The organism is Phaeobacter sp. CC-HEC084 (genome assembly GCF_059429255.1).
In genome coordinates, this window is the sequence record NZ_JCAIJQ010000002.1 from 2,375,746 (window position 1) to 2,491,088 (window position 115,343).

Here is a 115,343-nt window from a genome sequence, read left to right on the forward strand (position 1 = left end):
GAAATTTCCTCTCTTTGGCCCCCGTAGCGAAGGCAGACGGTGAAATCCAAGATCGGTACGGGCTCCTTGTTATTGTTATTGTTGATCCTCCGGGCGGGGAGGGCGGGTTACGTACCGTTATCGATATCAGTTTGCAAGGGTTATTTTAGCTAAACGCGAACTCCGAAAAAAAAGCAAAGTGGAAGCCCCGGCAAGCACGAAGCCAGCCGGGGTTGTTTATGGGACTTTCCGGGTCAGCACGTATTCCGCCAGCCAAGCCCAGTAGGCCGCAGCGTCGGCGAAGCCTTGAGACCGGGCTGCGACGTCCTCAGCCGCCCTACGAGAAAGGCCGCCATCGTATTCAGCGATAGCGGCCCTCTCCTCGAAGTCGTCAATGTCAGGTATCGTCATCCCGGCAGCCTCATCTGATCGACGATCGACCGCTTCTGCTCGTCACTTATGCCAGCGGCGTAGATCCCATAGGTCAGCCCGTTCTCAGACCGAGCCGACTGATGACCTACAAGGCTAGCCGTCCAGTGCTCAGGAACACCGGTGCGCTCGCACTGGGTCACGAACCACTTTCGGGTGGAGTGGAACACCAGTCCGGGACGCTCAAGACCCAGCCGCCGTCGAAGGGCCGCAAACCCCTTGGTGACATGGCCGACCGTCAGATCAGGAAACAGAAGCCCCGCTGACGGTAACTCTCGAAACACCTCGTCCAGGATAGGGTGAACAGGAACCAGCCGCTCCGCCGCATCGGTCTTCAGTAAGCGTAGTTCATTGGGGCGAACATGGACGAAACACCCGAGGTTGCCCTTGGCTACCAGATCTTCCCTCAACAGCCCGACCGCTTCCCCGGCCCGCATTCCTGATAACAGGCAGGTCAACAGCACCGGGTTTAACGGGTCCCGCGCCGCCAACAGCTGAGAGACTTCCTCATCGGTCGGAACGGCATAGGGGCGAGGACGGACCTTCTGATCGAACCTGACGGACCTGAAGGGGTTGGTCTCCAGTTGTCCCTCGTAGACGCACCAGTCGAGCCAGTGGTTCACTTGTGACCAGATCCGCTTCTGGGTTCGCACCGTGATCTTGACCGTCCCGCCCTCAGAGAACGCCAGCGCCCGGTCGAGGCTCAGCCCCTGTGTCTTCTCCGATCGTCCGATCAGCGGAGACAGCTTGGCGATGGCACCAAGGAACTCCCGCCCATCATCGCGGGTCAGACTGCAGACCGACCGGTCGCCGTATCGGCTAGCGAACAGTTCGACCGAGTAGCGCACCGACTTGAACCCACCGGGCCGAAGCTCCTTGCAGCGGGCGTGAAGGTAGGCTCTGCTCTGGTCTACGACTGAAACCTTGGTCGGGGTTACGACACGGTGGAACTCCGGCGCCTCGGTGACTCCTGAGTGCTCCAGAGTGGCCCGTAGGTGATCAAGAGCGGTCGTCGGGTTGTCGGCCCATCCAGGAGACCTCTGGCCGCCTGAGAGGGCTGTTTCTGCCCCTGAGCGAACCTCTGAAACCTGGGTCTCAAAGCGGGCGTTCAACTCAGCGGCCCGGACGCGGGCTACGGAAGTGTCACGGGTCTTCAACGATTGCTTCAGGACCGGCTGACCGAGAACCAGTGCAACGTCCTTGGGGTAGTGGCGTCTGAACAGCCAAGTATGGCCCTTCAGGTACGCATAACGTATCTGAGCAGACATGCGTCTCCTCCTTATTTCTTAGGTGTTTGGGGGTGGACCCGAAGGATCAGGTCAAACTCGGGTTCGCCGTACTCACCGGCCAGCGGTCCCGTCAGGCTGTAGCCGCCCACGCAGTCATCGAAGACGTAGTCGACCCGGAACAGATGCTCGGGCCAGTCCTCGTCAGCGCGGATGACCACGATGTCGTCGGGCTGCAGCTCAGTCATCGCTCCTGCTCCAGACATAGACGACCACGATCAGGGTCAGCGCCGCGACAGCAGGGTGAGAGCGGGAGGCGATCCAGAAGACCGTGGTCAGGACAGCCTTAGGGGGCGGGTTAGACAGAAAACCCCCGGCAGCATTGCCGAGGGTGCGAAGGTGTTTCATTGGTCAAGCTCCTGTGATTGCTTCTATTTTAGATGCATCAAAGGGCTCGGTTTTTGATTGGAGGTGGCGAACGGCTATAGTGAGGCGAAAAGCCTTGGCCTCCCAACATAATTTACTATTCTGGTGAGAAAATGTTGACGTTCCGGGGTGAAGTTCCACGCCCGTATATTTGGAGTATCCATTTGGCCTACGCGAAAAAGACATGCTGGAGGTGTGGCTGGACAGATATTCAGCCTAACATGATCCAGCGCACTCGGTATGTAGATGTTGCAAAAGGCCGCAACAGCGTCAGCGCTGCTACCATTGCCGGAGCAATGTTAGGCGACAAGACAAGTGGAAAGAAGGTTCGGAACACAATTTTCAATACCGGACAGCGGACCTACCAAAGGAAAGTAATGTCATGGTTCTGCCATGAGTGCGCAACCAAAGAGCCAAAGGTAGCTTCCGGCAGCGGTCTTAGCACCTTCAAGATCATCGGTATCGTTCTATTTATCATCCTCTTTTTCCCTACGCTCCGGGACTTCACTATCGGCTTTTTTTACGGTGTAACAGAAGAGTTCAGCACAGGCAGTATGCAAGGCTCATCTTCAGAGGAAACCTTCAAAACAACTCCAGAACTGCCTGAAAATGTAGCGGCCAAACAATCTGCAGGTGAGGTTTCTAGTGTGTCGCCGCCTTCGGGCGTATCAGGCGACCTGAGCTCTACCTCTGCAACTAGAATGGCTGCCCCCCTATACGATACTGACTTTTTCGGTGGGGATATCTTTCCTTATGGAATAAAGAATATGCTCCTAGAACAGTGCTTGGATTGGTGTCTGGAAAGCGCTGAGTGCAAAGGCATCAGCTTCGTACCAAGTAGGCAGGAGTGCTACCCGAAAAGAGAAATCACCACCGGTCGAGCCAGCCCCGGAGTGATTAGCTCACTGCGGTTTTAATGATTGTGAAGTCCGCTAGCGCTAGAAGAGGTACACCCATATCGTATCCAATTGACGTAACCGAGCTTTCGGACCTGGTCATGAAGTCAAACGACTTTGCTGATCTGAGTGAACAGCTAGACGTATACTGCCCGTTTGAGGCTCTCTCTGTGGCCAGATTGGAGATCCGGCATTCGAATTTTCTCGCCGATTTGATCGATCCTCGCCGACCCCATGGCTTTGAGGACACATGCACAAGAGCTTTTTTGGAAGCGCTTCTCGCTTCTGCAGATGAGTTGACCCTCTTGTTGAAATTACATCTTACCGATCTGGGTGAGATCGAAGTTTTACGTGAGTGGCGAAATATCGACCTATTGCTACGACTTCCGGGTAAGTCAGCTAGCGAAGACCTGGTCTTTGTTGTTGAGCTCAAGGTTGAAGCAAGCGAAAGCAAAGGGCAGCTAGAAAAATATGAGGGTTCTGTCCGCGAGGCTTGGCCAGAAGCGCAGCATTTTTTCTTCTTCCTGACTGCAAAGGAGGATGTCGCCAGCATGCCTAACTGGGTGAATGTTGAGTTCTCCTCGTTGGTACGAAATCTGGAAGCCGCCAATAACGGTCGCATAGGCGAGCAAAAGGCGCGCATGATGCTCGAATCCTACACACAGATGCTGCGGAGAAGATACTTGGAAGATCAGTCACTTGAAGATCTAGCTGAAAAAATTTGGGCCAAACATAAGAATGCACTCGAATTTTTAGCAGACCGGAGACCAAACCCAGCGCATGACCTAGCACGTCAAATGGCGGAGCCTGAAACTGTTCAGGTGCTCAACGATGCCCTTAAGGAGAACCTCGTAGGGTTAACCATGACTAGGGATTCTAAATCCGCCCGGTTCATTCGGCTTGCTGTCGTTCAATGGGATCAAATTCAGGGTATGCTCTCAGCAAACTCCTGGACGCCCTCGAACAGAGTCCTGCTATGTGAAGTCGAAGTTTCAGAGGCAAACGTTTCGGCAAGAATGGTCATCGGGCATGGGGACCAGGAACACAGGCAAAACATCTACGACGCACTCAAAACCGGCGCAGCACTACCTGAAAGGGCCCGCCCCCTTGCTCCAGAATTTAGCCGTGTTGTGTCTAAGTCTCTAAGAAGTCGGGCCCAGATGTCACGGCTTCTCGAAAAAGGTTATGATGAAGGGGATGTCAAAAAGCTCCGCGCTGAGATTTCAGAGTTCTATTGCGAACTATTGCCAAAGTTCAACAATGCTCTAAGATCCCTCCCTGCTGTAGAAAATACCTAGTATTTCCCGTCCCCAGCCCGGTTTCCGCCCCTGGCCTCACCAAACCGCCCCAAGTTCGGCGACGGGTCGGCTAAGCCGAAAAAGACGTTGGGAAGGCTAGACATGAACGAGGAACACACGTTCCTGCATCCCTTAAAAGCTGAATGCAATTAGAGAAGACAGGGCTGGCTAGCCCCAGGCTCACTCCTCCGAAGCGGGCTCGTCTTCTTCAGTGAAATAGCGGTATCCTGTATAGGCCAACAAACCGCCGAGCACGGGAGCGGCAGCGGTTAGGGCCAAGCCAGCGGCCATCCCCCCGCCAACAGCAGCCCCAACGGTGGCCAGGCCAGACGTTATGCCAGTTGCACCCAGTCCGGTAACCACTCCGAGTTGGGAAACTCCTGCTACCGCTGCGCCACCACCAATGATCGCGCCAGACGCTGTAACCAATTCCTTGCTATCTTTCGACACTAATTTTCTCCCTAAAACCTCTGTCTAGGTTAGACTGTTGGAACTTCCAAGCAAAGGAGTTTCGCCCCAGTTACCGCCCCAGGTTCGGCGACGGGTCGGCTAAGTGGAAGAAAAGACTCGGAAGGCTAGGCTTCCTACCACCCCAGCCAACTTCCTTTCACTGATCAAACCAAGGCACCCGAGGGACCCGTAAACCCCGAACTGCCCCCGTTTTCGGCCCCTGTGTTTCGGCGTGATGTTAGCGGCTTCAGAACGGGTGTTCAGGGTGGATCGGAAGGCCCCCAGTAGATCGCTGGAGGCCACCGCCACAGGTTAGAGCAGGTCGTAGTCCACACCGTTCGCCCAATGATCCCAGTCGTCGCGCTTGTTATCCGCCGCTGACCCCTCGATCAGATGCTCTGGCCGACAGCACAGTTCGTTGCCGCACCTATGCCGAACCATCGTCGTCGCCCCGATGACCGCCCCGTTGACGACACAGTAGACGAACCTCGCCGCCGCCACCTGCCGCCCTCGGAACCGTATTTTGGGCCGTCCCTGAGTGGCTTTTACCCAGCAATTTGCGCAGTAGCTCTCCAACCTCCGTTTCGACCATAAAAATAAGGGGTTTGGCGCACATTTTCGTTCCTATGTTCTTCCAGGGCACACTAATGGAGAGAACACACGAATATTTCGCCGATTTCATTGCCCTCAGCCAACCCAAGTTCGCTCTCTCCAAGGGCCATGAAGCATCAGTCGGCGGCATGATTGATTGGAGAATAATAATAATGACAATCAACAAGCGCACTGCCCCCACCACCGAAGACATCAAGCACGTTAAATTCCTAGCCGCAGCCTACGGTAGCCAGATCGTTCGCCGCGATAACAAGTTCTACGACATCGAGCATCTGGGCACACCGCTGTCTCGCGTGGACGTTGAGACGAAGATCCTGAACCTGATTGCGGAGGAGCATCCCGACATTTCTCCAAACAATGCGATCCTCAAGTCGCTGTTCAAGTTGCTCATCGACACACGGCACACTGACCGGGCGCGCAGCTTTCAGGTTTGGAGTGGCTCCACCATCTGCGAACCGGGCAATCCTAACCGCATCGTTATGAAGCGGGGAACGGTTTCCGCCAACACCTGGAGCGAACCAGAGTACCGGAGCCTCAAGGTGAACTCCGCTGACCTCGATGTCGTTGGCGAATTCTTTGATCAGTTCTTTCAGAAAGAGCAGGATCGCGAAGCATTCCTGAACTGGACGGCTTGGGGTCTGCAGAACGAAGGAGACAAGCCAGCGTGGGCGCCGTTCCTCTACTCACGTGGCAAGGGCACTGGCAAAAGCACGACCTCTCGCATCCTCACCGAGCTTTTCGGGGTCCGTAACTCGGTCACGTAGAACAACATCAGCAAGCTTACCCAGCAGTTCAACTCGACTGTTCTCACGAGCAAGCTGGTGATCTGCGAGGAAACTCAGATCAAACCAGGGTCAACTCAGGCGAACGCCATCAAGACCTTCATCACCGATCCGCACGTGCTTATCGAACGGAAAGGTCTCGAGGCTGAGCGGGCCAAGCAGTGCTGCTGTTTCCTGTTTACTTCGAATTACGCACCAACGTGGATGGAGGAAGGCGAACGGCGGTACTTGGTCATTGACGTAAACCACGATGGCCGGTCGGGTGGCCCTCGAGCCAATGAGTTCTCATCGCTTGTTGGTCGAGTGCATGAGTTCTTGGACGAACCGGCAAACGTGGCGAGGCTCTATAACGCGCTGATGCAGCGGGAGCTTCCTGAGAACTTCAATGCCAAGAGCCTGAACATCGCTGACCATCAGACGCCGATCATGAAGCGGCTTCAGCAAGCTAGCCGCCAGACCATCGTCGACCAGCTTGAGGAACTGCTCAACGACTCCGGCCTTGTTGTTCTGCCTGAAGCGGACGTGGTTGAGTTCGTTCGTAAGAATCTCAATGCAAACATGAACCAAACCAAGCATCTCATGGATGACCTCGAATGGGAGAAAACCAAGGTCAAATGGGGTGGCAAAGACTTTGCACGAGCGATCTGGGTCAAGCCTGGCTACTGGATCGAGCGTGGGAAGATCTATGGGCCTGACTTCGAGCCGGTGCGCGTCAGCGACTATCTCGACGGCAACGGTCCATTCGGAGAAGTGGAGATCATCGAATGAAGGATGTGTACTTCGAGCTTCAAGACGATAGCGAGCTTTGGCTGCTGGACGTCATCAACAATCACTACGAGGAGGCCCTTGCGAGGGCCAACTCCCTCCTAGCGCAGACGGTGGAGGATGAGAACGGGTGCTGGGTAAAAGCCACTCAGGGACGGCCCAAGATACGGTTCCGAGGGCGGCAGGTGGCGGCGGCGAGGTTCGTCTACTGTGTCGTCAACGGGGCGGTCATCGGGGCGACGACGATGGTTCGGCATAGGTGCGGCAACGAACTGTGCTGTCGGCCAGAGCATCTGATCGAGGGGTCAGCGGCGGATAACAAGCGCGACGACTGGGATCACTGGGCAAACGGTGTGGACTACGACCTGCTCTAACCTGTGGCGGTGGCCTCCAGCGATCGACTGGGGGCCTTCCGATCCACCCTGAACACCCGTTCTGAAGCCGCTAACATCACGCCGAAACACAGGGGCCGAAAACGGGGGCAGTTCGGGGGTTGCGGGTCCCTCGGGTGCCTTGGTTTGATCAGTGAAAGGAAGTTGGCTGGGGTGGTAGGATTCGAACCTACGATACACGGTACCAAAAACCGCTGCCTTACCACTTGGCTACACCCCATCGGTGAGGCGCTGTCTAAAGTTAGTTGCGGGGGGGTGCAAGAGGGTTTTTGAAAAAATCTGACATCCTTTTTCCAACACCGCAGACGCCCCCCCTTCTCGCCCCTTATTTCATTGTATTTTCAGAAGTTTGCAGCAAAATCACGCCTTTGCGATCACCACCCTCAACGGCTTCATGCGCTGCGGCGGCCTCGGCCAGAGGAAAGATTTTCGCCACGGGAACCGACAGGGCCCCAGCCTCCAGGGCGCGATTCAAACGGGCGATCGCCGCCTCGCGTTGGGTCGGCGTCAGCAGGTAGACCAGAGCCATCTCCAACGTGACCGCCTTGAACATCAGCGGATAGAAGGGCAAGGCGGGTTGCATCACCTTTGCCGAGCCATAGGCCGTGATCCGGCCGTTCGGGGCGATCACTGCCGCGTCCACTTCGGCGTTGGCGCCAAACTCCACCTCGACGATCAGATTGACGAGCTGGCCGTGATTTGCAGCGATGATCTGGTCGCTGAGGTCCGTAGCGCTGTAATCCAGCACCGCGTCGGCCCCGGCCGCCAGAACACGGTCTCGCGCAGCTGCGGAACAGGTCGCGATCACCCGCGCACCGCCCCATTTGGCCAATTGTACAGCCAGAAGACCTACGGTCCCTGCCCCGCCCTGCACCAGAACGGTTTTGCCGGAAACCTCGCCACCGGAGAACACGGTATGACAGGCGGTCAGCCCCGGAATGCCAAGCGCGGCACCGGTTTCAAAATCGACCGTGTCAGACATGGGCACCGCCTGCTCCTGCGGCAGGCAGATCTCGCTTGCGGCGGTGCCATAGGCGCGCTGCCACTGACCGTTCCAGATCCAGACCCGCTGCCCGACGCGCGCCGGATTCACGCCTTCGCCGACTTCGGTGATGACGCCCGCGCCATCGCTATGAGGAATGATTGCGGGAAAGGGCAGTTCGGTGACACCTGCCCGTGCTCCGGCCCGCGCTTTGACATCGGAAGGATTGACGCCGGAATAGGCCAGCGCGACGCGTACCTCGCCAGAGGCAAGTTCGGGTGCTGGCAGGGTTTCAAGGGACAGGACCTCTTGGGCAGGTCCGAAGGCGCGGTAAACGACGGCTTTCATGATGGGGCTCCATTTTCTGTGTCAGCCCGGAACGACGTCGGCCCGGACCTTTGACAGACAAGGAGCCTCAAGACGGCCACAGACACAAGGCGGTTCCCACAAAAGCGCCGCCCCGATGAACAGAGACCCACAGATTTGCCGGGTGGCAGGCAGCAAGCGCCTCCCCTCGCTTCAGCGTGGTGCTCTGGATCAGAGAGGTATCAGTCCGGGACACCCGCCATTTTCAGCGCATGCCCCCATTCCTCTCCGGCGGGTCCTGCCGCAAGCGGCGTGTAGTTGTGATACCGGCTCATATTGAACATTGGCGCGGCCTTCAGAAGATCCTGAACCGTATCGCGGGCTTCAGAGGTGCGCCCCGACATCTGCAAAGCAATGGCCTTGGTCCCCAGACTGGTCGGATAGGAGGCATTTGCCTCAAGCGACCGGTCCGCAAGCTCGATCGCACGCCCATAATTCCGTGCGGTCAGGTTCGCGACTGCGGATTCCGCGTCGAAATAATAGCGTTGCGGCCCCAGTGGGGACAGCCGTCGCGCGGCATCGGTCAGTTGCACCGCCTCGTCCGGGCGGTCCTGATAGGCCCGGGTGGTACCTTTGAGCAGCAGGGCCAAGGCTTCGTTTGGATTGTCCTTCAAAGCCAGATCATAGGAAGTCTGCGCCAGATCGAAATGGAACAGCAGATGGCTGGAAATCACGCCCTTCAGCGTATGCGCCAGCGAGAAAGACGAATCCGCGCTGAGCGCCGAGGTCGCAAGCTGTTCCGCAAGATGGATATCAAGTTGTCGATCGTTGGAAAAACCCTTCTGGATCCGCAGCACGTGCCAGAACCCCATCCATGTCAGAGCAAGCGGGTGCTGCGGGGCCCGGCTCAGCAGCACGTTCAAAATTTCACGTGCCTTTTCAAAGGAAGCGGGGTTCATGTCCTGCATCAGGGAAATCGCGCCCATTAACAGCGTGTGCCCCTCCAGCCCTGCCAGCGGCTTGAAGCCGATAAGGCGGATCGATTCGCCCACCACCGTTTGACCGATTTGGCGCGTGGCATCTCTCAGGGCCGCGCTTTGTCCCGCCATCAGGTCCGAGAACGGCCCCTGAAAGCTGCGCGACCAGATCACCTTTTCGCGCACCGCATCGTGCAACTCGATATCCGCATTCATCATCTGCCCGCGCACATGCACCACACCAGACACCAAATAGTTCACCCCAGCCACCTGCGAGACCTCGATCGGGCGGATCCGGTTCGGGTCGAATTGCCGCGAGGCCAGATAAGATGTCACGGTGAAAGCCTGACTGCGTGCAAGGCAGCGAGACAGTTCTTCGGACAGCAATGAGCCCAGGGGCGAGGTGTCCTCGCCCGGGGTGTGCTGCACGAAGGGCAAGACCGCGATCGGAGGCAGAAGATCATTATACTGCACCCGACCGGTTTGCCCGATTTGCCCAGCGCCGCCGGTGGGCTGCCCTGTCTGCTTTGCCTCGAAGTCCGCGCGCATCTGGGCCAGCCAGCTTTCGAACCGGGTCTCATGCGGCAGTTCGAAACCCTCCATGAACTCGGCCTGATCCTCGGGCTCAATGAACTCCACCCGTGACAGGTCCAGAGTAACGCGTTCCCGGTTAGCTGTGATCGCCTGGGCCGCTTCCGGTCCCAGATGGCGTTTTAGCGTCGATAATGCCGTCCTCAGGCTGGCCTTTGCTTGTTCAGGTTGAGCAAGGCTCCACAAAGTGTGTTCTAAAAATGCTCTTGTTCGGATACCCGATGCTGAGGTCGCCAAAAGGGCCATCAAGGCCTGATGCTTGGCCCCTAGGGGTACGCTGCTGCCATCCGACAGAAATACACCGAACGCGCCGAACTGATTCAACTTGATCAAATTACACATTAATCCACCTAATCGACCGTGATCGCAGGATCAAATTACAACAATGCGACGCAAAGATGTAGTGAAAAATCACCTTTTCAAATAAATAAAGATAATTGAATTGAAATTTACATGTATCAGGTTTCTTTAAACACGCATAGGAATAGTAACGGAATGAATTGCCGCCAAGCCAATAAGCTGGATTTTCCGAAAAAATTCGGATTCTCCGCCTTTAACCGCGCCCCAGACGACGCGGGGCGCGGCTTCTCTTAAAAACATAGTTTAACTTAGGCCAAATTTACAAGGAGGCAAGTTACAACGGGATAAACCGGTAACCGTCCCCTTTGCGCGCGACCTGACCCAAACCACCCTCTGGTAGATGGTAGCCAATCACACGCGTCTGCTCGTGAGCCAGTTGATCCAGCAAGCTCATGCGGGCAGCAGCGGCCATGGCTGCATCCTGGTCGGATCCCACGTGCCAATCGGGTCTTTCAAAGCTCACGTGGGAATTGCCGATGGCATCGCCAAGCACCATCACGCTCTCGCTGCCTGACCTGAGTTCAAAGGACATATGGCCCGGCGTATGACCATAGGTCGCCCGCGCCGCGACACCGGGCAGGATTTCTTCGCCATCGCGGAACCGGGTGATCTGGTCCTCTAGAATCTCCATCCGCCGAAGCGCCCCGGCGGCCATGGTAGCGCGGGCCTCGCCGATCGTGTCAATGGTGCTGGGGTCGAACCAGAAATCCCATTCCTGCTGCCCGATGAAATGTTCAGCATTGGCAAACAAAGGATCATCGAAATCGTCCAGAACGCCCCACAGGTGATCCGGGTGGCAATGGGTGAACACCACATGGGTGACGTCCTCGGGGGATACACCTGCCGCCTCCAGCGCGGCGGGCAGTTGCCCCGCGCTGGCCTGGAAGGCCGGGCCGGACCCGGCATCGAACAGTACAACGCGGTCGCCCTGACGCATCAGCGTCACGTTCAGCGGAGGCTCCATCGGATCCTGGGCAACGCCGTGCCGGGTCAGGATGGGCATCAGCTGCTCTGGCGACTGCTCGGGAAACAGGAACCCCTGAGGCAGCACCAGGTTCCCATCCGACAGTGTCTGAAGGGACATATCGCCAATCTTCAATTGATCGCCGCCCGAGGCTGCAGCAGCCGATGCCATACCAGCAGCAGATCCTGCCAACGCCATACTGGCCCCTGCCCCTTGCAGAAATTCTCTTCTGTTCACACCCATTGCACCTGCCTCCCAATAATGCATCTGCGCAAATATCCGGCCGCCATGGCGCAGTTATATTCACGTACGCGAATTTATATAATTTGGGGTTTAGCAATGTAAAGCCGGGCGCAGAACACCGGGAAAAAAAGACGCGGCTGACAAACAGAAAACCGGCGCGGATCACCCCGCACCGGTTCATAGCAGATTAGCTAAAGAGCGCGCGTTACTGGCGGCTCAGCTCTTTCCATTTGCCATCTTCGACAACCGAGATCACGATATCGTCCGCACCACGGTGATCATCAGCCGCATAGGTGATCTTGCTGTCGGTCAGCTCATCATAGAAATTGAGGCTCTCCATCCCCTTGATGAAGCTTTCCTGCGTCAGATCCTGCCCCGCGGCCTCAAGCGCGCGAATGACCGTATCCGCTGCGGAATACCCCAGCATGGCAAAGCCACCGGCCGGCTGACCGAACTTTTCCTCATAGGCCTTCATGAATTCGGCCGGCACCGGATCTTCGGCGCGAGCGATCAGGCTGACCCAGCCAGCTGCCGCGTAAAGACCATCGGTCACACCACCGGGAACGGCAGCAACCACATCAAGGAACCCGGCCGACGTGTTGAGGAATTTCACATCGGTCCAGCCCAGTTTCTTGGCGGTGCCGACTACGGTGATGCCCTGCCGCACGCCCAGCGCCAGTGTCACCACGTCACAGCCAGCGGACTTCAGCTTTGTGAGCGAGCCGACAAAATCCAGCTCATCCGGCTTGTGCGAGGTTTCCGCCGCATAGGTCAGGCCCAGCTCTTTGCTTACATCCTCGGTGCTTTCCTGAATTTCCTTGCCGAAATCCGACGGGATATACATCGAGCAGACTTCCTTGGCCTCGAATTCACCGGCCAGATATTTCACGCCCACCTGCACCTGATCGTAGTAGCTGGAGAAGCCGATGAATTTGTTGTGCATCGGTTCCTGAAGCATCTGACGCGCGGCGGACAGCGGGCTGATGTTCGGAATGCCCTTGGGGTCCAGCAACTTGAAGCCAGCCACGTTCATCGGTGTGCCCAGCGACAGAAGCATGGCAAAGGCCTTGTCCCGGTTCAGCAGCTTGTTGTAGCCCTGCATCGCGCGCGGGATCTGATAGCCGTTGTCCTCGACGACGAACTTGATCTGGCGACCATGCACACCGCCTGCGGCGTTGATTTCGTCAAAGCGCAGGTTGGCGCCATTGACCGCCGGCACGCCCACCGCAGCAAAGATACCGCTGAGGTCATTCACCGAGCCGATTACGACTTCGCTGTCCGTAACCCCCTGAGTGTCAGCCTGAACAGCCGTGGCCCCGGCAAGGGCTACAGCCGCCATCGTCAGCGCAGATGTCAGTTTTTTCATTTTCGCTTCCTCCCTAAATAACTGTCCGGCGTTCCTTGTCGCCGCCGCTAGTACATGTCGTCGATTAGTGCCTTGTGCTTCTTCTCCACAAAACTGCGTTTCAGTTTCATCGTTGCGGTCAACTCGTCGTCCTCAGCCGTCAGAAGAACGTTGATCAGGCGGAAATCCTTGATCTGTTCGACCCGTGCAAAGTCCCGGTTCACAGCTTCGACCTCTGCTCCGATCAGCTGTACCACCTCCTCCGCGGCACAGAGCGATGCAAAGTCGCTAAAGGGTATCTTGCGGTCCTGCGCGAATTTCTCAACATTTTCCTGATCGATCATGATCAGACAGGTGAGATATTTGCGCCCGTCCCCGATCACCACCGCATCCGAGATATAGTGGCTGAACTTCAACCGGCTTTCGATTTCGGCCGGGGTGATGTTCTTGCCGCCTGCGGTGATGATGATGTCCTTGATCCGGCCGGTGATGGTCAGATTGCCCTTGTCATCCAGCCTGCCGACATCACCCGTGCGCAGCCAGCCATCGGTGGTAAAGGTCTCGGCGGTCTTTTCATTGTTGCGCCAGTAACCCTGGAAGTTGTTGAGCCCCTTGGTCTGGATCTCCCCGTCTTCCGCGATACGCACCTCGACCCCCGGCACCGCGTGCCCCACCGTTCCCGGCGCGTTGGTGTCGAAAGTGTTGATGGTGGACAGGCCGGCGTTCTCGGTCATGCCGTAGCCTTCGATCAGCGGCACACCGATGGACCAGTACCATTCCAATAGCTCGGGTGAGATCGGCGCGGCGCCGGTTCCGCCGCGGCGCATCTTGTCCATGCCCAGCATCCGGCGCAGATTGCGCAGAACCGCAAAATCCCAGAAGGCATAAGACGCCGCCACGCCCGAAGGGACGGGTTTTCCGTACATCACGTATTGCGCCCGCTTGCGCCCGGCCTTGACCGCCTGATGGAAGGCCATACGGCCAATCGGCGTGGCTTCCTGCGCCAGAACCAGGACCCGGGAGTAGATCTTTTCCCAAACCCGCGGCACCGCGAAAAAGGTCGCCGGAGAGACCTCCTGCATATTGTCGAACACGGTTTCCGGGCTTTCGGCGAAGTTCACCGTGCTGGAAGCCGCGAGCGGGAAATAGACCGACACGTTGCGTTCAAGGATGTGGCACAGCGGCAGAAAACACAGCTGATCGTCTGTCTTGTAGACTTCCAGCGCCCGCGCCCCCGCCTCGGTCGAGGCAAGGATATTCTCATTGCTGAGCATAGCGCCCTTGGGCATGCCCGTGGTGCCCGATGTATAGATCAGAAGCGCCGTGTCCTCGGGCTGGGATTTGGAAATTTCAGCCTCGAAGGTGCCGGGATGGCGCGCTTCATAGGCTTTACCCAGCTCGTACAGATCCTCGATGAAAAGGCATTTTTCATGATCCAGATCATGCAGCCCTTCGCGTTCATAGATGATGACCTTGGCCAGCCCCGGAACCTGATCGGCGATCTCAAGGTACTTGTCGAGCTGTTCGTCGTTTTCGACAAACAGGAACCGGCTGTCGCTGTCATTGACCAGATAGGCCAGCTGCGAGGCAGAGTCCGTGGTGTAGACGCCAGAGGCAATCCCGCCAACACCCTGAATACCCAGATCGGAGTAAAGCCACTCGCGCCGGTCCTCACTTAAGATCGACACCACCTCGCCGCGTTTCAGACCCAGCGACATCAGGCCAAGGCCAATCCATTTCGCGTGATCCCAGTAATCGTTCCAGGAATAGGCTTTCCAGATGCCCATATCCTTTTCGCGGTGAGCAGTTCGGTCGCCCAGCGCCTGACAACGCAGCTGAAACAGTTTCACGATGGTGTCACAGCCGTCCACCAACACCGGGCGCTGGCCCGGCTCTGCGTTGAACGAAACGCCGTTGAGAACCACCTGCGGGTGTGCGGTCTGTCCAAGGTTTTGCATGTTCATCCCTTCCCCCCTCATCGCCACGTCTTCTTGCGTTTCCAGCGTTTCTCTCCGCGCTGGCCTTCTTCCTGGTGGCCCAAATAAAAGGCCTGGATGTCCTCGGACTGCATCAGGCGGTCGGCGGTGCCGTCCATCACGATGCGGCCGATCTCCATCACATAGCCCACGTCCGCCAGTTCCAGCGCGATGCGGGCGTTCTGTTCCACCAGCATCATGGTCACGTGTTCCTCGGCGTTGAGCCGCCGCAGAATGGCAAAGATCTCCTGCACCAGAAGCGGCGAAAGGCCTAGGCTGGGTTCATCCAGCAGCATGATCTTGGGCCGCAGCATCAGCCCACGCCCGATCGCCAGCATCTGCTGCTGGCCGCCGGACAGCGTCCCGGCCTCCTGGTCGCGCCGTTCGGCGAGGATCGGGAAATAGTCGAACACCATCTCCCGGTCCTTTTCGATCTCGGCCCTGTCCGACCGGGTGTAAGCGCCAAGGCTCAGATTTTCATTCACCGTCAGCAGCGGGAAGACCTCGCGGCCTTCGGGCACGTGTACGATGCCCTGACTGACGATCTTGTGCGGCTCCTGCCCCTGAATCGGTTTGCCATCGAACAGCACTTCGCCCTTTTCAGGATCCATGATGCCCGAGATCGTTTTCAGGAGGGTGGATTTCCCGGCGCCATTGGCACCCAGAACGGTGACGATCTGCCCCTTGTCCACCTTCAGCGACACGCCCCGGATTGCCATGATCGGCCCGTAAAAGCTCTCGAGGTTCTTGATTTCCAGCAAAGGCTCTCCCATCAGACAGCCCCCGCGCCAAGATAGGCCTCGATCACGGCCGGGTTCGACTGCACCTCAGCCGGGGTGCCTTCGGCCAGCTTGGCCCCATCCGCCAGCGCCAGAACGCGGTCGGACACGCCAGAGACCAGCCCCATGTCATGTTCCACCATCAATACGGTGATCCCCATCTGTTTGCGGATATCATCAATCCACCAACGCATGTCCTGCGTTTCCTCAACCGAAAGTCCCGAGGCAGGTTCATCCAGCAACAAGAGCCGCGGCCCCGAGGCCAACGCCCGGCCCAGTTCGACCACCTTGCGCACGCCATATGGCAGGCCAGCGATCATCTTGTTCCGGTAGGGCTGCAGGTCGAGGAAATCGATCACCTCCTCCACGGCCTCGCGGTGGCGGTGCTCTTCGCGGCGCACACGCGGCGCAAAGAACAGCTCTTCGATCAGCGTGGACTTGCGGTGGCGGTGCCGCCCCACAAGAAGGTTCTGCAACACCGTCGCGTGATCAAAGAGTTCAATGTTCTGAAAGGTCCGCGCAATGCCAAGATCCGCCACCTCGTCCGGTTTGCGATCCAGCAGGTTCTGCCCGTCGAAGGTGAAAGAGCCCGCATAAGGTTCGTAGAACCGCGAAATCAGGTTGAACACGGTCGACTTCCCTGCCCCGTTCGGGCCGACGATGGCGTAGACCTCGCCTTCCTCGACCGAGAAGGACAGATCGTTCACAGCCACAACGCCACCGAATTTCAGCGTTGCATTCTTGATCTCCAAAAGGCTCATCTCAAACGCTCCGTCTTCAGGTAGGTTTTCTGGCGACGGAACATGTCCTTGCGCGCAAAGGGGAACAATTCGAACCATGTCCGGATCTTCAGCCAGCGGCCGTAGATGCCCATGGGTTCGAACAGGATGAACAGGATCAGGATCATGCCGAAGACGCCGGTTTCCAGCCCCGGGATGGCGACGCCGCCACCGATCACGCTGTCTTTGAGGATCGACAGACCCTGCGGAAGGAAGGCCACCACAACTGCGCCGAAGAAGGCCCCGTGAATGGAGCCGAGGCCGCCAATCACGATCATCATCAGCAGGGTGATCGAAATCACGATCGAGAAGGTCTCGTTGTTAAAGGTGCCCGCATAGTATCCCATCAGCGCCCCGGCCCAGCCGGTGATCATGCAAGACAGGCCAAAGGCGGTCGCCTTGGTGCGTGCAATGTGAACGCCCATAGCAGTCGCCGAGACCTCACTGTCACGCACCGCAGCAAAGGCACGGCCCAAAGGCGAGCGCAGCAGGTTGCGGTAGAACAGTGTGCAGATGATGGTGACGACAAGCACCAGATAGTAGAACCGGGTCGGCATCGACCAGCGTTCAATCTCGAACCCGAAAATGGTGATCATGTCCGGGAACTTGCCCGACACGCCGCCAGTCCAGGGCTCAAGAAGGACGATAATGTCATCGGCAAGGATCGACAGGGCAATGGTCGCAATCGCCAGATAGATCCCGTGCAGCCGCAGGGCCGGAATAGCGATCACGGCGCCGACGATCCCGGTGATGATACCGGCCAGCGGGAAAGCCAGAATGAACGGCAGCCCCTGTTCGATCAGGATCGTGTTGGCGTAGCAGCCGATGGCCAGAAACGCCGCATGGCCAAGGCTGGCCTGACCAGTCTGACCGGTCAGCAGCATCAGACCCAGACCGGCAATCGCCCAGATCAGCACGTTGGTGACTTCGCCGATATAGAACTCGTTGATCAGGAACGGCAGGCCAAAGGCAATCAGGATCAGAAGGCCATAAACGCAGGCCGTCCACATGTCGGGGAACAGGCGGATATCCTGTTCATAGGTGGTTTTGAAATGAATGCGCATGGGATCAGACCTTCTTCACTCGGACTTGGCTGAACAGGCCGTGCGGACGGAACACCAGCACCGCCAGCAGCAGCGCATAAGGCGCGATCTGCGAATAGCCCGCCGCAAGATACCGTGCTGCGAAGGGTTCGATCACACCCACGATCAGACCACCGGCCAGCGCGCCGGGGAGCGAGCCGAAGCCCCCGATGACAGCCGCCGCGAAGGCCTTGATGCCCAAGAGGCCGGCGTTGGGATCAATGGCGCCCTTTGAGGCAAAAAGGATCCCTGCCACTGCGGCGGTTGCCCCCGCCAGCCCCCAGATAAGCCCCTGCACCCGGCGCACCGGAATGCCCATGAAATAGGCCGCCATCTGGTTCTGACTGGCCGCCTGCATGGCAAGCCCCAGCTTGGTGCGCTGGAAAAACTGATAGAGTGACCATGTCAGCAGGAAGGTGACCACGATCACCGCGACATCCGCCATGCCCAGCACGACGCCGCCCAGTTGCAGATCGCCCAGCGCAAGCGGGCTTTCCAGCGTCTGCGGCTCGTGCCCCCAGATCAGCCCGGCCACGAAGCGCAGCACAAAGCCCAGCGCAATGGTCAGGATGACAACTGCGGTCTGGCTCTGCCCGAACAGGTGCCGCAGAATGAAAAAGTCGAGCAGATAGCCAAGCACCGCCATGATCGAAATCGCCAGCGGCGCGGCGAGCCAGAATGGCAGGTCCATGTATTCTGCATTGGTAAGGCCAAGGGTCACAAATGCCCCCAGCATCATGAAATCGCCCTGAGCGAAATTGACCGCTTCAGTCGCTTTGTAGATCAGCACAAATCCGAGCGCGATCAGGCCGTAGACACAGCCATTCGCGAGCCCGCTGACCAGGAGCTGCAATACTTCCAAATTTTCCTCCCCCCGCCCGTCATGAGCGGTTCCTGACCCGGTCATTGCCGGGCGAATGCGCCTTATTTTACTGGGTTTTCGCTGCGCCTCCTCAAGCGGCGGAAACCCTTGGCGTCTAAAAACAGACTACTGAGTATGTTTTTCCCCTGTCAATTGCTAAGACCCAGCGTCAAAATGGCAAAATGCGGCTATATTTTGAGCATATGCCCCCCTATTGTTCGCTCCGCGCCCGATGGTGTGCAGCAGCGATCAAGGATGGTGAAATGGCCCTTCCAGCCGCGCCGCCCCGCAAGCAGACAACGTCAGGCGATGCATCATGTTAGAACAGATCAGCGCATCCAAAAGCGAAATTCTTGATGCAGCGGCCCATTGTTTCATGACGATGGGCGCCGATTCCGCATCCATCGACGATATCGCGGCCAGCCTTGGATCGACCAAGGGACGGATTTATCATCACTTTCCCTCCAAAGGTGCGCTTCTGGCTGCGGTACAACTGCGCGCCGCGCGGTTCACCTATCAGGCGGTCAGCGCAGTGGCCGATGATGCCCTGCCTCCGCAGCTTTGTCTGGAACGGATGGCCCGCGCCCATGTGATGGAGGTGCTGCGCTCCCTGCCCTACCACAAGGTGATTCTCCAAACCTATACCGGCGCGCGCGCCAAAACCTCCAACGCGTTTGAGCTGGGCATGCAGGCGCAGGTGCGAGCAGAGCACCGGCAGTATGCCGAACTCTTCCGCGACCAGATCGCCCGGGGTATCGAGGCAGACATATTCCCCGAGCGCAACCTGACGGTCACGGTTGCCGGGCTGATGCTGATGCTCAACTCACCGGTCTTCTGGTATCAGCCGGATCGCGGCGCCGGGCAGGAGTTCCGCAACACCATCGCAGACGATCTGGCAGAAATGGCGCTGGCCAGCCTGCGCGCCTAAGCCTCGCAAATCTCCCGCAAGGCTGCGCAGAACCGCGCCGCAGCAGCAGAGAGCTGGTGTTCACTGCGGATACACAGCCCCACCGGACCCAGCGTGCTGTCCGTGTTCAGCGGCAGTAATGCCAGCACGCCCTCCTCCAGATCGGCACGCACCACACCATGACTGATGATCCAGATCGCCCGATGCTTCAGCGTGAACCGGCGCCCAAACGTGGCAGAAACGGTTTCGATCGGGAAACGGGGCACCGTCATCCCCTGCTCCAGAAACATGCGGTCCACCAACGGCCGGATGATCGACCCTTCCGAGGGCATCAGTACCGGGAACCCCTCAAAGGCATCAGCCGGGACATGCGGCAACGCCGCCAGCGGATGATCATGGGCGACGACCGCGACCACCCGTTCGCGGAACAGCGGATCGAAATCCAGCCCCACCATGTGATCGGGCGCGGGCAGACGTCCCACCACCACATCCAGATTGCCCCGCCGCAGTTGGTCCAGCAGGTATTGATTGTCCCCGGTGCGCACGGAAAACCGGCTGTGGCTACCCTCGGTACGCAGCGCTGCCAGGGCATCCGGCACCACTGTTGCTGACACGGTCGGCAAAGCGCCAATAGCCACCCGTGGCCCTTCTGCCTCGTCCAGCCCCTGCAGCATTGCCACCCCGTCCCGTGCCAGCGCCAGACTGCGCCCGGCGTGGTCGCGGAACATCTCGCCATAGGCGGACAGGCGGATACCGCGCCCGTGCCGCTCAACCAAGGGCTTGCCGACCACGGCCTCCAGCTCCCGCAGGGTGCGGGTCACCGCAGGTTGGGTCATGCCCAATGCCTCGGCCGCCTGGGTGACGCTATCCTGCCGGGCGACCTCGACGAAGACCTCAAGATGGCGCAGCTTCAGCTGTGCAGACAGACGCATACCATTTCCAATATGAAATCATGCAATTCACAGCATTATACAGTCCAATTTAGATATGCGATAGTACATACCATATGAACGAGGGAGGACCGGATGACCGACAGTCGTTACGATCAGGGCATGACCGTGCGCCGCAGCGTGCTGGGAGATGCGCATGTGGATCGCGCCGAAGCTGCCAAGACCGACATGGACGTGGCCTTTCAGACGCTGATCACCGAAGGCGCCTGGGGCACCGTTTGGGCCTCGGACGGGATCGGCCAGCGCGAACGGTCGATGCTGACCCTGGCCCTGCTGGCGGCGATGGGAAATTTCGAGGAAATCCCGATGCATATCCGCGCCACCGCGCGCACGGGCGCCAGCCGCACCGATGTGATCGAGGCGTTTCAGCACGTGGCGATCTACGCCGGGGTGCCGCGCGCCAACCATGCGCTGAAACTGGCCAAACAAACCTATGCGGAAATGGATGCCGAAGCCGCCGCATCCCCGGCATCCAAGACCTGAGGAGGATAGGACAATGACGAAATCGACACAGAACATGGCTGAATTCTACCAGCGCGACCGCCGCTGGCACCCGCCAGCCTATGACAAGGACTACAAAACCTCGGTGGCGCGCTCGCCCAAGTTTTCGCTGATCAGCCTGGAAAACACGCCGAGCGAAATCACCGGCCCGCGTTTCGGTCATGGCGACCTGGCCCCCACCGACAATGATCTGATCTCGAACTACGCCAAGCAGGGCGAAAGCCCCATTGGCGAACGGATCATCGTGCATGGCCGGGTGCTGGATGAAAACGCCCGCCCGGTTCCGAATACTCTGGTCGAGGTCTGGCAGGCCAACGCCGGTGGACGCTACCGCCACAAGAAAGACACCTATCTGGCGCCGATCGACCCGAACTTTGGCGGCTGTGGCCGCACCATGACGGATGAGGATGGCTATTACTATTTCCGCACCGTGAAACCCGGTGCCTACCCCTGGCGCAACTGGGTCAACGACTGGCGCCCGGCGCATATTCACGTTTCGGTCTTTGGCAGCGGCTTTGCCCAGCGCCTGATCACCCAGCTTTATTTCGAGGGCGATCCGCTGATCAAAACCTGCCCCATCGTGGCGACGATCCCGGATCCGGACGCCATCGACCAGCTGATCGCGCGACTGGACCGCAACGCGACCATTCCGCTCGATACCATCGCATACAAATTCGACATCGTGCTGCGTGGTCGCCGCTCGACCCTGTTCGAAAACCGTCTGGAGGGGAACTGATGCAACAGAAGCTTGATTATCTGAAAGAAACCCCGTCGCAAACCGCAGGCCCCTACGTCCATATCGGCCTTGCGCCGGGTGCTGCCGGTTTCCAGATCTACGATCAGGAACTGGGTCAGGACATCGCAGGCCCCAATGCCGCAGGCGAGCGGATCCGGATTGAAGGACTGGTAATCGACGGCATCGGATCGCCGGTGAAGGACGTGCTGCTGGAGGCTTGGCAGGCCAATGCCGCCGGTGTCTATGCCCATCCCGAACATCCCGGCGAGGTCGAAGAGGGCTTTCGCGGCTGGGGCCGCGTGATCACCAACTTTGAAACCGGGGAATGGGCGTTTGAGACCGTCAAGCCCGGCCCGGTTATGGGCCGCAACGGTCAGATGATGGCGCCGCATATCAACCTCTGGATCGTGGCGCGCGGCATCAATATCGGCCTCAACACTCGCCTTTACTTTGACGACGAGGCCGAAGCCAACGCGACGGACCCGGTGATCAACCTGATCGAATGGGAGAAACGTCGCGAAACCTTGGTCGCCAAGCGCAGCGAACGTGATGGGCAAACGGTTTATCGTTTTGACATTTGCCTGCAAGGTGACGATGAAACCGTATTCTTCGACATCTGAGGAGGGACAGAGTTGAGCAAACCCTGCATTATCTGCGTGGCCATCACCGGCTCGGTACCGCGCAAGGAACATAACCCGGCGGTGCCGATTACCATCGCCGAGCAGATCGAAAGCACTCAGGAAGCTTTTGAGGCAGGCGCCTCGATCGCCCATTGCCACGTGCGCAACGACGATCAGACGCCGACCTCGGACCCAGAAAAATTCGGTCGTCTGCTGGAAGGGCTGAACAAACACTGCCCCGGCATGATCGTGCAGCTGTCCACCGGTGGCCGCTCCGGCGCAGGCAAGGAACGCGGCGGCATGCTGTCGCTGCGCCCCGACATGGCGTCGCTGTCAGTGGGGTCCAACAACTTCCCCACCCGCGTCTACGAGAACCCGCCGGATCTGGTCGACTGGCTGGCCTCCGAAATGCGCACCTATGAGGTAAAGCCCGAGATCGAAGCCTTCGACCTCAGCCATATCCATCAGGCGGTGAAGATGAGCCGTGAAGGCGCCATTCCGGGCAAGCTCTATGTGCAATTCGTCATGGGCGTGAAGAACGCGATGCCGGTGGACAAGGAAACCTTCGATTTCTACGTGCAGACGGTCAAACGTCTTGCCCCCGATGCCGAATGGTGCGGTGCCGGCATTGGTCCGGGTCAGATCATGCTGAACGAATGGGCGATTGCCGCAGGCGGTCACACCCGCACGGGTCTCGAAGACAACCTACGCATTGATCGCAACACCATGGCGCCGTCGAACGCGGCCCTGGTCAAACGCGCGGCTGACCTGTGTGAGAAGTACGAACGCCCCGTTGCCACCTGGCAGCAGGCGCGGGAAATTCTGGAACTGCGCCCGGCCTGAGCCGGGCGCAGCCTGTTCACGCGGAGTTGTTCTTGGGGTCTGTTTCTCGCAGGCCCGCTTCAAACCGCCTATACAATACGCAACGGTCCGATCTGATCAGGCCGGACCGTTGCGTCACCTCTGCCGCCCCCCTTGCGGGCCCGGCGTCCTCGGCCTACATCCCCCCTGCGCGCGGCACCCCGTTTCTCTCGAGCCGCTCCTCCCTCGGCGCTGCCTATTCTTAGGCAGGGGGTTGCCGCGCGCGTTCCTTCTCCTTCTCGTGTCACAAAACCATTGCCAAAGACCGCTACCAGCCGGGGAACACGGACAGGAGACACCCCATGCTGCACCCCGCCTTTGCCGCCCCCGGAGAGTTTTTCCGCGGCAATCTGCATTGCCATTCGAACCGGTCGGACGGGGTTCTGGATCCGGCAGAGGTCTGCCGCCGCTACAAGGCGGAAGGCTATGATTTCATTGCGCTGACCGATCATTTCGTCGGGCGGTTTGACTATCCCATCACCGACACGCGCGACTTTAGGGACGCGGTCTTCACCACCCTGCCCGGCGCCGAACTGCATTCCGGCGCCATGGAAAACGGTGAGCTGTGGCACATTCTCGCCGTCGGCCTGCCCGCGGATTTTGCGCCGTCCCACTCGCCTGACTTTCACCCCGTTGAAGGCCAGGAAACCGGGCCGCAAATCGCCCGGCGCGCCCGCGAGGCCGGGGCTTTCGTGACCATCGCCCATCCGCACTGGTCGGGCATGACACTGTCGGATGCGCGCAGCATAGAAGCGGCCCACGCGGTGGAGATCTACAACCACACCTGCGCCGTCGGCACTGATCGCGGCGAAGGCGGCCATGTCGCCGACCTTCTGCTCTCTGATGGGCGCGACCTGAACCTCATCGCCACCGATGACGCTCATTTCGCTGGCCCCGATCATTTCGGCGGCTGGGTCATGGTCAAGGCAGAAGCCAACGAACCCGATGTGCTGCTAGAGGCCTTGAAGGACGGGCATTTCTATTCTTCACAAGGGCCCGAGCTGAAGGCTGTGGCGCTGAACGGCGGGCATATCGATGTGGCATGCAGCCCGGCATCCTCTGTCATCGTGCAGGGACATGGCTCTGCCGCAACGCTGCAGCATGGCACTGCCCTGACACAGGCACGCATTTCGCTGGACCGTCTGAAAGACAGCCCTTGGCTGCGGGTTACCGTGATTGACCGGTCCGGCAAGCGGGCCTGGTCCAATCCGATCTGGCGCTGACGCGGATCGTACCGACAACGCGCAAGAACCGACGCTACTCCGCGCCGGTTTCCTTTGCACAGAATTCGCCGGACAGATCTTTCAGAATTGGACAATCTGGCCGGTTGTCCCCAGCGCAGCAATGCACCAGTTCAGTCAGTGTATCGCGCATCGCCTGCAAATCGGCGATCTTGGCTTCGATCTTGCCCAGGTGCTCCTGCGCCAGATGTTTCACATCGGCGCTGGCGCGGCTTTCATCCTCATAGAGCGCCATCAGCATTCGGCAGTCTTCGATGGTAAAGCCCAGAGCCCGCGCCCGCCCCAGAAAGGCCAGCTTATGCAGGTCGGTTTCGGCAAAACTGCGATAGCCGTTGGCGCTGCGCATGGGTTTGATGAGGCCGATGTCCTCGTAATACCGAATGGTTTTGGCAGGCAGCCCTGAACGGGCTGCAACGTCTCCGATATTCATGATGGTGCCTCCTTCATCCCGGTGTCGCATAGGGCGCTATCGCAGTCATCCCTTTCATCTATAGTCGGTCATCGCCCGTACAAGCACCACCAGACAGGCAGGCGTAAAAGGCATTGCAGATCTTCCCCTCCGAAACGGCCACACAAGCCCGGATGACGCAGAGCTGCACGCAAGCGCCGGTTTTATACAATACGCCCTCTTGCTGGTGAAAATCCGTGCAACAGGGGTGCTTGCGCCCATAGTGTGGCGAATGTAACGCTGGCAAAAGCAGGGCCAAAAGGTCCGCCAGCGCATGATGCCTCATGCCACAGAACACCCGGCCCGTCGGCCGCCAGACAGAAGCGAAGGAACCCAAACATGATCCGCACCCGTGCCGCCGTTGCCGTTGCTCCCGGCAAACCGCTTGAAATCATGGACGTGAACCTCGAAGGCCCCAAAGCGGGTGAGGTTCTGGTAGAGATCAAGGCCACCGGTCTGTGCCACACCGACGAATTCACCCGCTCGGGCGATGACCCCGAAGGCATCTTCCCCGCCATCCTGGGCCACGAAGGCGCAGGCGTGGTGATCGAAGTCGGCGAAGGCGTCACCAGCCTGGAAGTGGGCGATCACGTGATCCCGCTTTACACACCTGAGTGCCGCGAATGCGAATACTGCCTCAACCCGAAAACCAACCTCTGCCAGTCGATCCGCACCACACAGGGCGCCGGCCTGCTGCCCGATGGCACCACCCGGTTCTCGATGCTGGATGGCACCCCGATCCATCACTACATGGGCTGCTCGACCTTCGCCAACCACACGGTTGTGCCGGAAATCGCGCTGGCCAAGGTGCGCAAGGACGCACCCTTTGACAAGATTTGCTACATCGGCTGCGGCGTCACTACCGGCATCGGCGCGGTGATCAACACCGCCAAGGTCGAAATCGGCTCCACCGCCATCGTGTTCGGTCTGGGCGGCATCGGTCTCAACGTGATCCAGGGCCTGCGGCTCGCGGGTGCTGACCAGATCGTGGGCGTGGACCTGAACCCCGGCAAGGTCGAAATGGCGACGCATTTCGGCATGACCGATTTCGTCAACCCCGCCGAGGTGGAGGGCGATCTGGTGGCGCATCTGGTTGAACTGACCGGTGGCGGCGCCGATTACACCTTTGACGCCACTGGCAACGTGCAGGTCATGCGCACCGCGCTGGAAGCCGCGCACAAGGGCTGGGGCGAAAGCATCATCATCGGCGTGGCACCTGCCGGAGCCGAGATTTCCACCCGTCCCTTCCAGCTGGTCACCGGCCGCAGCTGGCGCGGCACCGCATTCGGTGGCGCCTCGGGCCGTACCGATGTGCCGAAGATCGTCGACTGGTACATGGACGGCAAGATCGAGATCGACCCGATGATCACCCACAAGCTGTCGCTGGACGAAATCAACCACGGCTTCGACCTGATGCACGAAGGCAAATCCATCCGCGCCGTCGTGGAATTCTGAGACAGGCCAGCCCGGTTACCAATCAGCGCCGCGGGTCCCTTGGGCTCGCGGCGTTTGCTTTGCCGCTTTCACAGCTGAGCAGAAGCCCTGTATAGAGGGGCCGGTTCACCGCAAGACAGATGAGGCAGAGGCGTGAAGTTTCAGGCCACGGATATTTCACAGACAGCCAGTGCTGCGACGGTCATCTTTGACGCGCTACGCAAGGCCATCATCCAGGGCGATCTTGCCGATGGCGAACCGCTGCGCCAGGAAGAGATCGCCAAGGCGTTTCACACCTCCCGCTTTCCGGTGCGCGAGGCCCTGACCCGGCTGGAACAGCAGGGGCTGGTCAGAACCCAGCGCTACAAGGGCGCGGTGGTCGCCACTTTGTCGATGCAGGAGGCGGGCGAGGTTTTCGATCTGCGGGCCAAGCTGGAAGCCGATGTGATCCGCCAGGCGGTTCCGAATATGACACCGGACACCCTGCAAAGCGCCGAGGCCTGTTTGGAGAAATTTGCCGCCTCGGACGATCCTATGATCTGGGGGCAACTGAACCGCAAATTCCACGGCGCCCTTTATAGCGTCAGCGGCATGCCCTACCACATTCAGGTCATCGAAAACGCCATGGACCGGGTGGACCGCTACCTGCGCGCGCAACTGGTGATGAGCGGCGGCGTCGACCGGAGCACCGAAGAACACCGCGCCATCCTGCAGGCCTGCGCGACAGGAGAGGCGGAGACCGCCGCGCGGCTAACCTTTGCTCATATTCAGGATGCCAAGGCCTCGCTTCAGGCGCAGTTGCAATCCGCCACCTGAAGCACGGGTTCGCCCCCCATTTCCGCGTGGCGTCAGATCAGCCGACGATCATCAGCTCCTTGGGGAAGGTGGTCAGCGTGCGGCAGCCGTCCCCGGTTATCAGCACGTCATCCTCGATCCGCACGCCAAACAGGCCCGGCCCGTACAGACCCGGCTCATTGGTGTAGACCGTGCCTGCGGGCAGCTCCTGCTGATTGCCACGCATGATATAGGGTGCTTCGTGGACATCGCGGCCAAGCCCATGCCCGGTCTTGGTGCGGATCCGGTCGGCATAGGGCGAGGCTTCCAGAACGCCGGTCACCACATCATCAATCTCATGCGCCGTGACCCCGGCCCGCGTCACCTCCAGCCCAGCCAGATTGGCGCGCAGCACCGTGTCATAAACCGCGCGACCTTCGTCACTGACCTCGCCAACAAAAACGGTGCGGGTAATATCGGCGCAGAAGCCGTCCTTGCGGCCGCCGAAATCGAACAGCAGTGCATCACCGGACTGTACCTTGTAATCGGCGCGCGCGTGCGCGTGGGGGCGCGCGGAATTGTCCCCGGCCGCAACAATAGGGGTAAAGGCCAGGTCGTCGGCGCCTTCGGCAAACAGAGCCTGGATCAGCGCACTTTCGATCTCTTTCTCGGTCTGGCCGACACGCACGCCTTCCAGAACCCGATGCAGCGCACGCTCTGACAGGCTGATAGCCGCCTCAAGCGCAGCGATATCAGCCGCCGTCTTGATCATCCGTAGTCCCGAGATCTGACGTTCGGCATCGATGATTTCGACATCGGGCATCGCCTGTTTCAGCGCGTGATGCACAAAGACCCGCATCACCTGTCCTTCGACGGCCAGCCGGGTCATCGGCAGATGCGCCGCCAGCGCCGCAAAGGCCCCGGCATAGCCATCCTGATCGCGCCAATCAAAAACCGCCCCATCAAAGCCGACCTGCTCCCAGGAGCCAAGTTCAAGGTTCGGAACGATCGCGGCCGGTTTGCCTTCGGCAGGTATCACCAGAACGAAAGGTCGTTCATGGCTCATGAAACTGTGACCGAGGGCCCGCGTGAAATTCGGCCCGGGCACCAGTGCGATGGCCTCCACCTTTAGGGCAGCGGCAAGTTGACGGTAGTCAGCCAAGAGTTGCGTCATCGATTTCAGACCTCGCGCGTTGATGATGTCAGACCAGTGGGGTCTGATCGTTGCAGCAATGCCTCCGTGATAACATCGAAAATTTGACATTGGAAACAAGGCGTTCCCCGCGCGCCCGTTTTCGGGATCAAACTGCGCCCCCGTCCCCGCCCCTGCATCCTCGCGCCCAGAGACATGAGACCGCCTTGGGACTGCCAACATCCTGCAAACGCCTCACAAAGCCGTTAACCATTTGGTAAGAACTGGCGCAAAAACGCTACAAAGTTTAATAGAATTGAGCCAAATGCGGCGGCAAAGCCACTATTCCCACCGCTTGAAAGAGTTTCATGTTACTTAAAATGTAGACATAAGACCCAAAATTGACGCATTATGCCCACAATAAGGCCGCAAAGACGGCCGTTGGGCAAGACGATACAGGCAATGAACCAGGTGACCCGCTTTGGCGGCGTTGTCCGGTCTATAAGCGAGCAAAAAAATGAGTAGTGTTGGATATATTTCCCGCGATATGACGGGAACGACCGTACAGGGTGTGTTTGCTGAAGGTACGCCGGCCCACCTGAACGTCTCTCAAACAAAAGACATTTCCCTGAACCTTGGCCGATCCGCGGTCGAAAGTTACGCACGGCATGGCGCCGATCTGCATATCGTGCTGGCCGATGGCCAGACCCTCGTGCTGGACAACTTCTTCAGTTACGGCGCGACCGGTGGCAAGAACCTGTTCCTCAGCGCCGATGGCCAGTTCATCGAGGTTGTGCTGGAGGACAAGGCCGATGGCATGCTGTTTGCCAGCTACGAAACACTGGACCTCTCCGGGAAATGGAGCGCCTATGACGAACTGGTGTTCCTGGATGTCGACCGCATCGAACCGGTGATCGCCCCGCTGGCAGCGCCGCTGCTGGGTGGTTTTGGCGCCGCCGGTGTCGCAGCGGCTGGGGTAGTCGGCACCGCCGTACTGGTCACAGACGACAGCGAGACTGGAACGCCTCCGGGCCGCGGCCGGGTGCCCACGGTGGACGACCCCGATGCGGTCTACCCTATCGCCGGCTCGACCAACGATCCGGTCGTGATCACCGGCACCGGCACCCCAGGCTCTGAGGTGCGGGTTCTGATCGGCGGCCATACGGAAACAGTGACCATCCGCGATGACGGCACCTGGACGGCGACAATCGCGATCAACGATCTGCCGCCGGATGGCAATTATGATACCACAGTCGAGGTCACCGACCCGGACGGGAATGATTTCAACCTAGACGGGCCGACGGTGATCATCGACACCACCCCGCCCGAGGCCGAGGTCACCAGCGGCACCCAGTCCACCGGTGATATCGTCAATGCGATCGAGCAAGCCGATGGCCCGGTCATCACCGGCAACGGCGAGCCCGGCGCCCGTCTGAACGTGCGGATCAACAACGTCACCCAACGCACCACGGTCAACGACGATGGCACCTGGTCTGTCACCTTTGATCCTGCCGATATTCCCACTGGCGAATACGAGACCGCCGTGCGGATCCGAACCACAGATGAGTTCGGCAACCGCAATACCTATCATGATGTGCTGGTCGTCGACACCATTGCGCCGCCCATCGGCATCGACACCGTCGAAGGTGACGATAAGATCAACTTCATCGAACTCTTTGACGGCGTGCGCCTGACCGGAACCGGCGAAGCTGGCGCCTCAATCTCTGTTGATTTCCAGAGTGTTACGCGAACCACAACCGTTGCGAACGACGGCACTTGGTCGGTAATCTACGGCGCCGAACATATCGCTGACGGCGTCTATGACAGCACCATATCTGTGACCTCGGCCGATGCAGCAGGCAACAGCGCCACCGAAACCCATACGGTGCATATCGACACCGAAAACCGCGTCACGATCAACACGCAGGTGGGCGATGATCATACCATCAATGCCTCCGAGCAAGCCGCTGGCGTGACCCTGACCGGCATGGCCGATCCGGGCGCAACAGTTGCTGTCACCTTCCAAGGTATCAGCCACACAGTCACCGCCGCAGCTGACGGCAGCTGGTCATCGGCCTTCTCCCCGGCCGAGATCGGAATCGGCACCTATGATGCCACCGTTTCGGCCGTTGCAACGGACACCACTGGAAACGTCTCAACCGTCACCAAAACCATTGGCGTCGACACCGAAACCGCGGTGACAATTGATCCCGGACTGGCAGGCGGTGACAATATCGTCAACGCTGCCGAAGCCGAAGTCGGCGTCACCCTGACCGGTGTCGCAGAGCCCGGAGCGGAGGTTTCGGTTACCCTAGCGGGCGTCACCCGCGACGCATTGGTGGATGCCTCCGGCAACTGGAGCGCAACCTTTGAACCGGGTGCCATCCCTCCCGGTGAATACGACAGCGCCGTCACCGTGGGGGCCACGGATATCGCCGGAAACACCGCCTCCGCCTCCTCTGCCTTGCGGGTAGATACTGTAGCTGGCACCGTCACTATATCGCCGGATCCGGTGGAACTCGACGATATCATCAACGCCACCGAACGCGCAGATGGCGTCGACATCAGCGGCACCGCCACCCCTGGCCTCCTGGTTACCGTCGGGCTTGGCACTGCCAGCAACCAGGTTGTTGCGGATGTGAACGGTAACTGGAGCACCACTTTCCTGGCGGGTCAGATCCCACAGGGCAACGCAGAACTGCCGATCACTGCCTCCATTGTCGACAGCGCCGGAAATACCGCCAGCGCAACGGATACAGTGGCGCTGGACACGCTGGTCGACCCATTGACGGTTGCCCCGGACCAGACCGCCGACGATATCATCAACCTCGCCGAACGCGCGGCGGGCGTCACTCTGCAAGGCACCGTGGAACAGGGATCCACCGTTCAGGTCACGATCGCTGGCGTCACCCATGCGGCGACGGTGGATGCTACCGGCAACTGGAGCGCCGATATTGCCGCTGCAGACCTGCCCGAGGGCGACTATACCGCAACCGCAACGATCACCGCGACGGATGGGGCCGGAAACGTCCAGTCCCTGACCGAAAGCTTCACGGTCGACACCAGCTACACTACGCCGGATGTGGATGCCGTGACCTTCTCCAGCAGCGATGTGCGCCGGATCAGTACCGAAGGCGCAACCGACAGCTACACGGTGAATGCCCTTAATAGCGATGGTTCGGTCACAGCCCCCACCGCAAGCGTCGATCAGGACCCGGTGTTCGGAACCGAGTTCACCTTCTCGACCCCAGTGTCGGACGGCACCCATCTGGTGATTACTAGCGAAGATAGCGCTCAGAACGCGTCCAGCACGCTGGTCGTTCTGGAGGACAATGCGACCAACAGCGGCGCGCTGGATCATGCGGGGCTACCGCAGTTCAATATCGATGCTCTGAACCTCGACTATGCTTCCGACGTCTCGCTCAGCCTGACCGAGGCCGACATCAAGGCGCTGTCGGGCAATTCCGACACTCTGACCGTGCATGGCGGGGCGGATGACACGCTGACCGTTGCCAATGCATCGGCCGCAGGCGTCGAGGCCGTCGATGGACAGATCTACAACGTCTACACCGTCGGTGACGATGGCACCAAACTGCTGGTGGACCAGGACGTCAACGTTCTCATCTGACGACATGTTCCGGCGACGGGTTTTCCCTGCCGCCGGAACCAACGACAAGCCGAAAACCGGCGACGCAGAAGAAGGGCAAAGGGCAGGATGCACTTGGGACGATCCGCTGGAGTGATTGCGCTGTTGTGCAGCCTGTCGGCCTGCGCAGAGCAATCGCCGTTCCTGCTGGGCGGCGGTGACGATGCCGTTGCCGGAACCTCCAGCAATTTTGCGCAGACCGAGGGCGAGAACAGCTCCGAGGTGATTTCGGCCCTGATGCAACGCAAGTCCCTGCTGGAACCCAACAGCGTCTATCGCCGGGTTGGGGATGCCGCGATCGAAGCGTCCTCCCGCGCCTCCGAAGCCGAGTTGATCAGCGCCAAACTGCGCGCCGAGGCAAAATCCAAGAACTGGCTGCCCACCATCGGTCCCTCTGTCAGCCTGACGGACCTTGGCGATCTGGTGGCCGGGATCCTGATCGAACAGATCCTATTCGACAATGGCCGCCGCAAGGCAGAACGCGCCTTTGCCGCCGCCGACGTCGAGGTCGCGGCCGTCAATCTGTCAATCGACATCAACACGCGGGTCCAGACTGCAGTTGGTCTATACTCTGCAGGTCTGCGCGGCGACGAAAAGGCCGCTTATCTGGACCGCGCCATCCGCCAGATGAGCGAGTTCCGCCGCATCGTGAAAGGCCGTGTCGATGGCGGGTTGAACGATCAGTCCGATCTCAACGTGGTGGACAGCAAGATCAGCGGGCTGCGCACGGCGCGGGCCACCGCGCAGGACGCCGCCGCCACCGCGCGGGCCGAGCTTCAGGCCATGACCGGTCAAAGGTTCCCGGAAAAGCCTGCCCGTATGGATCTTGGCACCCCGCCGCAACAGACCGCCTTTCTGGACGTGCTGAAAGCCCAAGCCGAAGCCGATCGCGCGATTGCCGAGGCTAAGGCTGGCCGCGCGGGCCTGTTGCCGCAGATCGCTGCTGCCGGGAACGCCACCACCGATGGGTCCGGCGCCGGTCTGACCCTTGATCTGGCGACACCTCTTGGCCTTGGCACGCCTGCCGCCCTGAAGGCGCTCGAAGCCAGCAAGGAAGCCGCCCGCCGCACCATTGGCGAGGCCCAGGAAGACGCCCGCCGCACCTATTCCCGGCAGATGCAGCGTCTTGCCTCATATATCCGGCAAGAAAGCGAAACCGCTGCCCTCGCCCGTGCCAGCCGCGAAACCTATAAGCTGTTCAAATCTCAATACGAAGCCGGTCAGCGCCCGGTAATGGAGGTCGTCTCCATCTACGAAGAGCTGATACGCCGCGAACAGGCACATATCGAAGCCAAATACGAAGTCATCCTGATCCAGTTGGAACTGTCGCGGGATATGGGTCTGTTGGCAGATGGGACTAAAATATGATCAGGTTCCCCGGAAAATTCAGAAGACCCAAGAAGGCCGCGAACGCTGAGTCTGCGGCACAGCCGGTGCCGATCTCCCCTGCTCCGGAGCTGTCTGCCTCTCTGTCCCCTCCCCCGTTCACCGCCTCTGCGCCGGAGCCGATGACTGTCAGCCCTGCGCTGGAACCGGCAGCCGACCCGCTGCCGCTGTACCCCGAAGACATGCAGATCGCCGCAACCGGCGCCCCTGACCCCGCGCCGTTGGGCGACACTGCTGGAGATGCGCCGCTACAGCCGGAGATCGCCCCGGAAAATGCCGATGGTGCCGCCGAACAGGCAACCAAAGCAACGGCCGCCGGTGCTGATCAACGGATCCGGCACCGGGCCGAGTTGATTTCAACGCTTGCCGCCCTCAAAGGCGCCGAAACTCAGACCAGCGATATTGCCAGCTTCCTCTGGCGCGACGGCAAGGGCGACACCTCGCCCAATGTTCTCGCCAAGGCGCTCGGCTCTGCAGGGCTCAAGGCCCGGCTGCAAAAGACGAAGAAAATCACCCCCGGCCTCTGGCCCGCTCTGGCGATGATGCAAGGCGGGCAATGCGTTCTGGTCCTGGAGCAGACCGGTCAGTTTCTGACCATCTATGACACCAGCTGCCCCGACAATCGCACCGAAGTGCCTCTTGGCGACTTCAGTCCCTATTTCACGGGACAGGTTCTGACTGCCCGTGCCTCCGTGTCGCAAATGGCCGCACGCCATACCCCGCAGCTGGAAAACAGCCATTGGTTCTGGGGCGAATTCCCCAAATATCGCCGCCAGGTGGGCGAAATCATGCTTGGCTCGCTGGTGGCCAACGTGCTTGCCGTCTCGGTCGCGTTGTTTTCGCTGCAGGTCTATGACCGCGTCGTGCCGCACCAATCGCATGCAACGCTGTCGGTTCTCGCCATCGGCGCCTTTCTGGCCATCATGCTGGAGGCGCTTCTGAAAGTGGCCCGTGCCCGACTGACGGATACCGCAGGCCGCCAGATCGAACTCTCGGTGCAGCACAGTCTGATGCGCCGGATCATCGGCATGCGCTCGGACAAGAAGCCCCTGCCGCCCTCAGGCCTGTTTGCCGCGATGCGCGATTTCGGCTCGGTCCGTGAATTCTTCACCTCCTCGACCATCTCGACGCTGGCCGACATTCCCTTCATCGCGGTGTTCCTGCTGCTGGTTTCCTCGATCGCAGGGCCGATTGTCTGGGTGATCGTGCTAGGCGGGCTGCTGATGCTGCTGCCGGCCTACTTCATGCAGAAACGCATGATCGCCCTCACCCGTCAGACCCAAGGCGCCAATGCCAAGGCCGGGCGCCTGCTGCACGAGGTGGTGACCGAACTCGACACTCTGAAAACCCAGCGCGGCGAGGACCGGGTTCTGCGGCTCTGGGATGAACTGAACGTGCTGTCCTCCCATTCCTCGACCGAGCAGCGCCGCCTGTCCAGCGCCCTCACCTACTGGTCTCAAGGTGTGCAACAGGCCACCTATATCGTCGCCGTGGTGCTGGGTACGCTGATGGTGTTTGCCGGGGAATTCACCGTCGGCACCATCATCGCCACCGGCATCCTGACCAGCCGCACGCTGGCACCGCTGACGCAGTTTGCCGGCACGCTGGCGCGCTGGAGCAACGTCAAGGCTGCCCTCGAAGGGCTGGAGGCTATCGCCACCGCGCCCCAGGAAAACGACAGCCAGCGCAGCTATCTGCGCCGCGATACCCTCACGGGCCGGTTCGACCTGCGCGAAGTGGTATTCCGCTACGATCCCGATGCCGCCCCGACGCTGGACGTGCCCGCCGTGGCGATCCTGCCCGGCCAACGTGTCGCCATCCTTGGCGTCAACGGCTCCGGCAAATCCACTCTGTTAAAGCTACTGTCCGGTCTTTACGCACCTGAAAAAGGCCGCGTGATGGTCGATGGCACCGACATCAGCCAGATCGACCCGCGCGATCTGCGCCGCAACATCGGCTATCTCAGCCAGGATGTGCGCCTGATGGCGGGCACCCTGCGCGACAACCTAAACCTTGGCCAGCTGGAACGCGACGACAGCCGCCTGATGGAGGCCCTGGATTTCGCCGGACTCGGCGCCTTTGTGCGCAGCCACCACAAGGGGCTGGATCTGGAAATCGGCGATGGTGGCGGCGGTCTGTCGATCGGCCAGCGCCAGTCCATCGGATGGGCACGCCTGTGGCTGCAAAACCCTGCGGTTGTCCTGCTGGATGAACCGACGGCGGCGCTGGACCAGACGCTGGAGCGCACCATGGTCAGCCGCCTGGAAAGCTGGCTGGAGGGCCGCACGGCAGTCATCGCGACCCACCGGATGCCGATCCTGTCGCTGACCAACCGGACCCTGATCCTGCAGGCCGGGCGCATGGTCGTGGACGGCCCCCGCGATCAGGTACTTGCCCATCTTGCGGCGGGAGATAAGAAATGACAGCCACCAGCCACTTTGACCTGATGGAAAGCTCGCGCAGTTCAAGCCGGATCATTCATCTGGTTGGGGCGGCGCTGGTGATCTTCCTCACCTGGGCGGCCTTTGCCTCAGTCGATGAAATCGTACGCAGTGAAGGCCAGGTCGTATCCTCGTCCCGGGCGCAGATCGTACAGAACCTCGAAGGCGGCATTCTGGGCGAATTGTTCGTCCGCCAGGGCGACGTGGTGCAGGCCGGTCAGGTGCTGGGCAAGCTGCAGGACACAAAATTCCGTGCTGCCGCTGACGAACTGCAGGAGCAGATCGACGCGCTGGAGATCAAGCAATACCGGCTTGAGGCCGAGATGAGCGGCGCTTTTGAGTTCAATGTCCCGGCCCATCTGACCCAGCGCTCTCCTGAAATTCTGGCCTCTGAACGCGCGCTGCTGAAGGCACGCCAGACGGATTTCAACAGCCGCCGGGAAAGCGCGCATGCCATCATGACCCAGCTGAACGAGGAGCTGGAGAACCTCAAACGTCTCTACAAGACCAATATCGTGGCCCTGACTGAGGTCAACAAGGCGCAGAAATCGGCCACCGATGCCGCGGCCAAATACAATGAAATCGGCACCCAGAACGAGCTGGACCTGGCCGAGGAATACTCCGAAGCCCTGCGTAAGCTGGCCTCGCTGCGCCAGGAGCTGCGTCTTGCGCAAGACCAGCTGAACCGGACCATCATCACCGCGCCGATGTCTGGCATCGTCAACAGCCTGGCTGTAACCACCATCGGCGGCGTGGTGCGCCCCGGTGAAGAGATTTTCGAGATCATCCCGCTGGGTGAAGAGCTGTTCGTCGAAGCCCGTGTGAACCCCAAGGACATCGCCAGCGTGCAACCCGGCCAGGACGCCACGATCAAACTGTCGGCCTATGACTATACGATCTATGGCGCGCTGAAGGGGAAAGTGGATTTTGTTTCGGCGGATACCTTCGAGGATGATCGCAACCCCCGGGCAGAACCGTTTTACCGGGTGACTGTACGGGTCGACAGATCCGGCTTCACCCAGCGCCAGCAATCCATCGAGATCCGCCCCGGCATGCGCGCAACGGCAGAACTTCAGACAGGTTCCAAGACCGTGCTGAATTACCTTCTCAAACCGCTCTACAAATCACGTGAAGCGTTCCGTGAACCCTAAGACTGCGGCGCCTTTGCCGCGTATATCTGTATGGTCAAATATTTCGGGACTATCTGTCCCATAGGTGAACTGCCCCTAGCCGGTCTTCCCTCTGCGCAAGTCCCGACCTCATTCTGCAGGCGGGCATACGCGAAATTTCTTTTCGCGCGCAGGCACGGTTTCCGGATCAACCGGCCCGTTGCATCAATGTCCGCAGTGTGCCGTCCAGAACCGACCCGAGGGACACTCTTCTGGATCCGATGGCCGCCTTTGATGAAATCACCGACACCAGTCGTGGCGCGTGACCTGCGGTAACCTCGAACACCGGAGAGCCTGAAGCGCCGTAATCAACCCGGCAGGACATCACCAACGTCTGGTGCTGTTTCGCCAGCACCTGGCATCCACGCTCAAGGTTGGGTCTGGTCGCCCGGGTATGCGAATAGGACAGAACCCCGACCACATCCCCCCGGTCGGCATGCCACGACAGGTCCAGAGGCCGGATTTCGCGGGCACTGATCGGGCTATTGAGCCGCAGCACCGCCAGATCGCTGCCGATCTGCGCCACGCCGCCGTTGCCGGTCCGGTAACCCGGATGCAGAACCGCCTTGGTTACAGTTCGCGACGCCTTCACCCGTTGTCCGTTCAGGCCAGCTTCAAACTTGATTGTCCTGGGGTCTACCCTGCGCCCTGTTGACGGATCGAACAGGCAATGGGCCGCCGTCAGCACAAGGTTATTCGCAATTAGGGATCCGGTGCACATATTGCGCCCGGCAATATTGAGACGGCCTACGGCCTCCCAGCCCGGCATCGAATTGACGCTTGGACGAAGCTCATCGGCTTCGGCGCCGCCGGACAGCCCGAAAGACAGGCAGACCGCCGCTATCGCAGCTCTTAGTCTCATTGTCATCCACTCCACTTTCCACACCTGCATCCTGTTGGAGGCCTGCGGCTGGAATGCGGCTCAATCTTGCGTGGACTGGACGAAATGATGGACAGAATATGACGCGGTAAACAAACCCTTAACCCCCCGGCTTTTCCCTCTTCAGCATGAACAATTCCTTTGGAAAAGCCTAACAAAGCTTGCGGATTGTCCGAAAATTTTAGTCAAACGCCCAAAAAATATGAGTGAATTCTTCGTCTATAGGGCGTGAAATAGGGGGGTGAGAGGAAACTTCTTGTCAATAAAGTCGCGAATCCGGGGGTGAATCGCGGGGAATGTGGCGAATCTTGGCCCGCTTCCACCCCGTTTAACGGGCCAGGTTCAGGCGATCGTGCCACGCCCCCGCCGCATTGCGTTAAGATATCGCAACATGGACCGGCGGGAGGCTCTGCAGGGAAAAATCAACCGAGGCGAGCACCAGTCTGCGGATCGAACAGCACCGCCCGCTCCAGGCTGATGGCAAAGTCCATGGTGCCCTCAAGGATCATAGCGTAGCCTGAGGTCCCGCGCGCCAGCACTTCCTTCCCGTTCCAGGTCAGAACACAAAGCGTGTCTGCGCCGGTCGCCTCGGTCACGTCGATCTCGCAGGGCACCACCTGCCCCGAGGCTGCAATGGAGGACTGGGTGATCATCTCGGGGCGCAGCCCCAGAACCAGTTTCTGCCCCATCCGTCCCTCAAGCTGTGCGGCATGGGCGGAAAGGTCCAGGACGACGGTCTGATCCACCCCTTCTGCCCGCACGGTGATTTCCGCCACCGGACCGCGATCCGAAGGCTGCGGCACCACCTCGATGAAGTTCATCGGCGGGGATCCGACCAACCCGGCCACGAACATATTCGCGGGCTGCTCGTATATTTCCGCAGGGCTGGCCAGCTGCTGTACCTCACCATCCTTAAGAATGGCGATCCGGTCAGCGAGGGTCAGCGCCTCGATCTGGTCGTGGGTAACATAGACCATGGTGGCGTTCAGCCGCTTGTGCAGGCGCTTGATCTCGGTGCGCATCTCAAGCCGCAGTTTGGCATCCAGATTGCTGAGCGGTTCATCAAACAGAAACACCTCGGGATCGCGTACCAGCGCCCGGCCCATGGCGACCCGCTGCCGCTGACCGCCGGACAATTGGCCCGGTTTGCGGTCCAGCAGGTGATCCATCTGCAGCATCTTCGCGACCTCCAACACCCGCTCCTTGCGCTCAGCCTTGGGCATGCCGCGCATCTCAAGGCCAAAGGCGATGTTCTGTGCCACCGTCATGGTCGGGTAAAGCGCGTAGGACTGGAACACCATGGCGATGTCGCGGTCCTTCGGGTGCACATCGTTGACAACGCGCCCGCCGATGCTGATTTCGCCCTCAGTCACGCTTTCCAGCCCGGCGATCATGTTGAGCAGCGTGGATTTCCCGCAGCCCGAGGCACCAAGCAGCACAAGAAACTCTCCATCCTGAAGATCGATCGACACACCTTTCAGGACTTCGACCGTGCCGTACCGCTTGACCGCGTTGTTGATTGTCAGAGACGCCATGTGACTATCCTCATCCTTTGACCGAGCCAGCGGTAAGTCCGCGCACGAAATAGCGGCCCGCGACGATATATACGAAAAGCGTGGGAGCTGCGGTGATCAGCGCCGCCGCCATGTCCACATTGTATTGTTTGACCCCGGTGGTGGTGTTCACCAGGTTGTTCAGCGCCACGGTGACGGGCTGCGCACCGCCGGTGGTAAAGCTGGCCCCGAACAGGAAGTCGTTCCAGATCTGGGTGAATTGCCAGATCACCGAGACCACGATGATCGGCGGCGACAGCGGCAGAATGATCCGCCAGAAGATGGTGAAGAACCCGGCGCCGTCGATGGTGGCCGCACGCACCAGCTCATCCGGGATGGTGACATAATAATTGCGGAAGAACAGCGTGGTGAAGGCCAGGCCATAGACCGAATGCACCAGGATCAGCCCGTAGACCGTGTTGGTGATGCCAAGCCGTCCCAACGTCTGCGCCATCGGCAGGATCACCACCTGAAACGGTACGAAACAGCCGAACAGGATCAGGGCAAACACCAGATTGGCGCCGCGAAAGCGGAACTTGGTCAGGGCAAATCCGGTCAGCGCCCCCAAGAGGGTCGAAATCGCCACCGCAGGTAGGGCCATCCGCACGGAGTTCCAGAAATAGGGTTCAAGCCCGGTGCATTCGACGCCGATGCAGGCCTCGCTCCAGGCGTGGCGCCAAGCGGTAAAGTTCAGCTCGTGCGGCAGGGCCAGCAGTGATCCGCTGCGGATCTCTTCCAGCTCTTTCATCGAGGTACCAACCACCACATAGGCAGGCAGCAGAAACCAGACGGCGAACAGGATCAGCACGGCCCAGAGAAGCCCTCGCAGCAGCATCTGCTGGCCGGGCCGCGCCGTGGACAGGCTCAGGTGATCAGACATGTTTTTTGCCTCGCAGCTCGGAGTAGAGATAGGGCACCATGATCGCGGCAACCGTTGCCAGCATCACCATGGCCGAAGCCGCGCCGACCCCGATCTCGTTGCGGCGGAATGTCATTTCGTACATGAAGTTGGCCGGAAGGGTGGAGGCGTAGCCCGGCCCGCCGCCGGTCAGCGACACCACCAGATCGAAGCTCTTGATCGCCAGATGCGCCAGGATCACCACCGCGCTCATGAAAACAGGGCGCATCGAGGGCAGGATGATGCGCAGGTAGATCTGCCAGGGAGAAGCGCCATCAAGGCTGGCCGCCTTGATGATGTCCTGATCGACGCTGCGCAGGGCAGACAGGAACAGGGCCATCACGAAACCGGCGCTTTGCCAGACGGCGGCCATTACCAGCGCGTAGACCGCAAGATTCTCATCGACGATCCAGCCGAACCGGAAACTCTCCCAGCCCCAACTGCGCACCACGGTTTCCAGCCCCAGCGAGGGGTTCATGATCCATTTCCAGGCAGTACCGGTGATGATGAAGGAAATCGCCATCGGATACAGGTAGATCGTGCGGATGAACCCTTCGGCGCGGATCTTCTGGTCCAGCAATACTGCCAGAAGGCAGCCGATGACGATGGCCGCGATGATGAAGAGGGCGCCAAAGACGAACAGGTTGTCGATGGCCACCGACCAGCGGTCCATCTGGAACAGCCGTTCGTACTGGCGGACCCCGGTCAGGGTATAATTCGGCAGCATCTTCGATTTGGTCAGCGACATATAGCCGGTCCAAAGGATGAAGCCGTAGACAAAGAACAGGATCGCCGCAAACCCCGGCGCCACAACAATCTGCGGCAAGAGGCGTGCCAAACGGTCCATCACAGTGGCAGAGGGACGGGTCACAACGGAATTCTTTCGCTAGACTGCGGGAGGTGACGCTGCGCGGCCCAGTTTTGTCGGGGCCGCGCAGCAGATCATGCAGCACAGTGGCTTACATCGCCAGCTTGATGGATTTCACCAGCTTTTCGGTCGCCTCGGTTGAGGACATGTCCGAATTGAAATGCGCGGTCACCACGTCGATGAAGGCACCGCGGATGGCGCCGGCCTGCGCAATTTCATGCGCCATGGACCCCATCAGCGTGCCGCCTTCGGCTGCCGCAACCATATCGTCCATGGATTTGATCGCGCAGGCATCGAATTCGCCGCGCGGTACATCGGTGCGGGCCGGGATCGATCCTTTGTAGAGGTTGAAGGTCTCTTGGAAGTCGGTGCCGAGGATCAGCTCAGCCAGCAGCGCCTGCCCTTCGACATTGTCATCCCCGCTGACGTTGAACATGGCAAAGCTGTCAGAGTTCAGAAGGTAACCGCCATCGGACGGGGTCGACGCGCAGATGTAATCCTTGCCCGGCTCCAGCCCCGCAGCGGCGAATTCGCCCTTGGCCCAGTCGCCCATGATCTGCATCGCAGCCTCGCCGCGCATCACCATGGCTGTCGCCAGGTTCCAGTCGCGGCCCGGGAAATCGGGGTCCACGTAACCGCGCATCTTGCGCATCTGGTCGAACACCTTGACCATCGTGTCCGATCCCAGCGCCTCCATGTCGAGATCAACCAGCGCCTTTTGGTAGAAGTCAATGCCGCCAACGCCCAGAACCACGGTTTCGAAGACCGTCGCATCCTGCCAAGGCTGACCGCCATGGGCCAGCGGGATGATCCCAGCAGCCTTCAGCTTTTCTGCGGTCTCGTTGAATTCATCCCAGGTCTTGGGCACATCGGCGCCGACCTTGGCCAGAACCTCGGGGTTGGCCCAGATCCAATCGACCCGGTGCACGTTGACCGGCACGGCCACGTACTGACCATCATATTTCACGATGTTCTGGATGGTTTCGGGCAGCACCTTGTCCCAGTTCTGCGCCTCGGCCACAGCGTTGAGATCGCCAAGCGCGCCTGCCTCGGCCCATTCCTGAATGTTCGGCCCCTTGATCTGCACCGCAGCCGGGGGATCACCTGCCAGCACGCGGGCGCGCAACACGGCAGCCTGCGCATCACCGCCACCGCCAGCGACGGGCGCATCGACCCAGGTGCCACCGCGCGCCTTGAAAGCTTCCTGAAGCGCCTGAACCGCCTTTGCCTCACCACCGGATGTCCAGTAATGCAGCACCTCGGCCTTGGGTTCAGCCATCGCGGGCGCGGCAACGGTCACGGCCAGCATCGAAACAGCGCCCAAAAGCGCCTTTGCAACTGTTTTCATTATTTCCTCCCAGATCGTGCCTGTCTCCTCAGGCACCTGATGGCTCACTCTACCGGACCTTGTGCCCGCGCGGTCCATTCAATTTGTTGCGATTTGTTGCGTTCTTCCACACAGTCAGGACCGATACGATACAAACTGTTACATACCCTTCCGTCGGTCCCGCTATGATGGTGGCTCCGACATACGACCAAGGATACCCTGCCCCGTGCCCCGCGTGCATATCGTCGAAGATGACAGCGAGATTTCCGATCTTCTGTCCACCTATCTGTCAGGCCGTGGATTCGACTGTCGCGTCTCTGCCTCCGCCGAAGCCGCGCAAGAACTGGCGCCGCAGGAGTTCGACATCTACGTGATCGATGTCATGCTGCCGGGACAGGACGGGCTGTCGCTGTGCCGCTGGCTGCGCGAGCGATCAGAGGTGCCGGTGATCATCCTGTCGGCCATAAAAGGCGACACCGAACGCATCATCGGGCTGGAGCTGGGCGCAGACGACTATCTAGAAAAACCGTTCAATCCGCGCGAGCTACTGGCGCGGATGAACGCTCTGCTGAGGCGCAGCAAAGGTCCGGGCGAGCGTAGCATGCTCACCGGACAGGTGCGGTTTTCCGGCTGGATGCTGGATTGCGCGCGGCAGAAGCTGCACAGCCCCGCGGGCATGCTGGTACCGCTCAGTTCGACCGAGTACCAACTGATCACGGCGCTGATATCTGCCCTGCCCGACCCGGTGTCGCGCGATGTGATCGGCCGCGACATCTTTGGTGTTGAACTTGGCCCCGAGGACCGGCGCGTCGATATCCTGATCAGCCGCTTGCGCAAGAAACTCTCTGCCGCCGCACCGGACGCGGATTTCATCAAGACCGTGCGCAACCGGGGCTATCAGTTCTCGGCGCCGGTCAGCGACTGACGGATGCGGCTGCGCTCCCTCCTGATCCAGGGTCTGGGGCAATTGCCCGGATCTCTGGCCCAGCGCCTGCCGCTGTTGGTGGCGCTGTCCTTTGTGGCCGGGATCGTGGTGGCGGGCTGGACCTCTTACCGCATCTTTGACCGCCGCTCTGCGCTGCTGATCGCCGAAACCTCGGGGCCTGCGATGCTGCAGATCCTGCGGCAGGCAAGTGGGCCCGATGGCGCAACGTCGGGCAGGTTGCCGCCCTATGAATGGCAGCGCACGCCCAGCGGCTTTACCGCCGAGGCCGCCCATACGGTGCCGCTGATCCTGATCCTCGACGGTCGCCGCCTGCGTGCCGCAGCTGTGTTCGACACGCCGCCGAAATTGCCGGACATCCTACGCGCGGCTAGTGAACCGCAATCGCCCGAACGGCGTCTGGGCGACCTCTCGCGCGCGATCACCCGTCAGGACAGCGGCGCCACCCTGTCGCTGTTCCAATCTGACGGAACGGTGCTGTCGATTGCCGCCCCCAGCCTGTGGCGTCCGCGTCTGGAAGAAACAAAGGTCGCGCTGATCGGGCTTGCGGGTTTCCTCTTGGGCATGGCCGCCATCATCCCGCTGGCGCTGAACCTTGCGGCGCCCTTCCGGCTTTTGGCCCGGCGCGATCCAGCAAAGCTGCCGCCACTGGCGTCAAGCGAGGCCATTCAGGTACGCGACCGCATTGATCTGCTGAAGGAACGCTTTGCCGAGGAGCAGGCCCAGAAGGTGCGCGGACTGGCGGCGATTTCGCACGATCTGCGCACGCCCGTCACCCGGTTACGCCTGCGCAGCGAGCTCTTGGAGGATGAAGAGTTGCACCAGCGCTTCAGCGCCGATCTGGACGAGATTTCCGGCATTATCGACGGTGCCCTTGATCTGCTGAGCATCCGCCACCAAAGCGAGCAGAGCCACCAGTTCGCGCTCTCCAGCCTTGTCGAAAGCCTGGTGGATGATTACCGCGACACCGGGCGTGCGGTGCGGTTTCTAGGTCAGCCTCCCCTACGTCTGCCGGGGGTTCCCACCGTCTTTGGCCGCAGCACTCCGGTGGACATATACACCGGCGGGCAAAGCCTGATGCAGGGGCAGCCGGACAAGCTGCGCCGCGCGCTCAGCAATCTGATCGACAACGGGCTGACCTATGGCACCGAGGTCTCGGTGTCGATTTCGGGTGCCGGATCCGGGGCGCTTGATGTCATTGTCGAGGACGACGGGCCGGGCATCCCGCCGGACCGGATTGCCGCCATGCTGCGCCCGTTTTCCCGGGGGCATATCGGCGGTGGCGGCGTTGGGCTGGGACTGGCGATTGCCCAGGAAATCGCCGAGCTGCACAATGGGGAGCTCTTCGTCGAGAATACCCGGACCGGGCTAAAGGCAACCCTGCGACTGATGCGGGGACCAGTCCTGCCAGAGTGACATCAGGCGGCTGGCAGGTGTTGCAGGTCCCGCCTCTTCAGAGACTGGCGTGCCAGATCTCCATACCCGGTGCGAACATATCCGCGGCCCTCTTCACCCGTCAGCCCGTGCACGGCGGCCAGTTCAGGGAAGAGATAGAGCAGTTCGCGCAGATCCTCGGCAGAGAGCCCGCGGATCGCTTCGGGGCCAGGCCAGAAGGTTTCAGTCGCGATGCCTTCGGCAAAGATCACCTCGTGCCGCTCGGTCATCAGGTGCACATAGGTGACCGGTCCCGTCACCTCTGAGAGCTGGCCGCAATTCTCGTCGACCTCCGCCAGCAGTTTCGCCGACAGGAAGCTTTCGCCAAACGGTGTCTCCCGGTCAAAGGTGCGGCGGTTGACCAGCAGGCGGTGTTGCGGCGACAACAGCATCGGTCGCTCTGGCCGCAGCAAGCCATCCGGGCGCAGGCAATAAGGGCGCAACTCCGGTCGCAGCGCCAGCTCGGCCGGGCTCAACTCGCGTTTGCCAACCCAGATCACCGGCTGAAAACCGTTGTCGGCGGTCTGCAGCAAATCCCCTACCCGGATCCGCCCGGCAGGCACGGCGCCGCGGCTGGTGGCCAGCAGGACCTCTGGCGTGAAACAGGGAATGCCCGCAGACATCAGCTGGGCATGGGATGAGATATCCCCGGGGGCAACGCCGCTCAGCACCAGTTTCTCACCGCCCGGGAAAGACAAAAGCGCGTTGCCGAACCCATCGTCCGTGACGGTGACATCAATCGTGCGGATGGCCCCATCCGGCCCGGTGCCACCGGTCAGCTCAGAGACATCAAGCTGGTCGTTGAAGAACGAGTCGCTGTCATCGTCCCCCATGTCGAAGTCGCCAATGGTATCGACGCCGCCCGAGGTGGTCAGCACCATCTGGTCATAGCCGGCGCCGCTGGTGATGGAATCATCCCCGGCACCCATCTTGATGGTGTCATCGCCCGCGCCGGAATCGATCTTCACGCCGCTAGCATCCGCCGAAGCATCAACCACATCGGCCTGATCCGTCAGGGTCAGCGCTTCGATCTCGGAAAAGGTAATCGTGTCGGCGCCGTCGGTAATCGTCCCGGCTTCATTGCCGGTGTAGGTGACCGAAACGCCCGTAGTGACAGCCGACATATCGACTGTGTCGTAGTCAACCCCGGCCTCGCCGCCCGTGAGGGTGTCATTGCCAAAGCCGTCGGACATCTGAAAGACATCCGCATCGGCCTCACCGAACATCAGGTCATCCCCGGCGCCACCTACTAGCAGGTCGTTGTGGTTGCCACCGTACATCGTGTCGTTGCCGTCGCCGCCTTCCAGCGTATCGTTGCCATCGGTTGCAACAATGCTGTCGTTACCAACGCCGCCGACAAGACTGTCATCCCCGGCCGAGTTCTTGAGCGTATCGTCGCCCTCGCCGCCGATCAGCGTGTCATTGCCGGTGCCGCCATCCATGGAATCGTCACCGGTACCACCATCAAGGCTGTCGTTGTCATTGCCACCGTAAAGGGTGTCGTTGCCCTCTCCGCCTTCCAAGGTATCATTGCCATCGGTCGCAACGATGCTATCGTTGCCAACGCCGCCGACAAGGCTGTCATCCCCGGCCGAGTTCTTAAGCGTGTCATCGCCTTCGCCACCGATCAGCGTGTCATTGCCGATCCCGGTGGTCATGTAGTCGTTGCCAAGACCACCTTCGATATAGTCGTCGCCATCGCCACCGGCCAGCGTATCCGCACCATCCCCGCCGATCAGAGTGTCGTTGCCGATCCCACCTTCCATGAAATCGTTGCCAGCCCCGCCATCAAGGCTGTCATGACCTTCCTCCCCGAACAGGGAGTCATCCCCACCCTGGCCAAAGACCACATCGTTACCATCACCTGCCAGAACCGTGTCATTGCCTTGTTCGATGGTGGTGACGACCGCATCGTCGATCACATCACCCGATAGTGTGAAACCGGCCAGGCCGTCGCGCGTTTGCAGGGTGAACTCGATCGAGGAACGGTCTTCGAAGCCGGCCGAGAACCAGGCGTCCTGATCGGTGTAATCGTTCAGCTCAGTCCCGGTCGCGGTGACCATATTTCCATCGATCGAGGTGTTGAGCGAGGAATCCGCCGACACCCCGAAGGAGGTGAAGCTGTTGCCATCAATGATGACCGCCTCTGCATCGCCCGCGTAGCTGTTGTCATCCACATCGTTGAATGTCGCAGTCGAATTCAGGTAGATCGGGTCGCCGGTTACCGGGTCAAAGAATTCCAGGCGGAAGGTCGCCCGGTCCCCCGGCTGATCACCGTCCAGCAGGACCTCTGCGCCCTCTGCATAGCCGAATTCGACCCACATGTTCGGGTTGGATTTCTCGACCAGAACCAACCTGCCCCAGACCGTGCTGCCGTCCTCCAGGGTTGCGATGTCGCTGAAAACGGCGTTGTCGCCAGAAGAACCGGTCCAGCCATCGTGAGACACGCTTTGAAGGTTGCTGAGCTTCAGCTCCAACGGGCTGGCATCGATGCCCTGGTCGAAACCGTCACCCATGTCGCCAAAGATAATATCGTCGCCGCCACCGCCGTCGATGACATCATCACCCTCTTCACCGGCAACCGTATCATCACCGAGATCGGCACTCATCGTGTCATCGCCGGTGGTGCCGCCCATGTGGTCGTTACCCTTACCGCCGGTAAGGGATGCAACGAGGTCGGATAACCAGTCTGGTTCAGCCATGGTGTTTTCTCATTCTCATGCGGTTCGGGTCAGAGGCAGTACAGGAAACGGTTTACAAAGGTCCGCAGTAGCACCAGCGGCAACATCTACAGACATGTCGGTAAAAAAACGTAAATCAGCGCCAAGGTCTTTGTATTCGGCTCAGTATCCATCGGCACTGCGTAGGGGCAGATCCGGCTCATCACAGGTTCTGAGATGCCGCTTGCGGCGCCTCCCCGAAATACACACCCCGACAGCCTGCGCAGCTGCCGGGGTGTCTCGCTTTAACGAGGCTCGCATCGCCAAGCCGACGCTCAGGCCGCTTGCTGTTCCGCGTCCGAAGTGCCTGCGAAACGCTGCAACAGGTCGGTCAGACGCGAGGATTCGCTCTGCATTTTCTGACTTGCCCCGATCGTTTCGTGGACCATGGCCGCGTTCTGCTGCGTGACCTGATCCAGCTGTGCAACGCCGACGTTGATCTCTTGCAGGCCCGAGGCCTGTTCAGTTGCAGAGGAGGCGATGGAGGACACCAGCTCAGAAACCTCGGTGACGCTCTTGACGATCTCGCTCAGCGTGTCACCGGTTGCCTCTACCAGGCGTTCACCTTCCGCAACCTGTTTGGCGCTGCTGCCGACGAGTTCCTTGATATCATTAGCTGATTTGGCCGCCAGATGGGCCAGACCGCGCACCTCGGAGGCGACAACAGCGAAACCGCGGCCCGCTTCACCCGCCCGCGCAGCCTCGACGCCAGCGTTGAGCGCAAGCAGGCTGGTCTGGAAGGCGATATCGTCGATGACGGTGATGATCTTGGTGATGCTTTCCGAGGTTTCTGCGATCGAGCTCATCGCCGCCTTGGCCTCCTGCATGACCTGACCACCGCTTTCGGCGCGGGTGCGCCCGGCCTTGGCCTGCTGATCAGCAGCCTGTGCCTGTTCTGCAGCCGATTGTACGCTGGCCGACAGCTGCTCCAACGCGGCAGCGGATTCTTCCAGAGTAGCGGCTTGGGTTTCGGCACGCTGCGACATTTCATCGGACATCGAGGACAGGCTGCGGGCGTTTTGATCCACAGCGCCGGCACTGATCCGCAATTCCTCGACAAGATCGCCCAGCGCCGAGGCCAGATCGTTGAAGTCGATGCACAGCATTTCATAACTTTCACCCAGATCGACCCAGTCGCCAGAAGGAATGCGCTGCTGCATGTCACCACCCTTCAGTCGCGCCATCGACGAACTGAGGATCTGGAACAATTCCACCCGGCGTGCATTCTCGTGCTGGTTTTTCTGCTCGGTCACCTGCGCTTCGGCAAGCCGGTCACGCAGCCCGGCAAGATTGCGGGCAATCTCCCCGACTTCATCGCCACGATGGGTATCCGCGATTTCGCTGCTGTAATCCTCGTCCATCAGCCGCTTCACCGCACGAGCGGCTTCGACGATGGGACGACTAAGAAGCACACCGAACACCAGCGCCATGAACAGAGCACCGGCCATAGCGGCAACGCTGATACCGAGCTGCAAAAGACGACTGCGCTCAATCAGTTGAGTGATTTCGGCTTCGACCGCCTGTGTGCGCTCACCCATCGTGTCCTGCAGGCCATTCACGGTATCACGCAGGAGGGCGATGGCCGGAACGATCTCGGCATAGGCCAGATCCCGCCGTTCTTCGGGTGCAGCCCGTTCAAGAGCCGCGGTCGTTGCGGCAAAGCTGTCCAAGGTCGGCGTCAGAGTCATCACGGTCTTGAAGACATCCGGTTGCCGTGCGCTGGCGATGGAAACATCGACGAAACGACCTTTGGCGGCTTCGACTTCGGCAACGACCTCTTCGATGTTGCCGCGCAGACCGGCCAGACCGGCATTATCGCCGCCGGTATAGGCCAGAAGATCGGCCAGCCCCTGTTCGATATCTTCTTTCATGTCGTCCAGGCTTTTCAGCTGAGCGACCACGAGGCGGGATTGATAGATGCTTTCGGTGAGACGGTTACTTACGAGCCAGGATGTCACGGCAATGGCCGCAAGCATGGCAACAAAGGTGCCGCCCAATAAGAAAACCTGAGTGCGCAGAGAGAAACGGTGCATAGTTACTTACCTATTTGGAGCCTTCACAGAGCGCTCATAGCCGTGCTGTTGCAGGACAACACACGCCCTGGAGATCTTCACGCTAGGTAAAATTAATGTATATCCGGTTACCCCCGCCCCTCTGGAAAGGTGAATCAAACGGAAAACAGGTTCAATTTTCCGCATTCATTCCGTTTTCTGAGCAGCCGGGCGCCCCCCCTCAATGGCCAAGAATTTGGTTGAGGAAACCCTGGGTCCGTTGATGTTGTGGCGCAGAAAAAAACAGCTCTGGCGTGTTTTCCTCGATTATTTTTCCCTCATCCATGAAGATCACCCGATCCGCCACCTGCCGGGCAAATCCCATTTCATGGGTTACGCAAACCATGGTCATTCCGGTTTCTGCCAGCTCGATCATGGTGTCCAGAACTTCCTTAATGACCTCAGGGTCCAAGGCCGACGTCGGCTCGTCAAACAGCATCACGCGGGGCCGCATGCACAGGGCCCGGGCGATGGCCACCCGCTGCTGCTGACCACCGGACAATTGCCCGGGATATTTCTCTGCCTGGTTCTCGATATGCACCTTTGCCAGAAAACTGCGGGCAGTGGCCTCGGCCTCTTCTTGCGACAGGCCCCTCACGGACATTGGCGCCAGAATGCAGTTTTCCAGGATCGTCATATGCGGGAACAGGTTGAAGTGCTGAAAACACATACCAACCTCGGACCGCACCTGCCCGATATTCTTCAAATCCGAGGTCAGCTCGGTGCCATCGACGACAATCTGCCCTTCCTGATGGGCCTCCAGCCGATTGATGCAGCGGATCAGCGTGGATTTACCCGATCCTGATGGCCCAGCGATGACGATCCGCTCACCCTTCTTCACCGTCAGGTCGATCCCCCGTAGCACGTGAAAGTCGCCATACCATTTGTTGAGACCGGAAATCTGGATCACGGCCTCTTCGCGCGCCTCAGTCTGTGCCGGATTGGTCAGTGTCGGATTGGTCATGTTCTGCCTCTGAAAAGCCTTTGAAGTGCGGCGCGCGCTTTAGCGCCGGTGGTTCATTCTGTGTCCGCCTCACGGCCCGATACCCGCAGGTAGCTATCCTCCCCGGCCAGCACGAAACGCATCAGCAAGAGCTCCACATCCGCGCTCCTGCGGCTCTTGAAAGTCTCCAGCATGCGGCGGTGAAAGGCGACCAGTACCCGGTGCGCCTGGGTGTCGCGCAGGGTTGCCATGCGGACCGCCTGTATCTGCACCATGTAGCGCTGGATCGTGTCGCGCAGCTCGGCATTCGGAACCGCCATGACCCAGGTCCGCCGGATATCCTCGGAGGCACGGTAGAGCGCCTCTATGTCTCCTGTCTCAAGCGTGCTTTCAGACAGGGTAACGGCCTGCTGCATCCGCTCGAAATCATCAGCCGTCAGCTCATGCGTGGCGAGTGCGGCAGCCCGGGGCTCCAACAGGCGTCGCAATTCAAAGATTTCCAGAATCTGTCGCGGCTCCAGCGTTGGCAGGGTGAAGCCCCGGGTGGTGCTTGCCAGATAGCCCTCGTGCGTCAACCGCATCAGGGCATCGCGCACCGGCATCCGCGACACCTCGAACTCCGCTGCAATGGCGGTATCCACCAGACGGTCATCGGGGGTCAGCTCACCGCGCTGAATGCGCCCCAGATAGGCATCATAGATCACATCCTTCATGTGCCGCTTGGGTGTATCCGACATGTGAGCCCCTACTTTCGTATACAGAAACAACAAACTAATCCCTTTATACACAGCCATATAAGGCCTGAAAAGGTTTATACTTAAAATAAAAGCTTGAAGCCGTATACTGATTCTGACTACCGTAGACGATAAGCGCGGAGCCCAATCAACCGCGCAGCTTGCTTCAACAAGGGGGGTTTCCCATGACTTTCAAAACTCGAATGCTTACCGGACTGGCCGCAGCGGCCTTGGTCGCGGTATCCGGCCTTGCGGCAACCGCGCAGGAGACGCTCAAGATCGGCTCTTACCCGGCCAACCCGCCTTGGGAGTACAAGAACGAAGACGGCAAGTTCGAAGGCTTCGAGGTCGACATCATCAACGAAATCGCCTCTCGCATCGGCGCCGAAGCCGAGATCAGCGGACTCGACTTCCGGGCGCTGTTCGTCGCTACCGCCTCGCGCCGGGTGGATGCAGTGATTTCCTCGCTCACCATCACCAACGAACGGCTTGAGGCGCAATCCTTCACCCAGCCTTATTTTTCCGGCGCTCTGGGTGTGGGGACCAAGGACGGCGCAGGCATCGCCAGCGTTGCGGACCTTGGCGGCAAGCGGGTCGGATCCATCGCGACCTCCTTCCCTGAAAACTGGCTGAAAGAGCGCGAAGGTGAAATCGGCTATGCGTCCTATTCCAGCTACGACAGCACCGCAAACATGCTGACGGATCTGCGCAGCGGTCGTATCGACGCGGCCGTCAATGACATCGTCGGCCTACGCTATGCCTTCAATCAGGAACACATGACCGGCCTGTCCATTGCGGCCGAGATCCCGACCGGCGACAAATTCGCCATCATGATGCCCAAGGGATCGGAACGCCTTGAGGCCTTCAACGACGCGATTTCAGAGATGAAGACCGATGGCACCATGGCGAAGCTTTACGAGAAATGGTTTCACGTTGCGCCCAAGGCCGACAGCCTGACCGTGACCCCACTGCCAGTCCCGACCTCGGCAGACTAAACGTTGGGCGCAGCGGGGGATGGGATCGCCCACCCTCGCTGCGCCTGCCGGGCCAACCCTTTGGCCCAACGTCCTACAGACAGCAGAGTATCACATGGAAATTTTCGATATCTTCTTCAATCTGGACGTGATGCAGCGCGCCTTTCCCATCCTGATGCGCGGCCTGCTGAACACGCTTCTTCTGGGCGCTTCCGCAATTGTGGTAGGTGGCAGCCTTGGCGTGCTGATCTGTCTGGTCCGGCTTTATGCCGCGAAACCCTTCCGGCTGCTGGCCACCTTTTACATCGACCTGTTGCGCGCGATCCCCGTGCTGGTGGTGCTGATCCTCGTCTATTACGCCCTGCCCTTTGCCGGGATCGTCTTTTCTTCTTTCGTCGCGGCCACCATCGCCCTGTCACTGGTGCTGGCCGCCTATACCGCCGAGGTGGTACGCGCGGGCATCGAAGCGGTACCAAAGGGCCAGTTCGAAGCCTCCGAGGCGCTTGGCCTTTCGTTTCTCACCACCATGCGCAAGGTCGTGCTGCCGCAGGCCTTTCGCATGATGATCCCGCCGCTGGCGTCATATTGTGTTGCGATCATCAAGGACACCTCGCTAGCCTCGGTGGTGGCGATGGATGACCTCCTGAAACAGGCAACTGATGCGCAGGCGCTGTTTGCCAACCCGACCCCGCTGTTGCTGGCTGCGGCCATTTATGCCGCTTTCCTGTGGCCCCTGGTCCGCTTCACCAGCTGGCTCGAACAACGCTATAAACGTGGCTACCGCTAATCCCCGGCTGAGCCATCCCACTCCCGGCGCCCCCGGCGCCCAATCCCATTCCACGGAGAAGACCATGTCCGCAGTTTCCGGCGGCGGCGACGCCTACCTGTTGTATCATTCCATCGGCCACTACCCCGAAAAAGAGGCCGACCTGTCCCGCGGGCTGACTGATTTTGCCCAGACCTGGGCCGCCTTCGACGACGGACAATGGGGCGAGATCCTGCACAAGCGCCAGCAGTTCATCGACCTCTGGGGCCAGCTGATCAAGGCACCGCAAGGCACCCTTACCACGGCCGAGAACGTGACCGCCGCACTGATGTCGGTGATCGGGGCCCTACCTGCCGAAACACTGAAAGGCAAAAAGGTCCTGGTGGCCGAGGATGGCTTTCCGTCGCTGCACTTCCTGCTCAGCGGTCTTTCCGAACGCTACGAGTTCGACCTGCAGACCGTTGCCATGCGGCAGGGCGCCCATTGGGTCGAGGATGACGATATTCTGGCCGAATGGGACGAAAACGTCGGGCTGGCACTGCTCACCTGGATCAGCTCCACCAGTTCACACCGCAGCGACATTGAACGTCTGGCCGCCCATGGCCGCAAGATGGGCAGCCTGATCGGCGTCGACATCACCCAAGGCGCCGGATTGCTGCCTTATGACGTGGCCAAACCCAAGGCGGATTTCGTGATTTCCACCAGCCTCAAATGGCTCTGTGGCACGCCGGGCGCCGGTATTATCTACGTGGATGAAGGTCTACTACCCCAGTGTGAGCCGGACCTGCGTGGCTGGTTTTCGCAGGACAACCCGTTCTCCTGGGCGCTGGATGCCTTTTCCTTTGCCCCGGATGCGCGCCGGTTCGACAATGGCACCCCCTCCTGCCTGCCTGCGGTCGCCAGCCTGCCCGCGCTGCAATGGCGGATGCAGCAGGACGATGCGGCGTTCGTGGCACATAACCGCGCCCTGTCGCAGCAGCTGTGCGATGGTCTCACCTCTCTTGGCCTGAGACTGGCCAGCCCGCTGGATCCTGACAAGCGTGGTGGCAGCCTGATGGTTTCCCTGCCGCAGGACACCCCGGCGCCGGAGGTGCTGGAACAGCTACGCGCCCAGCAGATCTATATGGATGCACGCGGTCAGATCCTGCGCATGTCCCCGGGAACCATCACCACCGAAGAAGGCGTTTCGCGCGCCCTGCAAGCGCTTGGCAGCCTGCTGACAAAGGCCGCCTGACACCACACACGCCTCACCGCCGCCGTGTCCACGGGCGCGGCGGCGGTCCGGGTCGGCCCTGTCAGGTCGGAAACCCGTAATCCTGAACGATCTTCCAGATGGTGCTGTTAACGTCCTGAAGCGTCGCGATCGTGCGTTCGATCTCTTCTATCGCGCGATCATCGACATCACTTGTCTGCCCGATCTTCAGCCGGTCCTTGCGGTCGGAAATGCGCATCAGAATTGTCCGCGCCATGCCCGCGTCCTTGTCAAAGGAATAGATGCAGTGATTGTACCTGTTCCGCAGGGCCGACTGGCGCATCATCAGCTTGGTCGCCTCCAGCACCCGCCCCCGCAGTTCTCGGTCACAGCGCTCCAGCTTGACCAGGCGCTCGACCAGTTCGACCCGGGCGCGGGTGGTGTTGAGCGTCAGAAAGATGATCAGCGCCGCTTCGGTATCCGTATCGGTCAGCCCCGCAATCAGATGGATGAACAGGCTTTCGGTATTGGTCCAGGTGTAGTTGAGGCGACCGATCAACATCAGCAACTGAGAAAAGTTCTGATCGGCCGCCAGAGTCATCCGGTCCTAGCCTCACTAAAGTATAGCCCGGCAGCCTCGGTCCGGTTCCGCACGCCCAGCTTCTTCATGATATTGTGCATGTGCAGTTTCACCGTGTGCTCCGAAACCGCGAGATCGGCCGCGATCAGCTTGTTCTGCTTGCCCCGCGCCACAAGACGCAGGATCTCGTTCTCGCGCGGAGTGAGGTTCGCGTCGGCGCAGCGGCAGCCGCCGGTGACTTGCTCGCTCACCCGGGAAGATGCCTGGGGCCGCACCTTGGCTAATAGCGCGTTTGGAACGCAGCCCTGGTCCAGGATCAGCAACCGCAGCATCGACAGCCAGCAATCAAGCTGCAGGTTCATCGGCAGGAACCCGAAACGGCCTAGCTCCTGCCGTCCGCGCACGTGCCGGTAGAACTCGGCAGCGACATCATCGTCGTGATAGGCCAGAACCACCCGTTTCGGAGCCAGCAGTTTGACGGCATCAAGGCCCTTTTCGATATCCTCTTCGATGACCTCCTGCTCGACAAGCGCAAGGGAGGTTGGACCGGGAACAGTCATGCCCTCGGAATGTTCGAGAATCTTCAACTGGTCGATGCTCTTCAGCCGAATAAGCTGAACACCCGCATATTCCTGCTTGATCACACGGGCACATTGTTCGGACAGGGTCGCCCCCCCGCCTAGGATCGTAATAGACTTTACACTCATAACACTACTCCACAACCCATCGAGGTCGGGACCGACTGCTCAACAGTCCGGCTTCAAATGTTGCAATATTTTTTACATCGGGTGTCTGTCGCAATCCTCAACAGCAAGGGTGCGGTTTTTGTCGCCGGTAATGTCAGCTTCCCCCATCGGGATGGCCCCCCGGCGCTGTTAGGCGCGACCACCTCTGAATAAACATTACACAAATCGAACCAAGAGGTGAAATTCTAATTTATATTAACCTTTAGACTTAACGCGAAGCCGCCTGCCCCGGGGCCGAGCGCCCTGCATCAGGAAAATCTTAACGTTATATTAACTAACATTTTTTCAGTCGACGCGACGCTGACCATCCTCTTGACAGCCGCTGACCTGGGTCCTTTGTGGAAAGGGCTTGCTTCTGCTGAAATAGACCGAATCGGTAGTAGCCCCCTGCCCGACTTTCCGAATCCCACTACAAACTTTGCCCATTTGTTCTAAGCGGAAAGAAACCACGCCGGTTCGAGCATTAATATTTCATCCAGCTATTTTTTCACCCGGTCCACGCGCACTCTGGTCCAGCGCTTATTGCAGCGCCCGGAATGCCAATGCCTGCTGAAGGCGGCGTTCCCCGAAGCCAGCTGGACACACATGCCCGGCTGAACTCAACCGCCCGGAGATGGCCGTTTTAGAGATGACTGACGGTCGCAGCGGGCAAACCGACAAAGGACCCAAAGCAATGTCTATCAAAAACAATCAAACCGCGCTCGGATGGTTCAACAACAGCCCGGTGACCTATAACGACAACGGCGATCAGGAACAAACCCAGGACCAGGACCAAGGACAAGGTCAGGGGCAAGCCCAGGGCCAAGGTCAGGGTCAGGCGCAGTCCCAGGAAAGCCTCAACCTCAACGGTAATGGCAACGGCAACCTGAACCTCAATGGCAACGCCAGCCTGAACGGCAACGCCAACGGTAACGCCAATGGCAACTGGAATTACGATTACAACGAGGACGTCGATTCCAACACCAATACGGACAGCAACACCAACAACAACAACACCACGACGACCAACAGCGACACCAATATCAGTCGCACGGCCACCGACAGCTCCCACACCACCGATACGGACGTGGACGTGGATATCGATATCGATATGGAAGGCTACATGCCCAACGATGACGACTTTGCCGACATCGACGTGCAGGGTGGCTCCTCGATTGGTGATGTGCTGATGACCGAAGACGGCGATATGCACTACGACATCGGCGATGACGTGAACCTGGAAAACCTGCTCAACAATGCGCTCAACGGCCCGGGCAATGATGTCGGCACCGTCAACGTCATGAACAACAAGCTCAATGACAACGACTCGCTGCATGATCCGGATGTCACCAATTCCGGCGCCGGCTTCAACCAGAATGGCAGTGCCACCGGTGGCTCGGCAGAGGCTGACGAAGGCATCGCGGCCGAAGGTGGCAGCGGCTCCAGCGGCGGAGACGCCGGTTCCAGCGGCGGTGACGCGCTTGGCGCAGCCTTTGGCGGCTGGTCGCAATCAGACGATGTCGAATCCGGTGATGGCGGCGGCGGCGGCGCAGCCTCTGCTCAGGGCGGCGCCAGCGGCGCGGCCGATGCCACCAGCGTGAATGTTGGCGTCGGTGTCGGTGCAGCGGCCAGTGGCGCGGCTGCAGGTGCATCAGCGGTCGAAGGTGGTATTGACCTTGGCCTGCTTGACTTCCTGGAAGGCGGCGATGCGGCTGCGGCGATTGCGGCGGCCAGCTCTGGCGCCATGGCCGGAGGCGGCGGGATCGCTGCGGGCGCACATTCCAGCGCAGCCTCTGGTGCGGCTGGTGCAGCCGGCGCAGCCGGTGGTGCAGGCGGCGCAACCGGCAGCGCGGTTGGTGGCAGCACCACTGCAGGCGCGGCCCATTCCTCGGTGATCGGCGGCGACGCAGCAATGGCCGTCGGTGGTGACGGCGGCAGCGGCGGAAGCGGCGGCATGTGGGGATCGCACAACGGGGATGACGGCTTCGTCACAGGCGAATCCTATGCCTCGGCAGATGCGATCCTGGACACCACGGCGTTCAACCAGTCGATCACCATGGGTGCAAATGTCCTTGGCAATACCGTGGACATGACCACCGTCGGTCACGATCTGAACTCGACCTACACCCTGACCGGCGAAGACGACGGCTGACCCCACAGCCGGGGGTGTCGGACAACGTGCCGGCACCCCACTAGAAACCGGCCCGCGCGGCGTATCTATCGCGCGGGCTTGCCCCGAAACTCTTTTTCCGTATCGGTAGCGTCCGCCATGTTTATGGACAAGACGACAGAAGCGATCGCATATTTTATCGGCCTCTTTCAAACGGTTACCGAAAATACACATTCACGTATTGAATATAGCAGCTTCCGGTTCCAACAAAAGAAACAGATGCTCGACCTGCTGCAGGAACACTCCGCAGCCCGCGATTTCGTCTACGGCCCACAGGGGTACGCCCCGCAGGCTCAGGATGCCACGCCTTACAGCCTTCCGGCACCGACACCCGCGCCCCAGGCGCCGCAGCCTCTTCCGCAAACCTCTCTGGCACCGCCTGATGTCCACCTGCCGTCAGGCGCCTTGGCGCCTCCGCTGGAGCAGGCCAGTGCTGCCGGGCCGAGCGGCGCCCTGCCGCCAGTCCATGCAGCACCGCCGCCGGGCGCTTCCGTACATGTTACATTGCAGGTGAACACGCTGGTGGATCAGGACAATCTGAACATCTCCGCAGAAACCGCTCAGGGCTTCGTGCAGACTCAGAGCGAGAACCTGATGGAGCTGCAAGTCCTGGCCGCGCGCTTGCAGGTGCTGGATCCTGAGGCCGTCACCCTCGCTACCGATCAGTTTTCCAGTCAATCTGCCGATCTGGCAGAGGGGAACGACCTGCCAGGTCCGGCCGAGGTGGGCGAAACGATCGTCACGCAGATCCTCGACCGCGCCGATGATGCTGAGGCGCAGACACCGGCCGCTACAATCCATATCGCCACGGGCACATCCCTGCAGGGTGTGACAGTGAACGGTGAGGCAGAGCCGGAGCTACCCGCCTGGCAGGACGCACTGCCGCAACCCCTGCAACCCGATGCCGAAACAGAAACGGACGAAACACCACAGGCGGCCGACACCCCAACCCAGACCACTGGCGAGAACCTCGCTCTCAACGAAGCGATAATCAGCGGCGGTGGCGTCGATGCGGCCGTCATCGCGGTCGGGGGCGACGTGGCCAGCCTGGATGTAATTTCGCAGGTCAACGTGCTGCGGGATGACGCTGCGCGGCCCGAAGAGGACAACCAGCTGATCAACGCAGCCAGTTTTGACGGACAGCCGACAGAAACCGCCCCGCCCGCAACCGGCAGCGCGGGCAGTCTGCCCGGTCTGGTGACCCTCGCCTGTATCGAGGAGGACCTGATCACCTATGACTGGATTCACCAGATCAATATGATCCGGGATGAGGATACGGTCTCCTTCACCACCTCCGGCAGCGAAACCACCCTGTCCACCGGTGAAAACCAAGCCATCAATTTCAACTTCACCGGCACCTTTGGTCAGGCCTACGACCTGATCCTTGTCGCCGGTGACATGATTTCGCAAAACATAATTTCGCAGACCAATATCCTGCTGGATGAAGATTTCTGGCTGTCCCATCCCGCACCGACCCCGGCTTCTCAACCCGCTGCAGCCAGTCAAAGCTCCGACAACGCGCTGATCAATAGCGCTTCGATCACCCATACCGGAGAAGACCAGATCAGCGCCCTCACCGGGGACTTCCGCGCCCTGCTGGATGGGTTCGACCCCGAAGCGCCGGATCTGTCGCCGGTTCTGAACAGCGGCCTCTGGGCCCCGCAGGAGGTGCTGAGCGTCCTTTATGTCGGCGGCGACCTCATCCAGATGCGCGAGGTCACCCAGATCAATGTCCTCTCCGACAGCGACCTGATCGACATTCCCAACGCCCCGGACGGCCTCGAGGCCCCTGAGGCTCCGGGTGATGCGGCGATGTTCAGCACAAGCGCCAATGCGACCGTAAATCTGGCCACGATCTTCGACAATGGTCTGCCTTCTCATGTGATGTCGGGCGGATCGGTGTTTTCGGACGCGGTCTTGTACCAGGCCCAGTTGATTTCCGGCGATGCGCCGCCCACCGATGTGCGTCTTGCCCCCGGCCCCGAAGCGCCACTGGCAAGCGAAGCGGTTGCCTTTCTGACCGATCTGAATGCCACCGGAAACGCCGCGGATGCGGATCACACAGCCGCGTCAACCGCGGTTCAAGACGATGCGCCCGCACATCTGGATGTCATGCAGACGATGCTGGCCTGAACCAATAGGGACTGAGACCAGGGACGAACACACGGACGAGAAACAGGGACGAAACACAGGGGGAGTGTCATGAAAATTACCAAATACGATGCACGCTGCGGCACCGAGGAAGAAGAAGCAATCGACAACCAAAAAGATCTGCAGGTCTTGCAGGCAAAGGCCGCAGCCTCACTAAAATCTGGTCGAACCGCAGGCTTCCCGCACACCGTAGCCACGGCTCCGCAACAGGAAGAGCAAACAAGCACTCTGACATTGGTCACCGACGATCAAGACCAGCAAAAGCTGGAACGGTTCGGGCCGGAGCAGCCGGAGGCCAAACCGGATCCCGCGCCCTATTGCCTGGAACGCCACATGCGCCGACCCACCGAGGAACCGACACCTCCCAATTCGGGCCACGAACCTGCCGCAAGCGATAGCCCTCCCTCTCTCGCAATGCCGCAACCTACCCCGGCAGAGGCCGAGATCACACCTGAGACGTTGAAGGCTGCCGACCCGGAAGTCGCGCCCGAAACCACGCCCTCCTCCAAACCCCGGCCAGCCCCCAAGGCCGGGCCGATTTCTCAGGCCTTACAGACTGCCAGAGCGAAACAGAAAGCCCCCGAGGAAGGCCGCATGACCCCACCGGCCCGCGGGCTGGGCGGGACAACGCTGGAGGGGCAGATCAATACCCGTGTGCGCAAGCAGGACGACGCCGCAGAGCCCCCTGCCAATGGTGGCGGCAATGGCGGCAACGGAGGCGGCAATGGCGGCGGTGGCGGGCCTGCACGGTTCCACCGGCGGCTTGGACCACAGAACTACGAAAAGAGCCTGCGCGAAGGCGTCGTGGCGGTCCGGCGGAACATGGGCTTCGTGATGCTGATGACCTGCGCCACCAATGTTCTGGTGCTGGCCATCCCGCTTTATCTGTTTCAGATCTCCGACCGCGTGCTGACCAGCCGCTCGGTGGATACGCTGATCATGCTGACGCTGGTGATTGCCGGCGCGGTGATCCTTCAGTCAGTCTTTGACGCGGTGCGACGCTTCATGCTGATGCGCACCGCGGTCGAGGTGGCTGCCCGCCTTGGCGCGCCGATCCTGAGCGCGGCGGCGCATGCCTCGCTGCATGGATCCGGGCGCGAGTATCAGGCCTTGGGCGATTTGCAGCAGGTGCGAAGTTTCCTCACCTCCGGCACGCTGATGTCCTTTCTCGACGTGCCCTTTGCGCCGATCTTTATGGTCGCGATCTTTTTGGTGCACCCGCATCTGGGCTATATCGTTGCGGGAACGGCAATCGTTCTGCTGGTGATCGCAAACGTGAACCAGAAAATGACCGCGCGCCCCTTTGCCGAGGCGAACCTGGCGCAGTCAAAAGCGAATATGCACCTCGATTCCATGACTCGAAACAGCCAGATCATCAACGCGCTGGCGATGATCCCCGAGGCGGTCACCATCTGGGGCCGCGACACTGCGGCTTCGTTGACCTCGCAGGTCCGCGCGCAAGACCGCAACGTGATGTCTGCCACCCTGTCGCGCGGCGTGCGGCTGCTGACACAGGTCGGTATGCTGGGATGGGGCGCCTATCTGGCGATTGCCGGGGAGATTACCGGCGGCATGGTGATTGCAGCCTCGATCATTGCCGGCCGGGCGCTGGCCCCGGTCGAAGGCGCCATCGAAGGCTGGAACGCCTTCCTGCTGTCGCGCTCGGCTTATGGCCGGATTTCCAACCTTCTCACCCGCTCTGCCCATCAGTTCGAACGGCTGCGCCTGCCCGATCCACAAGGTCGGCTGGATGTGGAGCGGCTGCTATATGTCCCGAACGGCACCAAACAGGTGGTGCTGAACGCTGTCGGATTTTCGCTGGAACCCGGCGATACGCTGGCGGTGATCGGCAATTCCGGCGCGGGCAAGACGACACTGGGCAAGATGCTGGTGGGGTCGATCCTGCCGACCTCGGGCAATGTCCGGCTTGACCTGATGGATCTGCGAAACTGGGAGCCGCGCCAGCTGGGCGAGAACATAGGTTACCTGCCACAGGACGTGCAGCTGTTCCCCGGCTCCATCAAACAGAACATCGCCCGGATGCGCGATGATGCCACCGACGAACAGATCCACCGCGCTGCAGTACTGGCCGACGTGCACAACATGATCGCGTCACTGCCGCAGGGCTATGAAACCATGGTGGCAGCAGATGGATCGCCCCTGTCGGGTGGACAGAAACAGCGTATCGCCCTGGCCCGGGCCTTCTTTGGCAATCCGCGGCTTCTGGTTCTGGACGAGCCGAATTCGAACCTGGATGTCGCGGGTGATCAGGCGCTGGCGCGCGCCATTCAGCACGCCAAGGAGAACAAGATCACCGTGGTGGTCATCACCCAGAAACCAACGCTGCTGAGCGTTGTCGACAAGATCATGCTGCTGTCGGACGGCAATGTCGCTTTGATGGGGCATCGCAATGAAGTGCTGAAGCAGCTGGCCAATTTCCAGCAAGGCAACGCCCGTGGTCCCGAAGGGGGCACCACGCCCACACAAGGGGGGAACGCGCAATGACACAGACCGTCGATCTCATGGAATGGCACCACGAGGTGCCCCGCTCGATCCGCAAGCATGTGATCTTTGGCATCGCGCTCTTTGCCATCGCCTTTGGCGGCTTTGGCACCTGGGCCTTCCGCGCGCCGCTGGCGGCGGCGGTGATTTCACAGGGCAGCTTCGTCGCCACCGGCCAGAACAAGATCGTCCAGCACCTGGAAGGCGGCATCATCGAAGCAATCCTTGTCTCCGAGGGCGACCGCATCAGCAAGGGCGATCAAATCATCCAGCTGAAACAGACAGCGGCGCAGGCCGACCTGCGCGAAATGGAGTTCCGCAAGGCGCGGCTTGAGGCCGCCGAAGCGCGGGTTCGGGCCGAATATGATGAGGCGGAGGAGGTCACGTTCTCCCCCCGCCTTCTGCAACTGGCCAAAGAGAACCAGCAGGTGGCCCAAATCGTTGAGGATCAGCGGCTATCCTTTGCCTCGGCCCGGCACATGCAGCAAAAGGAGCTGGAGATTCTGGAGAATGGCATCGCCTCGCTTCAAATCCGCAGCAAGGGCTACAAGGCGCAGCTGGCCGCTTATCGCGCGCGGGGCGTGAACCTCGGCGAAGAGCTGAGCGATAAGGAAGCCCTGCTGGAACGCGGCCTGATCCGGCGCCCCGAATTCAACTATGTGCGCCGCGCGATGCTGGAGACAGACGGCCATATCGCACGGATTGAATCAGAGGTTGAAGAAATAGAACGATCCCGGCTTAAGTTTGAGCTGGAGATCGAAAAACTGACCACGGAACGTCGACGCAAGGCGCTGGATGAGCTGCAGGCGGTGCAGGCCGAGTTGGACACGATCCGCGAAAAGGCCCGCAAGGCCAAGGACGTGCTGTCCCGCTCGACCGTGGTGGCGCCCGTTAACGGCACCATCGTACGCCTTTACTACCACAGTTCTGGCGGCGTCATCGAAAGCGGTAAGCCCATCGCCGAGATCCTGCCCGCCGATGCGCCCCTGCTGATCGAAACGCTGGTGCCGCGCACCGATATCGACAGCATCCGCGTCGGACAGGTCGCGGCGGTACGGCTGTCGGCGCTGAACCGGCGCACCACGCCGATGCTGACCGGTCACGTGAGTTACCTGTCGGCGGATTCCATCACCGATACCTCTCAGGGCATCGCCCGCGAGGTCTATGTCGCCCATATCGATCTGTCGTCAGCGGAATATGCGAGGGTGTCGCACTTCGCGCCGGTGCCTGGGATGCCTGCCGACATCATGATCGAAACAGAAGAAAGGACCTTCTTTGAATATCTGATCAAACCGGTGAAGGACAGCATGTCACGCGCATTCCGGGAGCAATGATCCCGTGGCTTGGTCGCAGAAAGACACTGTTTTCAATGCCCTGTTAACCGGCGCGCGGTAAATCTTCGGGTGAAAGCAGGACGATAGCATTTATCGCCCTGTCTGCCCTATGAACCAGCGCCCGGACATTCGCATGACGAACAGACGCCTAGAACAAAAGCACGTGACTCCGCAAAGCGAAGACGCCGGCCTGTTCAAGCGTGAGCTGCGCGATGTGCCTGTGGAGCTGATCCCCGTGGTCAACCGCAACAACCGGGGAGATCTGCTGATCAAGGGGATCGTCCGACCCGACGCAGAGATCGAAGTGCTTTTTGCCGGCCGCCGCAAACCTGAGGCAGCAGGCCTGCTGCATCGGATCAAGAAACTGCGGGAACAGGGGCTGCGCACGGCGACAAACGGCCACGAGGCCATGATGCAGATCCGGCGGCTGCGCCTGCCGGTTCAGGTACGGGGCAACTGGCGTATCCGATTTGAACCGGATGAAGAGGGTTGGGATCTGAAATGCTACCAGCTTTTGGCAGCTCAGTGGGCGTTTACTGACCACAAAGGCTTCAACGTTCTGTGCGGCTTCCCACCTGAAGTGCCTGATGACAGGCTACAGGACCGGGCTCGCGCTGCGCGGGCACATCTTGCCGCATCCCGGGCGCGTGTGGCGGAACGGCATGCGCAAAGATCGGACCGTATGACCGAGCAAGGCTGAGCCATCCGAGCCCCACACCTGATGGGCGGCGATCCAAAAAACAATGTTGGGCGGCTGACCTCTGACCTCCAGCCGCCCGTCCGGCGCCTTATTGCAGGGGCATTGCAATCGGGCGCAACGGAGCCGCATCCGCACCGCGCAGCTTGAGCGAGCCTGCCACGAAGGCAAACTCGTAAACCTTGGAGGCGGACAATTCTTCCAGATAGGCGAGTTCGATGATCGGAACGCCCACCTGCGACAGAAGGTAGGTATGCACCGGCACGTAATTGCCTTCGACCTCTGACGGGAAGGCCTCAAAGCTCAGATTGTCGGCGCCGACGATCATCGCACCGGATTCTTCGGCAAGGTAGCGCGCCGCTTCCATGCCAAGACCCGGCGGGTTGTGCGAGAACTGGTCAGCCTCTTCGTAGACCTGCATGCGTCCAGTCCGGATCAGGACCACATCGCCTTTTTGCAGTGCAACTCCCTGCGCCTCCAGCGCGGCCTCTAGATCCGCCTGCGTGACGCGGTAGCCTTCGTTCAGCATCTCCACACCCTTAACCGCGGCGACATCGATCAGCACGCCACGGGCCACGATGGGGGGGATCGTCTCTGCGCCGGTGACCTTCCAACCGGTATCGCCCAGATGTTCATCCGCACTGAAATGGTTGAAAATCTCACCGTTGAGACCAAAGTGGTTCAGGGCGTCGATATGAGTGCCGGTATGGGTATACATCGACACCGCCGATCCGGTGTAGCTGACGTGTTCGCCGATATCCCGGCCAACGCCCAGCGGGTCATCAATCGCGGCGCCCCGCGGGGTATGGGTCATCCAGAACTGATACCGGGGATCGCCCGCCGCGTGCCAGCCAGGCATGCCGATGAAATACTCGACGGAAAGGTCGAAAACCTGCCCCCCCGCAACACGGGACAGGATCGCTGCCCGAGTGTCTTCGGTCATCAGGTTCAAGGCGCCAAGTTCATCCTTGGGTCCCCAGGGGCTGGTGCCGACGGTGGGGGTACTGTCACCGGCATAGCCGGGCGCGGCCATGACAAGGCCAAGCGTGGCCGCCAGTAGAGTTGTGAAGCGCATTGCGATTTCCTCAGGTGCTTTTCGAATCCGGAAAAGCATCGCCTGGGTGCCTGATGCGAAAAACCGTGCGCTTTGCAATTGAGTGTTGATACCACGTCAGCAATGGTGACCCAGCAGATTGCGTCACATTGCATGCAGCAGAAAAAGCGCTCCGCCTCTCCTATTGGTCTGTGGCACCCATTTCACGGGGCCACATGCCATCTGGAAATCCGCGATGCGCTGTCTCTCTCCAAGTTATTCTGAGTGTTCCCCCAGAGCCAGTGCCAGGTTGCACAGGATCTCGAACATGATGGAGACCCCGAGAAAGGCGGTCGCGCCGCTTTGATCGAAGGGCGGCGAAACCTCGACAAGATCGGCGCCCACAATGTTCACCCCTTTCAGCAAACGGGCAACCTGCAGCGCCTGGAACGAGTTCGGGCCGCCGACCTCGGGCGTACCGGTACCCGGTGCGAAGGCCGGATCGACGAAATCGATGTCATAGGAGACATAGGTCGGCTGCGAACCTGCGATCTCGCGGGCTTCGGCCATCACATCCTCTGGGCCACGGGCATGGAACTCCTCGATCGCGATCACCCGCACGCCCACCGCATCGGCAAAGTCACGGTCTTCGCTGTCGTAGGTGGTACCGCGAATGCCGATCTGCACGACCCGTTTTGGATCCAACAAGCCCTCTTCGATGGCGCGGCGGAAGGGCGTGCCATGGGTGTACTGGGTGCCGCCGAAGTAATCCTTGAAGAGGTCCGTGTGGCTGTCGAAATGGATCATGCCCAAGGGGTCGTTTTTACCCAAGGCTCGCAGAATTGGCAGGGAGCAGAGGTGATCTCCGCCGCCGGTCAGGGGGATGACATCGGCGGCCACGACCTGATCGTAGAACTGAGTGATCCGGTCCATGCTGTCATGCAGGTCCGCCGGGTTCGGCCCGACATCGCCCAGATCGGCGCAGTTCACCATCTCGAACGGGCGCACACCGGTAGCGCCGTTCTGCGCCCGGATCATTGTCGACATGTCGCGCAGCTGGCGCGGTCCGTGGCGTGGGCCGGGGCGGTTGGTCGTGCCGCTGTCCCACGGGGTTCCGATCAGGCCGACCTGCACGTCCTTCAGGCGCGGATCATCAAGCGACAGGTGCGGCAGGCGCATGAAGGTCGGAACACCGGCAAAGCGCGGCACATCGAAACCGGAAACCGGGTGGAAGAAGGAGTCAGTCATGGGGGGTATCCTTGATCAAAGCATGACGCTGCCGCCGTTGACGCCAAAGCATTGCCCGGTGATGAAACCGCTTTGCGGGCTGGCGAGAAAGACGACCATATCGGCGATTTCGCGCGGCTGGCCAAAGCGCGCGAGCGGTGTGTCGAGATCCTTGGCAATGGCCTCGGGGCTCATGTTCTGGGGGCTGGTCATATCCGTTTCCGTCGAGCCCGGCGCCACTGCATTGACCAGGATTCCCGGCGCCAGTTCGCGCGCCAGCGTCCGGGTCATGGTGATGATGGCGCCTTTTGAGGCGGTATAGGCCAGCATGTTTTCGCGTCCCAGCAGGCCAAGATCACTGGCGATATTGATGATCCGCCCGCTGTCCGTTCGGCGCACAAAGGCGCGGGAGGCCAGGAAGCTGCCGCGCAGGTTCACCGCAATGACCCGGTCGAAATCCGCAGCCTTGGTTTCGGCCAAGGGGCTTTCGCGCAGGATCCCCGCGTTGTTCACCAGAATGTCGGGCGCACCAAGGGCCTTGCAGGCCGCGTCGAAAAACCCCTCGACTGCCTGCTCATCGGCGACATCGGCGCTCATGGCAAAACCGCGCGAGCGTTGGTTGATGGCGGCCAAAGTCGCATCGGCTTCGGGATCGTCATAGTGGCAGAACCCGACCTCCGCGCCGAGATCTGCAAGCGCGAGGCAGATCGCCCGGCCAATACCGCGCGCGCCGCCAGTGACTAGCGCGGTCTGGCCTTGCAGGCTCATGCCATCACCTCGCCCCGGTCGACGTTGATCGCCTGCCCGGTGATATTCGCGCCGCCATCGCTGGCAAGGAACATATAGGTCGCGGCCATATCCGCCGGTTCCATCAGCCCGCCGATGGCCTGTGCAGATACGATCTCTTGCAACAATTCCTCTTCACTCTGCCCACTGGTCTCGGCCAGTTCGCGCAGGGAGTTCATCGCAGGCCCGGTCTTGACCCAGCCCGGGCAGACGGCATTGACGCGGATGCCGCGCGGGCCGAGCTCCTGCGCCCATGTGCGCATCAGCCCCACATTGGCGTGTTTGGAGGCGACATAGGCCGAAAACCCGCCCACTGCGGTCTTGGCCCAGATCGAGGCGGTGATGATGATCCGCCCACCGTCGTTGATCCGGTTCACCAGCGTATCGGTCACATTCTGGGTGCCGGTGATATTGATCCCGACGATTTGTTCAAAGGTGGCGTTGCCGTCGGGGTTCTTGCCGGTCAGGGGCGTCGGGCGTTCCAATCCCGCATTGTTGATCAGCACGTCCAGTTTCTCGATATGGGCCAGCGCCTGTGTCACCGCTGCGGCGTCTGCGATATCGCATTTGATCGCCTGCACATTGCCGGGCATCTCTTTTGCAGCGTCAAAGATCGCATCGCTGGACGACAGGATCGTCAGATCAGCGCCTGCCTTGGCAAAACCCATCGCCACGCCATAACCGATGCCGCTGCTGGCGCCTGTGACCAGAACGGATGTGCCGGAGAAATCGAAACTTACGCTCATGCTGCGCCTCCGTCTGTGTTTGGCTTATTCATCCCGGTGCCCTTCTTCGCGCATCAGCCGCATCAGTTTTTCTTCCAGTGCACCGTAGCCCTCAAGGCGCACGATGCGTTCCTTGTCGGCGATGCGCGCGCCGTTCTTGAAGCTCGGGACAATCTCTTCCTTCAATCGGCCCGGGTGGCTCGACAGGAAAACGATCTTGTCGGCGAGAAAGATCGCCTCTTCCAGGTCGTGGGTAACTATGACCATGGTGGTATTGGTCTTTTCCGCGACGTCGATCATCAGTTCCTGCATCAGCCAGCGGGTTTCGGCATCAAGCGCGCCAAACGGCTCATCCATAAGCAACACTTCGGGATCATTGGCCAGGGTGCGGGCAATGGCCACGCGCTGGCGCATGCCACCGGACAGTTGCGACGGATAGGCGTCGGCGAATTTGGACAGGCCAACCAGATTGAGGAAATGCTCGGCGCGTTCACGCCGTTCCTGTGTGGGCACGTCGTTGATCTTCATGCCGAATTCGACGTTCTTGCGCACCGTCAGCCAGTCAAAGGAGGTATAGGCCTGGAACACCATGCCCCGGTCACGCCCCGGCCCGTCGACCTTGCGCCCGCCGACGACAATCTCGCCCTCGGTTGCGGTTTCAAGCCCAGCAATCATGCGCAGGATGGTGGATTTGCCACAGCCAGACGGGCCAAGCAGCACGCAGATGGAGTTCTTCTCGACGGAGAATGACACATCCTGCACCGCCTGAAGTTTTTGCCCGCGCCCGATGTCGAACGCCTTGGACAGGTTCGAGATATCAACCAGCGTTGCGGTCATCAGCGTTTTTCCTTGAGATAGGGGAACAGGCCACGGTGCAGCGCGGCAAAGAGAAGGTCGAACAGCAGGCCAAGGGCGCCGATGACGATGATACCGGCGAGGATCTCATCGGTTTTGAGGAAGCGGCGCGCCCGCATCATCATGGCGCCGATGCCGGTGGTGGAGGCGACGATCTCGGCGATCACCAGGTAGGTCCAGGCCATCGCCAGCATCTGACGCATCGCCACCACGATATCGGGCAGCGCGGCGGGGAAGACGACTTTCAAAACCACGACATAGCGGTTCGCGCCCAGTGTCAGCGCGGTTTCGATCAGCTCTTTGCGCACGTTCTTGGTGTGATCCATGATCAGGGTGATCAGGAAAAAGATGACCCCGATGAACAGAAGCGCCAGTTTGGGGGCTTCGCCGGTTCCGAACCACATCAACAGGATCGGAATAAAGGACGGCGCGGGCAGGTAGCGCCAGGCCGACACGAAAGGCGCAAAGATCGCCTCGATCGAGGCAAAGGTGCCCATCATCACACCCAATGGCACCGCGACGGCGCAAGCCATGGCAAAGGCCACCAACACGCGGGTGATCGACACCAGCACATCGCTGGCGAAATCGCGCGCGGCAAACAGATCATAGGTGGCGCTGAACACCTTTTGCGGCGAGGGAACCAGAAGGTCATTCACCAGTCCGGTGGCTGCTGCCAAGGTCCAGACGGCAAAGAACACGGCCCAGATGCCAAAGGCAGACAGCATGCGCTGGCGCCGGGTGACCGGCATGCGGATTTCCAGAAAGCGTTTGGAGCGGGTTGGCGAGGGCACTGGATTACCTCCTGTGGCGGAAGGGGCAGAAGCACCGACAGGCGCTTCTGCGCGTGGCGTTAGTTGGCGGTCAGCGACTGACGGTAGCCAGAAGCGGCCAGATCACCCATCAGGCTACAGTCGATCCCGGCTGCGGCGTCGACGGTCTTGTCCATCAGGCCCAGCTTAACCCACCAGTCATTGGTCAGGGCAACGGACTCGGCCATGGAGCCATTGGCCATGCCGAAGGGCGGCTCGCCATCCAGAACACCGCAAAGCTGCGCGGATTCATCAAAGTCGAGCATGTAGATGCCGCCTTCAAAGCTCTTGCCGTTGGTGCCGATCACATAGCCGATGTCCTCTTCCGGCCATTGCAGGAACTCTGCCATCGCCTTGTTGGTTTCGGCCACGTTCTGGTTCCAGTATCCCAGGCCATCCCAGCGTGCCTTCAGCACCGCCAGCGCCACATCGCGTTTTTCAGCGATGAAGTTCTTGTTCATATAGAGCGCGTCCATGAAGATCCCGGTCTTCAGGACCTCAGGGTCGGCGGTGTTGACGGCGCTTTTCGATCCAGGGCTGGCCTCCAGCACCTTGGAGATCCAAGGCTCGTACATATAAGCCGCCGCCAGATCACCCGACAGCATCGGACCCACGGCCTCGTCTGCGTTGAGGTTCACCCATTCGACCTGATCCGGGGTAACGCCCAGCGTGTCCAGCCAGATGCCCATCAACAGGTGACCGATATAGGCCTGCGGCGCCGCGACCTTCTTGCCGGGCAGATCGGCCGCCTCAATTTCAGGGGCCAGGATGATGTGGTCGACGCCGTAAGAGGGGTTGAGGAAGGCCACGTTCACCACATCGGTGCCGCGGTCGACAGTCAGCGGGGTGTAATCCGCGGTGCAGCCGTAAACGTCGAGCTGCCCTGCCGCGAGGGCCGCATGCCCGCCCAGCGGATCTTCGAAGATTGTGATTTCCAGATCGTGGTCGGGGATCAGGTTGTTCTGGCGGGCAACCTCCAGCATCGCGTAGCCCGGCCAGGACACGCAGACGCCAACCTTGACTGTAACAGCGGCGGCAGCACCTGCCCCCAGGCCCAGTGCCACCGCGGCAGCTGAAGCGAGTTTAGTAAAAGAACGCATGGCTATTCCTCGTTGTTCGGTTTCGGGTGCAACTTGGTAAAAACCGTATCCCGTAAAAAACTTAATGCAACTAATTTTTTAAGTGGACTAACCTATGCGGTGTTTGATTAGATGGCCCCGTAGCAGCAGAAAACCGGAGTATCCGACCGTGGGTTTGAGAGAACGACAGAAAGAAGACCGTCAAAGGCGCATCGTCGAATCCGCCCGGAAACTCTTTTTAAAACAGGGGTTTGAAAAGACGACGATCGAAGTGATCGCAGATGCTTCCGGGGTGTCCGGCGTCACCGTGCACAAGTATTACGGCACCAAGGCCGGCATACTTCTTGCCATGGTCACGCAAAGTGACGCGCAACTGATCGACCGGCTCGACCGTGAACTTGCCCAAGAATCGGGCAATCTGATCGAGATTGCGGCAAAGTTTGCATCGATCATCGTCGATCACGCCATGTCCAACCTGGAAAAAGAGATCTGGCGTCAGGTGATTTCTGCGGTGACTCTCAATGGGGGATCGCCGCTCAGCCAGACCTATTTCGAACTGGATCAGGAACTGGCGCAGGTGCTGGTGCGCAGAATCAAGGCCCTGCAAGAGGCGGGGGACCTGCCGCCCTCGGTCGATGCAGACGGCTTGGGCAAGGCGCTGTTCCACCTTCAGAACGCTCGCTTCATCCAGTTCATCAGTTCGGACGACATCAACAGTGATGAAATCGCGCGCCGATTCCGCCGCGATCTTGAGGCGCTGTTTTCGCTCCACATCGCAACGTCCTGACCGGCGGATAGCCCGGCCCACGGCAAGACCAGACAAGGATTCACATGTTTCTACATCCCATCAAATGGCCCCATGGCAAGACATGTGCGGCCGCAATCACCTTTGATATCGACGCCGATTCCCTGATCCGGGATGCCTGCCGCGATGATGCAGAGTTGCGGCTCCAGCCGATTTCCATGGGGCGCTACGGGCCGACGGTGGCGGTTCCCCGTATTCTGGAGACCTATCGCCGACTTGGCCTGACCCAGACTTTCTTTATGCCGGGCTGGGTGATGGAAAATTACCCAAAGACGGTCGAGGCCATTCTTGAAGGCGGGCATGAGATCGGCCATCACTCCTGGCGCCATGAGGATCCGATGGGGCATTCCGATGCCGAAGAAGCGGAACTGTTCGAACGCGCCCTAGAGGTGCATGTCAAACTGACGGGCCGCAAACCGCGCGGCTATCGCGCGCCGGTCTATAGCATCACGCCTGCGATGGTGGACCGGCTGATCGCGCATGAATTCCTATACGACAGCTCGATGATGGCGGATGAACTGCCCTACCTTGTCAAAACAGGCACAGGCAGCATCATCGAGATGCCGCCGCATTGGGGGACCGACGACTGGCCGCCCTTCGCCCATTTTGCCGAGATCGACTACCTGATGCCCGTTCGCGGCCCGCGCGAGGGGATCGCGCCGTTCTTTGAAGAATTCGAGGCGATGTACGAAGCGGGAGGGTTCTGGATGCCGGTCCTGCACCCCTTCCTGACCGGTCGTCTGGCGCGCTGGCGCGAGATGGAGCGTCAGTTGGAGGCGGTTCTGGAACGGGGCGATGTCTGGTTCGCGCCTCTGGAGCAGATCGCCGGGCACGCGCGAGACAACAGCAACACTCTGAGAACGGAAGTGATCGGATAAAATCCGGCGCGGTTCCAAGTGAGTCATTCTGAAAGGGCGCCGCCGGTTTGCGTGTCGGTGGCCCCACGTCGTCGCGGTGCGCCAGAGCTGGCCGTGAAAGAGGTTCGGGCCGCAACAGCCGTACCTGTGCTTGCGGTTACGCGCATCCTTTCGGCGACAAGTTAATCCACAAAATGTACACAGTAATTCCGCAAGAAAGTCAATTATCGCCAAAAGAACGCTAGCATAGAGTCCCCTTGCCTACTTGAAACATCAGTATCCAAGGAAAAAGACCATGACCCAACCAATCCGCATTCACGGCTTCCCCCTGTCCGGCCATTCGCACCGCGTAGAGCTGTTCGCAAACCTTGCCGGAATTGAGCACGAGATGATCACCGTCGATCTCGCTGCAGGTGCCCATAAGGCAGAGCCGTTCCTGTCCCTGAACCCCGCCGGGCAAGTGCCGGTGATCGAAGACGGCGACACAGTGATCGCTGACTCCAACGCCATCCTCGTTTACCTGGCGCGCAAATACGCACCGTCCTTCCTGCCCTCTGATCCGGTTCTGGAAGCCGAAGTACAAAAGTTCCTTACCCTCGCCGCCGGAGAGATTGCCTTTGGCCCGGCAGCAGCGCGTCTGATCAACGTCTTCAACGCACCGTTTGACGCAGAATTCTGTGCGGCAACGGCCGCAACCGCCTTTGGCAAGATCGAAGCGCATATGGAAGGTCGTGAATTCCTGGTGGGCACCGAGCCGACCATCGCCGACATCGCCATCTATTCCTACAGCGCGCATGCGCCCGAAGGTGGCATCTCGCTGGAAGCCTACCCGAACCTGCGGCGCCTGCTGGCCAATGTCGAAGGTCTGAAAGGCTTCAAAGCCATGCCCGTGACCAAGGTCGGCCTCGCAGCCTAACCCCCGGGCACTGCCCATATCACAACAACAGATACCCCGGAGGGTCCGATGTCTTCTTCTGTCTCAAACGTATCTTCGCCCTTCCACGAAGGCGAACAGGAAATGCAGCGCCGCACAGGTAAACGCGCGGCAATGGAAGTCTTCGGCCGCCGGGTTATCCGCCCTTTCATGCCGGATCAGCACCGGGAGTTCTATGCTCAGCTTCCCTTTATCGTGGCCGGTGCCGTTGATGCAGAGGGCTGGCCCTGGGCCACCCTGCTGACCGGTGCCCCGGGCTTCATCCGCTCCCCCGACGCCGAGCATCTGACAATCAGCCTGTCCGCTGCTGAGGGCGACCCCGTTCATTCGGAATTGCGCACCGGGGCCCGGCTGGGCCTTTTGGGGATCGAACTGCACAGTCGCCGCCGCAACCGGGTCAATGGCCGCATCGCCTCCCTGTCCGAAAAGGCGCTCACCCTGAAGGTGGACCAGTCCTTCGGCAATTGCCCGCAGTATATCCAGCTTCGCCAGCTCGAAGCGGCAGACATCCGAGACGTCCGGCGTCAGTCAGAGCCGATCAAAGATCTGCAAGGACGCGTCCGATCGCTGATCGAAGCCGCCGATACTTTCTTTGTCTCCAGCCATATCCCGCCAGGCGACACTCCTGAAAGAGAAGGGGTGGACGTCTCCCACCGCGGCGGTCGGCCCGGTTTCATCCACGTCGAAGGCAATACGCTGACCATTCCCGAATTTCCGGGGAACAACTACTACAACACGCTGGGAAATTTCCTGCTGAACCCGCGTGCTGGGCTGCTGATCCCGGATTTTGCAACCGGGACCCTGTTGCAGCTGACCGGAACCGTAGAGCTTCTGGAAGCGGATGATCCCGTCATCTCCTCCTTCCAGGGGGCGCAGCGCGGCTGGCAATTCACCTTCCATCAGGGCCTTTGGACCGAGAATGCGCTGCCCTTCCGTGCAGGCCAAGGGGCCTTTTCCCCCAACACGCTGTTGACCGACACCTGGACCGATGCAGATGCGCGCGAAAAGGCCGAAGAGCACCGCAACGCTTGGCGCGCCTTCAAGGTGTCCCGCATCGAGGACGAAAGCGCGGAGATCCGGTCCTTCTACCTTGAACCGGCGGATGGCCTGCCGCTTCTGCCTTTCGAGGCCGGGCAGTTCCTGACCCTGCGGGTGCCGCTTCCCGGAGAGGACACCCCATTACTGCGCACCTACACCGTCTCTTCTGCGCCCGGGGAACCCTTCTACCGGATCTCGGTGAAGAAAGAGGAACAGGGTCGCGTCTCCCGCCACCTGCACGAAAAAATCCAGAGCGGCCACCAGCTGGACGCAAAGGCGCCGCGCGGCGGCTTCACGCTGGATGCCTCTGCCACACGCCCCGCAGTCCTGATCGCAGGCGGTGTCGGGATCACGCCGATGGTTGCGATGGTGCGCCATGCCCTGCGCGAAGGTCTGCGCACCCGGCATCGCCGCCAGATCACGGTGCTGCATTCCGCCCGCAACACCAAGGTCCAGGCCTTCGCACGAGAGTTGGATGAACTGGCGCAGGCTTCTGGCGGACAGATCCGCTACCTGCCGCTGGTGTCGGAAAAACCCGCCAAGGGCGCTGCGAAAGGTCCGGTCTGGAAAACCGGCGTCATCGACGATGATATCCTGCGCCAGGCGCTGTGGCTCGACGATTTTGATTTCCACCTTTGTGGACCCGAAGGGTTCATGCAGGCGATTTATGACAGCCTTTTGAGACTGGGCGTCCCAGACAGCCGCATCTTTGCCGAGGCGTTTGGCCCGTCATCGCTCGTCCGCAAGATAGCCACCGCACCTCAGCCTGTGGAACCTGCCGCGGAGCAAGCGATCGTGCGCTTTGCGAAATCCGGGTTTGAAATGCCATGGCAACCAGAAGACGGATCCTTGCTGGAAATGGCCGAAGCCCATGGGCTGACGCCGGAATTCAGCTGCCGCTCGGGTACTTGCGGCATGTGCAGCACCCGGCTGAAAAGTGGCGCCACCACCTATAAGACGGCCCCGTCTATCACCCCGCCGCCGGGTGAAACACTGCTCTGTTGCTCGGTTCCGGCCAGAGGCTCTGACACAATCGAGCTCGACTTGTGAGCGGAGGTGCATGATGGCGGAGTTGCAACAGCCTTTGGACTGACATTTGACAGCTCCTCTTCAGCCATTCTCTGCTCCTGCCGGTCGGTTTGCGTTGCATCTGTTCTCAACCAATAGACCCCAGCGGGATCAGAACCGCAATCTGGCGCCTGCCCATAAACACGCACCCACGCCCAAAAAACAGGCATCATAGGGACACCACAGAGGCGCCACTGTCGTCAGGCCTTGTGCTTAACCAAGTGTCTGGCAACGGTTAGGTATGACGAGTGAAGATAAATTTTTCGACGAAATGTGTCGCTCAAACGGTGTGCGGGGTCCCTATGACCGCTACCATGCATGGTTCAACCAGCAGGACGTTGTGCGCCTTGCCCAGAAATCCGAAGAGGCGGAGCGATTTTTCCGACGCACCGGCATTACATTCAATGTCTATGGTCAGGATGATGCGGAAGAACGGCTGATCCCCTTCGACCTGATACCCAGGATTCTATCGAACCGGGAGTGGAGCACGCTTGCCCGCGGCGTTGATCAGCGGGTGCGGGCGATCAATGCCTTTCTGCACGATATCTATAACCGGCAGGAAATCCTGCGGGCGGGCATCGTGCCGATCTCTGTAATTGCGCAAAACGATGCCTTCCTACCGCAGATGATCGACTTTACTCCCGCTGGCGGCGTCTACACCCATATCGTCGGCACCGACATCGTGCGCACGGGCGAGAATGAGTTCTTCGTACTTGAAGACAATGCTAGGACGCCTTCCGGGGTCAGCTATATGCTGGAAAACCGCGAGACGATGCTGCAGATGTTCCCGGAGCTGTTCAGCCAGATCAAGGTGCAGCGGGTCAGCGACTACCCCAAGAACCTGCGCGCCTCGCTTGAAGCTTCGGCGCCGCCGAATTGCGAAGGGCGTCCCTTTGTCGTGGTGCTTACGCCGGGAATTCACAACTCGGCCTATTACGAGCACAGTTTTCTCGCCGATCAGATGGGCGTTGAGCTGGTCGAGGGGCACGACCTGCGCATCATTGACGGACGGATCAAGGTCCGCACGACACGCGGATATCGCACCGTCGATGTGATCTATCGCCGGGTCGATGATGATTTCCTTGATCCGCTGACCTTCAATCCCCAGTCCATGCTGGGCGTGCCGGGCATCATGGATATCTATCGCGCGGGCAACATCACCATCGCCAACGCGCCGGGCACGGGGGTGGCTGATGACAAGGCGATTTACAGCTACATGCCCGAGATCATTGAATTCTACACCGGAGAAAAAGCGATCCTGAAGAACGTGGAGACGCATCGCTGCTCTGAGCCGGACAGTCTGAAATACGTGCTGGATAACCTTTCCGACCTGGTGGTGAAGGAGGTGCACGGATCGGGCGGCTACGGCATGCTGGTTGGCCCCGCGGCCAGCAAGAAGGAAATCGAAGCCTTCCGGGAAAAACTGATCGCGCGCCCGGCCAACTATATTGCCCAGCCCACGCTGAGCCTGTCGACCGTGCCGATTTTCACTGAAAAGGGCCTGGCCCCGCGCCATGTCGACCTGCGGCCCTTTGCGCTGGTTTCGCCCAAGGAGATCAACATTACGCCGGGCGGTCTTACCCGCGTTGCCCTGACCGAGGGCAGCCTTGTGGTCAATTCAAGCCAGGGCGGCGGTACCAAAGACACCTGGGTCCTGGAGAGCTGATATGCTGGGAAAAACTGCAGGCGGTCTTTACTGGATGTTCCGCGGGCTTGAACGGGCCGAAAACACCGCACGTCTGATCGAAGCGGGGTTTCGTATTGCCCTGACGCGCTCCACGGATCCAGCATCGGACTGGCGGTCGATCATTGTTGCCGCAGCGCAAAAACAGGGCTTTGACGCAAGGCATCTCGAATACACCAGCCAGAACGTCAGCGATTATTTGCTGCGGGAGCCAAGCAACCCAAGCTCGGTCCTGTCGGTGATCAAGGCAGCGCGAGACAATGCGCGACTTGTCCGCACCGCATTGACCACCGAAGTCTGGATTGCCGTGAACGAAACCTGGATGGTACTGACGGATCTTCTTAAAACACCTGTGTCCGAGGCGGACCTGCCGCAGACGCTTGAGGCGATCCGGCATCAATCTGCCCTTGTGCGCGGGGCCTTGCACGGCACCATGCTGCGTAATGATCCCTATAACTTCTGCCGTCTTGGCACCTTTATCGAACGGGCGGACAGCACCGCGCGGATTGTGAATGTAAAGTATCACGCACTTCTACCATCGCCGTCCTTCGTCGGAAGCAGGCTCGATAATGTGCAATGGGAAATGATCCTGCGCTCGGTCTCGGCGCACCGGTCCTTTCGGCACGCGTTTGACGATGATTTCAACGCTGCCAGCATCGCAGAGTTTCTTTTGCTCGACGAACGCTTCCCCCGTTCACTGGCGTTCTGTGCCTGCAACATCACCTCGAATCTTGCGGCCCTCTGCCCCACCGGAGGCGAGGAAAGTGGCAGCCTGAAGGCAGCGCGTGCCTTGCAGGCACGGTTGCAGCACCGCGACATCGGATCCATCTTCGAAGACGGACTTCACGAGTTCATATCGCAATCGATCATCGATATCGCCGACATCGGTACGAGGATCGAACAAGAATACAGGTTCATCAGTTAGATGCGCATCAAGATCGCCCATAACACCACCTACATCTACGATCATCCCGTCTCCGGCGCCCTGCAACAGGTTCGATTGCAACCTGTCGACGGCCCCCTGCAACAGGTCAGGAACTGGGATATCGATGTGGAGCACGGCAGCGTTGCGGCAAGCTATCGTGACCATCACGGTAACCGCGTCAGCCTGATCTGCGCGGACGAAGGGGCAACCGGGTTGACCATCACCGCCCGCGGCGAGGTGGACACCGAGGACAAAGCCGGGGTTCTTGGCCCTGTCTATGGCCGCGCCCCGCTTTGGTATTTCCAGCAATCCACCGCTTTGACCAAGGCTGGCCCGCTGATCAAAGCGATCGCAGATGGCGTGCCGAACCAAGGGAGCGAGCTGGAAAAGATGCACCTGCTGTCCGCGGCCGTCCTTGGCGCCGTGCCCTATACGCTCAATGAAACCCACACCGAAACCAAGGCGGAAGAGGCTGCGGGTCAGGGCAGCGGTGTCTGCCAGGATCACGCGAATATCTTCATTTCCGCGGCTCGCCTGCTGGGGTTTCCGGCGCGCTACGTCAGCGGGTATCTGGTCATGGACGACCGGATCGATCAGGATGCCAGCCACGCCTGGGCTGAAGCCCATATCACGGGGCTGGGATGGGTCGGCTTTGACGTCTCTAACCAGATCTCACCGGACGAGCGCTATGTGCGGCTTGCCATTGGACGCGACGCCCATGATGCTGCGCCAATCTCAGGCCTGCGGATAGGGCACGGTGAGGAGTCACTCATTGTATCTTTACAGGTGCAGCAGTAAGAAAGTTTCGCGATCTTGATCTGTTGGTGACCCCCTATGACTTACTGCGTGGCGATGCGGCTGAACCATAGCCTTATTTTCATGTCGGATACGCGCACCAATGCGGGTGTCGATAACTTTGCCTCCACGCGCAAGATGTTCACGTTTGGCGTCCCGGGGGAGCGCAGCATAACGATCATGACGGCGGGCAACCTTGCAACCACGCAGGCCCTAATCAGCCTGCTGCGCGAACGTACCGAAGCCGCCGATGAGCGTGATCCCGGAATTCTGAACCAGCCCACCATGTTCCAGGTGGCCCGTCTGGTCGGCTCGACCCTGCGCGAGGTGATTTCCTACAGCACCCCTGAGGGGCAGCAATCGTCGGATGCCTTCAGCGCCTCTGTCATCGTCGGGGGCCAGATCAAAGGCGGCGCGCCCACGGTGTTCCTTGTCTACCCCGAAGGCAATTTCATCGAGATTTCCGAAGACACGCCATTTTTCCAGATTGGTGAAACCAAATACGGAAAACCCATTCTCGTGCGGGCCTTCGGACCGGAAATGTCGACAGAGGACGCGCTGAAGCTTTTGCTGGTTTCATTCGACTCCACCGTCAAATCAAACCTCTCCGTCGCTCCGCCGTTCGATGTGCATGTGTATGACAACGACAGCTTTGATCAGACAAGTATTTCCCGGATTGAAATCGACGATCCGGCCTATCAGGCGATTTCATCGGGCTGGGGACAAGCGCTGAAAGAGGCCTTGGACGGGTTGCCTGCCTACAGTAAGCGCCGCGCGATCGCCCTCGTAGATGTTGTTTTCTGTTTCTTTGAGAAGGAGCCGTCCAGATAAGGAGGGTTCTTATGGATGATATAGTACAAAATTACGTAACTTGTCACAGTGCCGAAGAAGGATATGGCGGACGTATCGATGTTGTGACTGGTCCAACTGGTCGGCGTCGGTGGCCGGAACATGTGAAGGCAGAGCTTGTTCTGGAGAGTTACCGTGATGGCGTTTCGGTTGCAGATGTCGCCCGCAAGCATGGTATCTCCGCGCCCCAGCTTCATTCCTGGCGTCGCGCTGCCCGTGAGGGGGTTTTGGCGATGCCTGATGACGACATCCTTGGCTTGGTGCCTGTTGTCGTTGAAGGGCATGACAGCGACAGTCCTGTCGCCCCTGTGAACGCGAGCGACAGCATTGTTCTGGAGATCGCGGACGTGCGGATCTTGGTGCCAGCAGAATTTGCTCCCGACCATCTTGGGCAGGTTCTTTCTGCCATCAGGGCATCCACATGATCCTGCCAGGAGGGGCGTACCATGTGTATCTGGCAACGCGGCCGATCGACTTCCGGAAGGGGCACGCGGGTTTATCGCTGGTGGTCCAAACGGTTCTGGGGCGTGATCCGTACAGCGGAGCGATTTTTGTTTTTAGATCGAAGCGCAGCGACAGGATCAAGGTTCTGGTTTGGGATCAGACAGGTCTGGTACTGGTTTACAAACATCTGGAAGGGGGCAAATTCCAGTGGCCCCGGCCGGCTGACGGTGTGATCAGGCTGACGCCCGCGCAGTTCGCGGCCCTGTTTGAAGGGTTGGACTGGAAGGCGGTGCGTGCAGAGCGTCGCCGTCAACCCAAGTGCGCTGGATAACATGCGGCGGGGTGACTCATGAGGGCGAATTCTGCAGCGCAAGCGGGCATGGCAGTGTATAATAGGCCATGCCTGCCTCAAGCCAAATCAGCCCTGAATACGTTGCCGATCTCGAGCAGCGATTGGCCCGTGCAGAGGCGGCCAACGCGGCTCTGACCGAGGCCAACGCACGGCTGGAACGGCTTTTGTTCCAGTCCAGGCACGCGCGGTTTGGCTCAAGCTCGGAAAAGGGTGATCCGGATCAGCGTAATCTCTTTGCGGAAGATATCGAGATCGCGGAAGGGCAGTTGGCGGCCGCGGGTGAGGCCGCCGATAAAGCGCTCGGCAAGGCGTCCCGGCACGCGTCTTCCACAAACCGGAATAAAGGGCGGCTGCCGGAGCATCTGGAACGTGTCGAAGAGGTCATCGAACCCGCGAGCACGTCCTGCCCCTGTGGGTGCGGTGAGATGGTTCGGGTCGGGGAAAATCGCACCGAGCGGCTCGATGTCGTGCCAGCCCGGTTCAGGGTCTTGGTCACCGTGCGTCCCAAATACATGTGCCGGGCGTGCAAGGGCACATCCCACGCGCAAGCCCCGGCGCCGGAATTCCTTGTGCCGCGCGGTCTTGGGACAAACCGGTTCGCCATCCATGCTGTCGTATCCAAATTCTGCGACTACCTCCCCTTCTACCGACAAGCCGAGATCTGGCGCCGGGAGGGGATCGAGATCGATCGCACCATGCTGGCCAATTGGGCGGGACGCGTCGCATTCCACCTCGCGCCGCTCATCGACGCCTTGATCGACGACCTGAAAGCGAGTGACTATCTCTTCGCAGACGAGACCACGGTCCCGGTTCTGGCCCCGCGCACGGGAAAAACTCGGAAGGATTATCTCTGGGCCGTGGTCCGCGATCAACGGGGCTGGGGAGGAGGCGATCCGCCAATCGTGGTGTTCCAGCATTCCAGAAGCCGAAGCGCCAAAACCGCTCAAGAGATCTTCCGCGACTTCCAAGGGCGCCAGCTGACCGTTGATGGCTATGCCGGATACGATGTCTTGTGCGATCCGAAGAAAACCAATGACCCTTGGACGATGGCCTATTGCTGGACGCATTGGCGACGCCGGTTCGTCGAATATAGCCGCACGACACACTCCCCGATTTGTCTGGAAATGACCAATCGCATCGCGCAGCTTTATCGGATCGAGGCTGATATCCGCGGCAAAGCGCCAGACGTCCGGCGCGCCGTCCGGCAACAGCTCTCTAAGCCCATCGTGGATGCCCTGCGTCTCTGGCTGGAAGGGCAACTTGACTTGCTCTCTTCCAGCTCGGATCTTGCCCGCCATATCAGGTATGGCCTCAAACGGTGGGTGGGCCTGACCCGGTTCCTTAATGATGGTTGCATCGAGATGGATACGAATGCAGTCGAGAACGCAATTCGCCCGATTCCTCTTACAAGAAAGAATGCACTCTTTGCGGGAAACGACGACGGGGCGGTCACATGGGCAAGCATGGCATCGCTGATCGGCACTTGCAAACTGAACGGCATCAACCCGCAGGCCTATCTGGAAGACGTGCTGGACAAGATATTGAATGGACATATGCAGGACGACATCAAAAGCCTGATGCCATGGAACTTCAAGCCGAACGGGTCAAAGTACTCATGAGTAAGATTAAGGACCTCGAGCGCAGCATCGAGGTGATCGCAGGGCAGGTTACGGCTCAGCAAATGATCATGGAGGGCGTCATCGTTGAAGCCCTGCGCATGAAAGCAATCGACGAAGCGCAAATCATGGCGCTCCTCACTCAGGGCATGAACGTTTTTGAGAGTAACAAAAACATGAACAAGAGCGAGACCTTCGGTGCAATTGGCACCCTGACCAGCATTACTGACACCATCAAACGCATGAAAGACGCGAAGCTGATCGGCTGAGCAACAACGACAACCCAAGTATCGTCAAGACAAAACTCGGAGGGTCATCAGCCGGCGCTTACTGCCTACAAGATCTAAGGCCCCGAACGCCTGAACCCATATTCTGTGCATATTCGCCATCCATAGGGTTCCGGAATGACCTCCAAAACCTGTTCCCGATCACAAGGATTCAGGCGGCCCGTCACCCGTGAATTACAACATGCGCGGCCACAAACCGCGCATCTGCCCCCCTTTCGTGACATTGCTGCGCAATGCACTGCCAAACAGCGATCAAGATTGTTTTGGGGAGGCTCAAGGATCGGCGGCGCGCGCGCACTGATACGACAAAGGCCCGAAGACCCTTCTGTCAGCAACCGCACTCGTCGCAAGCTTTTCTATTGATTATGCGCCCTGCCCCAGCGGCGAGCCACAACCGTCGGCAGGATGCGTGTCAAAATTACAAATACGGCGCCCACATCACGGTAAAAGCGAAAACTCGACTTTACCCAAGAAATTAATCTGAAGCAGTATCGAATCGCTAACGCGGCCTTTTTGCCGCAGCTGTCAATTGCTTAAATCCTACGGCAAATTTCGCAATAAATGACACCACCACGCGTTGATTCAAACCACCCATACGGGAACAAATTTGGCAAAAAGTGGAAAGCCACACCATATTCAGTATGAAGCAGAGGCTGCCTGCACCAATCTCCTTATTTTGTTGAAAATTTTATTAGACTATGGCAGGCTTCTTATCCGGAGGTCGTATAGACAGCTGAACTGGCAAGTTCAAACCGTCGGAAATATCACGCACTTCCATTTCGCATTTATGCCGATTGTTGCTTTTTTCTCTGACACTTCTTGGGGAGGAGTGGATTTGCGTACCAGTATCATGCCGCGTGTCGTTACACGAAATCATAAAGTTATCCTTATTGCCGGCGGGGCCGGTTTTGTAGGATCAAACCTGTGCAGACGTTTAATTGATGAAGGACACGAAATTATCTGCGTCGATAATTTCCAAACTGGAAACAGATGCAACATTGCACCGTTTTTACAGCATCGTCATTTCCGCCTCATCCAGCATGATATCTGTGATCCGTTAGATATATCAGGGCCTGTAGATGAAATTTACAACATGGCCTGTGCTGCCTCACCGGACAGATATCAAGAAGGCCCGGTCCATACCTGCAAAACCTGTTTTCTGGGTGCGCTCAATTTGCTTGAGCTGGCCCGCCGCAAGAAGGCGCGGATATTGCAGTCCTCCACCTCGGAGGTCTATGGCGATCCGGAAATTTCCCTGCAGGATGAAAGCTACCGCGGCTGCGTCAACACCTGCGGCCCCCGCGCCTGCTATGACGAAGGCAAGCGCGTGGCGGAAACATTGTTCTGGGAATATGGCGCCCACAATGGGGTTGAAACGCGGATTGCACGGATCTTCAACACCTATGGTCCCAACATGGACCCCGAAGACGGGCGGGTTGTGTCAAACTTCATCGTGCAGGCCCTGAAAGGCGAGGATCTGACCGTCTATGGCACCGGCTTGCAAACCCGCTCTTTCTGCTACGTGAGCGATCTTGTGGATGGGTTGATCCGTCTGATGGCTTCGGATGAGAAGATGCCCGTGAACCTGGGGAACCCCGGTGAATTCACCATGCTGGAGTTGGCCGAAAAGGTCGTCAAAATGGTGCGGTCGCGGGCAGGTGTCACGTTCCGGCCGCTGCCGCAGGACGATCCCAGACAACGCAAACCCAATATTACCCGCGCCAAGACGATCTTGGGCTGGTCGCCAAAGGTGAACCTCGACGAGGGGCTAGCAGCCACAATCGAGTGGTACCGTGAGCGATTGGCGGCAGATCAGGAAGCGGAGGCACCAGCAGGACAATGACCCAAGCTTCCTCAATCCTTGTTACGGGCGGCGCCGGGTTTATCGGCTCGCATAGCTGCAAGGCCTTGAAAATGGCAGGGTATCTTCCCGTTGTCTTTGACAATCTATCCACCGGGCACGCAGAGGCCGTTCGCTTTGGCCCCTTCGTAAAGGGCGATATACGCGACCAGGATGCGGTTGCGGCCGCGATCTCAAAGCACAAGATCACCGCGATTTTGCATTTTGCAGCCTCCGCCTATGTTGGAGAGAGCGTCCAGCACCCGAACGCCTATTACGACAACAACGTCGGCGGCATGATCTCCTTGCTGAAGGCTGCAAGCGCGAACGGCATCAAGCGGATTGTATTCTCCTCAAGCTGTGCCACCTACGGTGTGCCGGAGACATTGCCGATCATCGAGACAACGCCGCAACGGCCGATCAATCCATATGGCCGGACCAAGCTGATTGGCGAGCAGATGCTGGAAGATCTCGCCCATGTGACGGATCTGACATTTGCCTGCCTGCGCTACTTCAATGCGGCGGGGGCAGATCCCGAAGGCGAGCTGGGCGAGCAACATGATCCCGAAACCCACCTTGTCCCCCTTGCTCTGATGGCAGCGTCGGGGCGACGCGAGGTCCTTTCGATCTTTGGGGATGACTATCCGACACCCGATGGGACCTGCATTCGCGATTATATTCACGTGGCGGATCTGGCCAGGGCGCATGTTCTGGCCCTGCAGCACCTGATGCAGGGAAAGCCATCGATCAAGCTGAACCTCGGCAGCGGCAGGGGGCATTCGATCCTTGAAATCGTGCGCGCCATCGAGGCCAAGACTGGCCGGAAGTTGCCCATCCGGATCGAACCTCGTCGCGCCGGTGATCCGCCGTCGTTGACTGCAGACCCTTCCCGCGCCGCCGAGGTGCTGGGGTTTCGGGCCGAGCTGTCTTCGCTGGACCAGATCATTGAAGATGCGGCCCCGTGGTTCGGGCTGAAATGCAATGTCGCAGCGTGACCCCCGATATCGCAACCTGTCCCGTGTAATCGTGGGACGCAAACGGGTCCTGTTCTGGGCCCTGCTGGGGATATGGGCGGGCGCGACCCTGTGGTTCTGGACCTGGTGGTTCTCGCCTGAGCACATCGCATCACCCTGGCGGTTTGCCCTTGTGACCGGGCTGCTGGGCTGGCTGAGCTTCCTGCAATGCTATTTCGTCTATTTCGCGTTGCGCGCAGTTCGCTCCTGCGCGCCCGATCCAGAGCCTGGGCAATTCCGCGTGGCCATGATCGTGACCAAGACGCCCTCAGAACCGTTCGCGGTTGTGCAGGCCACGCTTGAGGCGATGCTGGCGCAGGATTATCCGCATGACACCTGGCTCGCGGATGAAGACCCCAGCGCCGACACCATAGATTGGTGCGTCCGTCACGGCGTGAAGATTTCCAGCCGCAAAGGAGTGGAAGAGTATCATCAGGCAACCTGGCCAAGGCGCACACGCTGCAAGGAAGGCAATCTTGCCTATTTCTACGATCACTGGGGCTACGCGGAATACGATATCGTAAGCCAGCTAGACTCCGATCACGTGCCGCAACCGGGCTACCTGCGCGAAATGTTGCGCCCCTTTGCAGATGCGGATGTGGGCTATGTCAGCGCCCCATCCATCTGTGCGTCCAACGCCTCCCGGAACTGGGCGGCGCGCACGCGTCTTCACACCGAAGGAGCGTTTCACGGGGTGCTGCAGGCGGGCTATACCGCCGGGTTTGCACCGATGTGTATCGGATCCCACTACGCCGTGCGGACCCGTGCCTTGCAGGAGGCTGGCGGATTGGGGCCTGAGCTGGCCGAGGATCATTCCACAACAATGCTGATCAATGCGGCAGGCTGGCGGGGGGTGCATGCGCTGGATGCGATTGCCATCGGCGACGGCCCGGCAACGGTGGCCGATCTTGCGACCCAAGAGTTCCAGTGGTCCCGCAGCCTGGTGACCCTGTTGCTGGTGCATACGCCGCACTATCTGCGACAATTGCCACTGCGGCTGAAATGGCAGTTCCTGTTCTGTCAGATGCTCTATCCCATCTTCGGCGTGACTTTCTTGCTGATGTACCTGCTGCCCATTTTCGCGGTTGTGTTCGATGTCCGTTACGCGGAAATCACGTTTCCTCAGTACCTGCTCCACGCGGTGCCACAAATCGCGGCCTTGCTGCTGCTGGCAAGCGCCCTGCGGCGGCTGAAGGTTTTCCGCCCCGTGGATGCCCCCCTTATCAGCTGGGAACGGACCCTGTTCCTGATGCTGCAATGGCCCTGGGTATTGTGGGGCTGCATTTCAGCCCTACGAGACAGCCTAACAGGGCGCTTTGTCGATTTCCGGATCACCCCCAAGGGCGATACCGGGCCAACCCGTTTGCCGGTCAAGGTCTGGGCGGTCTATGCGATTCTGGCTTTAGGGTGTATCCTGCCGGTATTGCTGGCGGAACATCTGGAACAGGCGCAGGGTTTTTATCTCCTGACGTTGTTTTCCGGGAGCCTTTATACCGCCACACTGACCGTGACGGTGTTGAGACATTTTTACGAGAACGGATGGCCCGTCAGATTACAGTGGCGGGATGTTGTAGTGCAGACGGGGGTTGTGGCGACCACAGCGACATTGCTGTTCAGCGCCTTTACGATCCGCGCAGCAGAAAGCGCCTATGCCCTGTCGATTGGCCTTGAATCGGTGCAAATCGTCGACGTGCAGGTCAACGTCGCAGGGGCTGGCAGCGCACATCGAGATCCGTTTGGATATAGGTTTAATTTTGACTGGGGTGATGAACGCACCCCAGCGTGGTGACCGAAGAAACCCAGTGCGGTGACCACAGTATAGGAGGACCGGGTCTATGAAACGTTTCAAACCAGTCTCTCGCGCGAGGCGCATACTTGCTGCGATTGCAATCGCGGGATCTCCCCTCATCCTGTCCGCTGCGCCTCTTCCTCCCGGCAACATGCCCTATGGCGCATTTGACCCTGAGGGAGATTATAGCGACGAACCCGATGCGGTGATTGAGCATGTCTTCCTGCCCTGGGAGGACGTGTCGCTGATTTCCCTTCTGGATGCCGATGAATATGCGCTGGAACGCGGGCGCGCCCTGATGGTCACGATCGAACCCTGGACCTGGACCGTGGACGAACGCAACACACCGGAATTTCTGCGCAATGGCATCCTGAATGGCTATTATGACGCCAATATGCGCGGCATCTGCCAGGTGCTCAAGGATCTGCAAAGCCCGATCTCTGTGCGGTGGGCGCATGAAATGGAGCGCAACGAAGGCCAATTCATTTGGTCAGATTGGGATCCGGAAGACTATATCACCTCGTACAAGCGGATGATTGACATCTGCCGTGATCAGGCCCCGGACATCACTGTTGTCTGGTCGCCCGCAGGGGATGACGGGCTGGAGGATTATTACCCCGGTGACGACTACGTTGATATTGTAGGCCTGTCGATTTTCGGTCTCGAGCAATGGGAGATCGATATTCTCGGCGGCGCGCGCAAGTACCAACAGTGGCTGGACGAAACCTATGCTCGTGTAGAAGTTTTCGGCAAGCCGGTCATCGTTGCAGAGCTTGGCTTTGTCGGCAGCGCCGCCTACGTGGCGCAATGGGAAGGGGAAGTTCGGCAACCACAGCCCGACAAACCGCTGTTGTCCGGTGTGGTCTACTTCAACCAGAAAGAGGTCTACCCCTGGCCAGATGGATATGGCTTGCCGGATTGGCGCCTGGAAAACCGAGTGATCGGCGACGATCAGGAGGTTGGCAACTAGCAAAAATTCGCCACTCACAAAGCAGCCACAAATCAACCATTGCTTAACCATAAGCATGCCTTAATTTAGCGCATCAATGGTGGGGAAACCACCGGAGCAAGCTAGGGGCAGCGAGCAATGTTTATGAAGACAGCGACCGATTGGGTGTCTGCGACGCTCAGTGTTGGGTTTATTGTGGCAATCACTGCGATCCCAATGACTGCAGCCGCCGAGGCAGAACAGCAAAGCGTCGAGAATGTTTATGCTTTCAACTGGATGGCCAATGGCAAGAAGGTGAGCAAACGCGAAGCACGTGCACGTCAGGCGGCGCGGCGGGCCTCTTGGATGAGCACGCGCGGCGGGGCCACGTGGATTTGTTCTCCGGCAGGGTTTGGCCAGAAGTCACGTTGCTATCGCGGCTAAAGCCGTGATCGCCGCGATCCCCGGTCGAATCTAGACCAACATCTTTCTAAAAGATGACCTCTCCGCTTTTGCGGAGCAAGTCTGCCGCCGACACGGGAGGTCTGCGGCGCGCGCCACATGCGGTGCACAACCCGGCCAGGCTGCCCCCAGTGGATCTGGCACCCTTTTCTTTCAATCAAGCATCTGTCAGTCCGGGCTCCGGCCCCTGCACATCATCGTTGAGCCAGCAGCGCTCCGATGACCCTGGGCTGCATCACGGTATCCTGACAGGGTTCCGTATCCGGCAAGGTCCGGCAGGCATTCCACAAAGCTTTCAGGGTGCGTGGCCCTGCATACCCGTCTAGGGGGCCAACAGCCTTGCCTTGTTGTTTGAACCTGGATTGCAGGACGAAAATCGCGAAATTCGGGTTGCTGGCAAAGATATCCATGCCGAAGTCGGTGCTCTTCAGGTCTGGTCGACTTTTGAATTCTGCGAGAAATTCGTCATACAGGTCAGACCGCCGCGTGCCCGCCAGCTTCAGGGTAAACTCCAGCCGCTCCCGGTCCGCCTCGTCAAGAAGGTGGGAATAGCGCTCCAGATATCTTGCAGCCTGTTTTGGTGACTTTCTGACATTGAGCCGGTTACCGTCGCGGACAAGCTGGATCAGGAATTTAGCCGCCTCGGGGTTGCCATCCTCTGACGCCTGTTCAAGCATGTCGATCGCATCTGGACCGCTTGCGCGCATATTGATGCCGTATAGCTGTCGCAACGCCTCCAGCTTAGCGATACGGGGTTCACCTGCCGCACGCGCCTTTTCGGCAAAGGTTTCGAATTGCCCGCGCCGGTCCTTTCCAAGGTATCCGAACATCGCCCCCTCAGCCAGGGTCGCCCAGGCCGCGCCAGTGCCCAGCTCCCCGCTTTGGATCAGCAGGGCCTTTGCGGTCTTGCGGTCTGTCTGACGCCACATCATATCCGCGCCAAGTTGGAGCAGGCCTTCGCCATTGCCCGCCATTGCCGCATCTTTGAAAAGCGCGGTCGCGCGGGGCCGGTCCTTGGGTAGGTCGCCACCAAAGAACAATAAAGTGCCCAGAGCCACCTTGGCCTCAGCATCGCCAATATCCACGGCGCGTTCCAGCAACTGCACACCGGTGGCCAGATCTTGCTCAATGATCCGGCCACTGATGAGTTGTTCCCCCAGGATGCGCATTGCATCCGGGCTTCCCTTCTGCGCTGCCAAGCTCAGATAGTCGCGCGCCTTGCCCGGGTCAGCAGGTGTTCCCAGGCCCCACAAAAGCGCCTGCCCCAGCGTTTCTTCTGCGAGCAGATTGCCCTTGTCAGCGGCCGTGCGCAGCAGGCGCACTCCCCTTTCAGGGTCCGCCTCGACATAATAGCCATCGAGCAGGACTTTGCCCAACACCGCTTGCGCTGCCGTGTGATCGGCCGCCGCTGCCTGTGAAATCAGCGCCATCCCCCGATCCTTGTCCTGGGGCAGTCCCCTGTTGCCATAAAGGAGGATTTCACCAAGCTGGAGTTGAGCGTCAACGGCGCCCGGGTCTGCGACAGCCTCTTGCAAGGCGTCAAACTCAGTTGTTTGGGCGTGAATGGCTGGCCCGGTGGCGCTGAGAATTACAACAAGACCGATGCCAATTCGTTTCAATAGAGGAGGACGTACGGACATTTCCCTTCCCTCACTATTTACCCTTTTATTAGACGCCTTTGAGGCCGCCTTTGTCAAATGAATCCAGATCCGGCAAATGTATGATCCTATGGTAGCGGGAGACACGCGCCGCTCTATTGGCTTTTCTAAACGGTTCAATTTCACAGCCCTGCGCAGAGGCGCAGAGGCGATCCAAACTCAACTGCTTTAGCAATGGTATGAGGCTGAATGAATTACCGGGCCGCATCCTACCCAAATACAGAATGCTCAGGCGACACCAAATTTATAGTGCGCTAGTTTTCCCGGCTGGAAACGCGCAGGGCTTCCAGCTGGCTGAGGGTCCGGTCAAATGCCTGCCCCGTCGGGGTCAGGGTCAAATCGTCATTGACGAGGTTCAGATGCGGAGTGTGGCCATTCCAAGTGTAGGGATTGGCGGCGAACCAAGCATGTCTTTCCACGAATGGCAGGCCTTCCATCATGCGCATGGCATCTTCAACGAATTTGGCATTTTTCCGATAGGTCGCGGATCCGGGTCGGTGCCAGTCAACATAAGCAAATTCGGTTACCCAGATCGGGCGATTGTATTCCGCGTGAACAGCTGTCAGCCAGTCGCGAAATTCCCTCACGCTACCGTTGGTGGAATAGTAGTGCACCGCCATAAAATCGACACGCAGCCCGCGCGCCTCGACTTGGTTCATGAAGCGGCGTTGCCACGAGTTTTTCCCCAGCGTTCCGCCCTGTGTGGTGGCCGGGCTGCCTAGGCGCAGACCACGCCGTTCCAGCTTGGGCCACAATGCGGCCGCGCGTGCAACGGACAGTCTGCGTTCGCCGTCCGGTTCGTTGAACCCCAGCAGATGCCGTACGGGCAAATCTGATTGTATTGGCTTGTTCACATCCGACACGTTGTGGATCATGGGCACGAATTCCACACTGCGTCGGTGGCGGCGGCTGGTATACATCTGATCGGGTCGCCAGTTGTAATACCACCCGAGCGCCGGCGTATCTTCCAGCCATTTCAACATGGTATAGCTGGAATTTTCCCAGGCTCCGACCCCTGCCTTCTCAGCCTGCGCTGATCCAACAATCATCATGGCCATAAGTGTCGCAAACACATAGCGCAGCATGAACCCGCCTCTCCAAGTTGCTGTCAACTCAAGCCGCCTGACGCGACTTGGGGTTCAGGCGGTCTAACGCGTTAGAACGGCCATTCTTGGGCAAGAAGTGGGTATAAATTGTTAACTGTGACGCTCGTTTTCTCTCGTACATTCCTATTTTTACTTACTTTTTTAGGAGAATACTGAAGGGTTTCTTGCCGGGATGAGAATTTCGATCCCGTTTCACAACCCCTTGGACCCGTTTTGGCCCATCTCATCTGCCTCATTGCCGCTGTGAAGCCTTGTCGCACGGAAAAGGGTCTTAGCCCAGTTCCCCGAGACCAGGACTGAATGGTTCCTTGGCTGCTGTGACAGGTAAGCAGCACCACCGCGAGGCAAACGCCTATTCGGCTTCGGATACGTCGCCTCTTTCGGCGCCCCGATATCCCGCCAGTCAGGCAGACCATCTTGAAGGCGCGCTGGCGGCAATCATCGACTTGGTTCAAAACGCAAAAAGCCCTTCTGTGGAAGGGCTTGATGAGAACACGCATGAGTATCCAATTAAGGTTGGTTGCGGGAGCCTGCTGCCGTCGCCATCTACCTCAACCATCCTGCCATGTTTGATCCCATTTGGTGTGAAGGAAGCGGATTGTTCAAAGTTGGAACCCGTGGTCAAATTGTGCCCCGGTGGACTTCGCTACATTGTCCTGAGAGCTAAAAGGTATTTTCGACCTGCTCTTCATCGCAGACTATGCCGGTCACAATGTCTTCCTGTGCAACCCCACAATACTCGTGATGCATCCTAATTCTGCTAGAGCACTGCGACATTCCAGAACAGGCATTCCAGAATAATAGACCGAAGTATTTACCCCGGCCCATCTGTTTACTTGCACTTTGAAGGACCAAATCAGTTTCAGGCTTCACTCAGGCGCACGGTGAGCTCCTCCAGGAACTCCAAGCAATCCTCTATCTGGCTGATCTCGACGAATTCATTGGGCTTGTGCGCTTGTTCGATCGAACCGGGCCCCACAATGACAGAGGGGATACCGCCGATCTGTTCGAACACGCCCCCTTCGGAGCCGTAAGATACCTTACCGCCATATTCGGGCATCAGATCCGCCAGCGCGCGAAAACCGGCGCTGTTGCGGGCATCGTTCATCGCCGGATAGGCAAAGATGCGACTGAACGCGATGCCGCACCCGGGCGCACGCGCTTGCATTTCGGCGTTGATTTCACCGGCGCTTTCAATCAGCGCCGCCATCTCTCCCTCCGGGTCATTCTCCCCGATCGAACGCAACTCGAAGGTAAAGCTGCAATGATCCGGGGTCACGTTGGTGGCCACTCCACCCGAGATCATGGTCGCCAGCAAGGTCGCATGAGGCACGGTGAACTCTCCGTCAAACGGCCCCTCGGTCTCGTACGCTGCGGCCCGTTCGGTAATCAGCTGCAACACCCTGCCGGCGTATTCCACCGCGTTCACATGGCGCGGGGAGAAGGACGAATGCCCCGAGGTGCCGGTAACAGTGGCTCGCATGGCGATCTTGCCCTTCTGGCCAGTGACCAGCTTCATGTCAGAGGGTTCGCCAATGATGGCAAACTCCGGCGGCACCGGCAGCGCGGCCAGATGGCGGGCGATATCCGGCGCGCCAAGGCAACCGACTTCCTCGTCATAGGAAAAGCACAGGTACAGCGGACGCTTCAGATCTGCTGCAGCAAAGGCAGGCGCGGCGGCCATGACACAGGCCGCGAAACCCTTCATATCGCAGGCGCCGCGACCGTAAAGGCGCCCATCACGCTCATCCATGGAAAAGGGCGGCGTGAGCCAGGTCTCCTCATTGGCAGGAACCACATCGGTATGACCAGACAGCACAACCCCCGGCTGGTCTTCGGGGCCGAACCGGGCCACCAGGTTCAGTTTCTGCCCGCTCTCGTCCGGCAAAAGGGTGATCTCCGCCCCCAACTTCCGGAAATGGACCGCCATATGTTCGATCAGGGGCCGGTTCGGATTTTTAGACACGGTATCAAATCCGATCAGCGCCCGCAGGTGCTCTTTGGCCTGCTCCAGTTGTGGATGGCTTGGGGCGATGGCTCGCGCTGGCTGGCTCATGAGATCAGGGCCTTTCGTTCTTTGGATTTCTGGATTTCGCGGCGCACGGTCAGGCCCACCACAAAAACAATCAGGGCAGCAAACACCCAGGTGATCGGGGAGGACAGTAGAATGCCCGGCTCTCCGCGCGAAAGCGCCAGCGCACGGCGCAGGTTCTCTTCGATCATCGGTCCCAGAATAAAGGCGATGAGGAAGGGAGCAGCCGGGATATTCAGCAGGAACATGGCAAAGCCCACGCAGCCCATCACCAGGAGTACCGTAACGTCGAACATGCTGGACGAGATCGAATAGATCCCGAACAGGCACAAAAGAAGCACCGTCGGCGTCAGCAGGGTCTGCGGAATATGTGCAACATAAGAGAACATCCGCATCGTCAGCTTGCCTGCCCCGAACAGCAACACCGAGGAGAACAGCATGCCGATGAACAGCATGTAGATCTCGTGCATGTTGGTCTGGAACAGCAGCGGCCCGGGGGTCAGGCCCTGGATCATGAAGGCTCCGAGCATCACGCCGGTGATCACATCACCGGGCACGCCCAGCGCCAGGAGCGGGATCATGGTCGCCCCGCAGGCACCGTTGTTGGCGCTTTCGGAGGCTGCAATGCCTTCCAGCTCTCCCTTGCCGAAGTTCTTGCCGTTTTTCGAACTCCGCTGCGCTTCGCCATAAGAGAAGAACGCCGCAGCCGAAGGGCCGATGCCCGGGATCGCCCCCATGATCACACCAATGGAACTGCCGCGCAGGATCGACTTCAGCGAGCTGAGGAATTCCGCGCGACTGACCTTCTGATCACCCAGCTTAGCGGTCTCCTGATCGGGGGCCGCCCGCATGACGATCATCTTGATCAACTCGGGCAGGGCAAACAGACCGATCAGAACAGGCGCCACCGACAGTCCCGCCTGCATGTCATCGGTAAAGGCAAAGCGGAAGGAACCGTACATATCCTCTCCCGCAGTGGCCAGAAGCAGGCCCATGGCGGCTGAAACCAATCCCAACAGCAGCGAATTTCCCGACACCCCGGCAACCGTGGTGAGGGCAAATAGCATCAGCATAAAATATTCCGGGGGCCCCACGTGCAGCGCAAGCATCGCCAGCGGCGCGGCAAGGAAAATCAGCGACAGGTTGGAAATGAAATCGCCGGTAACCGACGAGTAGAGCGCCATGTTCAGCGCCTTGCCCGCCTTTCCCTGCTGCGCCAGCGGATATCCATCCAGCGCGGTGCAGGCGGCCGAGGCGGTGCCCGGCGTCTTGATCAGGATAGCCGAAACCGAGCCGCCATAAGTCGACCCCTTGTAAAGTGCCACCAGCAGCAGGATCGAGGGGACCGGCGCCATGTAGAAGGTAAAGGGCAACGCCAGCGTAACCGCCATGGTACCAGTCATGCCCGGTATGGCGCCGATGATCACACCGCCCCAGATACCTGCGACCATGATCAGGAGGTTTTCAAGCGTGGCGACCGCCTGCAACGCGATCAGAATGTCATTCATCATGGTGTCAGTCCCTTCAGATCCCGATCGCCGTCGTCAGCATCCCTTTGGGAAACTGCGTGCCCAGCGCCTGCTGGAAAAATGTCAGAAGGAGGAGCGGTCCGAGGATGGAAATCGCCAGCGCCCACAGGACGTGACCGCGTTCACCGGTGAGCAGGATGCACAGTCCCGTCAGAGCCATTGCCGCAATGGGAAATCCGGCCAGCGGCACCACCAGAACAAAGCCCGCAAAGGCAGCAGCGGCGCCCAGCGCCCGAAGCACCATGGTGGCAACAGGAGCACCATCGGTCTCGATCAACTCCTCGTTTGGCAGGCCGCGTCCCAGAACTGCCTGTACAATGGCCAGCAGGCCGAGACCGGTTCCGATAAGTGCCACCGTACGCGGCCACATATCGGGCGGAGGGGCAAATCCGGGAATGAATGCGGGGCGCGGCACATAGACCGGGATCAGCACGGCGGCCACAAGGGCAAAAAAGGCTGCGATCAAAAGGCCGCGAAAGAGAGGTTTGGTCATCGCTCGATCTTTCGCTGTAGGAGGAACAGCCCCGCCCGCCCGAATGGAACGGGGCCGCTCCGGTCTTGTGAGTGAAAGCGCTGGAGGCTTATTCGGCGGGCAGGTAGCCGAACTTTTTCGCCAGGCCGTTGAACAGTTCGTACTGCGCCTTGGCATAGGCGGGCATGTCCACGGCGCCCACCGTCGAGATTGACCCGCGGCGTTCGGCCAGCGTCAGCCAAGTCTCATCTGTAGCCACTTGGCCCAGCACGTCCTGCCATTTGGCAATCACGTCTTCCGGCAGGTCCTTGGGTGCATAGAGCGCGCTCCAGCCGGTGACTTGACCAGCCTGCTCGTATCCCAGCTCAGCCGCGGTCGGGACCTCGGGCAGCTTGTCCATACGCTTGGGAGCAAAGACCATCAGCGGCTTCATGCTTCCGCTCTCGATATGCGGCATCAGCGAACCCGCCGAGATCGCCAGAAAGTCCACGTGACCGCCCAGCAACGCGGTCGCCAGTGCTCCGCCACCCTTGTAAGGCACCAAGGTCGCAGCAGTCAGCGGATCCAGACCAGCATCCGACAGCAGCGATTGCACGGTGAACCCATCGATTGCGGTCGCGCCGGAGGCCGCATAGGCCATGCGGCCCTCGGACTCTTTTACCGCGGCAACCAGATCTTCCGCGCTGTCATAGGCGGCATCGCCCTTCACCGCGAGGATCATCGGCGTAGCTTCCAGGCTACCCACGAAGGTGTACGCGTCCCAATCGACCGAAGCCTGCGGGTTCACGGCCGGGGTCAGCGCCATACCAACGCGGGCCAGCAGCATCGTGTATCCGTCCGCATCCGCTTCGGAAACGAACCGCGCGCCGTTCATGCCGCCTGCGCCAGGCTTGTTCACCACGGTCACCGGCTGTCCCAGATAGGGCTTTGCACTTTCGGAAAGGGCACGGCCTGCCAGATCGGAGGCACCGCCGGGGCCATAGGGAACCACCAGGGTCACGGCCTTTTCGGGATAGTCAGCTGCCATGGCAGCGCCAGCGACCATCGAGACGGCCAGAGCAAAGCCTGAGATGAATTTTTTCATGGTATCCTCCCACAAAGCGGCCGGGAGCCCGACCGGAGTTTACGATGGGGATCCTGTTCCACAGTATTCAAATATTGACAAGGATCACCTCTAGTATGCAAAAATTACATACTGAGGGGAGCAACAAGATGATCAAAGTGCGAGAACTCGAGGCTTTTGATGCTTTCATGCGTCTCGGCAGCGTGCAGACTGCTGGTGAATTCTTGGGGCTGGGTCAGCCAGCCGTCAGCCGCCTGCTTAGTGCTCTTGAAGAGCACGTGGGATTTCCTCTTTTTCTCAGGAAACGCAACCGCTTGGCCCCAACACCCGAGGCCTTTCAATATCACATGACGGTGCAGCGTGCCCTCGCCGCCATGCGCGACATTGAAGAGGAAGCAGCCGCTATCGCGAATAAGCAACTCGGCCATCTGGTGATCGCCGCCCAACCAGTATTCTGCGATACGTTTCTGCTGGATGCCATCGCCGTATTCAGCCGCAGTCACCCCGGTGTCAGCATCCGCCTGGTCGATGTCGGAATGGAGGAAATGATGCGCATGATCGCCGAACGCAGTTGCGATCTGGCGCTGGGGATCACCCTGGAGGCCGAATCTTTTGGCGCCACGGTACGCACGCTGGCCCGCTGCGAAGCGCGCTGCATCCTGCCGGTGGATCACCCTTTGAATCAGCCGGGTGAAATCCCCCTGCCCCGCCTGCGGCGCGAGAGCTTTGTCGATCTGGCCCCGGGCAGCCCACTGCGCACCCGGGTCGATTACCTCATGCAGACCATCGACGTGCAGCGGAACATCACCGCCGAGATGCGCAACCTGCGCGGTGTGGTCAAACTCGTGGAAATGGGATTAGGACTCGCCATCGTTGATCCCGTGGCCTGCCGCCTGTTGGATCCGGCCCAGGTGGTTGACCGCCCGCTCCTGCCCTCCATCGCTTGGGACATCGCCCAATTCACCCCCCGCGACCGCCCGCTCAGCGCGGTGGGCCAGGCGTTTTCTGACGTGATCGCCACCGAAATCGCGCGCCTGCGTAGCCAAGGCTTGGTGCTTTGAGCGTAAGCGTTGCATCTGCCCCCGACAACGGCATCTAGCTACCACACCCGATGGCTGTCATATTGGCGCTCAGCGCCAATATGAAACTGGATATGCTAGACTTTCTCAGCCCAAAGCGGCCCCGTGCCTCATGACCACTCAAGCAGTGTCAGCCCATGCATTTCCGGGTGGCAAGTGGACATTCTCTGCGGTTGCGAGAGGATCGAACGGCCGGTTTGGGCCGCAGGGGGTCAATGTATCGTGTCTGGAGCGTCGATCCCTCCTCTGCGTCGGCGCAGGTCCGCTTCGAGCCCATTTCGACCTTGCCCTACTAGTGCGCCGCCTTTGAATCGTCTGGCGCGAACCGGACCTTCGATCAATGCTAAGCAAAAAGTTGCCACTGCGACTAGAAAGTTTGTTGGCTCCGCCGGATCTCGAGTGCGCTCGAGGCGCGCGCGTTCGTCGGTGAGGAGATTTTTCAAAATGCCCATTTTAGACCGCAGAACCTTTGTCCGTGCCAGTATTGCTGGTGCAACGGCACTAACGCCCGTGGGGCGGGTCATGGCGCAGACGGGGTCGCTTCAGGACGTCGGAAGCCTCTTCGTGGCTTCGCCAAAGGCTACCATCTATACTGCTCGAGAAATCGTAACGCTCGACCCGGCACGGCCCGTCGCGGAAGCGGTCGCAGTCGTGGACGGGCGCATCCTCTGGGTTGGCAGCCTTGAGGATACAGTCGCGATCCTCGGCGATCAGTCCTACGAGGTCGACACGACCTTCGCCGATCACGTGATTGTTCCGGGCTTCGTGTCCCAGCACGATCACCCGGTTCTGGCCGCGCTCAGCATGTCGTCCGAGATCCTGTCGATCGAGGACTGGGTCCTGCCGACGGGGACGGTCCCTGCCGTGAAGGACAAGCAGGACTTCATCGATCGGCTGACTGCCGCTGTGGCTGCGCGGTCCGATCCCGACGAACCTGTACTGACCTGGGGCTACCATCCTTCCTTTTACGGACCTCTGACGCGGGCCGAACTCGATGCTATCAGCACGACCCGGCCGATCCTCGTCTGGGGGCGTTCCTGCCACGAGTTCTTCCTCAACACCGCCACGTTGGAACGCGGCGGTCTCACGCAGGAGGCATACGACGCCTTTTCCGCCTCGGCCGGGGAGCAGAGCAGCTTCGAGGACGGCCATTTCTGGGAACAGGGGATGTTCGCCGTTCTGCCGTACATCGCCACCATGGCTGCCAGTCCCGAACGGCTTCAGGCGGGGCTGGAAATCGTAAGGGACTACATGCATTCGAAGGGCATCACGATCGGCAACGAACCCGGCGGCATCCTTTCCAGGCCGGTGCAGGACGGTGTGAATGCTGTCTTCTCTAGCCCCGACATGCCATTCCGCTGGTCCTTCATGCCCGACGGCAAGAGCCTCGTCGGGATGTACGACGATGACGCACAGGTCATCGCCGAGACCGAAAAGCTCGCCTCCTGGTACGGCGGCATGACGAGCACGACATCGAAGCAAGCGAAGCTGTTCGCCGATGGGGCCATCTATTCCCAACGCATGCAGGTGCGCGAGCCCTACCTGGACGGTCACAGCGGCGAGTGGATGATGGACAGGGACGTCTTCGAGCGCGCCTTCCGCATTTACTGGGATGCGGGGTACCAGATCCACATTCACGTGAACGGCGACGAGGGCCTCAACCGCGTCCTCGACACGCTCGAGGCCAACCTGCGGCGCAACCCGCGCTATGACCACCGCACGGTGATCGCCCATTTCGCGGTGAGCGGCGCCGACCAGGTGTCCCGCATCAAAAAGCTCGGAGCGATCGTCAGCGGCAATCCCTACTATGTCACGGCGTTGTCCGATCAGTATGGCGAGGTCGGGCTCGGCCCCGAACGCGCGAACGAGATGGTGCGTCTCGGCGACCTCTCGCGCGCGGGTGTCCGGTGGTCGCTTCATTCCGACATGCCGATGGCGCCGGCGGATCCGTTATTCCTGATGTGGTGCGCCGTGAACCGTCTCACCACCTCGGGCCGCGTCGCTGGCTCCGATCAGCGGGTGACGGTCGAGGAGGCGCTGCGCGGCGTCACCATCGAGGCTGCCTATTCGCTGAAGCTGGAAGACGAGATCGGGACCATTTCTCCCGGCAAGCGCGCGAACCTGACGATCCTCGATGCGAATCCTCTTTCGGTCGATGCAATGGAAATCCGCAATATCGGCGTCTGGGGCACGGTCATGGAAGGGCGCATGCTTCCCGCAGGAGAGCCAGAGCGGAAGGCCTCGCTCGAACTGCCGGGAGGACCGCAAGTCAAACAGGAATTCACGGAGGCCGCCCTCCATCATGCGCTGACGGTCGCCCATGGCGTGCATTGATCCAAATCTGCGAGGGAGCGCATATGAATGTTGAACGCAAAGTACTGGCTGTCTTGTTCATCGCGGTCGGCGCAACGATGACCGGCTGTTCGCAGGATGAGGCCAATGGCGAGCAACCGGGAGCAACCGGCCTTTCCAATCCCGCCGCGGTCTACTGTGTCGACAAAGGCGGCACTTATGAGATCCGCCGCGCCGATGACGGTTCAGAAACCGGCGTCTGCATTCTCGCGGACGGAACCGAAGTCGATGCCTGGGCTTACTTCAGGGATCAGTAAACCGACTGGTGACGAAGTTAACAGCTATGCAGCCATCCATGGCGCCGTTGAGTAACGGCCAGTTTGGGTCATTCGCAAAATATTGGATGTCTCCCTGCATGGTCTGGAAAGTCCCGCTTGCCTTCCGTCAAATGATATTTGCAGACTGCACTTGCGGCGAAGGTCTGCTCTTTCCATTGCTCATGCAGCATGTGAACGCCGCCCAGCTGCCAAATCCCGCGACTTTGCAAATGTCACTATCTGCGCTTCGCTGACTTCTGCACTGATTGCAGCATCGCCCTGGTCAGCTGAGCGGAGCCGAAGGTCCGCTCTTCGGAAACCTCTCGCGCCTGCAGCAGAGCCTGCGCTGCGCCCTTCTGGAAGGTCGTATTTGGGCTCTTAGCGGACATTCGCCCCCATGTGCAGCTTTGCCGACACGACTCAAGGCCCGGTGTGCGGACAGACCGGACTTTGATATGTGCGGCCAATCGCGGGTTGTCTCAGGTTTCAAGCCGTTTTCTGCGCATTGAGGCCTCGCCGTGTTCAGCAGCCATTCCCGTTCTCGCGCAGCGCCGCGACGCGCTCCTTGAGGGCCTCGTTCATCAGCACATAACCCGGCTCGATCGCATCCAACTCGGCGAAGGAGATGAACAGGCCGGAAAACACCTCGGTATGGTGCAGTCGCGCGCAGGTGGGGGACAGGCTTTCCAGATCAAACCGATGAACGCCGCGAAAGATACCGGCCGGGCCGCCACCCCACACCAGGCTCTTGCCTCGATCGTATTCCATCAGGTGCGGGTTCACAGTCACTGCGGTTCCGTTGGGCTTCTCGACGTGAACGGCAAGTTGCTCGCCGATCTTCATCTCGCCCTCGACACGAACGTGATATGGGTTCCACTCAGGATAGGCGTCGGTGTCGGCCAAGATGTCCCAGATCACATCGGCGGGTGCCGGAATGTCGATCGAGGTGTTGATTTCAAGGCGGGTAAGGCTCTTGGTCGTGCCGGCCTGCAGTGGGAGGGCGGCACTGGCAATTGAGAGCGATGCAATGATGTATTTAAACATGTCAATATTATTTCCCTTGGTTGGATTCGATATGGTCTGTTTGCCTGCCGGGCGGTCCGGATTATTGAAAAATTCCGCCAAATGCCGAAGAGGATGGCAGGGCCGGTACTCACTCCTTGGCGAGGAACCTCGCAACGAGACCGGGCAGAAAGCGATTGAGCCGCATCACGAGCCTCGACTTGCCCGGCGCTACCAGCGTCGCGCCCTGCGCAACACCGGCGATGATGGCGGCAGCCATGTCCTCGGGAGAGAGCTTGCCGTGGCCCCGGCCCGCGGTCATGTCGGTGGCGACGACTGGAGGGATCACTTCGACCACCGCGATGCCTTTGCCGCTCATCTGATGTCGCAGGGCGCGGGTGAATGAGGACAGCCCCGCTTTCGTCGCCGAATAGACCGGGGCCGAGGGCTTGGGGTGCAATGCCACCAGCGAGGTGACGTTGACCACCGTGCTGCCCGGCCCCCGCAGGAAGGGCATGAGCGCCAGGCTCAGCTTGATCGGACTTGCAAGGTTCAGGGCAATCTCGGCGTCGATGGTTGCCGGCTCAATGAAACCTGTCAGCGCGATCTCGTTCTGGATACCCGCATTGTTGATCAGGATGTCAACGCCCTGCCCCCATTCCTCGATCGCCCTGACGAGGCGAGCAATTCCCGCGTCGGTAGCAAGGTCGGCGGCAAGCGGCTGGATATTACTCCTACTTGCCTTGGGAAGCGACCGCGCGACGGCAATCACCTCGTCGCCCTGCGCGGCATAGGCATTCACCAGCGCGGCTCCGATTCCACGGCTGGCGCCGGTTACGACAATGGATTTCCGAATATACTGCATCGTGTGCCCTTTCGATGTGAATGGACAAGACTCTCGCTATCGGGTGTCTGGATTTATTGAAGTATTGCGCCATCTCCCGCGAAAACACACAGCCGCAAACCTTGGCGGGATTGTTCAATAATCTCCGGTGCAAGGATGATAGAATGGCGCTGGATACTCTGACACAGGACCAGGTCGAAATGGAACAGTTTACCTACTCCGGGCTGGTCGCTCTTCTGGCTCAAGCCATCGCTGATCAGGCCCCCGAGCTTCTTGAAGGCGCCACCATTGCCGACCCGATGAGAGGTGCCTTGGCTGATGTCGGCCAAAAGCAATCGCTCGTGCAGCGCGTTATGGAGCGCCACGGTCCGGGATTGCTGCTTAGCGTCGGACAGTACCTTGATACTGCAGCGGAAACCCCGGCCCTTACCGTCATGAGGCGCTCGGCAACTCCACGAGTGCTGGCCGAAAAGTTCATGCGCCTTGAACGCTACTACCACTCCTCTCACAATACCTGGATCGAAACGCATTCCAGCGCTTTTCTGTGTGTGCGTACCAGCCGGGACTGTCCTGCGACGGCAGGAGAAAACTGCCTGATCGCCGGGCTTCTTCTCGGCCTGGTCATGGCCATCGGAGCGCAGGAGTGCCGGTTGGAAATTGGCGGAAAATCCTTCAGGTCGCACGACCTGCGCGATGCCACATTCGCACCGGAAACGGAGACAGCGCGCTGCCACATCACCTGGACTGCGTTGAACGGCCCCAGCGACCAAGGACCGCCGACCTTGCCCGGCGCGGGCGACGCGCGCCTATCTGATCGTCTTGCCGCATTGTTCGAAACCGATCTCGGCCGTTCCTGGAAAAGCTCCGATGCAGCCAAGCTGCTTGCCCTGTCCGACCGATCTATGCAGCGGCGCCTCGCCGGTGAATCCCAAAGCTATTCGCGCGTGCTTCGGCGCGCGCGGATGAAGGCGGCTACCATTTACCTCGTGGAAACCGATACCAGCCTTGCCGAGATCGGCTATTGCTGTGGCTACGCCGACCAGGCCCATTTCCAGCGTGATTTCCTGCGCACGGCAAATGTCACGCCGCGCCAGTTCCGTCTTGTCAACCGAGACGCCGAAGGGGTGGTCTGATGATCCCGTATCGGACTGCGTCAGTCATGAACCACTTCTGACAACCATCTGCTAGGTTCCTCGCCTCGCCAGATGAAAAAGCGGTAGACTGGGCTCCACTGCCGACATTGAGGGCAAAATGCCGCGTTTGACAGCTTGAATGTCCGGTTCCGGGAAGTCGAGGCGCGATTTGTGCATGTGCGGCAACGAGAGCCAACCTCGCTTCGCATCGGTCACTTTGGGCTGGGAGCGGGCCCCGGTGTGACTGACAAGGGCGGGTGACAGAGTGTTTCGCGCAAAATCACACGCCGCATTGCCGCTGGTCCGGTTGGAGCCCCAACCGGTCAGCCCAGTATGCTTTCAACGCATCTCTTGTCGACCGTGCCAACAGATAAAAAGACAGCGATGTATTCAGTATCCGTGCTCGTCAGGGCGCGTTTCACTACCGTTGAGACATAGCGAGAAACGTAGTCCTCTTCTCCGCCCTGTACGGCATCAGGGTCACAGACTGCAAGTATCAACTCCATACCTGGTCTTGCCCCACTGAAGTGGTCCGCCGTTATGTTTAGGAAAACGGAGGGCCAGAATGGCTACGAAACGACACAAACCAGAAGAGATTGTCACGAAGCTGCGGCAGGTTGAGGTACTTGTCGGACAGGGCGCGACACGCGTGGATGCGATCCGCGAAGTTCGCATAACTGAGCAAACCTATTATCGCTGACGCAAGCAATATGGCGGTATGGGAACCGACCAGCTCAGGGAACTCAAACGCCTCCAGAAGGAGAACGAACGGTTGAGAAAAGCCGTCTCGGATCTGACGCTGGACAAGCTGATCCTGGCAGAGGCAGCAAAGGGAAACTACTGAGCCCCGCTCGCCGCCGTGCCTGCATCAATCACGTCCGCACCCGGTTCCGGCTGTCCGAGCGGCGCGCCTGTCGTGTCCTGGGGCAGCACCGATCCACGCAGAGGAAGGTGCCGCAAGGCCGGGCCGACGAAGCACGGCTGGTCGCGGACATGATTGAGCTGGCACGCCAGTTCGGCCGTTACGGCTATCGTCGCATCGCGGCTCTGCTGAGAGATGCGGGCTGGGAGGTGAACGACAAGCGCGTCGAGCGCCTATGGCGGCGAGAGGGGCTAAAGGTGCCAATGAAACAACCGAAGAAGGGACGGATCTGGCTGAATAACGGATCATATGTCCGGCTGCGCCCCGAGTATCGCAACCACGTCTGGAGCTATGACTTTGTTCATTGCTGGACCGATGATGGAAAGGTCTTCCGGATGCTCAACATCCTAGACGAGCACAGCCGGGAGTGCTTGGCGATCTAAGTGAAACGCAAGCTGAACTCGGGTGACGTGATCGACGCCTTGAGCGATCTGTTCATCATGCGAGGCGTCCCGGTTTACATCCGGTCCGACAACGGCCCTGAGTTCGTAGCTCAGGCCGTCCAGGATTGGATCAAGGCCGTCGGCGCCAAGACCGCTTACATCAACCCGGGTCACCCTGGGAGAATGGCTACTGCGAAAGCTTCAACGCCCGGTTCCGCCCCTCTCGGCAGCATGCGTTGCATGCGCCTGCCGGGCAATGGATGAACTGCTGAACGGGGAAGTCTTCTACAGCCTCCGGGAAGCGGAGTCCCTGATCGAACAGTGGAGGAAACACTACAACACGAAACGACCACACAGTGCTTTGGGCTACCGCCCTCCAGCCCAGGAAACCATCGTACCGATGGACCCAAGACTGATCATGCACTAACAATTAAGCTGGACCACTCAGGTGGGGCCGACCACCGGCGCTTTCCCGCGCTCAAAGCCCGACACTCAAACTGAACGATAGGGCAAACGCGCTGCGCGATTCTTTGGTGGTTTGCCACCACAATCTCCCTGCATTCAACGACAGAGTTGCACGCCCCGAAATATCGGCGTTGATCCCTGCGCCAAGGCCAACCGCCAGTCGCGTATTCCGCAATGCGCCGGTGCTGTTTCCGGTCCAGCGGACTGCGGCGACATCCCCCATTAGCTGCGGTGTGAAGCGCCAGTTGCCGAAAGTCCAGTCAGAAACAGTCAGGGTGTTTTGCAGCGCGAGACCATGATCACCGTAGACAGAAACATCGCCAAACCGAACGGCGTTGCCTGACACCGCGTTAAATTGCTGTGATTGCAACAGCTTGCCTGTCGCTATCTGTCCACGCGCCGCAATCGACCATGTCCCACCCACCGGAAGCGCCATTGACTGCGAGAACCGCGGCCGCAGGATGGCATAGTCAGCTGTGGCCCCTGACCTTGCGGCATCGAACCGGGCGTCGGAATTTCCGCCACTAAAGTCACCAGGGCTGAGCAGCAGATCCACCCCGTAGCTGCGCTGCCCCCGCTCGAGCCTCCGCGCGCGGCTCCAACCGGCCTTTAGATAGGCCAGGTCTACATCCGTTCGCGAAACTGGAATGCCCGCGAATTGCAGCTCGTATTCCTCGCTGGAGACCTCAACGCCGACATACCAGTCCTGCTGCTCTCCGGCATTCGTGCCAAGGCCTGGCGCGTGATAGGTCAGGCCAAAGCGCGCAGTCGACTGGACCTGACGGAAAACCCCCGAAAACTCGTTTTTTGGCTTGGTGTAATAGGCCGATGCCTGGAGCCTTCGCCCGCCCCGCAGGAAATGGCTGAATGTCAGCGTATGAGCGATGGAGGTGGAGTTGCCCGGATCCGCACCCAGATCGTACCGCAGCACATCTCCTCTCCCCAACACATTCCCGAAAATCGCGCTGCCATTCAGGTTCGTACTCGCTTCACCGTCAAAAACGTCCGTGCTGAGCCCAAGCGTGAAGTCATAGGGTCGTTGCTCTTGCGTCACCAAGGTCAACGCCGTGGTGGCGGGCTCCTGGCCCGGCGCCGAGACGAGCCGCACATCACGATAGGGATTGGCGTTCAGCAGCGCGACATCCGCTTCCAGGATCTCGGCATTGATGGTCTGTCCGGGTTGCACGCGGATCGCGCGGCGGTAGCTTTCGGCCTCGAAGTATTCCGCACCATCCACGGCCGGGGCCTGCGCCAAGAGCGAGGGCTGCACCAGAATCGCCACGGAGCCATGGGTGATGTCCTGTTCCGGCAGGGTCACCAATGTGAACGGATAGCCCGCATCCCGGAAGTGCAGCCGCACATAGGCCACCAGCCGGTGGAGGCTTTCCAGTGAGGCCGGGCGGCCGATGGCGTCTTGCAGGCGCGCGGCCAGGGCGGCCTCGTCGGGCGCCTCGAGCCGCTGAGAGATCTGCACCCCGGTCTGGCGGCTGGCGGTGGTGCCCGGCGCACGGGCCACCAGGGCCAGGCCGTTGAGTCGGGGCAACAGGGCCTCTTCACCCGATAGGGCCCCAAGCTGCGGTGCGGGGCCTTGCTGCGCCGTGACGGGCGGCGCGGGCACAAGGGCTAGCAGCGCACCGTAAAGGAGGGCCAAAAGGCCCGGGGTCTTGGTCATTTTCATTGGTCTCAGTTCCCGCCCAGCGTGGCGCCGGTGGCCAGTTCGCTCATGATCAGGGCATGCATCGCGGGCGGCACGTTGCCCGGAGAGAAGTTGTCGGGGTGAAGGCGCTCCATGAAGAAGGCCAGTTCCGCCTCGCGGTTGGCGGCTTCGGATTGGGCGATGCCGCTTTGCACGCCGATGATGGCCGCGGTCAGGAAGATCCCACCGGCCACGCCCGCTGTCGAAGCAGTGACGGTGCTGCCGAACACCGCCGACATCTTATTGAGGGCGAGGTTGGCCGCAACGACAGCCGCTTTGCTCGAAGCATTGCTCGTGATGATCGCCCCCAGGGGCGCTGCCTGTGCCGCCGTATGGGCGACATAGGCGATCGGCACGGCAGCCGCGCCGCCGGCGAAGCCTGCGACACTTGCCCCGCCGCTGATCGCCAGCATCTGGTCGCCCAGATCGCGGGTGTAATTGCCCAGCACGCCGTCCAGCACGTAGCCAGCCGGAGCCTTGGCGACCAGCCCGCCCAGGGTAGCGTCCTCCGAGGCGCGCCGGGCGTCATCCTGTTCCTTGGCCGCGACCAGGTCCCAGTACATCTGGTTGGCCATGCGACGCGCCCGGTATTCGTAGCGCCCACGCAGCAGGGTTTCGGCCTCGGTCAGGCTGCCGGGATCGGCATTGACCAGCGCCTGAATGTAACCGTCCATCGCCTCCATCAGTACGCTGCCTGCACCGGGTTCGGCCAGCGCCCGCGCCATAAAGGCGTCGCCGCTGATCCTGCCGTTGCGCAGGTCGTCGATCAGGTAGATCATGTCGGTGCTCAGGGCGCCTGTCTGGATGCCGCCGATCAGGTAGTTCGAGAAGACCTCAACCAGGGTATCCGAGGGCTCGGTCGTCAGATCGTCCATCAGGCCCGCCGTCAGGGGCGAAACCACGTCGGGTGCCTTGGTCAGCGTGTATTCGACGTGGCTGAGGTCGCAGACCCCGTCCACCATGACCTTGCCAAGGGACTCGCAGGCCTCGGGGTCGACGATCTGTCCCTGGTCGTTGGTGGCGATGAAGTTGTCCATCACGACGCTGGTCGTGGTCGATTCCACCTCGGTGTCGATTTCGATGAGCTCGATGATCTGATTGTTCTTGGTGATCACGTCGCCCAGCTCTCCGACATAGGTGATGTCGTACTTGCGATCCGCATCCGGGTCCTCGGTCCGCCCGTCCAGGGTCACCACCACCTGAAGCACATCCGCAACGTTGTTGCCGGGGATCACGCTGAGCGACTCGTCGCCGATATAGGCCAGGCCCAGGCCGTTGCCGTTCACCAGCCGCCCGCCGACCAGCGTGCCGCCTTCGTAGACGAGACCGGGGTAGAGCTCTTCGCGCTGGTAGTCCGCGGCCAGCTCTCGCAGGATGTCATGGGCGGCGATGTAGATCTGCCGCTTGGTGACCTCCATCGCGCCGCGGTCGACGCGGATGAAATAATTGTCCATCGGTTTTTCGCCATTGGCAAGGACTGCGGGTTGATAGCTGAATGCCACCACATCTTCCTTGCGCCCGTCCGGCAGGGAAAACTCGCTGAGCAGATATTGCGGACCATATTGGACAAAGAGGTTCTGCAGAGTTTCGCCGTTCTGCAGCCCCTCCACCGTGTATGTGGCATTCGGCCTCTCGGCGTAGGCCACGGTCACATCGCTCATATCGATGGTCAGGGGCGCTGGCCGCACGTTCACATCGCCGATAACCTGACTCAGGACCTCGTAGTTGTCGTTATGGAAACCACCCGTGACCTCATAGGTGCCGACATTGGCATGGGGATCCGCACCTGCACTTAAGAACCCGCCGCCATTCAGGACGTCCTCCAGCGTATGCCCTGGCGCCATGTTGCCGATCTCGATCTGCACTGGGCCTGCGTCGCCATAGGTCCGGTTCTGCTCCGGTACGATTACCGTGATACGGCGCGGAATGATCGTCAGAGTGCCCCGCGCAGGGCTGGCCAGTTCATAGTTGTTATCCTCAATCAAACCGGTGACGGTATAGGTGCCCACATCCGTCAGGGCATCGTCATGCACGCCGTCGAAGCTGAAGCCGTCAATATCCGCCAGCGTATCCCCATTCACCAGTCCAGAGACCGTCATGTTCGGCGTACTGGTGTTGCCGAAGAACCTTTGAAAGCGCGAGATATAGCCGCGAACCTTTCGGCGTGTGACGGTGGCGGTCCCTGGTGTCACATCGGCCAACCTGTAGTTGACCACATCCGACCCAAGCTGCGCAGTGATCGGGCGGCTTTGCCCGGCATCAAGACTGCTGTCAGTGATTGCAGAGGCGTAGCTCAGCCCCAGATCGTGAATACTGTCCCAAGACCGCAAGCCCGTGGCGGTGGTCCCGGAGACCTCGAACGCGCTGTCGCCATAGGCGCGGAACGCATCGCCAACGCTCAGTTTCAGTTCAGCCGGGGTGACCGTCAGAGTGGGCGTATTTGCCGAGGCTAGTCTGTAATTGGGATTGGACAGGCCCGTGATGTTGACCGCGTAGCCATCTGTCACCACATCGGCTTCGGCGGCAAACCCATCAGAAGTTGCTTGCAACGAACCAAGGTCTGCCAGTTGGTCCTCCAGTTTCAGCCCTACGGCGTCAAAGCTTAGCCCCGCGCCATCCAGGAGGTCGCCATATTCCTTTGACAGGTTCTCAGCCGTGATGGTCAGCGGAGCGGGCGTGATGGTCAGCGCGCTGCCACTGAGGCGCGGTTCAATGGTGTAATTCCGGGCCGAACCACTGACCCGCACACCATAGGTGCCGACATCCGATGTGCGGTCCGCATCCGTTGCGAAGCTCAAATTGACGTCGGACGCGTCATCTCCATTGCGCCAATAGGTCCCGGCGGTGGGCGTTGCAGAAAAGACGGGATTATCCTCGCCGTATTCCCGGCTGGTCGCGTCGACCGCCAGGCTGAGCGGCGCAGGCGTGATATTCAGGCGCCCCGGCACAATGCTCACATCGTAGTTCGACGCACTGCTCCCCGCCGCCGAAGCCGCGCCAGAAATCGCGTAGGTGCCGACATCGCTGGCCACCGTCGCAGCAGTGCTTTGGTTGACGGTGAAATCCTCTTCATGGGACGACCGTACAAGCCCCTCGAAGGTCGGATCGAGAAATCTATTGGTTTCCCCATAAATGCGATTTCTGTCGCGCAGGCGGATGGTCAACGGGCGCGGCGTCACAACCAGCTCGTCAGTGGCGCCATTATCGACGAACCGGTAATTTCCGAAAGTTCCTGCAGCAAAGATCGCATCGTATCGGCCAACGTCCGGTGTGCCGCCCGCACCCGGCACCGCTGCTTCAGCATTTTGCAAACCAAGACTGTGCGCCGTATCCCCATTACGAAAACCCGTGAAGGTCACAGGAATGCGGAAATTGTCCCCATATGTCACTGTGGTTGTGACCGGAGAGGCAATCAGCTCCGCCGGTGTCACCGACAGCTTACCCGGCACAAAGGAAAAACCGGTATAGGTGGCAGAGGTCAGCTCCAGATCACCGTGGCCAATCAAAATCTCGTAGCTGCCAATATTGCTTTCGGTATCTGCGGCGACGGACAACGCGGGCGCCCCGGTGGTTACCGCGTCGAAGGTGTCGCTGCCGACCAAACCCTCGACCGAAAAGGTCAGCGCACCATTTGCGCTCCCGTAGGCGCGGCTGACATCATCTGCCGTCAGCGTCAGCTGCCCCAGCCCCGACAGGTAAAAGATCCGGCTGGTACCATCCGCAGGCAACCCCGAGGGCGGCGCGGACGCATAGCTTTCCTGCGTGACCTCGGTCAGAGACAGATCGGTCGCGAGGGTCGTCTGGGACTTGTTGGTAGAATAGGCCAGCAGGCGTTGGTTCGCACCGGCATCCAGCCCGGCAAAGGCGCTTGCAGGCGCCTGACTTTTGATGTCGCCGTTGGTGGAGGCCAGCACAAGATCCAGCGCACCCGTGGTCGTCGGAGCGGAGAGATCGAAGTCCACCCCAAGGGAAAGGTCACCGTCCGTCACGATGGACAGGCCGGTCAGGTCGGTGCCAGCTAGGCTGCCGTTGACGGTCAGCCCATCCCCATCATTCACCAGCGTCAACGCGCCAGAGAAGCCCCCGCTCCCGGCGTTCAGCAGATTGACTTCGCCGATAGTATTGGCTGCATTCCCGAGGTTCACGTCACCGGAAATCGCCGTGCCGAAATCGAGGTCGACCGCCTGCGCGGAAAGAGCAATCGAGCCCAGATCGACAGAAGCAAGGCCCGCACCGCCAGAGGCCCCGATCGAAATCCGGTTGGCCGTGATCGGGTTACCGCCAATCCCCGAGAAACCGGGGAAGGCCGAAGGACCTTGAATGCTGCCCTGGGCCAGCAGCGACAGGTCCCCCTGCTGAAGATTGATCATCTCCTCAAGGATAATGTCTTGTCCAGCTGTCAGGGTCAGGTTGTTGGTACTGCCAGCGGTCGTCTCGACCGGAGCCCTACCGAAGATGCTGCCGCTTGCCTGGAGGACGACATTGGTTGTCTCAAGCAGACCCTCGACAGTTTCTGCCAATACTTCGGATCCGGCAAAATCAGGATCCCACACGCCCGAGCCCGGTTCCGGGGTGACGGTGCCGCTGCCCGTGTCGACGACGGCTGCTTCGCCCTGCATACGCGCGTCAACAATCAACAGATCGTCCGGGTCCAGAAGCAAAGTACCCGCGCTGCCCGTTTCCGCACTGAGATCCACCGAGGACGGTCTGAAATCCAGCCTCTCCCGCCCGGAGACCTCGGCAAACCCGCCGTCGCCGCTATCGGTTCCGCCGATTGCTTTGATACTGCCCTGAAACGAGGTCAGACCGTCAGACCACAGAATAACCCTGCCACCGTCCGCTTCCTCGGCACTGGCCGACACATCGAAGACTGCCGTCTCTCTCACCGTCAACGTTTCGGCATTCTCGATCGCGGCATCACTCCCCTGGAACCCACCACCGGCATAGATCTCGCCGCCGGAGCCATCCTGATTGCGGGCCTCCTGGGTGCCTGACACCTCCAGGGATCCACCACCCGAACTCAGCAGGATACGGCCATTCTTGCGCTCAACGCCTGTCGCACGCACGGTTCCGCTCTGATTGATCGCAAGATCGTAAACCGACCCGCCAGCGGCCTTCAGCTCTGCCTGCGCAGCCTTGATAACGCCCTGATTGTCTACGCCGCGACCGCCAATCTGCAGGCCTGTATCAATGTGCAGAATCTGGTCATCCGCAGGCCGCAACCATGCCGCGGTCCCCGCGCCAAGCGCCGCGGTCCCGGCCTTGGCTCTCAGGGTGCCAAAGTTTCCGATCCGCGGCGCGACCAGAACCACATCACCCGCCTCGCTTTCGATCACACCCCGATTGATGACGGCGCCAGAGCCATCGCCGCTGAGACGCAGATCGCCCCCACGCATGAACATGGAATCCTCGATATCCAGAGTGGAGGCCACGAAACCTCCGCGCGATGCGATCCGGCCCGTCTCACCGATAACCACACCATCCGGGTTCAACACAAACACCTGTCCGTTCGCTGTGAGACTGCCGTCGATCTGCGAAGCCCCTGCCCCGCCTGTCACCCGGTTGAGGATAGCGGCATGCTGACCCGGCTGGAGATAGGAAACCGACTCCTGCGTTCCGACGTCAAAACTCTGCCAGTCTATAACGGCCCGATTGCTTCTCTGACGGATCGTTGTGACCCCGCCGCCACCTGAAGAAATCCGAGCACTGCCCGAGGTGACTGCACCGCCTTTTGGCCCAGCCAGAGCCTGCGCCCCGGTCATCGCGCACAACATTGCGACCATCGCCACATACGATGCGCAGTTTCTCAGATAAAAAGCATATGTCATCAATTCACTCAGGCAAAATTTCAAAACTCGCAGGTTTTTAATTTTGCCTTGAATTTCAAACAATTCCCATTTGGGGACCCCGCTGTAATTTAACGGGCCAGAGCCTCTGCCAGTGGTCCGCGGCGATCTGCTGCCGGGATCTCGTAGTCTGCACCGGCAGCGGCAGCCAACAGCCAATCCCACTCGGCCTTGATCATCGAATGGCCCATCCCCTTGATGATATGCAGCGTCGCGTGCGGCGCTTTCTCCGCAAGGGCGACCGCACCTTCCACCGGGTTCATCCGATCACAGTCCCCCTGGAACAGATGCAACGGCACCTGCAACTCCGACAGATCGAAACCAAGGTTGCGCCCGATGTGACGATGTTCCTGGATGACGCCGTCAAAGCCCGACGCCGTGCGCTCTTCGAGCATCATTTGCACGCTCTTCAGCAAGCTCGGCGCCCGCAGGATCGCTTTTTCATGATCGCACGTCGCCTCGGCGATGGCCTTTTCTGCGAACTTGCCGGGGTCCTGAATCACCGACTTGCACAGGAATGGGATCAACCAGCGCAAGACCAGCGGAGAGCGGCGCCCAATCACTGCGGAAATCTTGTGGAGATAATTCCCGGCGGCGCTTCGCTCGGCCTCCCGGTCGGGATTATGAACCGCTGCCAGCACAACCCGGTCACAGCGGTCCTGCAACGCGGCAGCAACATTGAGCGCACTGACCGCGCCAAAGGAATTGCTAATCAGCGCGAACCGGTCGATCTCGAGGGCCGCGCACAACAGACGCACATCCTCTGCATCCCCGGCCGCCGATTTGCGCCGTATGAAGGTCGACCGGAACGTTCCCGGCCGACAGGGAACGATCAGCCGCGCACCAAGGCGGTTCAGCACCGCCTCGAACACCTCCGGGAAACGCAGCACATCCAAACCTACCCCAGACAGTGCATCGTAATGAATGATCGGATAGGCACCCGCAGCGCCAAGCGCGAAATACTCGATCACGCCCCCCTCGGGGCGTTCGATCTGGCAACGCACCGCAGATCGTTCGGTCTGAGAGAAATCAGCGTCAATGACCGACAGCGGGTTCTGCAAGGCGGCGCGGATCAGTTCGGCCTGTCCTGACAAGCCGAGCGTCTGGCAGATATCCTTGAGGTAGGTGCGCGCACTCTCATAGCTCAGGTCAACGGCCGTTGCGGCCTTGCGCAGGTCTGCATGTTCAAGAAAGGCCCCAAGGAACTTGCGCCGCCCCGCCGTGAGCCCGTAAGTCGCACCAAGGTTGGCTGCAATACGCTGCGGGTCTCGTGTCAGACGCAGACGTGCCCAGACTACCCGCGCAGGCAACCCGAGCTTTCGAACCAGATCAGGCCCCAGCAGGATTTCCTCTGCCGGATCATCTCCTTTACCGGCAAGACGCATTGGGTTCTGCGTCGCCGCGTATTGGCTGCGGAGCGTTTGCGGAAGAACATCTCGCGCCAGCCCTGCGCTATCGTCCCCGTCTGTAAAACTCCCCGCTGTGGCATCGGTAGAAACCGACTCCGGCGGCAGTTCGTGGCCATCGCTATCAAAAAGCTGAAAAGACAACGACAGGCTGGCCAGAAGCTTGCGCCCAAGATCACTTTCATCCCGCGCGGCGCTTAGACGATCCGATATCTGCATGGCGCGCTCGACATGCTGCCGCAGATCCTCCAGCTGCTCCGCACTCTCAACACGTGCCACATCCCCCGCTGCCATGAGAGCTTCAATCCGGCCAATCATCTCGGCCCAGCGGGAATTGTCGAGGGCGACATCGTACACCATATGCGATAGCTGTGTCATGTCGGCCTTCGAACGAGGATCAGAAGAAGAAAGCGCAGTGTCGGTGCCCGGTTTGGACATACTTGGTTCGGTCTTGTTCACGGGGCCTCCCAGCCAAAGCTTCCCGGCCGCCACGGGGAATCCAGTCATGCGGGCGGCGCCGACCCTAGCAGAAGCGCATCCCAAATGCCCACATGGCTAATGTCCAGTTAGGACCGTCCGTGAAGACGGCCCAGTTTGCGAGATCTCAATCGCCTCTGCGATCGCAAGAGCATCCTCAAAATCAACACCCAGATACCTAACTGTGCGGTCCATCTTGGTATGTCCCAACAGCAGCTGGATGGCACGCAGATTACCGGTCTTTTTGTAGATCTGTGTCGCCTTGGTGCGACGCATCGAGTGCGTGCCATAGGCACTTGCTTCCAACCCTATCGATATAACCCAGTTGCGGACAATCCGAGCATATTGGCGGGTCGAGATATGAAGGCGCTCGTGAAATCGGCCTGGCCAGAGGTATTCGGAGCCAACCATCAGCGGGTCTAGCATCCATCTGTAGAGACATGCCCGCGTGCCTTCTGAGATTTCGAAGCGGACAGGTTTCTGCGTCTTGCTTTGCAGAACCGACGCGCGTTCCTTGATTTTGCCGGATGTCATAACATCCAAGACAACCCGACGTTGACGCGGGCAGAATACCATACGATGCAGCGACGCCTGCGGGGTATGGAAAGAGCCCACCTTGACTGACGCTGCCTAGGGAACGAAGGTCCACCAAGCGCAGGAAGTGCCCTCTGCAAACTTGGCCGTTTTACGCAACCAGCTGAGGGTTTGTGCTGCGGTGCAGTCCGCTGTTTCTGCCGTTCACTGCGACTGCGAGGGTCTGAAGCCGTGATCTCACACAGTGCGGACGAAACAGCCGCTCAGATGGTGGCCCAAGATGCCCATTCGATTGAGGTCTGCCAGGACCCAAATAAAAATGAGCGATAGCAGACGCTGCAAAGTCGGATTTTACGTGTGAGGGCAGAAGGTTCTGTAAGTTCTGATCTGCGGTTCGGCCAGTACCCGGTTATGGCCGCGCAGTCCCTAATGGCCGATGCCTGCTACGACTGTGAAGGCCGACCTACAAGATGACTTTATGGCTGCATTTGTCACCCGGATCTCTGATGTCGCGCACATGCCTAGAATGGGTGCTTTGAGAGGTAACGTCCTTTGGATCGGATGCGCACGGTATCTTGCCTCTGCTGTCACCTGGTCCCAAAGTGCAATAACACTCATCTGGAGGAAACCGATGCCTGTCTTGAACCGCTTCGCCGAAATGTTGCCAGAAGTTTCAGCATGGCGGCGCGATATCCATG

General features: G+C 59.9%; 95 protein-coding genes, 1 tRNA gene and 2 pseudogenes (1 of these 98 running past the window's edge). 50 read left to right on the forward strand and 48 right to left on the reverse strand.

The window, feature by feature from the left end:
* Positions 1-216: 216 nt before the first annotated feature.
* Genes AC5SSZ_RS11570 through AC5SSZ_RS11585 form a run of 4 tightly spaced genes read right to left on the reverse strand, consistent with a single transcriptional unit; the run spans position 217 to position 2,042 of the window.
* The gene (locus AC5SSZ_RS11570; protein WP_495438255.1) at positions 217-390 is read right to left on the reverse strand and encodes a hypothetical protein; all 174 of its coding nucleotides are present in this window, start codon (positions 388-390) and stop codon (positions 217-219) included.
* Positions 387-1,676 (reverse strand): DUF6538 domain-containing protein, encoded by a 1,290-nt coding sequence (locus tag AC5SSZ_RS11575; protein WP_495438256.1) that lies wholly within the window; start codon positions 1,674-1,676, stop codon positions 387-389. The genes AC5SSZ_RS11570 and AC5SSZ_RS11575 overlap by 4 nt, the downstream gene beginning before the upstream one ends.
* Positions 1,677-1,687: 11 nt before the next feature.
* A complete protein-coding gene (locus AC5SSZ_RS11580) occupies positions 1,688-1,882 on the reverse strand; it encodes a hypothetical protein (RefSeq protein ID WP_495438257.1) in 195 nt (64 codons plus the stop codon).
* Complete coding sequence (locus AC5SSZ_RS11585) at positions 1,875-2,042, reverse strand: hypothetical protein (protein ID WP_495438258.1); 168 nt, start codon at positions 2,040-2,042, stop codon at positions 1,875-1,877. The genes AC5SSZ_RS11580 and AC5SSZ_RS11585 overlap by 8 nt, the downstream gene beginning before the upstream one ends.
* Positions 2,043-2,281: 239 nt before the next feature.
* Here AC5SSZ_RS11585 and AC5SSZ_RS11590 point away from each other — a divergent pair, with 239 nt between their 5' ends.
* Entirely contained in the window at positions 2,282-2,977 is a 696-nt protein-coding gene (locus AC5SSZ_RS11590; RefSeq protein ID WP_495438259.1) for a PAN/Apple domain-containing protein, read from the forward strand.
* 80 nt (positions 2,978-3,057) lie between these two features.
* Complete coding sequence (locus AC5SSZ_RS11595; protein ID WP_495438260.1) at positions 3,058-4,254, forward strand: PDDEXK-like family protein; 1,197 nt, start codon at positions 3,058-3,060, stop codon at positions 4,252-4,254.
* A 762-nt stretch (positions 4,255-5,016) separates the two neighbouring features.
* Here the strand turns inward: AC5SSZ_RS11595 and AC5SSZ_RS11600 are convergent.
* A complete protein-coding gene (locus AC5SSZ_RS11600; protein ID WP_495438261.1) occupies positions 5,017-5,205 on the reverse strand; it encodes an HNH endonuclease in 189 nt (62 codons plus the stop codon).
* Positions 5,206-5,351: 146 nt separating this feature from the next.
* On the opposite strand from AC5SSZ_RS11600, the gene AC5SSZ_RS11605 reads away from it, so the two are divergent.
* Genes AC5SSZ_RS11605 through AC5SSZ_RS11615 form a run of 3 tightly spaced genes read left to right on the forward strand, consistent with a single transcriptional unit; the run spans position 5,352 to position 7,237 of the window.
* Positions 5,352-6,080 carry a hypothetical protein gene (locus AC5SSZ_RS11605; RefSeq protein ID WP_495438262.1) on the forward strand — a complete coding sequence of 243 codons (729 nt, stop codon included), beginning with the start codon at positions 5,352-5,354 and terminating at the stop codon, positions 6,078-6,080.
* 6 nt (positions 6,081-6,086) lie between these two features.
* On the forward strand, positions 6,087-6,866 hold the full coding sequence (locus AC5SSZ_RS11610) for a DUF5906 domain-containing protein (RefSeq protein ID WP_495438341.1): 780 nt from the start codon (positions 6,087-6,089) through the stop codon (positions 6,864-6,866).
* Complete coding sequence (locus AC5SSZ_RS11615; protein WP_495438263.1) at positions 6,863-7,237, forward strand: HNH endonuclease; 375 nt, start codon at positions 6,863-6,865, stop codon at positions 7,235-7,237. The genes AC5SSZ_RS11610 and AC5SSZ_RS11615 overlap by 4 nt, the downstream gene beginning before the upstream one ends.
* Before the next feature lie 163 nt (positions 7,238-7,400).
* Here the strand turns inward: AC5SSZ_RS11615 and AC5SSZ_RS11620 are convergent.
* The 10 genes from AC5SSZ_RS11620 to AC5SSZ_RS11665 form a co-directional block, all read right to left on the reverse strand.
* Positions 7,401-7,475 (reverse strand) — tRNA-Gln (locus tag AC5SSZ_RS11620).
* 105 nt (positions 7,476-7,580) lie between these two features.
* Positions 7,581-8,585 (reverse strand): NADPH:quinone reductase, encoded by a 1,005-nt coding sequence (locus AC5SSZ_RS11625; RefSeq protein WP_495438264.1) that lies wholly within the window; start codon positions 8,583-8,585, stop codon positions 7,581-7,583.
* A 200-nt stretch (positions 8,586-8,785) separates the two neighbouring features.
* The gene (locus AC5SSZ_RS11630) at positions 8,786-10,453 is read right to left on the reverse strand and encodes a transcriptional regulator (protein WP_495438265.1); all 1,668 of its coding nucleotides are present in this window, start codon (positions 10,451-10,453) and stop codon (positions 8,786-8,788) included.
* Positions 10,454-10,745: 292 nt separating this feature from the next.
* Entirely contained in the window at positions 10,746-11,606 is an 861-nt protein-coding gene (locus AC5SSZ_RS11635; RefSeq protein ID WP_495438266.1) for an MBL fold metallo-hydrolase, read from the reverse strand.
* A 277-nt stretch (positions 11,607-11,883) separates the two neighbouring features.
* Positions 11,884-13,044: an ABC transporter substrate-binding protein gene (locus AC5SSZ_RS11640; RefSeq protein WP_274830182.1), complete on the reverse strand. Its 1,161-nt coding sequence runs from the start codon at positions 13,042-13,044 to the stop codon at positions 11,884-11,886.
* Positions 13,045-13,091: 47 nt separating this feature from the next.
* Entirely contained in the window at positions 13,092-14,987 is a 1,896-nt protein-coding gene (locus AC5SSZ_RS11645) for an AMP-dependent synthetase/ligase (protein ID WP_274830183.1), read from the reverse strand.
* An 11-nt stretch (positions 14,988-14,998) separates the two neighbouring features.
* Positions 14,999-15,772 carry an ABC transporter ATP-binding protein gene (locus AC5SSZ_RS11650; RefSeq protein ID WP_065272845.1) on the reverse strand — a complete coding sequence of 258 codons (774 nt, stop codon included), beginning with the start codon at positions 15,770-15,772 and terminating at the stop codon, positions 14,999-15,001.
* A complete protein-coding gene (locus AC5SSZ_RS11655) occupies positions 15,772-16,539 on the reverse strand; it encodes an ABC transporter ATP-binding protein (protein ID WP_065272844.1) in 768 nt (255 codons plus the stop codon). Before AC5SSZ_RS11655 ends, AC5SSZ_RS11650 begins: the two co-directional genes overlap by 1 nt.
* Positions 16,536-17,621 (reverse strand): branched-chain amino acid ABC transporter permease, encoded by a 1,086-nt coding sequence (locus tag AC5SSZ_RS11660; RefSeq protein ID WP_495438267.1) that lies wholly within the window; start codon positions 17,619-17,621, stop codon positions 16,536-16,538. The genes AC5SSZ_RS11655 and AC5SSZ_RS11660 overlap by 4 nt, the downstream gene beginning before the upstream one ends.
* A 4-nt stretch (positions 17,622-17,625) precedes the next feature.
* The gene (locus AC5SSZ_RS11665) at positions 17,626-18,501 is read right to left on the reverse strand and encodes a branched-chain amino acid ABC transporter permease (protein WP_495438268.1); all 876 of its coding nucleotides are present in this window, start codon (positions 18,499-18,501) and stop codon (positions 17,626-17,628) included.
* Between the two features lie 316 nt (positions 18,502-18,817).
* Here AC5SSZ_RS11665 and AC5SSZ_RS11670 point away from each other — a divergent pair, with 316 nt between their 5' ends.
* Positions 18,818-19,429 (forward strand): TetR/AcrR family transcriptional regulator, encoded by a 612-nt coding sequence (locus AC5SSZ_RS11670; RefSeq protein WP_065272842.1) that lies wholly within the window; start codon positions 18,818-18,820, stop codon positions 19,427-19,429.
* Here AC5SSZ_RS11670 and pcaQ read toward each other — a convergent pair.
* Entirely contained in the window at positions 19,426-20,340 is a 915-nt protein-coding gene (gene pcaQ, locus AC5SSZ_RS11675; protein WP_065272841.1) for a pca operon transcription factor PcaQ, read from the reverse strand. The two genes, AC5SSZ_RS11670 and pcaQ, sit on opposite strands and share 4 nt — an antisense overlap.
* Before the next feature lie 93 nt (positions 20,341-20,433).
* Between pcaQ and pcaC the strand changes: the two genes are divergently transcribed.
* The 5 genes from pcaC to AC5SSZ_RS11700 all read left to right on the forward strand — a co-directional run bounded on the left by pcaC (position 20,434) and on the right by AC5SSZ_RS11700 (position 24,299).
* Entirely contained in the window at positions 20,434-20,841 is a 408-nt protein-coding gene (gene pcaC / locus AC5SSZ_RS11680; protein ID WP_065272840.1) for a 4-carboxymuconolactone decarboxylase, read from the forward strand.
* Between the two features lie 13 nt (positions 20,842-20,854).
* Positions 20,855-21,595, forward strand: a complete 741-nt coding sequence (gene pcaH / locus AC5SSZ_RS11685; RefSeq protein ID WP_495438269.1) for a protocatechuate 3,4-dioxygenase subunit beta — start codon at positions 20,855-20,857, stop codon at positions 21,593-21,595.
* The gene (gene pcaG / locus AC5SSZ_RS11690; RefSeq protein WP_495438270.1) at positions 21,595-22,215 is read left to right on the forward strand and encodes a protocatechuate 3,4-dioxygenase subunit alpha; all 621 of its coding nucleotides are present in this window, start codon (positions 21,595-21,597) and stop codon (positions 22,213-22,215) included. The genes pcaH and pcaG overlap by 1 nt, the downstream gene beginning before the upstream one ends.
* 12 nt (positions 22,216-22,227) lie before the next feature.
* Complete coding sequence (locus tag AC5SSZ_RS11695; protein WP_274868894.1) at positions 22,228-23,058, forward strand: 3-oxoadipate:acetyl-CoA acetyltransferase; 831 nt, start codon at positions 22,228-22,230, stop codon at positions 23,056-23,058.
* 320 nt (positions 23,059-23,378) lie between these two features.
* Positions 23,379-24,299 carry a PHP domain-containing protein gene (locus AC5SSZ_RS11700; RefSeq protein ID WP_495438271.1) on the forward strand — a complete coding sequence of 307 codons (921 nt, stop codon included), beginning with the start codon at positions 23,379-23,381 and terminating at the stop codon, positions 24,297-24,299.
* Positions 24,300-24,333: 34 nt separating this feature from the next.
* Here the strand turns inward: AC5SSZ_RS11700 and cueR are convergent, their stop codons facing one another.
* On the reverse strand, positions 24,334-24,747 hold the full coding sequence (gene cueR / locus AC5SSZ_RS11705; RefSeq protein WP_274830189.1) for a Cu(I)-responsive transcriptional regulator: 414 nt from the start codon (positions 24,745-24,747) through the stop codon (positions 24,334-24,336).
* 357 nt (positions 24,748-25,104) lie between these two features.
* On the opposite strand from cueR, the gene AC5SSZ_RS11710 reads away from it, so the two are divergent.
* Positions 25,105-26,220 (forward strand): S-(hydroxymethyl)glutathione dehydrogenase/class III alcohol dehydrogenase, encoded by a 1,116-nt coding sequence (locus AC5SSZ_RS11710; protein WP_065272835.1) that lies wholly within the window; start codon positions 25,105-25,107, stop codon positions 26,218-26,220.
* A 132-nt stretch (positions 26,221-26,352) separates the two neighbouring features.
* Positions 26,353-27,015, forward strand: a complete 663-nt coding sequence (locus AC5SSZ_RS11715; RefSeq protein WP_495438272.1) for a GntR family transcriptional regulator — start codon at positions 26,353-26,355, stop codon at positions 27,013-27,015.
* Positions 27,016-27,052: 37 nt separating this feature from the next.
* Here AC5SSZ_RS11715 and AC5SSZ_RS11720 read toward each other — a convergent pair whose 3' ends face one another.
* Complete coding sequence (locus AC5SSZ_RS11720) at positions 27,053-28,147, reverse strand: M24 family metallopeptidase (protein ID WP_495438273.1); 1,095 nt, start codon at positions 28,145-28,147, stop codon at positions 27,053-27,055.
* 505 nt (positions 28,148-28,652) lie between these two features.
* On the opposite strand from AC5SSZ_RS11720, the gene AC5SSZ_RS11725 reads away from it, so the two are divergent.
* From AC5SSZ_RS11725 to AC5SSZ_RS11740, 4 genes are all read left to right on the forward strand, one after another.
* Positions 28,653-31,733: an Ig-like domain-containing protein gene (locus AC5SSZ_RS11725; RefSeq protein ID WP_495438274.1), complete on the forward strand. Its 3,081-nt coding sequence runs from the start codon at positions 28,653-28,655 to the stop codon at positions 31,731-31,733.
* 87 nt (positions 31,734-31,820) lie between these two features.
* The gene (locus AC5SSZ_RS11730; RefSeq protein ID WP_274830193.1) at positions 31,821-33,119 is read left to right on the forward strand and encodes a TolC family protein; all 1,299 of its coding nucleotides are present in this window, start codon (positions 31,821-31,823) and stop codon (positions 33,117-33,119) included.
* The gene (locus AC5SSZ_RS11735; RefSeq protein ID WP_495438275.1) at positions 33,116-35,560 is read left to right on the forward strand and encodes an ATP-binding cassette domain-containing protein; all 2,445 of its coding nucleotides are present in this window, start codon (positions 33,116-33,118) and stop codon (positions 35,558-35,560) included. Before AC5SSZ_RS11730 ends, AC5SSZ_RS11735 begins: the two co-directional genes overlap by 4 nt.
* Complete coding sequence (locus AC5SSZ_RS11740) at positions 35,557-36,729, forward strand: HlyD family type I secretion periplasmic adaptor subunit (protein WP_065272830.1); 1,173 nt, start codon at positions 35,557-35,559, stop codon at positions 36,727-36,729. The genes AC5SSZ_RS11735 and AC5SSZ_RS11740 overlap by 4 nt, the downstream gene beginning before the upstream one ends.
* A 166-nt stretch (positions 36,730-36,895) precedes the next feature.
* Here the strand turns inward: AC5SSZ_RS11740 and AC5SSZ_RS11745 are convergent, their stop codons facing one another.
* The 5 genes from AC5SSZ_RS11745 to AC5SSZ_RS11765 form a co-directional block, all read right to left on the reverse strand.
* Positions 36,896-37,609 (reverse strand): trypsin-like serine peptidase, encoded by a 714-nt coding sequence (locus tag AC5SSZ_RS11745; protein WP_082996173.1) that lies wholly within the window; start codon positions 37,607-37,609, stop codon positions 36,896-36,898.
* A 440-nt stretch (positions 37,610-38,049) separates the two neighbouring features.
* On the reverse strand, positions 38,050-39,162 hold the full coding sequence (locus AC5SSZ_RS11750) for an ABC transporter ATP-binding protein (protein ID WP_274835108.1): 1,113 nt from the start codon (positions 39,160-39,162) through the stop codon (positions 38,050-38,052).
* 10 nt (positions 39,163-39,172) lie between these two features.
* Positions 39,173-40,060 carry a carbohydrate ABC transporter permease gene (locus tag AC5SSZ_RS11755; protein ID WP_274830197.1) on the reverse strand — a complete coding sequence of 296 codons (888 nt, stop codon included), beginning with the start codon at positions 40,058-40,060 and terminating at the stop codon, positions 39,173-39,175.
* Positions 40,053-40,925: a carbohydrate ABC transporter permease gene (locus AC5SSZ_RS11760; protein WP_065272826.1), complete on the reverse strand. Its 873-nt coding sequence runs from the start codon at positions 40,923-40,925 to the stop codon at positions 40,053-40,055. The genes AC5SSZ_RS11755 and AC5SSZ_RS11760 overlap by 8 nt, the downstream gene beginning before the upstream one ends.
* 112 nt (positions 40,926-41,037) lie before the next feature.
* Positions 41,038-42,294: an ABC transporter substrate-binding protein gene (locus tag AC5SSZ_RS11765; RefSeq protein WP_495438276.1), complete on the reverse strand. Its 1,257-nt coding sequence runs from the start codon at positions 42,292-42,294 to the stop codon at positions 41,038-41,040.
* A 205-nt stretch (positions 42,295-42,499) separates the two neighbouring features.
* On the opposite strand from AC5SSZ_RS11765, the gene AC5SSZ_RS11770 reads away from it, so the two are divergent.
* Entirely contained in the window at positions 42,500-43,198 is a 699-nt protein-coding gene (locus AC5SSZ_RS11770) for a response regulator transcription factor (RefSeq protein WP_495438277.1), read from the forward strand.
* 3 nt (positions 43,199-43,201) lie between these two features.
* Entirely contained in the window at positions 43,202-44,632 is a 1,431-nt protein-coding gene (locus AC5SSZ_RS11775) for a sensor histidine kinase (RefSeq protein ID WP_495438278.1), read from the forward strand.
* Positions 44,633-44,634: 2 nt separating this feature from the next.
* On the opposite strand, the gene AC5SSZ_RS11780 is transcribed toward AC5SSZ_RS11775, so the two are convergent.
* From AC5SSZ_RS11780 to AC5SSZ_RS11795, 4 genes are all read right to left on the reverse strand, one after another.
* On the reverse strand, positions 44,635-47,352 hold the full coding sequence (locus AC5SSZ_RS11780) for a Hint domain-containing protein (protein WP_495438279.1): 2,718 nt from the start codon (positions 47,350-47,352) through the stop codon (positions 44,635-44,637).
* Positions 47,353-47,645: 293 nt separating this feature from the next.
* Complete coding sequence (locus AC5SSZ_RS11785) at positions 47,646-49,403, reverse strand: methyl-accepting chemotaxis protein (protein ID WP_274839756.1); 1,758 nt, start codon at positions 49,401-49,403, stop codon at positions 47,646-47,648.
* Positions 49,404-49,602: 199 nt separating this feature from the next.
* Entirely contained in the window at positions 49,603-50,385 is a 783-nt protein-coding gene (locus AC5SSZ_RS11790) for an amino acid ABC transporter ATP-binding protein (protein ID WP_495438280.1), read from the reverse strand.
* A gap of 53 nt (positions 50,386-50,438) precedes the next feature.
* Positions 50,439-51,101, reverse strand: coding sequence for a GntR family transcriptional regulator (locus AC5SSZ_RS11795; RefSeq protein ID WP_065272820.1), 663 nt, complete (start codon positions 51,099-51,101; stop codon positions 50,439-50,441).
* A gap of 182 nt (positions 51,102-51,283) precedes the next feature.
* Here AC5SSZ_RS11795 and AC5SSZ_RS11800 point away from each other — a divergent pair, with 182 nt between their 5' ends.
* The 3 genes from AC5SSZ_RS11800 to AC5SSZ_RS11810 all read left to right on the forward strand — a co-directional run bounded on the left by AC5SSZ_RS11800 (position 51,284) and on the right by AC5SSZ_RS11810 (position 54,072).
* The gene (locus AC5SSZ_RS11800; RefSeq protein WP_065272819.1) at positions 51,284-52,093 is read left to right on the forward strand and encodes an ABC transporter substrate-binding protein; all 810 of its coding nucleotides are present in this window, start codon (positions 51,284-51,286) and stop codon (positions 52,091-52,093) included.
* Between the two features lie 94 nt (positions 52,094-52,187).
* Positions 52,188-52,859 (forward strand): amino acid ABC transporter permease, encoded by a 672-nt coding sequence (locus AC5SSZ_RS11805; RefSeq protein ID WP_495438281.1) that lies wholly within the window; start codon positions 52,188-52,190, stop codon positions 52,857-52,859.
* A 64-nt stretch (positions 52,860-52,923) separates the two neighbouring features.
* Positions 52,924-54,072 carry an aminotransferase class V-fold PLP-dependent enzyme gene (locus tag AC5SSZ_RS11810; RefSeq protein WP_495438282.1) on the forward strand — a complete coding sequence of 383 codons (1,149 nt, stop codon included), beginning with the start codon at positions 52,924-52,926 and terminating at the stop codon, positions 54,070-54,072.
* A 61-nt stretch (positions 54,073-54,133) separates the two neighbouring features.
* On the opposite strand, the gene AC5SSZ_RS11815 is transcribed toward AC5SSZ_RS11810, so the two are convergent.
* Both AC5SSZ_RS11815 and AC5SSZ_RS11820 read right to left on the reverse strand, forming a co-directional pair.
* The gene (locus tag AC5SSZ_RS11815) at positions 54,134-54,631 is read right to left on the reverse strand and encodes a hypothetical protein (protein ID WP_065272816.1); all 498 of its coding nucleotides are present in this window, start codon (positions 54,629-54,631) and stop codon (positions 54,134-54,136) included.
* Positions 54,628-55,317: a helix-turn-helix transcriptional regulator gene (locus AC5SSZ_RS11820; RefSeq protein ID WP_274839759.1), complete on the reverse strand. Its 690-nt coding sequence runs from the start codon at positions 55,315-55,317 to the stop codon at positions 54,628-54,630. Before AC5SSZ_RS11820 ends, AC5SSZ_RS11815 begins: the two co-directional genes overlap by 4 nt.
* 712 nt (positions 55,318-56,029) lie before the next feature.
* Here AC5SSZ_RS11820 and AC5SSZ_RS11825 point away from each other — a divergent pair.
* The 5 genes from AC5SSZ_RS11825 to AC5SSZ_RS11845 all read left to right on the forward strand — a co-directional run bounded on the left by AC5SSZ_RS11825 (position 56,030) and on the right by AC5SSZ_RS11845 (position 64,192).
* Positions 56,030-57,487 (forward strand): hypothetical protein, encoded by a 1,458-nt coding sequence (locus tag AC5SSZ_RS11825; RefSeq protein ID WP_065272815.1) that lies wholly within the window; start codon positions 56,030-56,032, stop codon positions 57,485-57,487.
* Between the two features lie 237 nt (positions 57,488-57,724).
* Complete coding sequence (locus AC5SSZ_RS11830) at positions 57,725-59,638, forward strand: hypothetical protein (protein ID WP_495438283.1); 1,914 nt, start codon at positions 57,725-57,727, stop codon at positions 59,636-59,638.
* Positions 59,639-59,707: 69 nt separating this feature from the next.
* Positions 59,708-62,161 carry a type I secretion system permease/ATPase gene (locus AC5SSZ_RS11835; protein ID WP_495438284.1) on the forward strand — a complete coding sequence of 818 codons (2,454 nt, stop codon included), beginning with the start codon at positions 59,708-59,710 and terminating at the stop codon, positions 62,159-62,161.
* Positions 62,158-63,492, forward strand: coding sequence for an HlyD family type I secretion periplasmic adaptor subunit (locus tag AC5SSZ_RS11840; protein ID WP_065272813.1), 1,335 nt, complete (start codon positions 62,158-62,160; stop codon positions 63,490-63,492). Before AC5SSZ_RS11835 ends, AC5SSZ_RS11840 begins: the two co-directional genes overlap by 4 nt.
* A gap of 133 nt (positions 63,493-63,625) precedes the next feature.
* On the forward strand, positions 63,626-64,192 hold the full coding sequence (locus tag AC5SSZ_RS11845) for a hypothetical protein (protein ID WP_065273753.1): 567 nt from the start codon (positions 63,626-63,628) through the stop codon (positions 64,190-64,192).
* An 88-nt stretch (positions 64,193-64,280) separates the two neighbouring features.
* Here AC5SSZ_RS11845 and AC5SSZ_RS11850 read toward each other — a convergent pair whose 3' ends face one another.
* From AC5SSZ_RS11850 to AC5SSZ_RS11880, 7 genes are all read right to left on the reverse strand, one after another.
* Positions 64,281-65,264 (reverse strand): cyclase family protein, encoded by a 984-nt coding sequence (locus tag AC5SSZ_RS11850; RefSeq protein ID WP_116560355.1) that lies wholly within the window; start codon positions 65,262-65,264, stop codon positions 64,281-64,283.
* 234 nt (positions 65,265-65,498) lie between these two features.
* On the reverse strand, positions 65,499-66,470 hold the full coding sequence (gene speB, locus AC5SSZ_RS11855) for an agmatinase (protein WP_065272812.1): 972 nt from the start codon (positions 66,468-66,470) through the stop codon (positions 65,499-65,501).
* Positions 66,471-66,485: 15 nt separating this feature from the next.
* Positions 66,486-67,217 carry an SDR family NAD(P)-dependent oxidoreductase gene (locus tag AC5SSZ_RS11860; RefSeq protein WP_065272811.1) on the reverse strand — a complete coding sequence of 244 codons (732 nt, stop codon included), beginning with the start codon at positions 67,215-67,217 and terminating at the stop codon, positions 66,486-66,488.
* Positions 67,214-67,981, reverse strand: a complete 768-nt coding sequence (locus tag AC5SSZ_RS11865) for an SDR family NAD(P)-dependent oxidoreductase (RefSeq protein ID WP_495438285.1) — start codon at positions 67,979-67,981, stop codon at positions 67,214-67,216. Before AC5SSZ_RS11865 ends, AC5SSZ_RS11860 begins: the two co-directional genes overlap by 4 nt.
* 24 nt (positions 67,982-68,005) lie before the next feature.
* Complete coding sequence (locus AC5SSZ_RS11870; protein WP_274835124.1) at positions 68,006-68,797, reverse strand: ABC transporter ATP-binding protein; 792 nt, start codon at positions 68,795-68,797, stop codon at positions 68,006-68,008.
* Entirely contained in the window at positions 68,797-69,606 is an 810-nt protein-coding gene (locus tag AC5SSZ_RS11875; RefSeq protein ID WP_495438286.1) for an ABC transporter permease, read from the reverse strand. Before AC5SSZ_RS11875 ends, AC5SSZ_RS11870 begins: the two co-directional genes overlap by 1 nt.
* Positions 69,607-69,665: 59 nt before the next feature.
* Entirely contained in the window at positions 69,666-70,724 is a 1,059-nt protein-coding gene (locus AC5SSZ_RS11880) for an ABC transporter substrate-binding protein (RefSeq protein ID WP_495438287.1), read from the reverse strand.
* Between the two features lie 148 nt (positions 70,725-70,872).
* On the opposite strand from AC5SSZ_RS11880, the gene AC5SSZ_RS11885 reads away from it, so the two are divergent.
* From AC5SSZ_RS11885 to AC5SSZ_RS11965, 17 genes are all read left to right on the forward strand, one after another.
* A complete protein-coding gene (locus AC5SSZ_RS11885) occupies positions 70,873-71,490 on the forward strand; it encodes a TetR/AcrR family transcriptional regulator (protein WP_495438288.1) in 618 nt (205 codons plus the stop codon).
* 44 nt (positions 71,491-71,534) lie between these two features.
* On the forward strand, positions 71,535-72,386 hold the full coding sequence (locus AC5SSZ_RS11890) for a polysaccharide deacetylase family protein (protein ID WP_368998429.1): 852 nt from the start codon (positions 71,535-71,537) through the stop codon (positions 72,384-72,386).
* A gap of 274 nt (positions 72,387-72,660) precedes the next feature.
* Positions 72,661-73,281: a glutathione S-transferase family protein gene (locus AC5SSZ_RS11895; protein ID WP_274868843.1), complete on the forward strand. Its 621-nt coding sequence runs from the start codon at positions 72,661-72,663 to the stop codon at positions 73,279-73,281.
* A gap of 48 nt (positions 73,282-73,329) precedes the next feature.
* Positions 73,330-75,387, forward strand: a complete 2,058-nt coding sequence (locus AC5SSZ_RS11900) for a pyridoxamine 5'-phosphate oxidase family protein (RefSeq protein WP_495438289.1) — start codon at positions 73,330-73,332, stop codon at positions 75,385-75,387.
* A 259-nt stretch (positions 75,388-75,646) separates the two neighbouring features.
* On the forward strand, positions 75,647-77,071 hold the full coding sequence (locus tag AC5SSZ_RS11905) for a circularly permuted type 2 ATP-grasp protein (RefSeq protein ID WP_274830221.1): 1,425 nt from the start codon (positions 75,647-75,649) through the stop codon (positions 77,069-77,071).
* 1 nt (position 77,072) lies between these two features.
* Positions 77,073-78,014 (forward strand): alpha-E domain-containing protein, encoded by a 942-nt coding sequence (locus AC5SSZ_RS11910; RefSeq protein WP_065272804.1) that lies wholly within the window; start codon positions 77,073-77,075, stop codon positions 78,012-78,014.
* Complete coding sequence (locus AC5SSZ_RS11915) at positions 78,015-78,812, forward strand: transglutaminase family protein (protein ID WP_274830222.1); 798 nt, start codon at positions 78,015-78,017, stop codon at positions 78,810-78,812.
* A 36-nt stretch (positions 78,813-78,848) separates the two neighbouring features.
* Positions 78,849-79,640, forward strand: a complete 792-nt coding sequence (locus AC5SSZ_RS11920) for a proteasome-type protease (RefSeq protein WP_495438290.1) — start codon at positions 78,849-78,851, stop codon at positions 79,638-79,640.
* A gap of 11 nt (positions 79,641-79,651) precedes the next feature.
* Positions 79,652-80,083: an IS66-like element accessory protein TnpA gene (gene tnpA, locus AC5SSZ_RS11925; protein WP_495437897.1), complete on the forward strand. Its 432-nt coding sequence runs from the start codon at positions 79,652-79,654 to the stop codon at positions 80,081-80,083.
* Positions 80,080-80,433 carry an IS66 family insertion sequence element accessory protein TnpB gene (gene tnpB, locus AC5SSZ_RS11930; protein ID WP_495437894.1) on the forward strand — a complete coding sequence of 118 codons (354 nt, stop codon included), beginning with the start codon at positions 80,080-80,082 and terminating at the stop codon, positions 80,431-80,433. The genes tnpA and tnpB overlap by 4 nt, the downstream gene beginning before the upstream one ends.
* Positions 80,434-80,501: 68 nt before the next feature.
* Positions 80,502-82,073, forward strand: a complete 1,572-nt coding sequence (tnpC, locus tag AC5SSZ_RS11935; protein ID WP_495437891.1) for an IS66 family transposase — start codon at positions 80,502-80,504, stop codon at positions 82,071-82,073.
* Positions 82,037-82,339 carry a hypothetical protein gene (locus tag AC5SSZ_RS11940; RefSeq protein WP_495437889.1) on the forward strand — a complete coding sequence of 101 codons (303 nt, stop codon included), beginning with the start codon at positions 82,037-82,039 and terminating at the stop codon, positions 82,337-82,339. Before tnpC ends, AC5SSZ_RS11940 begins: the two co-directional genes overlap by 37 nt.
* 868 nt (positions 82,340-83,207) lie before the next feature.
* Positions 83,208-84,200 (forward strand): UDP-glucuronic acid decarboxylase family protein, encoded by a 993-nt coding sequence (locus tag AC5SSZ_RS11945; RefSeq protein ID WP_274833018.1) that lies wholly within the window; start codon positions 83,208-83,210, stop codon positions 84,198-84,200.
* Positions 84,197-85,192 carry a UDP-glucose 4-epimerase GalE gene (galE, locus tag AC5SSZ_RS11950; RefSeq protein WP_495438291.1) on the forward strand — a complete coding sequence of 332 codons (996 nt, stop codon included), beginning with the start codon at positions 84,197-84,199 and terminating at the stop codon, positions 85,190-85,192. The genes AC5SSZ_RS11945 and galE overlap by 4 nt, the downstream gene beginning before the upstream one ends.
* Positions 85,179-86,999, forward strand: a complete 1,821-nt coding sequence (locus AC5SSZ_RS11955; protein WP_495438292.1) for a glycosyltransferase family 2 protein — start codon at positions 85,179-85,181, stop codon at positions 86,997-86,999. The genes galE and AC5SSZ_RS11955 overlap by 14 nt, the downstream gene beginning before the upstream one ends.
* Positions 87,000-87,045: 46 nt before the next feature.
* A complete protein-coding gene (locus AC5SSZ_RS11960) occupies positions 87,046-87,969 on the forward strand; it encodes a glycoside hydrolase family 26 protein (RefSeq protein ID WP_065272798.1) in 924 nt (307 codons plus the stop codon).
* A 123-nt stretch (positions 87,970-88,092) separates the two neighbouring features.
* Positions 88,093-88,371 (forward strand): hypothetical protein, encoded by a 279-nt coding sequence (locus AC5SSZ_RS11965; protein ID WP_065272797.1) that lies wholly within the window; start codon positions 88,093-88,095, stop codon positions 88,369-88,371.
* A gap of 212 nt (positions 88,372-88,583) precedes the next feature.
* Here AC5SSZ_RS11965 and AC5SSZ_RS11970 read toward each other — a convergent pair whose 3' ends face one another.
* The 6 genes from AC5SSZ_RS11970 to AC5SSZ_RS11995 form a co-directional block, all read right to left on the reverse strand.
* Complete coding sequence (locus tag AC5SSZ_RS11970) at positions 88,584-90,167, reverse strand: tetratricopeptide repeat protein (protein ID WP_495438293.1); 1,584 nt, start codon at positions 90,165-90,167, stop codon at positions 88,584-88,586.
* 134 nt (positions 90,168-90,301) lie between these two features.
* Positions 90,302-91,132: a glycosyl hydrolase gene (locus AC5SSZ_RS11975; RefSeq protein WP_065272795.1), complete on the reverse strand. Its 831-nt coding sequence runs from the start codon at positions 91,130-91,132 to the stop codon at positions 90,302-90,304.
* 883 nt (positions 91,133-92,015) lie between these two features.
* Positions 92,016-93,209 (reverse strand): acetylornithine deacetylase, encoded by a 1,194-nt coding sequence (gene argE, locus AC5SSZ_RS11980; protein ID WP_495438294.1) that lies wholly within the window; start codon positions 93,207-93,209, stop codon positions 92,016-92,018.
* Positions 93,206-94,696, reverse strand: coding sequence for a tripartite tricarboxylate transporter permease (locus AC5SSZ_RS11985; protein ID WP_274835138.1), 1,491 nt, complete (start codon positions 94,694-94,696; stop codon positions 93,206-93,208). Before AC5SSZ_RS11985 ends, argE begins: the two co-directional genes overlap by 4 nt.
* A gap of 13 nt (positions 94,697-94,709) precedes the next feature.
* Positions 94,710-95,207, reverse strand: a complete 498-nt coding sequence (locus AC5SSZ_RS11990; protein WP_274837844.1) for a tripartite tricarboxylate transporter TctB family protein — start codon at positions 95,205-95,207, stop codon at positions 94,710-94,712.
* 88 nt (positions 95,208-95,295) lie between these two features.
* A complete protein-coding gene (locus tag AC5SSZ_RS11995) occupies positions 95,296-96,270 on the reverse strand; it encodes a Bug family tripartite tricarboxylate transporter substrate binding protein (RefSeq protein ID WP_274835140.1) in 975 nt (324 codons plus the stop codon).
* Positions 96,271-96,314: 44 nt separating this feature from the next.
* Between AC5SSZ_RS11995 and AC5SSZ_RS12000 the strand changes: the two genes are divergently transcribed.
* From AC5SSZ_RS12000 to AC5SSZ_RS12010, 3 genes are all read left to right on the forward strand, one after another.
* Complete coding sequence (locus AC5SSZ_RS12000) at positions 96,315-97,310, forward strand: LysR family transcriptional regulator (RefSeq protein ID WP_495438295.1); 996 nt, start codon at positions 96,315-96,317, stop codon at positions 97,308-97,310.
* Positions 97,311-97,772: 462 nt separating this feature from the next.
* The gene (locus AC5SSZ_RS12005; protein ID WP_495438296.1) at positions 97,773-99,662 is read left to right on the forward strand and encodes an amidohydrolase; all 1,890 of its coding nucleotides are present in this window, start codon (positions 97,773-97,775) and stop codon (positions 99,660-99,662) included.
* A gap of 23 nt (positions 99,663-99,685) precedes the next feature.
* Positions 99,686-99,937: a putative hemolysin gene (locus tag AC5SSZ_RS12010; protein ID WP_274838742.1), complete on the forward strand. Its 252-nt coding sequence runs from the start codon at positions 99,686-99,688 to the stop codon at positions 99,935-99,937.
* Between the two features lie 522 nt (positions 99,938-100,459).
* Here the strand turns inward: AC5SSZ_RS12010 and AC5SSZ_RS12015 are convergent.
* Together AC5SSZ_RS12015 and AC5SSZ_RS12020 are read right to left on the reverse strand one after the other, a co-directional pair.
* Positions 100,460-100,981 carry an SRPBCC family protein gene (locus AC5SSZ_RS12015; protein WP_495438297.1) on the reverse strand — a complete coding sequence of 174 codons (522 nt, stop codon included), beginning with the start codon at positions 100,979-100,981 and terminating at the stop codon, positions 100,460-100,462.
* A gap of 109 nt (positions 100,982-101,090) precedes the next feature.
* On the reverse strand, positions 101,091-101,804 hold the full coding sequence (locus AC5SSZ_RS12020; RefSeq protein ID WP_495438298.1) for an SDR family NAD(P)-dependent oxidoreductase: 714 nt from the start codon (positions 101,802-101,804) through the stop codon (positions 101,091-101,093).
* 143 nt (positions 101,805-101,947) lie between these two features.
* Between AC5SSZ_RS12020 and AC5SSZ_RS12025 the strand changes: the two genes are divergently transcribed.
* Positions 101,948-102,916, forward strand: a complete 969-nt coding sequence (locus AC5SSZ_RS12025) for a helix-turn-helix transcriptional regulator (protein WP_495438299.1) — start codon at positions 101,948-101,950, stop codon at positions 102,914-102,916.
* A 565-nt stretch (positions 102,917-103,481) separates the two neighbouring features.
* Positions 103,482-104,648 (forward strand): annotated as a pseudogene (locus AC5SSZ_RS12030) (IS3 family transposase).
* Between the two features lie 51 nt (positions 104,649-104,699).
* Here the strand turns inward: AC5SSZ_RS12030 and AC5SSZ_RS12035 are convergent.
* From AC5SSZ_RS12035 to AC5SSZ_RS12050, 4 genes and pseudogenes are all read right to left on the reverse strand, one after another.
* Positions 104,700-106,364, reverse strand: a complete 1,665-nt coding sequence (locus AC5SSZ_RS12035) for a ShlB/FhaC/HecB family hemolysin secretion/activation protein (protein WP_495438300.1) — start codon at positions 106,362-106,364, stop codon at positions 104,700-104,702.
* A 5-nt stretch (positions 106,365-106,369) separates the two neighbouring features.
* Positions 106,370-112,210 (reverse strand): MBG domain-containing protein, encoded by a 5,841-nt coding sequence (locus tag AC5SSZ_RS12040; protein WP_495438301.1) that lies wholly within the window; start codon positions 112,208-112,210, stop codon positions 106,370-106,372.
* 89 nt (positions 112,211-112,299) lie between these two features.
* Positions 112,300-114,012, reverse strand: a complete 1,713-nt coding sequence (locus AC5SSZ_RS12045) for a bifunctional helix-turn-helix transcriptional regulator/alpha/beta hydrolase (RefSeq protein WP_495438302.1) — start codon at positions 114,010-114,012, stop codon at positions 112,300-112,302.
* A gap of 177 nt (positions 114,013-114,189) precedes the next feature.
* Positions 114,190-114,657, reverse strand: a pseudogene (locus AC5SSZ_RS12050) (tyrosine-type recombinase/integrase); the annotation flags it as partial.
* Positions 114,658-115,276: 619 nt separating this feature from the next.
* Between AC5SSZ_RS12050 and AC5SSZ_RS12055 the strand changes: the two are divergent.
* On the forward strand, positions 115,277-115,343 hold the start of the coding sequence (locus AC5SSZ_RS12055; protein WP_495438342.1) for a M20 aminoacylase family protein. The gene runs 1,100 nt beyond the window's last position; 67 of the gene's 1,167 nt are visible here — the first part of the coding sequence; it begins with the start codon at positions 115,277-115,279; the stop codon falls past the right edge of the window.

Excerpts from the sequence above, each read along its gene's own strand:
- AC5SSZ_RS11570 (WP_495438255.1), bottom strand. The coding sequence starts at position 390 with ATGACGATACCTGACATTGACGACTTCGAGGAGAGGGCCGCTATCGCT.
- AC5SSZ_RS11575 (WP_495438256.1), bottom strand. The coding sequence starts at position 1,676 with ATGTCTGCTCAGATACGTTATGCGTACCTGAAGGGCCATACTTGGCTG.
- AC5SSZ_RS11580 (WP_495438257.1), bottom strand. The coding sequence starts at position 1,882 with ATGACTGAGCTGCAGCCCGACGACATCGTGGTCATCCGCGCTGACGAG.
- AC5SSZ_RS11585 (WP_495438258.1), bottom strand. The coding sequence starts at position 2,042 with ATGAAACACCTTCGCACCCTCGGCAATGCTGCCGGGGGTTTTCTGTCT.
- AC5SSZ_RS11590 (WP_495438259.1), top strand. The coding sequence starts at position 2,282 with ATGATCCAGCGCACTCGGTATGTAGATGTTGCAAAAGGCCGCAACAGC.
- AC5SSZ_RS11595 (WP_495438260.1), top strand. The coding sequence starts at position 3,058 with ATGAAGTCAAACGACTTTGCTGATCTGAGTGAACAGCTAGACGTATAC.
- AC5SSZ_RS11605 (WP_495438262.1), top strand. The coding sequence starts at position 5,352 with ATGGAGAGAACACACGAATATTTCGCCGATTTCATTGCCCTCAGCCAA.
- AC5SSZ_RS11615 (WP_495438263.1), top strand. The coding sequence starts at position 6,863 with ATGAAGGATGTGTACTTCGAGCTTCAAGACGATAGCGAGCTTTGGCTG.
- AC5SSZ_RS11625 (WP_495438264.1), bottom strand. The coding sequence starts at position 8,585 with ATGAAAGCCGTCGTTTACCGCGCCTTCGGACCTGCCCAAGAGGTCCTG.
- AC5SSZ_RS11630 (WP_495438265.1), bottom strand. The coding sequence starts at position 10,453 with ATGTGTAATTTGATCAAGTTGAATCAGTTCGGCGCGTTCGGTGTATTT.
- AC5SSZ_RS11635 (WP_495438266.1), bottom strand. The coding sequence starts at position 11,606 with ATGGCATCGGCTGCTGCAGCCTCGGGCGGCGATCAATTGAAGATTGGC.
- AC5SSZ_RS11640 (WP_274830182.1), bottom strand. The coding sequence starts at position 13,044 with ATGAAAAAACTGACATCTGCGCTGACGATGGCGGCTGTAGCCCTTGCC.
- AC5SSZ_RS11645 (WP_274830183.1), bottom strand. The coding sequence starts at position 14,987 with ATGAACATGCAAAACCTTGGACAGACCGCACACCCGCAGGTGGTTCTC.
- AC5SSZ_RS11650 (WP_065272845.1), bottom strand. The coding sequence starts at position 15,772 with ATGGGAGAGCCTTTGCTGGAAATCAAGAACCTCGAGAGCTTTTACGGG.
- AC5SSZ_RS11655 (WP_065272844.1), bottom strand. The coding sequence starts at position 16,539 with ATGAGCCTTTTGGAGATCAAGAATGCAACGCTGAAATTCGGTGGCGTT.
- AC5SSZ_RS11660 (WP_495438267.1), bottom strand. The coding sequence starts at position 17,621 with ATGCGCATTCATTTCAAAACCACCTATGAACAGGATATCCGCCTGTTC.
- AC5SSZ_RS11670 (WP_065272842.1), top strand. The coding sequence starts at position 18,818 with ATGTTAGAACAGATCAGCGCATCCAAAAGCGAAATTCTTGATGCAGCG.
- pcaQ (WP_065272841.1), bottom strand. The coding sequence starts at position 20,340 with ATGCGTCTGTCTGCACAGCTGAAGCTGCGCCATCTTGAGGTCTTCGTC.
- pcaC (WP_065272840.1), top strand. The coding sequence starts at position 20,434 with ATGACCGACAGTCGTTACGATCAGGGCATGACCGTGCGCCGCAGCGTG.
- pcaH (WP_495438269.1), top strand. The coding sequence starts at position 20,855 with ATGACGAAATCGACACAGAACATGGCTGAATTCTACCAGCGCGACCGC.
- pcaG (WP_495438270.1), top strand. The coding sequence starts at position 21,595 with ATGCAACAGAAGCTTGATTATCTGAAAGAAACCCCGTCGCAAACCGCA.
- AC5SSZ_RS11700 (WP_495438271.1), top strand. The coding sequence starts at position 23,379 with ATGCTGCACCCCGCCTTTGCCGCCCCCGGAGAGTTTTTCCGCGGCAAT.
- cueR (WP_274830189.1), bottom strand. The coding sequence starts at position 24,747 with ATGAATATCGGAGACGTTGCAGCCCGTTCAGGGCTGCCTGCCAAAACC.
- AC5SSZ_RS11710 (WP_065272835.1), top strand. The coding sequence starts at position 25,105 with ATGATCCGCACCCGTGCCGCCGTTGCCGTTGCTCCCGGCAAACCGCTT.
- AC5SSZ_RS11720 (WP_495438273.1), bottom strand. The coding sequence starts at position 28,147 with ATGACGCAACTCTTGGCTGACTACCGTCAACTTGCCGCTGCCCTAAAG.
- AC5SSZ_RS11725 (WP_495438274.1), top strand. The coding sequence starts at position 28,653 with ATGACGGGAACGACCGTACAGGGTGTGTTTGCTGAAGGTACGCCGGCC.
- AC5SSZ_RS11730 (WP_274830193.1), top strand. The coding sequence starts at position 31,821 with ATGCACTTGGGACGATCCGCTGGAGTGATTGCGCTGTTGTGCAGCCTG.
- AC5SSZ_RS11735 (WP_495438275.1), top strand. The coding sequence starts at position 33,116 with ATGATCAGGTTCCCCGGAAAATTCAGAAGACCCAAGAAGGCCGCGAAC.
- AC5SSZ_RS11740 (WP_065272830.1), top strand. The coding sequence starts at position 35,557 with ATGACAGCCACCAGCCACTTTGACCTGATGGAAAGCTCGCGCAGTTCA.
- AC5SSZ_RS11745 (WP_082996173.1), bottom strand. The coding sequence starts at position 37,609 with ATGAGACTAAGAGCTGCGATAGCGGCGGTCTGCCTGTCTTTCGGGCTG.
- AC5SSZ_RS11750 (WP_274835108.1), bottom strand. The coding sequence starts at position 39,162 with ATGGCGTCTCTGACAATCAACAACGCGGTCAAGCGGTACGGCACGGTC.
- AC5SSZ_RS11755 (WP_274830197.1), bottom strand. The coding sequence starts at position 40,060 with ATGTCTGATCACCTGAGCCTGTCCACGGCGCGGCCCGGCCAGCAGATG.
- AC5SSZ_RS11760 (WP_065272826.1), bottom strand. The coding sequence starts at position 40,925 with ATGGACCGTTTGGCACGCCTCTTGCCGCAGATTGTTGTGGCGCCGGGG.
- AC5SSZ_RS11765 (WP_495438276.1), bottom strand. The coding sequence starts at position 42,294 with ATGAAAACAGTTGCAAAGGCGCTTTTGGGCGCTGTTTCGATGCTGGCC.
- AC5SSZ_RS11775 (WP_495438278.1), top strand. The coding sequence starts at position 43,202 with ATGCGGCTGCGCTCCCTCCTGATCCAGGGTCTGGGGCAATTGCCCGGA.
- AC5SSZ_RS11780 (WP_495438279.1), bottom strand. The coding sequence starts at position 47,352 with ATGGCTGAACCAGACTGGTTATCCGACCTCGTTGCATCCCTTACCGGC.
- AC5SSZ_RS11785 (WP_274839756.1), bottom strand. The coding sequence starts at position 49,403 with ATGCACCGTTTCTCTCTGCGCACTCAGGTTTTCTTATTGGGCGGCACC.
- AC5SSZ_RS11790 (WP_495438280.1), bottom strand. The coding sequence starts at position 50,385 with ATGACCAATCCGACACTGACCAATCCGGCACAGACTGAGGCGCGCGAA.
- AC5SSZ_RS11795 (WP_065272820.1), bottom strand. The coding sequence starts at position 51,101 with ATGTCGGATACACCCAAGCGGCACATGAAGGATGTGATCTATGATGCC.
- AC5SSZ_RS11800 (WP_065272819.1), top strand. The coding sequence starts at position 51,284 with ATGACTTTCAAAACTCGAATGCTTACCGGACTGGCCGCAGCGGCCTTG.
- AC5SSZ_RS11805 (WP_495438281.1), top strand. The coding sequence starts at position 52,188 with ATGGAAATTTTCGATATCTTCTTCAATCTGGACGTGATGCAGCGCGCC.
- AC5SSZ_RS11810 (WP_495438282.1), top strand. The coding sequence starts at position 52,924 with ATGTCCGCAGTTTCCGGCGGCGGCGACGCCTACCTGTTGTATCATTCC.
- AC5SSZ_RS11815 (WP_065272816.1), bottom strand. The coding sequence starts at position 54,631 with ATGACTCTGGCGGCCGATCAGAACTTTTCTCAGTTGCTGATGTTGATC.
- AC5SSZ_RS11820 (WP_274839759.1), bottom strand. The coding sequence starts at position 55,317 with ATGAGTGTAAAGTCTATTACGATCCTAGGCGGGGGGGCGACCCTGTCC.
- AC5SSZ_RS11825 (WP_065272815.1), top strand. The coding sequence starts at position 56,030 with ATGTCTATCAAAAACAATCAAACCGCGCTCGGATGGTTCAACAACAGC.
- AC5SSZ_RS11830 (WP_495438283.1), top strand. The coding sequence starts at position 57,725 with ATGCTCGACCTGCTGCAGGAACACTCCGCAGCCCGCGATTTCGTCTAC.
- AC5SSZ_RS11835 (WP_495438284.1), top strand. The coding sequence starts at position 59,708 with ATGAAAATTACCAAATACGATGCACGCTGCGGCACCGAGGAAGAAGAA.
- AC5SSZ_RS11840 (WP_065272813.1), top strand. The coding sequence starts at position 62,158 with ATGACACAGACCGTCGATCTCATGGAATGGCACCACGAGGTGCCCCGC.
- AC5SSZ_RS11845 (WP_065273753.1), top strand. The coding sequence starts at position 63,626 with ATGACGAACAGACGCCTAGAACAAAAGCACGTGACTCCGCAAAGCGAA.
- AC5SSZ_RS11850 (WP_116560355.1), bottom strand. The coding sequence starts at position 65,264 with ATGCGCTTCACAACTCTACTGGCGGCCACGCTTGGCCTTGTCATGGCC.
- speB (WP_065272812.1), bottom strand. The coding sequence starts at position 66,470 with ATGACTGACTCCTTCTTCCACCCGGTTTCCGGTTTCGATGTGCCGCGC.
- AC5SSZ_RS11860 (WP_065272811.1), bottom strand. The coding sequence starts at position 67,217 with ATGAGCCTGCAAGGCCAGACCGCGCTAGTCACTGGCGGCGCGCGCGGT.
- AC5SSZ_RS11865 (WP_495438285.1), bottom strand. The coding sequence starts at position 67,981 with ATGAGCGTAAGTTTCGATTTCTCCGGCACATCCGTTCTGGTCACAGGC.
- AC5SSZ_RS11870 (WP_274835124.1), bottom strand. The coding sequence starts at position 68,797 with ATGACCGCAACGCTGGTTGATATCTCGAACCTGTCCAAGGCGTTCGAC.
- AC5SSZ_RS11880 (WP_495438287.1), bottom strand. The coding sequence starts at position 70,724 with ATGCGTTCTTTTACTAAACTCGCTTCAGCTGCCGCGGTGGCACTGGGC.
- AC5SSZ_RS11890 (WP_368998429.1), top strand. The coding sequence starts at position 71,535 with ATGTTTCTACATCCCATCAAATGGCCCCATGGCAAGACATGTGCGGCC.
- AC5SSZ_RS11895 (WP_274868843.1), top strand. The coding sequence starts at position 72,661 with ATGACCCAACCAATCCGCATTCACGGCTTCCCCCTGTCCGGCCATTCG.
- AC5SSZ_RS11900 (WP_495438289.1), top strand. The coding sequence starts at position 73,330 with ATGTCTTCTTCTGTCTCAAACGTATCTTCGCCCTTCCACGAAGGCGAA.
- AC5SSZ_RS11905 (WP_274830221.1), top strand. The coding sequence starts at position 75,647 with ATGACGAGTGAAGATAAATTTTTCGACGAAATGTGTCGCTCAAACGGT.
- AC5SSZ_RS11910 (WP_065272804.1), top strand. The coding sequence starts at position 77,073 with ATGCTGGGAAAAACTGCAGGCGGTCTTTACTGGATGTTCCGCGGGCTT.
- AC5SSZ_RS11915 (WP_274830222.1), top strand. The coding sequence starts at position 78,015 with ATGCGCATCAAGATCGCCCATAACACCACCTACATCTACGATCATCCC.
- AC5SSZ_RS11920 (WP_495438290.1), top strand. The coding sequence starts at position 78,849 with ATGACTTACTGCGTGGCGATGCGGCTGAACCATAGCCTTATTTTCATG.
- tnpA (WP_495437897.1), top strand. The coding sequence starts at position 79,652 with ATGGATGATATAGTACAAAATTACGTAACTTGTCACAGTGCCGAAGAA.
- tnpB (WP_495437894.1), top strand. The coding sequence starts at position 80,080 with ATGATCCTGCCAGGAGGGGCGTACCATGTGTATCTGGCAACGCGGCCG.
- tnpC (WP_495437891.1), top strand. The coding sequence starts at position 80,502 with ATGCCTGCCTCAAGCCAAATCAGCCCTGAATACGTTGCCGATCTCGAG.
- AC5SSZ_RS11940 (WP_495437889.1), top strand. The coding sequence starts at position 82,037 with ATGGAACTTCAAGCCGAACGGGTCAAAGTACTCATGAGTAAGATTAAG.
- AC5SSZ_RS11945 (WP_274833018.1), top strand. The coding sequence starts at position 83,208 with ATGCCGCGTGTCGTTACACGAAATCATAAAGTTATCCTTATTGCCGGC.
- galE (WP_495438291.1), top strand. The coding sequence starts at position 84,197 with ATGACCCAAGCTTCCTCAATCCTTGTTACGGGCGGCGCCGGGTTTATC.
- AC5SSZ_RS11955 (WP_495438292.1), top strand. The coding sequence starts at position 85,179 with ATGTCGCAGCGTGACCCCCGATATCGCAACCTGTCCCGTGTAATCGTG.
- AC5SSZ_RS11960 (WP_065272798.1), top strand. The coding sequence starts at position 87,046 with ATGAAACGTTTCAAACCAGTCTCTCGCGCGAGGCGCATACTTGCTGCG.
- AC5SSZ_RS11965 (WP_065272797.1), top strand. The coding sequence starts at position 88,093 with ATGAAGACAGCGACCGATTGGGTGTCTGCGACGCTCAGTGTTGGGTTT.
- AC5SSZ_RS11975 (WP_065272795.1), bottom strand. The coding sequence starts at position 91,132 with ATGCTGCGCTATGTGTTTGCGACACTTATGGCCATGATGATTGTTGGA.
- argE (WP_495438294.1), bottom strand. The coding sequence starts at position 93,209 with ATGAGCCAGCCAGCGCGAGCCATCGCCCCAAGCCATCCACAACTGGAG.
- AC5SSZ_RS11985 (WP_274835138.1), bottom strand. The coding sequence starts at position 94,696 with ATGATGAATGACATTCTGATCGCGTTGCAGGCGGTCGCCACGCTTGAA.
- AC5SSZ_RS11990 (WP_274837844.1), bottom strand. The coding sequence starts at position 95,207 with ATGACCAAACCTCTCTTTCGCGGCCTTTTGATCGCAGCCTTTTTTGCC.
- AC5SSZ_RS11995 (WP_274835140.1), bottom strand. The coding sequence starts at position 96,270 with ATGAAAAAATTCATCTCAGGCTTTGCTCTGGCCGTCTCGATGGTCGCT.
- AC5SSZ_RS12000 (WP_495438295.1), top strand. The coding sequence starts at position 96,315 with ATGGGGATCCTGTTCCACAGTATTCAAATATTGACAAGGATCACCTCT.
- AC5SSZ_RS12005 (WP_495438296.1), top strand. The coding sequence starts at position 97,773 with ATGCCCATTTTAGACCGCAGAACCTTTGTCCGTGCCAGTATTGCTGGT.
- AC5SSZ_RS12010 (WP_274838742.1), top strand. The coding sequence starts at position 99,686 with ATGAATGTTGAACGCAAAGTACTGGCTGTCTTGTTCATCGCGGTCGGC.
- AC5SSZ_RS12015 (WP_495438297.1), bottom strand. The coding sequence starts at position 100,981 with ATGTTTAAATACATCATTGCATCGCTCTCAATTGCCAGTGCCGCCCTC.
- AC5SSZ_RS12020 (WP_495438298.1), bottom strand. The coding sequence starts at position 101,804 with ATGCAGTATATTCGGAAATCCATTGTCGTAACCGGCGCCAGCCGTGGA.
- AC5SSZ_RS12025 (WP_495438299.1), top strand. The coding sequence starts at position 101,948 with ATGGCGCTGGATACTCTGACACAGGACCAGGTCGAAATGGAACAGTTT.
- AC5SSZ_RS12035 (WP_495438300.1), bottom strand. The coding sequence starts at position 106,364 with ATGAAAATGACCAAGACCCCGGGCCTTTTGGCCCTCCTTTACGGTGCG.
- AC5SSZ_RS12040 (WP_495438301.1), bottom strand. The coding sequence starts at position 112,210 with ATGACATATGCTTTTTATCTGAGAAACTGCGCATCGTATGTGGCGATG.
- AC5SSZ_RS12045 (WP_495438302.1), bottom strand. The coding sequence starts at position 114,012 with ATGACACAGCTATCGCATATGGTGTACGATGTCGCCCTCGACAATTCC.